The sequence below is a fragment of the Vibrio sp. H11 genome, assembly GCF_004804295.1.
Lineage (GTDB): Bacteria > Pseudomonadota > Gammaproteobacteria > Enterobacterales > Vibrionaceae > Vibrio > Vibrio ostreae.
Window position 1 is genome coordinate 115,343 of the sequence record NZ_SSHN01000008.1, and the last position, 100,389, is coordinate 215,731.

A 100,389-nucleotide genomic window follows, 5' to 3' on the forward strand; every position below is an offset into this window, starting at 1 on the left:
AATCAATGAAAGAACTCAACGCTGCTATACTGCTGCGTCCGTTCAACTTCGAAACTCTGGCGACCTATGTGTATAATTATGCGTCTGATGAGCACCTTGAACTAGCCGCATTACCGGCGGTATTGCTGGTTGTGGTCGGTCTTGTTCCCCTTGTTGTTGTTAACCGTTCCCTGGAGCAAAGTCACTGATGAGCTGCGCATTATCGATTCAGAATCTGACCTGTCAGTATGAGACACAGACCGTACTGGAATCACTCTCGCTTGAGGTGGAACACGGTGAAATCGTCTGCCTGCTTGGAGCCAGCGGATGTGGTAAAACGACCTTGCTCAAGGCCATCGCCGGTTTATTGCCACTCGCTTCCGGAGTGATGAGCCTCAATGGCCTGACCATTGATGACGGGCAGCTATGGTTGCCGCCGGAGCAGCGTAATATTGGTATGATCTTTCAGGATTACGCCCTGTTTCCCCATCTGACCGTGGCGGAAAACGTGGCGTTCGGATTACGTGATTTATCGCTCGCACAGCGCCAGAGCAAGGTAACTGAAATGCTGGATCTGGTTCATCTCAGCGGCTTGAGCGATCGTTATCCGCATCAGTTATCGGGTGGTCAGCAGCAGCGGGTGGCGATTGCCCGCTCGCTCGCTTATAAGCCGGATCTGCTGCTACTTGATGAGCCGTTTTCGAATATCGATACTCAGGTGCGCCACGATCTGATTGCCGAGATCCGTAAGATCTTTAAAAAGCAGGGGGTGACCGCGATTTTTGTCACTCACTCACGGGAAGAGGCTTTTGCTTTTGCCGATAAAATGGCGGTGATGCAACACGGAGTGATCGAGCAGTACGGCACCGCATCGCAACTTTATTTTCATCCATCGAGTAAATTCGTGGCCGATTTTCTCGGCGGCGGCAGTTACCTGCCAGCGACACGTGTCAGTGACAGCCAGTATCAGACCGAATTCGGCGTGCTGGAAGCGACAGCGCAACAGATGATTAACCATGGCGGGCAATGTGAATTGTTGCTGCGCCCGCAGCAAATTCGTATTCACAGCGATGCGGGGAGTCAGGTGACGGTACTGGAGCAGCAGTTTATGGGCGATCACTGCCGCTATGTGATTGAAACCCAGGGCGCTAAATTATTGGCGACGTCATCGCAGGCAATTCAGATCGGCGAGAAAGTCGCGGTCAGTATTGATACCCAGGGGGTACTGGCGTTCTGAGTGACTTATGTCAATTTTTGAATCGTTGCGAATAAAAACGGCAAACCTTGGTTTGCCGTTTTTATTGCTGTGAGAGGGATGGCTGAGCAGCCATATTCACCTCAGGCGCGAGATTTTTTTGCTTGGTAAATTGTGAACTTATTGGTTTTATTCACGGTTTCACACTGACCGAATGCCTGTTCGATGATGGGCGGGTATTTGAGGAAGCTATTGGCCACCACCAACAGTTCACCGCGGTTTTTCAGATGGGCGGGCGCTTTAGCCAGCAGCGTTTCGGTCGCACTGTAACTGGTATCCAGCCCGGAGTGGAAGGGCGGATTGGTGACGATAAAATCGTAGTCGCGCGCGCTGTCTGAATAAACGTCAGAAGCGAATACCCGGCCAGACAGATGATTGGCGGCCAGGGTTGCCTGGCTGGAACGAATCGCCAAAGCGCTGATGTCACACATCTCCAGTTCAATCCCCGGATTGAGGGTCGCCATCACGCTGCCCAGGACCCCGGCGCCGCAACCAAAATCGAGCACTTTGCCACGCAGTGGCGGCAGGCTGTCGAGCAGCAGACGGCTGCCGATATCAAACTCACCGTGACTGAATACGCCAGGCAGGCTGCGAATGGTCAGGCTGTGCTGCTGATATTCAACCTGATAGGATTTAAACCACTGCTCAAGCGTAAATGGTGCCGGTTGCTCAGTGCACTGGCCCCAGTAAAACGAGCAGCGCCGCGCCGAATCATACTTATTGATCGGGCCATAAGCGGCGAACATTTTCTCTATGCTTTTGACCCCGGAACGGTTTTCACCCACCACGACAATTTCGGTCCCGGTGCCAAATTTCGCCATCAGCATCGCCAGCAGATATTCTGCTTCCTGTTTGGCTTTTGGCCAATAGAGCAGGATCATATCCGCCACCAGGTTGTCAGTCAGTTCGGCACCAAAGTAGCTGGTTACGCCCTGATGCTGTTGCAGTTGACGGTGAAACCCATAATGGGTGGTGAATACCGCCACTGACTCACAATGTTTGGCCAGTTGGAGCGGAAACAGATCTTCGGCTTCTCCGGCCACCAGCACCTTTTTACCGGCAAAATAGGCCAGTTGGCGTTCGGCTATCTGACTGGGAGCGGTGTAATTGGACATAACAGACTCGATACAAATTAGGGGGGCAGATTTTCGCATAATCCGCCCCGGGCTTGAAGTGCTTTATCCGCGCCAGGCGGTGTCAGCTGTTGTCCTGCTTGTTGAGAAAACTCTGGAACTCCTCTTCGTACATATTAAAAAACACGATGGTAATGGCAAAGATCAGCGGGCCGTAAATCAGGCCAATCAGACCAAATAGCTGGATGCCGCCTAGCAGGGAGAAGAAAATCAGCAGGGTGTTCATCCCGGCACTGCCTTGCATCAGCAGCGGCCGCAGCAGGTTATCAATTGAGCCGACCAGCGCCACGCTCCAGATACCCAGGAAGACAGCCCAGCCGGTATCGCCGGTGACAAACAGGTAGATGGTGGCGGGTATCCACACCAGTGCGGTACCGACCACCGGGATGAATGAGGCAAAACCCATCATGGTGCCCCAGAACAAACCAGGGAAACCGGCCAGCCACATGCCGATACCGCCGGCAAAGCCTTGCGCTATCGCGGTCAGAAATGAGCCCATCACCGCAGACTTGGACACCTGTTCTATCTGTTGCAACAGGCGGTCCTCCTGACTGCGTGACAGCGGAATAATGTGGCGCAGCGAGGCGATGATCTTGTCGTGGTCGCGCAGTAAAAAGAACAGCACAAACAGCATCAATAGAAAATCCATGATGAAAGAGGTGGCATCACCGAGAATTTTGGCGCTGATGCCAACCAGGTTGCTGCCGAACGTGGTGGCAAACTGGCCAACTTTCTGCGCGATTTGCTGCGGACTGATTTCATCAAACGGCAGATACTGATTGGTGATGGCCAATACTTTCACCACCAGTGGATGGTTGAATACGGTCTGAATGCCGCCGTGAGTGACCCATTGGTAAACATTCTGGGAAAACTTTGAGCCTTGCTGCACGATGGCGCCAAACACAAACAGCAGTGGAATTACTATGATGAAAGTGAGAATGACGCAGGACAGCAGTGAAGCCAGATTAGGATAAGATGGTAACTTAGATTCCATTTTCTCATGGATCGGAAACATGAGCAGCGAGATGATAAAGGCCATCATAATCGAGTTAACATAAGGCCTTATCAGCAGATAGCAGGCAAATGCGGTGGCCAGCAGGGCAACAATTAATACCCAGTGGCTGGAGGAGATCTTCAGTTTATCAGGCACAGTCGTGGTCCAGTTTGCTTCTTAATTAGGGTTATAATGGCTGTATTTCATACTCTTAGCAATGAGGAGTGCAGTATGGGGTGTTGCGATAATGAAACCGGGTGTAAATCTAAGCGTGCGCGTCGTTCGTTTCCCTGGCTGGGCGTGGTGGCGATAGTCCTTATCGTGCTGGTGGTGATGAACTGGCATTAAGGTTTGGGTATGACGGCCGGCTCGCAAGATGTCATCTCGGCAAGACAATAAAAAAGGCTGCCCAAGCAGCCTTTCAATTTAGGATCGGATGGCGATAGCACCATCACGTGAAGCGAATCAGCCTTGCTGGGCTAGTTCAGCAAAGCTGCGGTCAGCCGCTTCCAGCGTCGCTTCGATTTCTTTCGAACCGTGCGCCAGAGAGGTAAAGCTGGCCTCGAACGCTGAAGGTGCCAGATAAACACCGTGTTGCAGCATCAGGTGGAAGAATTTACGGAAACGTTCCACATCGCACTTGGCCACGTCTTCGTAGCAGGTCACCTGCTCCTGATCGGTAAAGAAGAAACCGAACATCCCGCCGACCTGGTGCACCAGCAGCGGGATACCGTGCTGCTGAGCCAGCTCTTTAAAGCCGTCTGCCAGTTGTTTGGTTTTGGCCGCCAGGCGCTTCTCGTTGCCTTCTTCTTTCAGCAGAGACAGACAGGCATAGCCGGCTGCCATGGCAATTGGGTTACCGGATAAAGTACCTGCCTGGTAAACCGGACCGGTTGGTGCTACGTACTGCATCACCTCTTTACGACCACCAAATGCGCCCACCGGCATACCGCCGCCGATCACTTTACCCAGCGTCGTCAGGTCAGGTTTGATATTGTAGTGTGCCTGAGCTCCGCCCAGAGCAACACGGAAGCCGGTCATCACTTCGTCGAAAATCAGCAGCGCGCCTTCGTTGTCACAGATTTCGCGCAGGCCTTCATGGAAGCCTTCGACCGGCGGAATACAGTTCATGTTGCCCGCGACCGGTTCTACGATGATACAAGCGATTTCGCCCGGGTTGGCAGCAAACAGTTCACGCACTGAGTCCAGATCGTTGAAACGTGCTGTCAGGGTATATTTAGCAAAGTCTGCTGGAACACCCGGTGAGCTGGGCTGACCCAGTGTCAGAGCGCCTGAACCGGCTTTGACCAGCAGGCTGTCTGCGTGGCCGTGGTAGCAGCCTTCAAACTTAATGATCTTATCGCGACCGGTGTAACCACGAGCAAGGCGAATTGCACTCATGGTCGCTTCCGTCCCCGAGTTCACCATACGCAGTTGTTCCATCGACGGGACCAGTTCAGAAACCAGTTCAGCCATGGCAATTTCCATCTCAGTCGGCGCGCCGAAGCTGAGTCCGCGGTGGGCGGCATTGACCACTGCATCACGAATCACAGCGTGGTTGTGACCAAGAATCATCGGGCCCCATGAACCGACATAATCAATGTACGCTTTACCGTCAGCATCAAAGATAAACGCGCCATCTGCACGGTCGATAAACAATGGTGAACCACCCACACCATTAAATGCGCGTACCGGCGAGTTTACGCCACCAGGAATTTTGCTTTGTGCCTTCTGATAAAGATCTTCTGATTTGGTCATGGATAGTTCCTCTTGATGATTGCTCGGACCAATTTGGTCTGCATTGTACGCCGATGAGACGCGAGACGAAATCTTTTCGCTTAATTTCTCTGGCACCGGCTTAGCTGACCTGGGCCGTTTGTGTACCTGAGTGGGGTGAAATGGCGGCTAATACTTGAACGGATAAGTCAGGTATTAGATAATCATCGCTATAGCTAAATTACACTGACCTGTCGCCAGGGTATTTTTTCCTGAGCGAACGGGCACTGACACGACTGAGAGAGGTCATCGTGAGCGAAGTAAATGTACCATTATCCTTTTCGGATGCGGCAGCAACACGAGTAAAAGCTCTGATTGCGGAAGAAGAAAACCCGGCGCTGAAATTGCGTGTCTACATCACTGGTGGCGGCTGCAGTGGTTTCCAGTACGGTTTTACCTTTGATGAAAACGTCAATGACGGTGATACCGAGATCGTTAACAGCGGTGTAACCCTGGTGGTAGATCCGATGAGCCTGCAATACCTGATTGGCGGCATTGTTGATTACACCGAAGGTCTGGAAGGCTCGCGTTTCTTTGTCAACAACCCGAATGCGACCACGACTTGTGGTTGTGGAGCCTCTTTCAGCGTCTGATCCTGACCGCACGTGTCTTACTGACCACAGCGTTTTCCCGAACGTATGGTGCTGGTGCGAATTGGTGCTTGGTGCGAATTTGGCGACAACCGATAATAAAAATCAGCCCGGCTAAGCCGCGGCTGATTTTTTTATTTGCACTGCAAGCTGTTCTGCCCCGCATGAGCGTACAGCGTGGTTAGTTTTTGGCGTACAGCAACTCACTATAGCGGTTTAAATTTTTGAGGCGAATTTTGGCGTTAGCGATAAAGGTCTCTTTGGCTTTACCATTCAGCGATTTGGATTGTGGCAAATCAACGGTACGCGGATTCTTATGCACGCCATTGACCAGGAACTCATAGTGTAAGTGAGGACCGGTAACCCGGCCGGTGCCACCCAGAGTTCCGATGACCTGACCCTGTTTGACTCGCTGACCGGTTTTGACGGTACGTCGTGTCAGGTGCAGATACTTGGTGATATAGGTGTTGCTGTGACGGATAAACACATAGTTGCCGTTGAACTGGTTGTAGCTCGACTTCTCAACAATACCATCACCGGCGGCCCAAATCGGTGTGCCGACCGGAGCGGCGTAGTCGGTGCCGCGGTGTGGACGAACCTGACCGGTCACCGGATGCAGGCGACGTGGGTTGAAGTTGGAAGAAACGCGGCGAAAATCAAGTGGTGAGCGCAGGAAGGCTTTCTTCATCGCCCGTCCGGTCTCATCGTAGTAGTTACCGGTATTGTCATCGAGAATAGCGGTGAAAGTGGTGCCCTGGTTGGTGAACATGGCGGCAATAATGTTGCCCCGTCCAATCACTTCGCCTTCGACCACTTTTTCCTGAAACAGCAGCTTAAAGGTATCGCCGGCACGAATATCGAGGGCAAAGTCGATGTCCCAGCCAAAAATTCCGGCCAGTTCCATGATCTGGTTTGCCGTCAGGCCCGCTCCGACTGCCGCATTCCAGAAGTTGGAGCTGATCTCGGCCTGAGAATAGTTGTACTGATAAACAATCTCTTTTTTATCAAAGCTCGAGGTGTAATCAGTACCGGATTCCGTTTTGGTGACCACGAAAGTTTCTTCAGCACTGATGCGTCGCTTGAGCTGAATCAGTTCATTATTTTCATCAAAGCCAAATTGTAAGCGGTCGCCCGGACGCAGGCGAGACAACTGACTATTGATTTCATCGTTGCTGGAGGTCAGGGCATACAGTTGACGTGAAGACAGCCCCAGGCGCTGGAACAGCACGGCGGCGCTTTCGCCCGGATTGACCACATGGGTTTCCCAACGCAGTAAAGTGGTCGGCAGAATAGTCGCGCCAGGCGACAAGGCTTCGCTGTCGATCGCCAATGGGTAATGGCGGCCGACTTGCAGCCGTTCTGAATCGTCTCTCAGATCTTCCGGATTTGGCAAAAAAAACAGTGCAGTGACGATCAAGGCACTGAACAGGGCGATGAGTGCCCGGTGCATCCATGGAAGTCGAGCAAAAATAGCAAGCATACTCGGGTTCGTTCAATGATTAATTAACAAAAACGCTAGTTCGTTAGTCTAACTGGTTTCAAAATGCATCGCTATTCAAGTAATATGTCAAACTATTAAATTTTTGCCAAATCTGTGGGAGTGAACAAGAATGGCGAGTATTGAAGCCGCTTTAGCTGAGATTAAGCGTGGTGTTGAAGAGCTGATTCCGGAAGAAGAGCTGATTGCCAAATTGAAAGAAGGCCGTCCTCTGCGTATCAAACTGGGCGCGGATCCAACAGCGCCGGACATTCACCTTGGTCACACGGTGATCCTCAACAAACTGCGTGCATTCCAGGATCTGGGCCATCAGGTGACGTTCCTGATCGGTGACTTTACCGGTATGGTCGGTGACCCGACTGGTAAGAACACCACTCGTCCGCCTCTGACCCGTGAAGATGTACTGCGTAACGCAGAGACTTACAAGCAGCAGGTATTTAAGATCCTCGATCCACAAAAGACCACGATTCAGTTTAACTCTGAATGGCTGTCTGAACTGGGCGCAGAAGGCATGATTCGCCTGGCGGCTAACCAGACTGTTGCGCGTATGCTTGAGCGTGATGATTTCAAAAAGCGTTACAACAATGGTCAGCCTATCGCGATTCATGAATTCATGTATCCACTCCTGCAGGGTTATGATTCAGTGGCGATGGAAACTGACGTAGAGCTGGGTGGTACCGACCAGAAATTCAACCTGCTGATGGGACGTGAGCTGCAAAAAGCCAACGGTCAGAAGCCTCAGGTGGTGTTGATGATGCCGCTGCTGGTTGGTCTGGACGGTGAGAAGAAGATGTCTAAGTCAGCCAACAATTATATTGGTGTGGCTGATGCGCCAAGCGAGATGTTTGGTAAGATCATGTCGATCTCTGATGATCTGATGTGGAGCTACTACGAGCTGCTGTCATTCCGTCCACTGGAAGAGCTGGCGCAGTTTAAAGCTGATGTAGCGAATGGTAAAAACCCGCGTGATGTGAAAATCCTGCTGGCGAAAGAGATCATTGCCCGTTTCCATACCGAAGCGGACGCAGATGCGGCAGAACAAGAGTTCATCAACCGCTTCCAAAAAGGTGCGATGCCGGATGAGATGCCAGAGTTTGAATTTGACGCAGGTATCGCGATTGCCAACCTGCTGAAAGAAGCGGGCCTGGTCGGTTCGACGTCGGATGCTCTGCGTATGATCAAGCAGGGTGCTGCGAAACAGGACGGCGAGAAAATCGAAGACGCCAAACTGATTCCGGCTGCTGGCACGGCAGTGTACCAGGTTGGTAAACGTAAGTTTGCCCGAGTCACCGTCAAGTAACCGCGTACACCACCGGTTAGCCGAGAGACCGGCAATCTTTGCTGCTTTCGCTGCCGTTTCGTGACATGTGAAGCAAAAAGCTACCAGTAGCACAAAAGCAACAAGCGCCGCTCAGGCGCTTTTTTTATGCGCAGGTTATATGCACGCCGCATCTTTTTTGCGTTGAAAGGGGATAATCACCGGGTTATAACGGATTATCTGGTTCCGCAGAGGCGGAATCGGGATCCGGCTGGTAAGTTTTAAGACGCAGAATAAACCAGGTTTCAAACACCAGCAGCCCGATGATGGCATATTGCCAGTGAGTGCCCTGAGCCACGAAGTACCATACCGAACCCATTGAAAGCCAGATTAACAGCAGAGACTGCACTTTCTCGGTGCGGGTAAAGCCGCGACCATAATAGAGACGTGTCGCCAGCGGCCCCAGCTGTTTGTGCTGTAATAGCCAGCTCTGGAATTTGGGTGACGACACACCAAAACAGTACAGCGCCAAGAGCAGGAAAGGTACTGTCGGCAACAGCGGCACTGTTGCTCCAATAAGACCGAGAATGACACAGGTCATACCGACGCAATGATAGCCTTTGCGCTTAATGCGACTCATGGGGCGCGGCTGATGCATAATCCCTCCTGCTAACCTGCATGATGCGGGTTGTTTCGTCCTGATTGGGGCTTTCATTCTCATCAGTATCGGAGTCGGTCAGCGTGTTGTCGAGTCTGAAGTGCATATCCGCACAGGTTTTAGTCTGCTCATTTTCTGGTTACTGCATATGTTCGGGTGACGGAATGTTTTCTGATTACGGCGCATTGGAGGTTTTGTGCTCGCTATTAATTAGCGCGCGGTAAAACTCATTTTCAAAGCGGGTGATCGGCGCCTCTTCAGCGCTGTCACTGTCACGTTGGTTGGGAAAGTAATCAGTCACGTACTGGATAAACAGTGTATCAGGCTGACCTTTATCATTCAGAGCGAAGCCCATCATATTATAGGTTCCGTACAGTGAACCGCTTTTGGCACGAATGTGGCCGCGAATGTTATCGCTGCGCATACTGCGGCGGTATTTAAGCGTCCCGCTTTCTCCGGCAACCGGCAGCATGGCCAGCACGCCCAGTTTGGCGTCATTCTGCCACAGATAGTGCAGGATCTGGCGCATGGTGTCGAGCCGGATGCGGTTGTTACGTGATAATCCCGAGCCGTCAACGAGCTGGGCATCCTGCAGAGAAATACCGGTGCGGCTGAAGATAATCTGCTTAATCGCCTCGGTACCGTTACTGAAACTGCCGGGCTGTAGGAAAAAACGTCGTCCGAGCGTTTTGGTCACAGTATCGGCAATCAGGTTATCCGATTTTTTCAGCATCTTGTCCAGCAGCTCCGCCAGTGGTGCCGAGCGATGGATGGCCACCTGCTGACTCGGCGCATCTTGTGGCAGACTACCGATACGAATTTCACCATGCAGAGTGATGCCGAGCTGATTGAGCAGGGCGTAAACACGACGTTTTAGGTAGAGCTCAGTGTTCTGCACGGCAAACTTGAGTGGCATAGGCTGCTTACGCTGCGCCAGACAGCCGGACAGATGGTAGGCATTATCCATCCCGGCATTCAGTTCCAGATCGCAATGCTCACTTTTCTGCTGCACCTTGCTGACGCTGCGAGCATTGGTCGTGACCTGTACCGGATAGTGTTTGGGGACGAACACCCGGGTTGCGCCGTCTGCCTGAGTATAGATAGAAGCCTGAATGCAGTTTCCGTCCAGGTTCATGGCACTGGCCGGCGCGCTGTAGCAGACCCCGGTAATATCCCAGGGCCAGCCGACTGCGCGCTCGTAGCCGTTAAAGGCGCTGTTATCCAGCCATAGATCACCATCGATGTCTTTGCCCTGTTTATCACGTAACTGGGTCAGCAGTTGCGTTAAGTCTTCGCTGCTCAGGGTCGGGTCGCCGGAGAAGATCACTGCCGTGCCCGCGCGGCTGCTGCGCAGTTCGGTCTCAAAGCGAAAATCAGGCCCCAGCTCAAGTAGCGCCGCCAGTGCGGTGACCACTTTCAGAGTGCTGGCCGGCGGGAAATAGTCGCCGGTCTGCTGGACTAAACGCGGCTGCGATGCCGATAAAGGTTGGATCAGTAACCCGGTCCGGGCTCCCGAAGGAAGCAGGTCAGTGGCTGCAGGAGTGGCCATTACGGCCGGCATCAGCAGAGAGGCACATAGCAGGCTGACTAACCGTCTGGCGCAATGAGAAAAATACATGGTACTTGATGGCTGAGCAAGTGATGGGGTGAGTATAGCGGGATAAAAAAACGCCTGCTAGTCAGCAGGCGTTGGTAGATTGACCGGTTATTGTCAAAATTAGAAGTCGTAACGCAGACCCAGGCCAACTTCGTCTTCTGAATCAGCTTTTGATGCAGTGGTGCCAGGTGCAGTCGTGTCGCCTTCGTCGATCATGTTGAAGTTGTAAGAAACCCAAGCGCGGAAGTTTGGTTTGAAGAAGTACGCGGTTTCAAACGCCAGGTTATCAACTGAAGTTTCGTTTTCGTTTTCTGCGTTGTTGTACGCTGCAGTGAACACGGTCTGACCCAGAGTGTACGCGGCTGCCAGCTCGTAGCCTGTGTAGTCGTATTTCTGACGAGCATCGTTTTGTTTGTTACCGTCAGTGTAAACACCCGCGAAGTAGAAATCAGCGATGGTGTAAGAGGCTGCCAGCATGTACTCGTCAGCGCGGTCTTGCTCAGCGTAACCGGCACCGGCAGTGAAACCTGAATCACCGAAAGCGTAGATAGCAGACAGTGAGTAACCGTCAGCATCATTGTCATCGTAAGAACCGTCAGTACCTTCTGTGCGGTCAGCAAAGCGGTAAGAACCACGCAGTGCCAGATCGTCAAACTGACCTTTGTATGCCAGCATGTTGTCAGTGCGGTCAGCAACTTTCAGTTTGTCTGCTGCTGTGTTACCTGCGATACCAGAGAAGATATCGGTAAAGTCTGTGATTACACCCAGTGAACCTTCGGTTTTACCGTAAGAAACCAGACCGAAGTTACCACCCAGACCGGCGTAAGCCAGACGAGTTGCGATATCAGTACCGTCGCTTTCTGTATCGAAGTCGCCACCGTTGTCGTTAGTTTTCAGCTCAGCTTCGTAGAAACCCAGGCCGTACAGGCTGTCATTGATCGCCGTTTTACCCGCGATGTGTACACGTACGCGTGATACATCGTCGGCCTTGCCGTCTTGCATAGACAGACGACCTTCAACGCGGCCACCGATGTCCAGAGAAGTACCATCCTGGTTGTAAAGTTCAGCTGCTTGAGCGCCTGAAGCGATAGCTACAGTTGACACTGCAAGTGCAATCAGAGTCTTTTTCATTTTATTAAGTCCTAATTTACTGTCCATAAATCATTATTAGTGTCGCATCACGATGCTGCCCGTGTGCGTTTAATCCCTAGCATTACTGATTCCGAATCTGAGCGTTGTCCGGGTAATTCAATACGTTAGAAATCGTGAGGTTAGTTTTACCCTCAAAGTTCCTTAATGAGTTAGTAAAATGATATAAATCCCGCTTATGAACAGTGTTTTATTTAAATTGGTAAAAAATCAAGATTATGATTTTAAATGATTTTTGTCTATTTTTATACTTAATTGCACATCATGGTAAGACGGGCATCTTTATAAGTTTTTAGCTGTTTTAGGCGATTTTCTAAACCGGAGAAGTGTGCAGGGGATCACGCCATGCAACAGGTTTGGTGCCTAATCGCAATTTCTCTAACCGACACTTGAATTTGGATGATTTCGCCCGCATGTTTGTTTACACTAAATGCAACGAATTCATCGAGTACTACCTAATCCAGTGATACGGGTTGGGTAGTTTTGTATTGTCCAAAGAATGCCCTTCTTATTTGAAGTTACAGGACAGGCCTTTTGATTGAATAATACTATCCTTAATCAGGGCACAGCTATGCACGGATTGAGGCGTAAAGGCTGTCTGGCAGTGACAATGATGTCTTTGGGCATATCTATGGCATAGAGGTATAAAATGGAAAAAGTTCCAATGACTGTACGTGGCGCTCAGCTGCTGCGTGATGAACTGGATAGATTGCTGAAACTGCGTCCGAAGATTTCTGAAGCAATTGCAGAAGCTCGTGAACTGGGCGATCTGAAAGAAAATGCTGAATATCATGCCGCTCGTGAAGAGCAGGGCATCTGTGAAGCGCAGATCCGTGATATCGAGTTTAAGTTGTCTGTTGCTCAGGTGATTGATGTCACTAAAATGGATAACAGCGGTAAAATCATTTTTGGTTCGACCGTGACTCTGATTGATGTCGATACGGATGCAGAGAAAACCTACCAGATCGTTGGTGAAGACGAAGCGGATATTAAAGCTGGCCGTATCTCGGTGAGCTCTCCGATTGCGCGTGGCCTGATCGGTAAGATGGAAGGTGATGAAGTTACCATCGTGACCCCGGGCGGCGAGAAAGTATTTGAAATCGATCGCGTAGATTACGTGTAAGCGGTTCAAATTACTGAGTTTAAAAAGCAAAAAGGTCGCATCATGCGACCTTTTTGTAATCTTAAGTAACGAAATTACTTACGTGGTAGTTCGATTTTACGTTGCTCAGAAGGACGGAAAAGAACCAGTACTTTACCAATAACCTGTACTTTTTCTGCTCCGGTTTCACGAACAATAGCATCCACAATCAGATGTTTTGTCTCGCGATCTTCCGATACCACTTTCACTTTGATCAGTTCGTGGTGATCAAGCGCAATTTCGATTTCCGCCAAAACAGCTTCAGTCAGTCCGTTACCACCCATCAGCACAACCGGCTTAAGGTTGTGTGCTAAGGCTTTGAGATGCTGTTTTTGTTTGTTGCTTAGGTTCATTACGCGCCCAATTTTCTTTAATATTAGGGTTGAAAAACGACATTTTAACGCCATCTATCATGGAAGACTATATTTTCTACCATACTTTCTCAGATAGAGGCTGCTTAGTTAGGAATCGAATGAGTAAACAGAAGCATTCGGCGAGCTCAGGCCGCTGGTTGAAAGAACATTTTGACGATAAATACGTTAATGAAGCCAAGAAGAAAGGTTACCGTTCTCGTGCTATCTTCAAAATTGAAGAGATTCAGAATAAAGACAAACTGTTACAGTCTGGGATGACCGTGGTTGACCTCGGCGCGGCTCCGGGAGGCTGGTCACAGTATGCCGCTGGTATCGTTGGCGAGGAAGGGCAGGTGATCGCCTGTGACATTCTGCCGATGGACTCGATTGCCGGTGTGGCCTTTTTGCAGGGCGACTTCCGGGAAGAGTCGGTACTGGATGCACTACTGGAGCGGATCCAACCGGACATGGTTGACGTAGTAATGTCTGACATGGCGCCTAACATGGCCGGAAACCAGTCCGTTGATCAGCCACGCGCTATGTATCTGGTCGAATTAGCATTAGATATGTGTCGACAAGTTCTTGCACCTAATGGTAGTTTTGTGGTCAAAGTGTTTCAGGGCGAAGGTTTTGACCAGTATGTTAAAGATGTACGCAGTCTGTTCAAAGCGGTCAAAATCCGTAAACCTGATTCTTCAAGGGCACGTTCCCGCGAAGTGTATATCGTCGCTACCGGTTACAAAGGTTAACGATTTAACCCAGGCTGGCGAAAGTTAACACTATGGCTACAGCCAGAAAACTGTAGTACCCTACCTTTAATTACAACTAGTTATCGCGAGGCTTACACCTTGAGTGATATGGCAAAAAATTTAATTCTGTGGCTTGTGATTGCTGTCGTATTAATGTCTGTTTTCCAGAGCTTTGGCCCGGGCGACAGTAACGGCAGATCAGTCGATTACACCACATTTGTACAGGAAGTTGGCCAAGGTCAGATTCAGGAAGCGCAGTTTAAGGACAGCGAAATTACCTTTACCCGTCGTGGTGGTAGTACACGTTATGTCACTTACATGCCAGTGTATGACCAGAAGCTGCTTGATGACCTGATTAACCAGAACGTAAAAGTTCAGGGTACGCCTCCGGAAGAGCAAAGCCTGCTTGGCACTATCTTCATCTCCTGGTTCCCAATGATTCTGCTAATCGGTGTGTGGATTTTCTTCATGCGTCAGATGCAGGGCGGCGGCGGCAAAGGCGCTATGTCCTTTGGTAAGAGTAAAGCCCGCATGATGAGCGAAGAGCAGATCAAAACCACCTTCGGTGATGTGGCTGGCTGTGATGAAGCGAAAGAAGATGTTAAAGAGCTGGTGGATTATCTGCGTGATCCGAGCCGCTTCCAGAAGTTGGGTGGTAAAATTCCAACCGGCGTATTGATGGTGGGTCCTCCGGGTACCGGTAAAACCTTGCTGGCTAAAGCGATTGCTGGTGAAGCGAAAGTTCCGTTCTTTACGATTTCCGGCTCTGATTTTGTGGAAATGTTCGTTGGTGTAGGGGCATCCCGTGTCCGTGACATGTTCGAGCAAGCCAAAAAAGCGGCGCCATGTATCATCTTTATTGATGAAATCGATGCTGTCGGTCGCCAGCGTGGTGCTGGTGTGGGTGGTGGTCACGATGAACGTGAGCAAACTCTGAACCAGATGCTGGTGGAAATGGATGGTTTTGAAGGTAACGAAGGGATCATCGTTATCGCCGCAACCAACCGTCCGGATGTACTCGACCCTGCGCTGCTGCGTCCTGGTCGTTTTGACCGCCAGGTTGTGGTGGGTCTGCCGGATGTGCGCGGCCGTGAACAAATTCTGAAAGTACACATGCGTAAAGTTCCTCTAGCCGGTGATGTTGAGCCATCCCTGATTGCACGCGGTACGCCGGGTTTCTCAGGTGCAGATCTGGCTAACCTGGTCAACGAGGCTGCTCTGTTTGCTGCCCGTGGTAACAAACGTAATGTGTCTATGGTTGAGTTTGAACTGGCGAAAGACAAAATCATGATGGGTGCCGAGCGACGTTCCATGGTGATGTCGGAAGAGGTCAAGGAATCAACCGCGTATCACGAAGCGGGTCACGCTATTGTTGGGCGCATGGTACCTGAGCACGATCCGGTTTATAAAGTGTCGATTATTCCGCGTGGCCGTGCATTGGGTGTGACCATGTATCTGCCGGAGCAAGATCGCATCAGTATGTCGAAGCAACATCTTGAATCGATGATCTCCAGTCTGTACGGTGGTCGTCTGGCTGAAGAGCTGATTTACGGTGTCGATAAAGTATCGACCGGCGCGTCGAATGATATCGAGCGTGCCACCGACATCGCCCGTAAGATGGTGACTCAGTGGGGCTTCTCGGAAAAACTGGGTCCTATGCTGTATGCAGAAGACGAAGGTGAAGTGTTCCTGGGGCGTAGTGTTACGCAGACCAAGCATATGTCTGATGACACCGCCAAACTTATCGATGATGAAGTGCGCAAGCTGATCGATCGTAACTACGAGCGCGCGCGTAAAATTCTGGTTGAAAATATAGACATCATGCATGCAATGAAAGATGCACTGATGAAATATGAAACCATTGATGCAGGCCAGATTGATGATCTGATGGCACGTAAGAGTGACATTCGTGAACCAGCTGGTTGGGGTGACCGCAGTCAGCCTGCGCAGGAAGAAGCGCCGGCGAAAGCCGAACCTGTTGCGCAAGAGTCTCAGCCAGGCACAGAAGAGCAAGGCTCAGATCAGTCTGCAGATAAAAAAGACGCAGAATAACTCCTCTATTAAAACAAAACCCCGACTTGCTCGGGGTTTTCTGTTTCCTAAATCGACGTTTTTTATGCTACAAAGCGTGACAACCAACGCCTTCCGTGTCGCAGCGCTTTTGGCTGCAGATGCCGTGTGCTTAATCAGGCGGTACGGGCAGCGCCTAGTGAAACGTCTGATTTTGTGTTTGATGTAAGATTAGTTGATAGTGATTTATGAAAATACAAACCGCAACCAAACAACTGGAACTTGACCGCCCGCATGTGATGGGCATTCTCAATACCACTCCGGACTCTTTTTCCGACGGGGGCAGCTATACCACGCTGGAGACGGCGATGGAACGCGCTGAGAAAATGATTGCGGCGGGCGTCACTATCATTGACATCGGTGGCGAATCCACCCGTCCGGGAGCACCGGAAGTGACCCTGGAAGATGAACTGCAACGTGTTATTCCTATCGTCGCGGCAATCCGCGCTAAATTTCCGCAAGTGTGGATTTCAGTCGATACCAGTAAGGCCGAGGTAATGCGCCAATCGGTCGCGGCTGGTGCTGATTTGATCAACGATATCCGTTCCCTGACGGAGCCGGGCGCTTTACAAGTCGCGGCTGAGGCAAATGTGCCGGTATGTATCATGCACATGAAAGGCCAGCCGAAGACCATGCAGCAGGATCCGCAATACGATGATCTGATGCAGGAAGTCGAACAGTTCCTGGTTGAACGTATGGCGGCGTGTGAAGCCGCCGGTATTCAGCGCGACAACATCATCCTCGACCCCGGATTTGGCTTTGGTAAATCGGTTGAACACAATTATCATCTGCTGGCGCATTTGGAACAGTTCCACCGTTTCGGCCTGCCTATCCTGGCGGGGATGTCACGCAAATCTATGATTTTTAAATTGCTTGATAAAAAGCCTGCCCAGTGTGTGGTTGGCAGTGTCACTTGTGCTTCGATAGCCGCCCTGAAAGGGGCGCACATCATCCGAGTCCATGACGTGGAGGAAACGCTGGAAGCCATGACCATTATCAACGCGATGAATAGCAACCGCTGAGTATAGCAACAAAGGATTTATTATGTCTGAAACAAGACGTTACTTTGGTACGGATGGCGTACGTGGCAAAGTTGGCCAATACCCGATTACTCCGGATTTTGTGTTAAAACTGGGCTGGGCCGCCGGTCGTGTGCTAGCACAACAAGGCACCAAAAAGGTCATTATCGGTAAAGATACCCGTATCTCCGGTTATATGCTGGAGTCGGCGCTCGAAGCCGGCCTGGCAGCGGCAGGCTTAAAAGCCATTTTAACCGGTCCGATGCCGACCCCGGCAGTGGCTTATCTGACTCAGACGTTCCGCGCAGAAGCTGGCATTGTGATTTCTGCCTCGCATAACCCGTATTATGATAACGGCATCAAGTTCTTCTCATCCCAAGGCACCAAGCTGCCGGATGAAGTTGAGCTGGCGATTGAAGCTGAACTCGATAAAGCGATTGAATGTGTCGAATCTGTTGAGCTCGGCAAAGCATCGCGCCTGGTGGATGCTGCCGGCCGTTATATCGAGTTCTGTAAAAGCACTTTCCCGACCAAGCTGAGCCTGGCGGGATTAAAAATTGTCGTCGACTGTGCCCACGGTGCAACCTATCACATTGCACCAAGCGTATTCCGTGAGCTGGGTGCTGACGTCATCGCCATGGGGGTTGAACCGGATGGTCTTAACATCAACGACCAAGTGGGAGCGACTGATGTACGTGCGTTGCAGCAGCGCGTGCTGGACGAAAAAGCTCATCTGGGGCTGGCGTTCGATGGTGACGGTGATCGCCTGATCATGGTGGATGAACTGGGCAACAAGGTCGATGGTGACCAGATTGCTTACATCATTGCCCGTGATGCACTGCGCCGTGGTGAACTAAAAGGTGGTGTGGTCGGTACCCTGATGACAAATCTGGGGATGGAAAACGGTCTCAAACAGCTCGGTATCCCATTTGTGCGTGCGGCGGTCGGTGACCGTTACGTGATGGAGAAACTGCTTGAAAAAGGTTGGTTGATTGGCGCTGAAAACTCGGGTCATATCATTTTGCTGGATAAAGTGACCACAGGTGATGCTATTGTTGCTGCACTGCAGGTGCTGGCTTCGGTGGTCGGCAGTGACATGAGCCTGAATGAGCTGGCGCAGGGCATGACATTGTACCCGCAAGTCCTGGAAAACGTGCGCTTCAGTGGTGACACTAACCCGCTTGAAGCAGAAGTTGTGCTGGCTTCGGTCAAGCAGGTGGAGGCGGAACTGGGTGATAAAGGCCGGGTGTTACTGCGTAAATCAGGTACAGAACCTTTGATTCGGGTCATGGTTGAAGGTGAAGACGCCGCTCTGGTGAAAGCTTCGGCTCTGCGTATTGCCGAGGCGGTGAAAGTGAATTGCTGATCGGCTTGAGCCCGGATGACTAGTGCATTGAAAATGGACAGGAATTCAGGCCAATTTGGTGGAATTTGTGCTTTGGCCCTTTTTTGACCGTTTGATTCATAAAGTGCGCTTTTTTCGCAAATTCCACTTGTCAGCCTAACTTGCATTGGTTAGTATGGCGTCCGCCTCTGATGAGGAGGTCGCTAGCCTTGTTCAAGCGAATGATTGAACGGCGCTGGCTCAACAATTTGGAACATAGGTGGAAGTAATGTTTACAGTTCTACTTGTGATTTACCTGTTGGCAGCGGTTGGTATCATTGGCCTGGTGTTGATTCAACAAGGTAAAGGCGCAGATATGGGAGCCTCTTTCGGTGCTGGTGCATCAAACACTGTGTTTGGCGCGAGCGGCTCAGGTAACTTCCTAACCCGAATGACTGCAATTTTTGCAACCGTATTTTTTATTATCAGCCTAGTGCTGGGCAATATGTCTACGCACAAAGTCGAATCACAATGGGTTGACCCGTCGCAAGGTCAGGTGATTCAGCAGCAGCCAGCTGATAATACAGTGAGTGAAACTCCGGCCGAAGGCGGCGACGAGATTCCTCACTAAGCTTATCGACGAAGATAAGCCTCAGGTTATGCCGAGATGGTGAAATTGGTAGACACACTAGCATGAGGTGCTAGCGCCCTAGGTGTGAGGGTTCGAGTCCCTCTCTCGGCACCATATTTACAAACTTGTAAATCACTATGTAGCGCGTATAATTGCTACAAGTCGGACGCGGGGTGGAGCAGCTTGGTAGCTCGTCGGGCTCATAACCCGAAGGTCGTCGGTTCAAATCCGGCCCCCGCAACCATTTTCCTGCTCAGTTTGTTTGAAACGACAGGTTAATGCAGCAAGTTTGGCAGTGCGAACCTCACTGCAGTTGAGAAGCAATTCTCAATTTATCAGGGTCCAGCAACAAAAAACCCCGACTTTCGGGGTTTTTTGTTATCTGAATTTCTCCAAGATGAAATTCAGATACTTGCTTGGAATTTAAATTGGGCTCTATGCCCTTTTTTTGTTTCTGGAGTGGTTTAAATGACTGGTTTAGAAAGACAACTTACTGAAATGCTTGAAGCTCCAGTTGTTGCATCAGGTTATGAGTTAGTTGGATTAGAATTTGTTCGTGCAGGACAGCACTCAACGTTACGTATCTATATTGATCACGAGAACGGTATTACCGTTGATGACTGCGCAGAAGTGAGTCGTCAAGTGAGTGCCGTGCTGGATGTGGAAGATCCGATTTCAGTGGTTTACAACCTTGAAGTTTCTTCACCAGGTTTAGAAAGACCACTCTTTACCGCAGCACATTACGAGCAATTTAAAGGCCACGAGGTCAGCATCGTATTGAAAATGGCAGTGGGTAACCGTCGTAAGTGGAAAGGAGAAATCCTGGGCGCCGATGGTGAGACCATTAATGTCAAAGTTGACGGGCAAGAAGAACACTTTGCGCTGAGCAACATTGCGAAAGCTAACCTGATCCCTAAATTTTAGTTCTCCTAGAGAAAAAGGCTTAAGAGGCTATAACAATGAGTAAAGAAATTTTAGCGGTTGTTGAAGCGGTTTCTAACGAGAAAGCGGTACCTCGTGAGCGTATTTTTGAAGCGCTTGAAATTGCTCTTGCGACGTCAACAAAGAAAAAATACGAAATCGAGATTGACGTGCGCGTTGCCATCGACCGTAAAACCGGTGAATTCGAAACTTTCCGTCGCTGGTTAGTGGTTGACGAAGTCGAAACTCCAACCAAAGAGATTTCTCTGGAAGCGGCGCAATACGACGACGAATCTGTCGAGCTGGGTGATTTCATTGAAGATCAGATTGAGTCTGTGACCTTTGACCGTATCACCACTCAAACTGCCAAACAGGTTATCGTACAGAAAGTACGTGAAGCTGAACGTGCACAAATTGTAGAACAGTTCATCGACAACGAAGGTGAGCTGATTACAGGCGTGGTTAAGAAAGTCAACCGCGACACTGTTATTATGGATCTGGGTAACAACGCGGAAGCGGTCATTCTACGTGAAGACCAACTGCCACGTGAAAACTTCCGCCCAGGCGACCGCGTGCGTGGTCTGCTTTACAAAGTGGCACCAGAAGCGCGTGGCTTCCAGCTGTTTATTACCCGTTCTAAGCCAGAAATGCTGGCTGAGCTGTTCCGTGTTGAAGTACCAGAAATCGGCGAAGAGCTGATTGAACTGAAAGGTGCAGCACGCGATCCGGGTTCACGTGCCAAGATTGCCGTGAAAACCAATGACAAGCGTATCGACCCTGTGGGTGCGTGTGTGGGTATGCGTGGTGCACGTGTTCAGGCTGTTTCTGGCGAATTGGGCGGCGAGCGTATCGATATCGTGCTTTGGGATGATAACCCGGCGCAATTCGTGATCAACGCTATGGCGCCTGCTGATGTGGCTTCTATCATCGTTGATGAAGATGCGCACTCAATGGATATCGCCGTTGAAGCAGACAACCTGGCACAGGCTATCGGCCGTAACGGTCAGAACGTACGTCTGGCTTCTCAGCTGACTGGCTGGGAACTGAACGTAATGACAGTGGCTGACCTGCAGAAGAAACACCAGGAAGAGTCCATGGCTTCTATCGAGAACTTTATGAAGTATCTGGATATTGAGCAGGACTTTGCCGAAATGCTGGTTGAAGAAGGTTTCTCTACACTAGAAGAAATCGCTTACGTACCGGTTAATGAGCTGCTGGAAATCGACGGCCTGGATGAAGATCTGGTTGAAGAGCTGCGCAGCCGTGCGAAAGAGTCACTGACGACTATCGCACTGACACAAGAAGAGTCGTACGACGGTCTTGAGCCGGCAGAAGATCTGCTGGCACTGGAAGGTCTGGAACGTGAATTAGCGTTCAAACTGGCAGCTAAAGGTGTGGTAACACTGGAAGATCTGGCCGATCAGGGTATTGATGACCTTGAAGGTATTGACGGCCTGACCGAAGAACGTGCGGGCGAATTAATTATGGCGGCTCGCAACATTTGTTGGTTTGGCGAAGACGCATAATTTTCAGCAAGGGGAGGTAGCGGCATGACACAAGTTACAGTTAAAGCACTGAGTGAAGAAATTGGTACTCCAGTTGACCGCTTATTAGAACAACTTGCTGACGCTGGCATGAAAAAATCAGGTTCAGACAGCGTAACTGAGGACGAGAAGCAGAAGCTTCTCTCCCATCTGCGCAAGGAGCATGGCGACAGTTCTGAATCAGAACCAACCCGTTTAACACTCCAGCGCAAGACCCGCAGCACACTAAGCGTAAATGCCGGTGGCGGTAAAAGTAAGAATGTTCAGGTTGAAGTGCGCAAAAAACGTACGTATGTTAAGCGCAGTACAATTGATGATGCGTCACGTGAAGCTGAAGAAGCAGCACAACGTGAAGCAGAAGAACAAGTGAAACGCGAAGCTGAAGAAGCGCTGAAACGTGAGGCGGAACAAAAAGCCAAACTGGAAGCGGAAGAAAAGGCTAAGCGCGAAGCGGAAGAAAAAGCGAAACGCGCCGCTGAGGAAAAAGCACAGCGTGAAGCACAAGCAGCAAAACGCGAACGTTCTGCAGAAGATAAATCCAAGCAAGAAGCAGCGCTAAAAGAGGCCGAAGCACTGAAACGTCGCCAGGAAGAAGAAGCGAAACGTAAGGCTGAAGAGGAAAGTAGCCGTCAGCTTGAAAAAGCACGCGAATTGGCCGAAATCAATAAAGAGCGTTGGTCTGCTGAAGAAGAGAAAAAGGGTGATATGCAAGAAGAAACAGATTACCACGTAACGACTTCAACCTACGCTCGTGAAGCCGAGGATGAAGCAGACCGTCGTGAAGAAGGGTCAACTCGTCGTTCGACTAAAGCGAACAAGCGTAAAATGTCGTCTCGTGATGACAAGCAAGAACGCAACTCGCGTCCACGTGGTGGAAAAGCAGGCCGTAAAGGTCGCATCAGCAAACCGTCATCAATGCAACACGGCTTCGACAAGAGCGCTGTGGTAGCTAAATCTGATGTGGTTATCGGTGAGACTATCGTCCTGTCTGAACTGGCTCAAAAGATGTCAGTGAAGTCGAGTGAAGTGATCAAAGCGATGATGAAGATGGGTGCGATGGCAACCATCAACCAGGTTATCGATCAGGAAACCGCACAGCTGGTTGCTGAAGAGATGGGTCACAAGGTTATCCTGCGTAAAGAGAATGAGCTTGAAGAAGCCATTATGTCTGATCGCGATGATGCGTTTGAAGCAGTGCCACGTGCACCGGTTGTGACCATCATGGGTCACGTTGACCACGGTAAAACGTCAACGCTGGACTACATTCGTCGTACCCACGTGGCATCAGGTGAAGCGGGTGGTATTACCCAGCACATCGGTGCTTACCACGTAGAAACTGAAAACGGTATGATTACCTTCCTGGATACTCCTGGACACGCAGCGTTTACCGCAATGCGTGCTCGTGGTGCTCAGGCAACGGATATCGTGGTACTGGTTGTGGCAGCGGACGATGGTGTAATGCCACAGACTGTAGAAGCGATTCAGCACGCGAAAGCCGCGGGTGTACCGCTGATTATCGCGGTCAACAAGATCGATAAAGAAGCGGCTAACCCGGACAACGTGAAAAACGAACTGGCTGCGTATGATGTTATTCCTGAGGAATGGGGCGGCGAGAATATCTTCGTTCACATTTCAGCAAAACAGGGCACTAACATTGATGCACTGCTGGAGTCTATCCTGCTGCAAGCGGAAGTTCTTGAACTGACTGCAGTCAAAGAAGGTATGGCGTCAGGCGTTGTGGTTGAATCCTTCCTGGATAAAGGCCGCGGTCCGGTCGCGACTGTTCTGGTTCAGTCTGGTACTCTGAACAAAGGCGACATCGTACTTTGTGGTCAGGAATACGGTCGTGTTCGTGCAATGCGCGACGAAGTCGGTAACGAAGTTGAGCATGCGGGTCCGTCTATTCCGGTAGAAATCCTGGGTCTGTCTGGCGTTCCGTCAGCGGGTGACGAAGCGACTGTCGTTCGTGACGAGCGTAAAGCACGTGAAGTAGCGAACTACCGTCAGGGTAAATTCCGTGAAGTGAAACTGGCTCGTCAGCAGAAATCTAAACTGGAAAACATGTTCTCGAACATGACTGCCGGTGATGTGGCTGAGCTGAACATCGTACTGAAAGCAGACGTACAAGGTTCTGTGGAAGCGATCGCTGACTCACTGGTGAAACTGTCAACTGACGAAGTGAAAGTCAACATCGTGGGTTCTGGTGTTGGTGGTATTACCGAAACTGACGCCGTACTGGCAGCGGCTTCTAATGCTATCGTCGTCGGCTTTAACGTACGTGCCGATGCATCAGCACGCCGTGCGATTGATGCTGAAAACATTGACCTGCGTTACTACTCAATCATCTACCAGTTGATTGACGAAGTGAAGCAAGCGATGAGCGGTATGCTGGCGCCGGAATTCAAGCAGGAAATCATTGGTCTTGCTGAAGTTCGTGACGTGTTCAAGTCTCCGAAACTGGGTGCAATCGCAGGTTGTATGGTGACGGAAGGTGTGATCAAACGTCACAACCCAATCCGCGTTCTGCGTGATAACGTGGTTATCTACGAAGGTGAACTGGAATCACTGCGTCGCTTTAAAGATGACGTGGCTGAAGTTAAGAACGGTTACGAGTGTGGTATCGGCGTTAAGAACTACAACGACGTTCGCGTAGGCGACCAGATCGAAGTATTCGAAATCGTTGAAATTCAGCGTACCATCGACTAATCAACTAAAATTGCATTATCGGCAAGTTTAGGTTGTTGAATACACCATGGGGGGCTGGGAAAACCATCCCCCCATTCTTTCATTAGTGAGAAACAATATGCCAAAAGAATTCAGCCGTACTCAACGTGTGGCACAGCAATTACAAAAAGAATTAGCGATGATTCTGCAACGCGAAGTGCGTGACTCCCGCCTGGGCATGGTCACCATTTCTGACGTTGAAGTTTCCCGTGATCTGGCGTATGCCAAAGTGTTTGTGACCTTCTTGTGTGTGGGTGAGCAAACGCCTGAGTCGTGCCTGAATGCTCTGCGTGAGCATGAAGTGCACATTCGCATGATGCTGGGTAAACGCATTCGTCTGCGTCTGACTCCGGAAATCCGCTTTCACTACGACAATACCTTAGTTGAAGGTATGCGCATGTCGAATCTGGTCACTGAAGTGGTCAATAACGACAAAAGCAAACAGAAAGATGCGGGTCGCGAGGACGAAGAGTAATGGCGCGTCGTCGTAAAGGCCGGGCGATAAACGGTGTCCTGTTACTGGATAAAGCAACGGGCATGTCATCGAACGACATTTTACAAAAAGTGAAGCGTTTGTTTTTCGCCGAGAAGGCCGGTCATACCGGAGCTCTGGACCCGTTAGCAACGGGTATGTTGCCGATTTGTCTTGGGGAAGCGACTAAGTTTTCCCAGTTCCTGCTCGACTCCGATAAGCGTTATCGCGTGATTGCCAAACTGGGCCAGCGTACTGATACGTCTGACTCGGATGGTGAAGTGGTGCAAACCCGCGCGGTGAATGTCGACCATGATACGCTGCTGGCTAAGATTGAATCTTTCCGTGGTGAAACCGATCAGGTACCGTCGATGTTTTCGGCGCTCAAATATCAGGGCCGCCCGTTGTACGAGTATGCCCGTAAAGGGATTGATGTACCGCGCGAAGCGCGCAAAATCACCGTTTACGATATCGTTCTGCACCGTTTTGAAGGCGATGAAGTGGAAATGGAAGTGCACTGTTCTAAAGGGACTTACATCCGCACCATCGTCGATGACCTGGGCGAGATGCTCGGCTGTGGCGCCCATGTGACCATGCTGCGTCGTACCGGTGTGGCTCACTATCCTTACCAGAATATGGTGACCCTGGAAGAGCTTAATGCGCTGGTTGAGCAGGCGCATCGCGAAGAGCGCTCTCCGTACGACGCTCTGGATGCGTTGTTGCTGCCGATGGATACCGCGGTGGAAGACCTGCCGGAAGTGAATCTGATCCCCGAACTGATGCACATGGTGCAGCATGGTCAGGCGGTGCAGATTTTCGGCGCGCCGGAACAGGGTTACGTGCGTTTGACCGGCGGGGACGAGAAGTTGTTTCTCGGCGTCGGTGAGATGAACGATGATGGGAAGATCGCACCAAAACGCTTAGTGGTATACCGCGAGGATTCCGCGCAGTAAGCGTGTTTTGATCTTGTGCAGGCGCGAATTATTCCCTATAATTCGCGCTCCTCGTGTCGGCTGAATCAGAGATTGGCGACACAACTATAAACCTTAACTCTTTAGGAGAGAATTATGTCTCTGAATGCAGAAACTAAAGCAGCAATCGTTGCTGACTACGCACGTGGCGAAGGCGACACTGGTTCACCAGAAGTACAAGTAGCTCTACTGACTGCTTCTATCAACCACCTGCAAGGTCACTTCAAAGCGCACAAAGGCGATCACCACAGCCGTCGTGGTCTGCTACGCATGGTTTCTCGTCGTCGTAAACTACTGGATTACCTGAAAGGTAAAGATCTGGGACGTTACCAAGACCTAATCAAACGTCTAGGCCTACGTCGTTAATCGACGGCTGCATAGTACAGTTTGTTCAAAAAAGGGGCGTTTCGCCCCTTTTTTGTTATCGAAATTTGGCATAACCCTCCGGATCTAGTTTATACTAGCCGCCGTCTGCTCCGTTTAGAGTGGATTGCTTAAAACTCATTGCATTACAGTCACCGTAAGTCGGCCAACAGGTCGCGGCTATTAAAAATGGATTGGCCTTGCGCAGTCTGTTTTCACTAGTCGCGATTGGTGATGCTTTGAGTCTTCATTTATTTATCCAGGCTTAACCTGGAAAAGGAAAACTCATGTTCGAAAAACCAGTAGTAAAAACGTTCCAGTACGGTAACCACACCGTGACGCTGGAAACCGGTGTAATGGCGCGTCAGGCGACTGCTGCAGTAATGGTTACTATGGATGACACAGCGGTATTCGTTAGTGTTGTTGGTAAAAAAGAAGCGGTAGAAGGTCAGGATTTCTTCCCTCTGACTGTGAACTACCAAGAGCGTACATACGCTGCGGGTAAAATCCCTGGCGGTTTCTTCAAGCGTGAAGGTCGTCCTTCTGAAGGCGAAACGCTGACTGCACGTCTGATTGACCGTCCTATCCGTCCGCTGTTCCCGGATTCATTCAAAAACGAAGTTCAGGTTATTGCCACTGTGGTTTCTGTAAACCCGGATGTGCAGCCAGACATCGTGACCATGATCGGTACTTCTGCGGCACTGGCTATCTCAGGTATTCCGTTTAACGGTCCTATCGGTGCAGCGCGTGTTGGTCACATTGATGGTCAACTGGTACTGAACCCAAGCCAGACTGAACTGCAGTCATCTCGCCTTGACCTGGTTGTTGCTGGTACGGAATCAGCAGTACTGATGGTTGAATCTGAAGCAGACAACCTGACTGAAGAAGAAATGCTGTCTGCTGTGGTTTACGGTCACGATCAACAGCAAGCTGTGATTAGCGCGATCAACGAATTCGCTGCTGAAGTAGCGACTCCGGCATGGGATTGGGTAGCACCAGCTGAAAATACTGAGCTGAAAGCGAAAATTGCCGAGCTGGCTGAAAGCCAACTGGTTGAAGCTTACCAAATCACTGAGAAAATGGCGCGTTATGACCGTATCCATGCCATCAGTGCTGACGTAAACGCGAAGCTTCTGGCTGAAGACGAAACTCTGAATCCAAAAGAAATTCACACTATTTTCCACGACCTGGAAAAAACCGTAGTACGTCGCAGCATCATCGCGGGCAACCCACGTATCGATGGCCGTGAAAAAGACATGGTTCGTGCTCTGGATGTACGTACCGGCGTTCTGCCACGTACTCACGGTAGCGCACTGTTCACCCGTGGTGAAACTCAGGCGCTGGTTACTGCGACTCTGGGTACTCAGCGTGATGCACAGATCATCGATGAGCTGACTGGTGAGCGTAAAGATCACTTCCTGCTGCACTACAACTTCCCTCCATACTGTGTGGGCGAAACTGGTTTTGTGGGTTCACCTAAGCGTCGTGAAATCGGCCACGGTAAACTGGCGAAACGTGGTATTGCTGCAGTGATGCCTTCCATCGATGAATTCCCGTACACTGTACGTGTGGTTTCTGAAATCACTGAATCAAACGGTTCATCTTCAATGGCATCGGTATGTGGTACTTCTCTGGCTCTGATGGATGCTGGTGTGCCAATTAAAGCGTCTGTTGCGGGTATCGCAATGGGTCTGGTGAAAGAAGGCGATGACTTCGTGGTTCTGTCTGACATTCTGGGTGATGAAGACCACCTGGGTGACATGGACTTTAAAGTAGCAGGGACTAACTCTGGTGTCACTGCACTGCAGATGGACATCAAGATCGAAGGTATCACGAAAGAAATCATGCAGATCGCTCTGAACCAGGCACAAGGTGCGCGTAAGCACATCCTGTCTGTGATGGATCAGGCTATCTCTGGTGCTCGCGATGATATCTCTGAGTTCGCTCCTCGTATTCACACCATGAAGATCAGCGCGGAGAAGATCAAAGACGTGATCGGTAAAGGTGGTGCGGTAATTCGTCAGCTGACCGAAGAAACCGGTACAACGATTGAAATCGAAGATGACGGTACTATCAAGATCGCAGCCACTGAAGGTGCAGCCGCGAAAGAAGCCATTCGTCGTATCGAAGAGATCACGGCTGAAGTTGAAGTGGGCCGTATCTACACCGGTAAAGTTGCGCGTCTGGCGGACTTCGGTGCATTCGTGACAGTTCTGCCTGGTAAAGATGGTCTGGTTCACATCTCTCAAATCGCTGACAAGCGTGTTGAGAAAGTATCTGACTACCTGTCGGAAGGTCAGGAAGTACAAGTTAAGGTACTGGAAATCGACCGTCAGGGCCGCGTACGTCTGAGCATGAAAGAAGCGGTAGAAGTATCAGCTGAACAAGCGCCAGCAGCACCTGAAGCTGAATAAGCTTCACAGTCTGCGGTAAAGGCGAGTCGTTTTCGCTTTTTAGCGTAAAAGCATGGTATAAAGGGAGCGTCATTCGCTCCCTTTTTTTATCTGTTTCTTTTTGAACCAGAATGCGGGATCAACAGGAGTATCGATTTGTGAAATGGTTTCGAACCGCAACGATCAGTGCCGCACTGCTGCTCTTGGCAGGCTGTGCTTCTCAGTCTTCGTCACAGACCACGCAATGGGTGTATCCGCCGATGGCGATTCCTTTGCAGCCGAGTGTCCAGCAGGAAGTGCAGATTGCCCGTTTAACTCAACTGCTGCAGCGACCGGATCTCAGTGATGAGGTGCGGGCTAAAATGTTGTTTGAGCGTGGTAATTATTATGACAGTGTTGGTCTGAGAGATTTAGCGCGTCTCGACTTTACTCAGTCTCTGTCACTCAACCCTGCTCAGCCGGATATCTTTAACCTGCTGGGCGTGTATTACACCGAAGCGGGCGAGTTTGATGCGGCGTACGAGTCGTTTGATTCTACTCTGGAGCTGGATCCCGGCAATTATTACGCCGAGCGTAATCGTGCGATTGCGCTCTACTACGGTGATCGTCCTGAGTTAGCACTGGAAGAAATTGCCAAGCACTATCAGCAGGATCCCAATGATCCGTTTCGTGCCTTATGGATGTACATCATCGAGAGTGATCTCGATCCTGAGCATGCTTATGATGAGCTGATGACCCGTTATCAGCAGCACGATGAACAGTGGGGTTGGGTACTGGCCGGTCTGATGCTGGGTGATGTGTCAGAAGAGCGGGCGTTTAAAGCTGTGCTGAGTGCTACTCGTGACAACACCTTGCTGGCACAGCATCTGACTGAAGCTTATTTTTACCTCGGCAAGCGTTACCAGATGCAAGGGGAATTGGCTCAGGCGATTTCACTGTATAAGCTGGCGATTTCATTCAATGTCTATGAGTACGTTGAACATCGCTATGCTTTCATCGAGCTGGGGCACATCTATCAGCAATTACGTGAAGCTCGTCAGGAGCAGGCACAGCCGCAATCCTAGTGCACAACGTTAGAGTGTCACCTTGTTAAAGCTGTTAGATAAGCAGCTTTTTTATTGCCACTTTACAGCAATATTGGCACAATAATAGTTAGTTAAGCTAACTAAATGGGCTATGTATGAGTTTAGATGTCAATCTGGAGAAGCTGGAACGTTTTTCCGCCAAGGTATGGCGGCAGTACAGCAAAGAAGATCCGATAGCTCAGCTGAGCTTTAATGAGTACGACTATTTAAAAGTATTGCAGGGCGGAAGCGAGCCGATGCGACTGACCGACCTGGCAACCCAGATGGAAGTGACTAAGCCTTCGGCTTCGGCCATGATAAAGCGCCTGGAGCGCAAAGGTCTGGTTTGTCGCCAGCGCTGCAGTGAAGATGCCCGCGCGCACCGTTTTAGCCTGACTGATGCTGCGTTGCTGTCCTTGCAATCGGAAGCCAAGGTGTATCAGCGTCTGGCAACTCAGATCTCCCGTCACCTCAGTGATGAAGAAGCGGTGTTTTTGGACGTTTTACTGAGCAAGGCGCTACGGTAAGCTTTATTTATTGGTTAGCTTGACTAACTAAAATGGCAGCAGGAGAGGTGCGATGTCTGTATTGCGTCAGTTTTTACGTTTTACCGTGCCGACAGTCGCGGCAATGCTGGTCAACGGCCTTTATCAGGTGGTGGATGGGATTTTTATCGGTCACTACATCGGTGCTGCTGGCCTGGCAGCAATTAATGTCGCCTGGCCGGTGATTGGTACCACACTCGGCATTGGTATGATGGTGGGCGTCGGATGCGGCGCTCTGGCTTCGATCCGGCAGGGGGAAGGGGATATCGAGCAGGCCAGGCGCATTCTGGCCACCGGCCTGATGAGCTTGATTGTTCTGGCACCTTGTGTCGCGGCGGTTTTGTGGTGGCTGGCTGAAGACTTCTTGCGCTGGCAGGGTGTCGAGGGGCAGGTACTGCAGCTTGGCTTACAGTACTTGCAGGTGCTGATGTTAAGTTGCGTGTTCAGCCTGGGCTCAATTGCGATGCCGTTTTTACTGCGCAATGACGACAGCCCGAATCTGGCCACCTTACTGATGATGCTAGGGGCGCTGATCAATATCGTACTCGATTATGTGCTGATTGCCGTGGCTGGCTGGGAGCTGACCGGCGCGGCGATAGCCACAGCTGTCGCTCAGATGGTGGTCAGTGTACTCGGCATGAGCTACTTTTTCAGCCGCAGAGCCAATATGCGTCTGACCCGTGCCTGCCTGCGATTTGACTGGCAATATGTACCCAAGATGCTGCACATTGGCGCGTCGAGCCTGTTTATGTATGCTTATGGCGCTATCATGGTGGCGATTCATAACAGTGTGATTATGCACTACGGAGATGCGGTACTGGTCGGGGCTTATGCCATGCTCGGCTATATCATAGTGGTGTATTACTTCACGGCCGAAGGCATTGCCAGCGGCATGCAGCCTCTGGCCAGTTTTTATTATGGGGCCGGACAAAATGACAACCTGCGCCGGCTGTTAAAACTGGCGATGAGTGTCGCGGTGCTAGGTGGCATGGTGTTTGTTTTACTGCTCAATCTGTTTAGCGAACAGGTCATCAGTATCTTTAACTCTAATGACGCCCGCTTGCTGCAGGGGGCCTCTTTCGCGCTGACGCTGCATCTGTCCGCTCTGTACCTGGATGGCTTTCTGGTGGTGTGCGCGGCGTTTTACCAGGCCACGAATCAGGGTAACCGAGCCATGTTTGTCACCATAGGCAATATCGTGCTGCAACTGCCGTTTCTGTTTGTGTTGCCTAAATTATGGGGCATGACCGGTGTCTGGCTGGCCTTTCCGCTCTCCAATCTGGCGCTTAGCCTGGTGGTTGCCGTGATGCTGTGGCGTAGCCTGCGGCGCATGAATCTGCTGTCGGTGTAAGAGAGTCAGGCTGAACCAATGTCAGATGGAATAAGTATTACGCTATTTCGACCGCCAATCCGGGCAGTTGGTGCCAGTAGCCGTTACACTGATAATGCTCGAGTGGTTGCGGATTCTGGCCCTGCTCATTGGCACAAAAGCGGCTTAAGTGACGAAAGGTTTCCTCCCCGAGCGGACTGAGGCGGACGACATCGACCAGGCCCTGCATGTGTGGCAGATCATTAATCAGGTTGTAACAGTAGCCGGACTGGGTCTGAATGCCATTAAGGTTGAACACGGCCTGGCCTTCTTGACTGGCGACCTGAATGCCGGTCGGATAGCGGATGCAACAGGTCTGGCACTCATCTTTGGCGCGGTTTTCGGCCCGGGCGGTAAAGCAGCGCGCAGAATAAGCCAGCGGCAGGTAACCATGGCTGAACACTTCCACTTCAAACTGACCGCGGATACCCAGCGTTTCACACTGCTGCAAAGTATTGCTCAGCCATTGGCGCGATAACTCAACCGGCATGCACCAGCGCATCATGCCTTGTTTGAGAAACAGTTTGAGCGCGTGGGCGTTATAGGTATTGATCGCCGGTCCGACCACAAAAGGCATTCTTTTCTCACTGGCGAGCGAAATACCCGCCATGTCATTGGCTTCAATAATAAAGTCACCATTATCGACATAGCTTTGCATGACTTTAATTTCACTCGGTGCTTCCAGAAGTGCCATGGTCGACAGTACGACTTGCTTGCCGGCCCGATTCAGTTGGGTGGCTATCTCCAACCAGTGCTGCGGCTTGAGTTCACGCCGTTTGGAACAGACGGTTTCCCCCAGGTAGATAATATCCGCTTCACTGCTACTGGCCTGCAGGTAAAACTGCTCGACGTCTTGTTTGGGCCAGAAGTAAAGCAGCGGGCCTAATGCGTATTTCATGCTTTCTCCTTGTAATTACTGCCATTGACGGTGGTAAGCACCGAGTGTGGTTTGAGAGCCTTCCGAGACATTGGCTAATGTTTTCTCCCACTGGCTGTCGACCTGATAGCGCTCAGGGGCAGCCAGATAGCGATCAATGGCGGCGCGCCAGGTGCGGGTGACCTGCTCGACATAAGCCGGGCTGCGCTGACGACCTTCAATTTTGACCGAAGCGACATTAGCGGCAAACAGCTGGGGCAGCATGGATAGGGTATTGAGGCTGGTGGGCTCTTCCAGCGCGTGATAGCGTTTGGTCTGGCCGTCAATGTCGGCATGAAAACGGCCTTTGCACAAGGTCGGATATCCTGCATTTTCCCCATCGGCATAACGGTCAATCAGGATCTCGTTGAGGCGCGATTCAAGACCGCTATCGGTCTGTTGCCAGCGCACATATTTGGCCGGCGAGCAGGCCCCGACCGTATTGGGTGACTCACCGGTCAGGTAAGATGAAAGATAACAACGCCCTTCTGACATGATGCACAGACTGCCAAAGGCGAATACTTCCAGTTCGACCCCTTGAGGTACGGTGCGCGACAGTTGCTTCACCTGATGAATCGACAAGACCCGTGGCAGCACCACGCGTTTGACGTTGAAATGATGATGGTAATATTCAATCGCTTTGACGTTAGTGGCTGAAGCCTGTACTGACAGGTGCAGTTCAATCCCCGGATAGTGCTCTGCGGCGTAATCGAGCAGCGCAATATCGGCGATAATCAGCGCATCGACGCCGAGAGAGGCCGCCTGAGCCACCGCCCGGGTCCAGCGTTCGAACCCTTGCGGATGGGCAAATGTGTTCAGAGCGATGTGCATTTTTTTACCGTGGTCATGCACATACTGGCTGGCTTTTTCCAGTTTTTTACCACTGAAGTTGAGGCCGGCAAAATGGCGGGCATTGGTATCGTCTTTGAAGCCGAGATATACCGCGTCGGCACCGCAGTCAATGGCCGTTTTTAAGGCTGGCAGGTTGCCTGCCGGACAGAGAAGTTCCATTGCTCAGGTCTGTTTGCTAAGGAAAAGAACCGGCATTTTAGGCACAAACAGCGCCGACGGATTTGATGTAGGGCAGGTTTGCGGCGATTCGGGGTAAATATCTGTACCGCTATCAGTCACTTGTCCGCTGAGGTATGCTTCTGCTGCGGTACGGTCGCTGCGGTGTAGCGTGCGCAGGTATAGAGTGCAGCCTGCTGCAGACCTCAACCGCCGGCCTGGGCGCGAGGGCTTATTTGGTCAGCGGCCGGTGGCGACGATTTTGCGAGAACAGTTCTTCCACTTCATGGCGAGGCTGCGGGCGGTAGAAATGAAAGCCCTGAATTGAATGGCAATTGAGATTCGACAGCAGGGTGGCCTGTGGTTGGGTTTCCACCCCCTCCGCCACTACGGTCAGATTCAGTGATTTACCCAGATTGATGATGTTTTCAATCACTGTGACCTGCTTTGGCAGAGTGTCAATATCGGCGATGAAGGCACGGTCAATTTTGAGCTCATCGATTGGAAAACGAGCCAGGTAGGCTAAAGAAGAATAGCCGGTACCAAAGTCATCAATCGACAGGGCAAAGCCGAGTTTTTTTATCGCATTGAGCATTTGCAGGGTATGTTCGCTGTCACTCATTACCGCACTTTCTGTCAGCTCGAACGTGATACAGTTTGGGTCTAGTTGGGTAGTGCGCAGTAATTTTTCCAGGTAATCAATCAGCTGCGGGTTACCAAACTGCTCAGGGGAGATATTAATTGCCACCCGGCCAGGGAGGATGCCCTGTTGTTTCCAGCGTTTCACTGTGGCGAATACCTCACGCATCACCACCCGGCCTAAATGCTCAATCAGGCCGGCTTTTTCAGCCACGGGAATAAAGGCGCCCGGGCTGATGTAGCCTTCAACCGGGTGTTTCCAGCGTACCAGTGCTTCTGCGCCATTAATGCTGAAATCACGCGCGTTAACCTTAGGTTGATACCACACTTCCAGACCATTTTGCTGCAACGCTTTTTGCAGTTCGATTTCCAGCCATAAACGCATCCGCGCTTCTTTGTTCATCTGATCGTTAAACTTGATCAAACGGTTACGGCCGCGGTCTTTGGCTTCATACATCGCCGTATCGGCGTTTTGCAGCAGGACACGCGCATCGTTGCCATCGCCGGGATAGTGCACGCTGCCGATAGAGCAGGCCAGGCGCTTACTGAAATGGTGCAGGTCAAACGGTTGGTTGATAAGCGCAATGATACGTTCTGCCAGCAGGTCGGCGGAGCGATTATTCTCTGGCTGCGGCAGGATCAGACCGAATTCGTCTCCGCCCAGATGGCCGAGGACCGCATGGGGCGGAACCAGACGTTTCAGGCGGGAGGAGACTTCTTTGATCACCTTGTCACCAATGTGGTGGCCGAGCGAATCATTGATGTTTTTAAAGTTATCAATGTCGAGATAGAGCATCACCAGCGGGGTATCATTGTGAATAAGCTGCTCAAGGCGCTTGGTGAAGCCGAGACGGTTAGACAGCCCGGTCAGAGTGTCGATATGCAGGTCTGTCTGCGTGGTAGCAGACAACTGTTTACTGACCTGATCGCCATCCTGAATCAGGATCAGCTGCGAATGGCTGTCCAGTAATCGGGTCGGACTGGCATTGAGCTGCACCTTACGTTCAAAGCCGCAGCGCGGCCCGGTCAGACAACTGAGCGGCGCTTCTGACAGCAACAGTCCGAGTGGTGTATTAAAGACGGCTTTGGTTTTCTCATCGACAAACAGGCGCGACAGTTCTTCGCCGAGTAATTCGGTGGCGGTGTCAAAACCGAGTAAACGAGCTGAAGCCGGATTGGCGGAAATGATGCAATCCTCTTCCACCAACAGTAAGCCATCCGGCAGCAGGGCGGTGAGGGTAGAGAATTTATTTTCCGACTCTTCCAGAGAGCGGATCAGGATCTGCTTTTCTGAGGTATCGATGGCGTGGAAAACAATGTATTCAATCTGATTGTCATTGCTGATCGGCGACAGGGAAAAGTGCAGACTGGTTTCCAGATCCAGCTCATGCAGCGTCACTTCCGCTTCGAGGTTTTCGCCATTAAACGCACGTTGATAGTAGGGTTTGAGATGTTGATAGAACTGCTCGCCTAATACTTGAACGTCATCCATCCCTACCAGTTCTGCAGACGGTAGTCCGGCGATGTCACAATAGCGCTCGTTGACCAGCACATACTTATGTTGATGGTCGAGCAAAGCAAAAAAGAACGGACTATTCGACGTCATTTTTGCAAACCAGTGCTGTATATTTTGCGAAGGCATGTGCGAAAGCATCAAGATACTACCAACTGTCCATAGCGCGTACTATTCATTGAATGTGTTACTTTGACAAGAAACCTTAACTATAACTTTGATTCCTGTTACTGGAAAGCTCCCCGAGCGGTGGGTTTTTTTGATGTATAACAGGAATTGCTGCAATTATATCCATTATGATTGCGCCATTCTTGCATAAAAAGTAACGGATATTTCGCGTGATTAACAAGATTCGCACCCAACTGGTTCAAAATGCTGCTTCAATTTTGCGATCTCCGATCGATTTATTACCTCACTCAGTACAAAAAAACGCCTTATTACAGGTGTTGCAACGGGTTTTCCATGAAGCTCTGCAGGACGGCGAGTTTGAGTTTCTGCAAGGAAAGTGGCTCAAAATTGAGATTTGTGACCTGGGTCTACGTTGGTTTATCAGTTTTGAGAATGAACGTCTGATTGTTGCAGATAACGTCAAACATGAAGATGTCAGCTTCAGTGGCGACCTGAATGAGTTGATTTTAATCGCGGGACGCAAAGAAGATCCGGACACTTTATTCTTTCAGCGCCGTCTGCTGATTGAAGGCGATACTGAACTCGGACTGGAAGTCAAAAATTTGATGGATAGTGTGGATTTGCAACAATTACCTAAAGCGGGACAAATTTTACTTCAACATTTGGCCGATTTTGTGCATAAAGGCATGCAAACGCCCAATACACAAAATGAGGTAGTGAATGCTTATTCGAACTGAGGCTCCAGCAGATATTCTGGCGGTCGACCGCCTGTTAAAGTCTGTGTTTGACACAGAAGCTGAAGCCAATTTGGTGATGGCGTTACGGGAAAATGGTCATCGCACTCTGTCACTGGTCGCGTGTGATGATGACGGTGAAGTGATAGGCCATGCGATGTTCAGCCCGGTCACGCTCAACGGAGAAGATCTCAATTGGCAGGGGCTGGCGCCTCTTGCCGTCAAAGCGTCCTGTCGCCGTCAGGGAATTGGTGCCGAGATGGTGCGTGAAGGCCTGGCATCGTTGGGCGAACTGGGCTATCCGGCTTGTGTGGTGCTGGGGGATCCGGCCTACTACGGGCGATTGGGCTTTGATTCTGCGGCCCCATTGGGTTTTCACTGTCAATGGCCGGCGCATGAGCAATATTTCCAGATAGTCTCTCTGTGGGAAAACGAACTCCAGGGCCGCGAAGGACTGATTGAATACTGTGCAGAGTTCGCGGAATTGGATTAAAGCGAAAGTCCGCACTTGCACGACAACAGATAACGGGAGCCGCTGGCTCCCGTTTTTTAACTTCATTTCATGCATTCCTGCTTGAGCGGCCTGAGCCAAGTTTGTTAGCATGGCGAGCATTCATTTGACGGGCACACATTCATGTTTGAGCAACAGCATTATCTTCAGGCGATGGGCATTCAGACCTGGGAACTGGTTCATCCCGAGCGACTGGCCGGCTTTCAGCCATCGCTACAGCCGCTGGACGCCGGTTGCCGTTTATTGCTGGTGTGTGAAACCTTTCCGGATGCGCAAGACTGCGCGCTGTTTGCGCGGGTACTGAAAAGCTTTCATGTCAGTCTGGAGCAGGCCAGACATGTTTATCCCCATCAGCTGGCCCAGTTGGATTTATCCGCATTGGAATGGATCTGGTTTGCCGGTTGTGATGCCACACCTGAGATTGCCGCCAAACGTCTGGTCTCGCCGTTACTGCGTGCTATCGCCGGTAACAACCAGCATCGCCGCGATCTGTGGCAGCAGATTTGTGCTTACGGAGCACCGACATCGTGACTATTGAGTTTGTCCCTTTAACTGCCGAACATGTGCAGTATGTGTATCGTATTGAACAGGCCGCGCATAGCCATCCATGGTCGCAAACCATGATCGGTGATGTGGCAAGCCGCGGTGCTTGTCATCAGGTGATGCTGGTTGAGCAACAAGTGGTGGGTTATTTTTATGCCCAGAATATTGTCGGAGAAGTGACGTTGCTTAATGTTGCGGTTGCGCCTGAGCAGCAAGGCAAAGGTTATGGTCGTCAGCTGATGGAGCATTTTCTCGAGATGTGCGAGCAAGCGGGAGCGGAAAGTGCCTGGCTGGAGGTTCGCGACAGCAACCAGCGCGCCTATCAGCTTTATTGTCAGCTCGGCTTTAATGATATCGATCGGCGGGTAAACTACTATCCGACCGCGAAAGGGCGTGAAGACGCGATCATCATGAGTTACCCGTTTGTTTGAACACGTCGCTCTGAGCGGATTCCAGAGCATGCTCTAACAATGACTGATAATGGTTGTCGGCAAAACGCTGGGTGATCACACTGGCCGGTAACGGCTGATCGAACAGAAACCCCTGGAACTGCTGGCAACCAAGCTGCTTAAGAGCATTGAGCTCAAACACATCCTCCACCCCTTCCGCGATCACCTCCAGACCGAGACGATGAGCGATCATGATGATGGTATCCACGATCGCCTGATCGTTATCATCCAGGTGAAGCTGGGTCACAAATGAGCGGTCAATTTTCAGCACATCGACCGCCAGATGTTTCAGATAACGCAGTGACGAATACCCGGTGCCAAAGTCATCAATCGAGATCTTGATTTGGCTCTCTTTGAGGCGGTGCATTTTTTCCACCGCACCAGCAACATTTTCCAGCAGCAGGTTTTCGGTGATTTCCAGCTCAATATGCTCTCCGCTGATCCCGGCTTGCTGCAGTGCCTCACTAATGTGCTCGACAAAAGATTCCTGAGCAAACTGCAGTGGGCTGATATTGATCGCCAGACGACGAAATTCGGCGGGCAGAACGCCGGCTTTTTTCCACTGTGCATACTGATAAAAGGCCTGCTCGATGATCCAGTTCCCTATCGGCAGGATTTGCCCTGTCTCTTCGGCGACCGGCATAAACAGGCCTGGCGCCTGGAGGCCTTTTTGCGGATGATGCCAGCGTATCAGCGCTTCGACCCCGATGATCTGATGCTGCGTATTGAGCTGGGGCTGATAGTAGAGCTCGAACTGATGGTGATTCAGTGCCTCGTGCAGCCCTTTTTCGGTTTGCAGGAAGGATTCGACCTGGGCCCGCATTTCTGGTTCATAGAATACGTACTTGCCGCGACCACTGACTTTAGCCCGATACAGAGCTGTATCGGCCTGGCGCAGTACATCGATATTGTTATGGCCGGAAGAGGCAAAGGTTGCAATCCCGATACTTACCGAGCAATACAGCTGATGATTATCGACATTATAGGGATTAGAAATCAACGCCAGCAACTGGCGCGCAACCGCTTCAACCTGCTGTGATTCCAGCGCTGGTATCAGTACGACGAATTCATCTCCGCCGACGCGGGCACAGATGTAATCCTGTTTGGCCCAGGCGCGCAGCCGGGTGGCAATGGCTGTGATCATACGATCGCCTATGGTATGGCCGAGCGAGTCATTGATGGTTTTGAAGCGATCCAGATCGAGGTAAAACAGCACACCATTGTGTTGGTGCTGTTCAGCCTGTTCGATCGCTTTAGTCAGCATCTGCAGCAGCAGACTGCGGTTGGCAAGACCAGTCAGATTGTCATAGTAGGCCAACTGATTCAGTTTCGTTTCAGCCTGCTCGCGTTCACGCCATAACGAATGAAACGAAGAGGCCAGTTCGCTGATCTCGTTTTCCTGCTCGAAGGCGGGCAGCGACAGGTTGGTATGAGAACGGTTGGGCAGGTTACGAACCCACTCGATCAACTGGGTCAGCGGCCGGGAGAGCTTGCGGTAGAAAAACACCAGTAGAATGGATGTCAGCAGTATATTGCGCAGCAGATCAAACAGCAGTACACGGCGGATTTTGGCAATAAAGTCCCGAGCGATGGAGGTGCCGTCGACCTCAAAGGTCAGTGTGCCGACCAGAACCTCGGTACCCGGCTGGTATAACTGGCGGCTGAACAGAGGCGGATCCGGGGTGAAGTAGGGGGCCAGCCATCTCACCAGGGGCTCAGCCACGGCGCTGCGTTGTTCCATGCGGGTCAGGTCGTCACCAAAGTCATCCACCAGTTGCACCCGGACGACAGCATTATCAGCCATCAGGCTGGTGGCGACCTGTTCTGCCAACAGATGATTAAGATGATAGGCGGCCTGACTGGCATTATCATAGTGTTGTTGCAGCTTAACCTGGTAGTGTTGCTTAATGCGCTGCTGCTCCTGATGAAACTCGATCCCCGCTTGGTAAAGACTGAAACACAAGCCAAGCAAAACCGAAACCATAAATACGGTCTTGGCCTGACGGAAGGCAAGCGAGTGAATTTGTCTGAATCGGGTCATAGAGTTTGGGTTTTCCTGTTTGTTTTATCAGTTATAGCCCATTCTGGCGCAGATATTAATGTTAAAGTGAAAACTCAGCTTTTATTCGAGACCCGGCGACAAAAATGCCTTGTGTTCATCAGTCCTGATCACTCCGGCATCGTTGTCGATGTCTTAAAGTTGCTCCGTGCGCTAAGATCAGGGACAATACCGCCAAAATGTTAACCGCAAGGCTAAGGGCCGGCATCGTTCTGCGCTTTAGCATCAACAGAAGATCCTTTTCATGTCTACATCACCTTTTATGGGCGAAGTATCGAAACGCCGTACTTTCGCTATTATCTCGCACCCGGATGCGGGTAAAACAACCATCACTGAAAAAGTGCTGTTATTCGGACACGCTATTCAAACCGCAGGTTCGGTTAAAGGACGTGGTTCTTCCCAACATGCCAAATCCGACTGGATGGAGATGGAAAAAGAGCGTGGTATCTCAGTTACCACCTCCGTGATGCAGTTCCCGTATCGTGATGCGCTGGTTAACCTGCTCGATACTCCGGGGCACGAAGACTTCTCGGAAGATACCTACCGTACCCTGACCGCGGTGGACTCTTGTCTGATGGTGATCGACGCAGCGAAAGGTGTTGAGGATCGGACCCGTAAACTGATGGAAGTGACCCGTCTGCGTGATACGCCGATCGTCACTTTCATGAACAAGCTTGACCGTGACATCCGTGATCCGATGGAACTGCTGGATGAAGTGGAAAACGAGCTGAAAATCCTGTGTGCGCCGATTACCTGGCCGATTGGTTGTGGTAAAGAGTTCAAAGGTGTGTACCACATTCACCGTGATGAGACGATTCTGTACTCGACCGGTCAGGGGCACACGATTCAGGAAGAGCGCATTGTTAAAGGCCTGGATAACCCTGAGCTGGATGAGCAGGTAGGTGCCGATCTGGCCGCGCAGCTGCGTGACGAGCTGGAGCTGGTGCTGGGGGCATCGAATGAGTTTGACCAGGAGATGTTCCTCAGCGGCGAACTGACCCCGGTTTACTTTGGGACTGCTCTGGGTAACTTTGGTGTTGACCACATGCTGGATGGTCTGACTGAGTGGGCACCATCGCCATTACCACGTCAGGCTAATGAGCGAGAAGTGGAAGCGACAGAAGAGAAGTTCAGCGGCTTTGTGTTTAAGATCCAGGCCAATATGGATCCAAAGCACCGTGACCGTATTGCCTTTATGCGTATCGTATCAGGTACTTATAAACAGGGCATGAAAATGAACCATGTCCGTATCGGTAAGCAGGTCAGCATTTCGGATGCAGTGACGTTCATGGCCGGTGACCGTGCGCGTGCTGAAGAGGCGTTTGCCGGTGATATTATCGGTCTGCACAACCACGGTACCATCCAGATTGGTGATACCTTTACTCAGGGTGAAGCGCTGAAGTTCTCCGGTATTCCCAATTTTGCACCGGAACTGTTTCGTCGTATCCGCCTTAAAGATCCACTTAAGCAGAAGCAACTGCTGAAAGGTCTGGTTCAACTGTCGGAAGAAGGTGCGGTACAGGTATTCCGTCCACTACAGAACAACGATTTGATCGTGGGTGCGGTGGGTGTGCTGCAGTTTGATGTCGTGGTTGCACGTCTGAAATCTGAGTACAACGTGGAAGCGATTTACGAAGGTGTTAACGTTGCAACAGCGCGCTGGGTAGAGTGCGATGATGTGAAGAAGTTTGAAGAATTCAAACGTAAAAACCAGAGTAACCTGGCCCTCGACGGCGGTGACAACCTGGCTTACATCGCGCCGACCATGGTGAACCTTAACCTGGCCCATGAACGTTTCCCTGAAGTTACGTTCCGCGCGACACGCGAGCACTAATCGCTTGAGCCCTGCCCGGGTGATGGCCCGGGCATCTGGCTGATGAGGAACGAGCAATAAAAAGCCGATGCATGCATCGGCTTTTTTATTGTTTAACAAGATCGTTTAACAAGACCATTTAGCGGCGTTGTTATTTTTTCTTCTTCGCTTTAGGGCTTTTCTTTTTATCGCCGCTTTTTTTCACTGCTGCTTTTTTCTTGTCGTCTTTTTTCTTTTTCTTAAACACCGGCTTTTTATGTGTCGGGCGCAGGCCGTCAACGTAGCGCTCTTTGATGTCTTCTTTGATGTAGCGAGCGACGCGATCCATCATTGGTTGGTCATGAGCTTCCACCAGTGAAATGGCGATGCCTTTTTTACCGGCACGAGCGGTACGGCCGATACGGTGCAGGTATACGTCAGCACTGCGTGGCAGATCGAAGTTGATCACGTGGCTGACATCCGGCACATCGATACCACGGGCTGCGACGTCGGTGGCCAGCAGAATGTTGACGCTGCCGTCACGGAAGCGGCTGATAGCATTATTACGGCGATCCTGCGGCATTTCACCCTGAATCCACGAGCAGTCAATTTGCGCACTTTCCAGCAAGGCACGAATTTCTGCCAGACGTTCACGTGTTTTGAAAAACACAATCGCGCGTTCAGACTGCTCCGTCAGGATCACTTTCAGCATCGCCACTTTATGCGCCATGTCGTCAGCGCGATGATACCACTGTGCGATCTTCTTGCGTTCACGGCGTGGCGGCTCGGCCTTCACTTCTGCCGGGTTCTTGAGCAGATCGGCAGTAAAGCCTTCCACTCCGCGTCCTTCCAGCGTGGCTGAGAACAGCAGCGTCTGTTTACGCCAGCGGCATTCGGCTGACAGACGATCAACGGCAGGGCCAAAGCCCATATCCAGCATCCGGTCGGCTTCATCGAGTACCAGCCATTCAATCGCGCGGCAGTCAAAGCGTTCAGCTTCAATGTATTCCAGCAGACGGCCAGGAGTTGCGACGACGATATCCTGAGTGGTGGCCAGAATGTCGGCGTGCTCCTGATACTGCACACCACCGGTAATGGTGAAAATATTCAGCTTGGTGTACTTGGCCAGTTCACGCGCCTGATCGGCGACCTGCATGGCCAGTTCACGGGTTGGGGTCAGAATCAGAACCCGGGCCGGGCCGGCTTTCTTACGCGGGAAGTCCTGCAGATATTGCAGCGCCGGGATCACGAAAGAGGCAGTTTTACCGGTACCGGTTGGCGCAGAAGCCAGTACGTCTTTGCCGTCCAGGGCCAGTGGAATGGCTTCAGCCTGGACCTGTGTTGGGCGTTCAAAGCCCATTTCTTCAATGGCTTCAAGAAGATTTGGATCCAGTTCTAGGTCAGCAAAGGTTTTAATCACTGTGGTTTCTCCGCAAGCGCTGGGTTTATCAGTCTATTTTAAAGGGCGCACATTATAGATGGATCGTCAGTCAGATCACATCTTTAATTTTCACATCTTCAGATAAAACGCCCGGGTAAGGGCAATAAAGTCGGCACTGTAACCATCAGATTCCTGGATGGTTAATGTACTGAACTGGCCGTCACACTGTGTCTTTTGTAGCTCAAACAGTAAGCGGTGTACAGGTTTGCGTGGTGATGGGCGAACCTCACAGCGTCGGGCCACAAACCAGCCGCGTTGCTGGGCCAACTGAATAAATTGTTCGCCTTCAACCAGCGGTAGTATCAAAGCCGCGCGGCCATTGGCGCTGAGCAGGCGCGACAATGCCTCAATCAGCGCGCTGTGGCTCAGGCTGTCGGTGTGTCTGGCGGTGGCACGCTGGCTGTGCTGTGCGGTTTGACCATTGTTGAAGTAGGGGGGATTGCAGATGATGCCGTCAAAGAGATCCTCAAGATCCGTCAGCAGGATATCCTGCTGAACAACACGGATACGTGCAGCCCAGGGGGAATTAGCAACATTATGACTGGCGGCTGCAAACGCGTGTGTGTCGATATCCACGGCTGTTATTTGTGCCTGCTCAAAGCGTTGCGCACACATCAGCGCAAGCAGACCGGTACCGGTACCGATATCCAGAATGCGCTGCGGCGTATCGCGGAATGCCCAGGCGCCGAGTAACACGCCATCGGTGCTGACCGGCATGCCACTTTGCCCGCCCTGAATGGCAAATTGCTTAAATCTGAAGCCTTTAGTTTGTAATGCGCTGCTTTTCATTAATGTATCGAATGCGTCATTGGTTGAAGTAATTATAACTAGTGTTGCTTAAATGTTTGGTGTTTTATTCTGCCTGGTGAGTCGGGCTTTCTGTCTATTGTTAAAATATTGTTCTGCTTAATTTTTGTATAAAGGTGTTAATGGCTGCTTTTTGGTTTTAGGTTTGAATTAATCTCTCGTTTTGGTCGTTATACTTGCCAAAAACGACCTGTTTCGTCATTATTCGCCCCCTGCTGGTGGTTAGAATGGTGATATTCTAACCAGTGCATACACAACGTTCATTACATTAATAATTAAGGGTTATCTGTGAAGCAGACGTTAAAACTAACAGATATTGCCGCTTTAGGCTTTATGCTTTTCGCGTTCTTTTTGGGCGCTGGTAACATCATTTTTCCGCCGTTGGCGGGCCAGTTAGCGGGTGAGCATTTGCTGCCTGCCATGGGTGGATTCCTGTTAACGGCAGTGGGCCTGCCACTGCTGGCGATCATTGCTGTCGCCATTGCCGGCGGTAGTTGGCAGCATCTGGCCAAAGATCTGCCGAGCAAGGTTGCTGCTCTGATTGCGGTGCTGATTTTTATCATCATTGGTCCTGCTTTTGCGGCGCCGCGTACCGGTCTGGTGGCTTATGAAATGGCGGTCAGTCCGCTGTTTGCTGAAGCAACCCAACTGCACCTGACTATTTTCTCGATTGTCTTCTTCCTGATCGCGATGTTCTTCTCCTGGTCCCAGGGCCGCCTGATTGATCTGATTGGTAAGTTGCTGACTCCGGCACTTTTCATTGGTCTGATTGTGCTGGCTGTTGCGGTGTTTATTGATCCGCAGGGTGAGTGGATGCCGGCTTCAGGTCCTTATGCGACCCAGCCGTTTACCAAAGGCTTTTTGGAAGGCTACAACACCATGGACACCCTGGCGGCACTGATGTTCGGCATGCTGATTGTCGATGCGCTGCGTAATAAAGGCATTACTGAGGCGCGTGCAACCACCAAGTATCTGATTAGCTCTGCCTTTATTGCCGCGTTTGGTCTGGCCGCTGTCTATACTTCGCTGTTCTACCTTGGATCGACCAGTGCTACCGTGGCCGCTGGTGCCGATAACGGCGGTTATATTCTCAGCCAGTACGTGCAGGCCCTGTTTGGCCCGTATGGCCAGATTGTGTTGTCCGCGATTGTGCTGCTGGCCTGTCTGACCACCGCAATTGGTCTAATCTCGGCCTGTTCGGAATACTTCAGTTCACTGACGTCACTCTCTTACCGCAGTTGGGTGATCATTGTCGGTGTCGCGTGTGCGATTGTGGCCAATGTTGGTCTGTCGCAACTGATTTCGCTGTCGATTCCGGTGCTGGTCGCACTGTATCCGGTCGCGATTGCACTGGTTCTGCTGACCTTTGTGCGTAGTAAACTGGCTAATCCGATGATGGGGTTTCGTGTGGTGACTCTGGTTGCTTTCCTGTTCGCGCTGATTGATGCGGCGAAAGTGGTGGGTCTGGATGTCTCTTTCTTCGAAGGTTTGCCACTGTTTGGAGTCGGCCTGGGCTGGATCCTGCCAACCTTTATCGCGCTAGTCGTGATGTGTTTTGTTAGTGGTTCATCGGCACAAAAGCTGGCGCGTGATAATGCGTAAGCTCAAATAGAAACGAAAAAGCGGATGAGCAATCATCCGCTTTTTTTGTGCCCGGATTTTGCTGCGCCCACAGCGTTCCCGCGCGAGAATGTGACGAATTTTTCCTGTATCTTCGTCACATTTTTCAGTAGAATTCTGCGGTTAAATTCTATTCATTAAGCAAAAGCAATCATGTTTGAAATCAATCCAATTAAAAACCGTATTCAGGATGTGTCACAGCGCACAAATGTCCTGAGGGGGTATCTTTGACTATGACGCCAAGAAAGAGCGTCTAGAAGAAGTCAATGCAGAATTAGAACAACCGGACGTATGGAACGAACCTGAGCGTGCTCAAGCGCTGGGTAAGGAACGTGCCTCTCTGGAAGCTGTGGTCGATACTATCGATCAGCTTGACCAGGGCCTCGAAGATGTCGAAGGCCTGCTGGAACTGGCGATTGAAGCAGAAGATCAGGAAACGTTCGATGAGATCGGCCCTGAACTGGACGAGTTGGAAACCAAGCTGGAACAGCTGGAATTCCGTCGCATGTTCGCCGGCGACCACGACAGCTCTGATTGTTACCTCGATTTGCAGGCGGGCTCCGGTGGTACAGAAGCACAAGACTGGACATCAATGATGCTGCGCATGTATTTGCGCTGGGCAGATGCCAAAGGCTTCAAGACGGAAGTTATCGAAGTGTCAGAAGGTGAAGTTGCCGGTCTGAAATCGGTTACGGTACGGATTTCCGGCGATTACGCTTACGGCTGGCTGCGCACCGAAACCGGTGTTCACCGTCTGGTGCGTAAGTCTCCGTTTGACTCCGGCGGCCGTCGTCACACCTCGTTTGCTTCTGCATTCATTTACCCAGAGATTGATGACAACATCGCAATTGATATTAACCCTGCTGACCTGCGTATCGACGTATACCGCGCGTCTGGTGCGGGTGGTCAGCACGTGAACACCACGGAATCTGCGGTACGTATTACCCACGTTCCGACCAACACTGTGGTGCAGTGTCAGAATGACCGTTCTCAGCACAAAAACAAAGATCAGGCGATGAAACAGCTGCGCGCAAAACTGTTTGAGCTTGAACTGCAAAAGCAAAATGCTGAGAAGCAAGCCAACGAAGACGCGAAGTCGGACATTGGCTGGGGCAGCCAGATCCGTTCTTACGTACTGGATGACTCGCGAATCAAAGATTTACGCACCGGCGTTGAAAACCGTAACACGCAAGCGGTTCTTGACGGTGACCTAGACAAATTTATCGAAGCTAGCCTGAAATCAGGTCTTTAAGCTTTTTACCGACAAAACAGGGTACATGCAAAATGACTGATGCTGTTCAAAATGAAACGAATCAAGCACAAATCACGCAGGAAGAAAACAAACTGATTGCAGAGCGTCGCAGTAAGTTAGAGCATATCCGTCAAGGTTGTAAGGCGAACGGTCATCCGAATGATTTCCGTCGTGACAGCCTGGCGGGCGATCTGCAAGCCGAGTTCGGTGAAAAGAGCAAAGAAGAGCTGGAAGCGCTGAATCACGTCGTGGCGATTGCAGGTCGTGTGATGGCAAAACGTGGTCCTTTCTTGGTGATCCAGGAAACGTCTGGCCGCATTCAGGCTTACGCATCGAAAGACGTACAAAAAGCACTGAAAGAGCAGTACCACGGTCTGGATATCGGCGATATCGTTGGTGTTAAAGGCGCGCTGCACAAGTCCGGCAAAGGTGATCTGTACGTCAACATGGAACAGTACGAACTGCTGACCAAAGCACTGCGTCCTCTGCCGGAAAAATTCCACGGCCTGACTGACCAGGAAATGCGTTACCGTCAGCGTTACGTCGATCTGATCGTCAATGAAGATTCACGTCACGCGTTTATTATCCGTTCTAAGCTGGTCGCGGCTATCCGTAACTTTATGAGCTCAAAAGGTTACCTGGAAGTAGAAACGCCGATGATGCACGTGATCCCGGGTGGTGCCACTGCCCGTCCGTTCGTGACTCACCACAACGCGCTGGACATCGATATGTACCTGCGTGTCGCACCTGAACTGTACCTCAAGCGTCTGGTTGTGGGTGGTTTTGATCGTGTATTCGAAATCAACCGTAACTTCCGTAACGAAGGTCTGTCACCACGCCACAACCCTGAATTCACCATGATGGAATTCTACCAGGCGTACGCAGATTACAAAGATCTGATGGATCTGACGGAAGAGATGCTGAGCACAGTTGCTCTGAATGTACTGGGTTCAACGTCAATGCCTTACGGTGATGAGACGGTTGAGTTTGGTGGTACTTACGCCCGCATGAGTATGCTGGAAGCGATTAAGCACTACAACCCGGATCACGCTGAGATTCAGGCGCTGGATTACGATAAAGTTCAGGATCGTGCGCACATGGTCGCCATCGCGAAATCTGTGCATGTTGAGGTAGAACCGTTCTGGACCTGTGGTCAGCTGCTGGAAGAGATCTTTGGTGAAACTGCTGAGCCAAAACTGATTCAGCCAACCTTCATCACCGGTTACCCGGCAGACATTTCACCGCTGGCACGTCGTAACGACGAGTTCCCGTTCATCACTGACCGCTTCGAGTTCTTCATCGGTGGTCGTGAAGTCGCCAATGGCTTCTCGGAGTTGAATGATGCTGAAGATCAGGATGCGCGTTTTAAAGCTCAGGTTGAAGCAAAAGATGCGGGTGATGATGAAGCGATGTTCTACGATGCGGACTACATTACTGCTCTGGAACATGGCCTGCCACCAACAGCAGGGCAGGGTATCGGTATCGACCGTCTGGCGATGCTGTTCACCAACACGCACACTATTCGTGATGTGATCTTGTTCCCAGCAATGCGTCCTCAGGCGTAACTGCTCACAATATCAATAAAGGCCGCCAGTTATGGCGGCCTTTTTATTTGTGGTGATTTTCGGTTTTTGCCGGATGAATTTCATCGCTATTTCTTGAAGCAAGATGGCGCTTTTGCGTTATTGAGCGCTAGAAAGTTTTCAATTTTCTTTATAGTCTTATGTTTGAGACAGACTCCACTCACAAGTGCCGTTAATGTAGCGTCAGTGGTGAAAGTGCCAAAAGTCGCACTGGATAAAAATGGTATAACAATAAGGAATCAGTTGATGGGTACTCAATTCCGCATGGATTCCGTGCCGGGTTCATTGATCGTAGTCGGTGGAACCTACGAGCCCTGGTTATCGGTTTTAGAACAAGTAGGATGGCGTTGCACGCAGTGCGCGGATCTGCGTAAAGCCGATCTGCTGTTTTCTGAAACAGGGCCATGTATTGGTATTGTGGATCTGAGCCACGATGAATTCAGCCTTAATGGTATTGCCAATCTGGTCAGCAGCCATAAACAAGTGCGCTGGCTGGCGTTTATTCGCGAGTCTCAGCTCAGTTCAGATACGATTTGCCAGTTTATCGTCAACTTTTGTATCGACTTCTTTACTGCCCCGATCCCGGATGCCCAGTTGCTGAGCACTATCGGTCACCAGCTCGGTATGCTCAAGCTGGAGAGAAAGGTCTGGCCGCATTTTGGTGCGAACGGTGACATGGGTCTGATGGGCGATTCGATCCCGGTTAAGCGTCTGCGCGATCAAATCAAGCGTATCGGCCCGACCGATGTCAGCATCCTTATCTATGGTGAGAACGGCTCCGGCAAGGGGAGTGTGGCGAAAGCGATTCACAAAACCTCAGCCCGGGCGCAGAAACCGTTTGTCTCGGTTAACTGTCGTGCGATGTCAGAAAGCCGTCTCGAATGCGAATTGTTTGGTATCGGCTGTGATGATAAAGGGTCGACGCCGTTGCTTTATCAGGCCGATGGCGGCACCTTGCTGCTCAACGATATTCTTACCATGCCAAAAAGCCAGCAGCTTAACCTGTTGCGTTTTCTGCAGGAAGGGACGGTGGAAACGGCGCAGGGAATGAAAGCGGTGGATGTGCGTATTCTGGCCGCGAATGCCTCGGATATTGAGAAAGCCCTGATCGACGGTGATTTTAACGAAGAGCTGTACCATTACATCAATGTGCTGCGCATTAACGTCCCCAGTCTCAAAGAGCGCGCCAGTGACATTGCTATACTGGCGAAGCATTTTCTGGTGGAGTATTCCAAAGAGTACAATGCCCAGGCGCGTAGTTTTTCTGAGGATGCGATGCGTGTGCTGACCCGCTATCACTGGCCGGGTAATGTGCGTGAGTTGATGAATCAGATTAAGCGCGTCGTGCTGATGTCGGATTCAGTGATGCTGGAAGAGTCGGATCTCGATCTGCCTAAGCGCGGTGACGGCAAGCGCAGCCTGAAAAGCATTCGCGAGCGTAGCGAGCGTGATGCCCTGTTGCTGGTGCTGGAATCCCATTCCGGCCAGGTTTCGACTGCGGCGAAGGAGCTTGGTGTGTCGCGTGCCACCATGTACCGATTGCTCAATAAACACAATCTGATTTCGGACGGGTCATTTTAATTGACCGTAAAAAGCCACTTCGGTGGCTTTTTTTATCGCTGATAAAACACTCAGGCAGTGAAAAGTATTGCATATCCAGAATCAATGGATTGATTTTCATTATATACAACTGGTGATGGCCTTGATTCTGGCTGGATGCATTGTTTTAGCCACTAAACAAGATTAAGGGTTGAACAATATTCTCAGTTGATTATTATTTAACCGTAAGCCTAGCTTACTGAAAATACACTTCTTTTTGGATTAATGACTTTGCTGGGAGGCGCAACATGACAACGTTCAATTCTGTTCATCTGCATCGCGCTTGCCATCATGCTATCAAATCTGTGACCGCTGTTGTGGTGGTTCGAGGTCATGATTGCCTGATTTCAGCATCGTCGTAAATTAATCCGTACCCTGTCAGGCTGCGGAAAACAGCCGCGCACAGGGATTACCACTTTTTTATACCCACCGTCAGGTCTGTTTTCCCAGTCAGAATTAATAACTGGAGAAACCTCATGCGTCATTCAATTTATCTGCAGCTGGCTACCCTGTTACTGCGAGCCGACCTCCACCGTGAAGAGCGTGCCTGGAAACGTAAAGTGCGTCGCAGTGCTTATGACTTGCCCTGGCATAATACCCATTTGCTCAAAGATATCGGTTTGCAACCGGACGGTCGTCCGATTGGTCATAGCGAGCCGGATGAAGTCAAAGTAGAACGCCGTGTGCGTCATCTGCGCCGGATACTCAGTGCGCGAATACCGACGTAACGGTCCGGGGCTGGTGATAAGCCAGTCCCGGATTACTGCCATGATTGCAATTATGGGCAGGGATTGGAGTACTGGATGCCAATCTCTTCAATTTTAGCCATCAGCTCATCGCTGAGCACCACATCCAGGCTGTCGATGTTTGATTTCAACTGATCAAGATTGGTGGCACCAATAATATTCGAGGCAACAAACGGACGTTGATTGACGAATGCCAGCGCCATCTGGGCCGGATCCAGACCGAACTCACGGGCCAGATTCACGTACGCTTCCGTTGCCTTGAGACCCTGCGGGGTAAAGTAACGTTTGAAGCGCTCGTACAGGCTGCAGCGCGCGCCTTGCGGCCGTGCACCATTGAGATATTTACCGCTCAGCACGCCGAATGCCATTGGTGAATAAGCCAGCAGCTTAACCCCTTCGTGATGGCTGATTTCTGACAAGCCGACTTCAAAACTGCGATTGAGCAGGTTGTACGGGTTCTGGATCGAGACCATACGCGGAAGATCGTGCTTTTCGGCCAGACGCAGATAGGTCATCAGACCCCACGGTGTTTCATTCGATACGCCGATATAACGAACCTTGCCCATTCGCACCAGATCGTTAAGTGCTTCGAGGGTTTCTATCAGGGTAATTTCCGACTGTTGTTCTGAATGCGGATAGTTAAGCTGACCAAAGGTATTGGTGATACGTTGTGGCCAGTGCAACTGGTATAAATCGATATAGTCGGTTTTGAGGCGGCTCAGACTGTCATCAATCGCCTGATGAATGTTGCGGTGATCGAGTGCCATATTATCGCGAATGTGCGGTACGTTACGCGGGCCGGCCACTTTAGTCGCCAGCAGCACTTTTTCACGCTTACCGGATTTCTCCAGCCAGTTACCGATAAATTGTTCCGTTTTGCCCTGCGTTTCTGCTGTCGGGGGCACCGGATACATTTCTGCAGTATCAATAAAATTGATCCCGCGCTCCAGGGCGTAGTCGAGCTGACTGAAGGCTTCTGCCTGTGTATTTTGCTCTCCGAATGTCATGGTTCCGAGGCACAGTTTACTGACTTCAAGGCTTGAGTGAGGCAGTTTAGTGTATTGCATAATCCTTCCTTGTCTGAGTGCAAACAGAGGGCTGATCCTTATCGTCCATGAGCCGTATCAGACTTAACTCTGATCAGAGGCGTACAGGCTGAATGGATAGCATCTTGAAACACATCGGCTTTTAATTTCAATCCCACTATAAGCCATCCGTAAGGGCAAAAGGAAATGAAATTTGTTCGCACACTGAGTGCGGCGCTTGGCATGGTAAAAGATTGAGCCTGGTCATCAGTCGGCTACACTGGATAGAAAGGAGGTGACGTATGCACAAACAACAACTGGATAAATGGTTGCATGGTATGCATAAGCCGGGGGCACCACTGCCCAAGGTATATGTCATAGGATGTGCTGATGCCACGCACTATACGCTTGGGGTCGAAGTCAGGCACCGGATTGAACCTTTGATGAAAGGAGATGAGCCGATGCATTTTTCCTCGTTGGATGCCGCTAAACAGGAATTAGCCCAGCTTGGATTTGCTCAGGCTTACCTGCGTATGAGCTGCGCTTACGAAGAGTGTGGTTTAGAGGGAGGGCAGAGATACAGTGAGATCCCTCTGCCGTTAACCCGGCACTAGACTGATTTATTGCAGGCAGGCCTTTGGGGCCTGCCTGCATCTCTGATTACTGTTGTTCAACTGCCTGATCCGGTCAACACTCCGTCTCAGGCGTAATACGAAGCCAGGATTCGGGCGGTAAACTGAGTACGCAGGTAAAACCCGCGCGGCAGAGTGCGAATTGGTTTGCCATTGCTGCCGTAGGCTTCGGTTTTGACCTTACCGTTGGCCGCTTTGGGCCTCAGTTGCAGGACTTCACCATGGCGGGCGGTGATCTGGCCGACTTTACCCAGCACGATAAACTCCATTAATTCTTCCCAGTCCGCCTTTAGCATCGCCTCTTCTTGCGCCGACGGACTCCAGAGCAGCGGCGATCCGACCCGGCGCTGGGCCAGTGGAATCTCCCGTTCACCTTCCACCGGCATCCACAGCACACGCGATAACTTATGGCGCACATGACTCTGTTCCCAGGTCAGTCCGTGTATTCCGGTCAGCGGTGCTACACAAACAAACGTGGTTTCCAGCGGTTTAGCACTGTAGCTGATCGGGATACTTTTCAGCTCGATGCCCAGTTTGGCAAAATCCTGCTCCGGTTTACTGCCGGCACTGGCGCCTAAATGCCATTCCAGTAATTGTCCGACCCAGCCTTTGTCCCGGGAGAGATCGTTGGGCACTGGTATCGCGGCTTCCGCGGCCAGATCGGCAAAGCTGACACCGGCAATCTGCCAGGCCCGATCGAGTAATTCTTGTTCGCTCTGGGGTTCAGGTTTCATAAAGCGTACTGCGGTCGTAAAAAGCCTATAGTAACAAAAAATGACGGGCAGAGGATCATGCAGATAAATTGATCAAAGTGGATAAAAGATCATCATTACCATAGTTATCCACAGTTCCTGGTGTTTATAGGGCGAAATTTATGGAGTATGTATGCATGAACAGGGGTTTGCCACAGGGATTTGTGGTTTTTCAGGCAGATTAAAAGTGTAGCTTTCCGGATCTGTGTGGATAACAGCTGGGTTGGTGGATCTTTGAGCACTGTTGGTTTTTGAATGATCTTTCGACACCTGCCCTGATGTGATAATAAATTAAATTTACATTATTTATTGATATTTAAGGTTTTATTGATGTTTTTGTGATTTTTGTCCAATCCGGTGATGTGACTCTGCGTAGGTGTTTTTGCACAGTTCACACTCTTCTTCACATGGTTATTCACAGAAAACGTGAATAAATGTGGTCTATATCTCACTCTTTTGTTGATAACTTAAAATTTGAGCAAAAGTTATTCAATTATGCACTTGTCAGCGATAAATATTAGGTGAATCACATTAGTTAGTTTGCTCCTGTTGGGGATATGTGGAAAAATCAAAGCAATTAAGATTTTAATAGAGGTTTGCCAGTGATAGATGGCGATGGTTACCGGCTTAACGTCGGTATTGTGATTTGTAACAACCATGGTCAGGTATTCTGGGCGAAACGATACGGACAACACTCATGGCAATTTCCCCAGGGCGGAATCGATGAGGGTGAATCTCCTGAACAGGCAATGTACCGGGAGCTTTACGAAGAGGTTGGTTTAACAAAAAAAGATGTCAAAATCATTGCAACCAGTCGTCATTGGCTCCGTTACAAACTGCCAAAACGTCTGGTTCGGTGGGACTCTCAGCCGGTCTGTATTGGACAAAAACAGAAATGGTTCTTACTGCGTTTGGATTGCGATGAAGCTAAAATTAACATGCAACGTGGAAGCACCCCTGAATTTGATGGTTGGCGCTGGGTGAGTTACTGGTATCCAGTCAGACAAGTGGTCTCTTTTAAGCGTGATGTTTATCGTCGTGCCATGAAAGAGTTTGCGTCATTAGCGATGCCGTTTAGAGAACGAAAAGTGAAAGGTAAGCGCAAAAATCGAAGAGGATAGCGATGCTCTCTCAGCTACGGGATATAGTTGAACAAGTTTCAAAGGTAGAAGATGTCTATCAGGCGTTGGATATTTTTGTAAAGCAGACATGCAGTGCGATGAGCACTGAATGTTGTACTGTCTATCTCGCCAATGAGGAGATGCATCGTCTCGAACTGATGGCAACCCAGGGCCTGAAGTTCAAAGGGGATAAAATCCTGATCGACTTTGATGAAGGCCTGGTTGGCCTGGTCAAACGTTCTGCTGAGCCGATTAACCTGGCGGAAGCGTCTAAACACCCCAATTTCAAATATTTCAAGCAGCTTGGTGAAGAGGTGTACCAGTCGTTTCTTGGTACACCGATCATTTACCGTAAACAGGTGCTGGGCGTGCTGGTTGTGCAGCAAAAATCGCCACGTCTGTTTAGCGAAATGGAAGTCTCTTTCCTGGTCACTCTGGCGGCTCAGCTGGCCGTGATTATTGCCCATGCCCAGACCCAGGGTCACTGGCTGCTGAGTAAAAAGCAGCAGGCCATTAGTGGTATTCCGGCTTCATCCGGGGTGGCAATTGGCGAGCTGTGGTGGGATGACTCACAGCCACAGCTGTACGATGTTGCCCCTGCCTCTACCCTTGATATGGATCGTGAACAGGAGTGGCTGGCGCGTGCAATTGAAAGTGCACTGGGCGATTTTCGTAAAATGCGTAAAAAGCTCGACAGTGAAATCAATAAAGAAGCCCTGGCGATCTTCGACCTGTTTACCCACTTACTCAACGATCCGATGTTGCGTAAGGATCTTAAAGCGCAGATCCTCAAAGGTGATCGCGCGGACTGGGCGCTGCGTCAGGTGGTGGAATCTTATTCCAACCGTTTTGCCCGCATGTCTGACAACTATTTGCGTGAGCGGGCCCAGGATGTGCGTGAACTAGGTCAGCGCCTGCTCTTTTTCCTCTACAACACCGAACATGAACAGCAGCAGATCGACAAGCCGATTATCCTGGTGGTGCGCGAACTGACAGCGTCGGTTCTGGCTGCTATGCCAAAAGATAAGTTACTGGCTGTGGTCTCGATGGAAGGGGCGGCCAACTCTCACGCGGCGATTTTATCGCGTGCGCTGGGGATCCCGGCCATAATGGGGGTATCGCTTAATCTTAAGCAGATTAACGGCAAAACCGGGATTGTCGATGGCTACAGCGGTAAGCTGTTTATCTCTCCGGCCAGACAGATTCTGGCTGAATACCGCTCTCTGGCTAATGAAGAGCGTGAATTGTCGCAAATGGTCAATGAGGCCATGGCGGAGCCGGCGTTTACCGAAGATGGTCAGCGTATCGAATTGCTGCTCAATGCGGGCCTGAGTGCCGACACCAATATAGCCGTCAATCAGGGCGTCGATGGGGTCGGGCTATACCGTACCGAAATTTCGTTCCTGCTCCAGCACCGTTTCCCGTCCGAAGAGGAGCAGATTCAGCAATACCGTACTGTGCTCTCGGCCTACCCTGACAAGCGGGTGGTGATGCGTACACTCGATATCGGTGGTGATAAACCGTTGCCATACTTGCCGATTGAAGAGGATAACCCGTTCCTGGGCTGGCGCGGGATTCGCTTTACTCTCGATCACCCGGACATCTTTCTCATTCAACTGCGGGCCATGTTGCGCGCCAGTTGTGAGCATCATAATCTGAGCATTCTGCTGCCGATGATCTCTGGTACCAAGGAACTCGATGATGCGATCAAACTTATCCATCAGGCCTATGAAGAGAGCGTTAAACTCGACGCCCGGGTTCGTATGCCGGAAATCGGCATCATGGTTGAAGTGCCTTCTATGTTGTACCTGTTACCGTTGATCGCCGATAAAATCGACTTTGTTTCGGTGGGAACGAATGATCTGACCCAGTATATGTTGGCCGTCGATCGGAACAATTCCCGGGTTGCTGATGTCTATGAGTCGATGCATCCTGCGGTGGTGATGGCACTTAAGCAGATCCAGCAGATCTGTGAGCGTCACAACATTCCGGTTTGTGTGTGTGGTGAGTTGGCGGGTGACCCGATTGGCTCGCTACTGTTGATTGGTCTGGGCTATCAGGCCCTGAGTATGAACACTTCTAACGTGGCTCGGGTTAAATATCTGATTCGTCATTCCGAGCTGACCGAGCTGAGTGCGCTTGCTGACAAAGCGCTGATGCAACCTTACGGAAAAGAAATTTATAATATGATGCTGGCTTATTTCGAGGACAAAGGCTTTGCCGGCTTCGTACGTGCGGGAAAAAAATAGGAACAGAATGTGAATATAGAATTAATGGCCCTGTTGCTGTTATTGGGGTCAGTGGTCGGTGTGCTGGCGGGTTTGCTGGGCATCGGCGGCGGGCTGGTGGTAGTACCGGCTCTGCTGTTTCTGTTGCCTTATGCCGGAATTACACCGGACATTATCATGCAATTGGCTTTAGCGACCTCGCTCGCCACCATCATAGTGACCTCTGGCTCATCTGCAATCAATCATCTTAAACTGGGTAACGTCGACATGTTTGTCGTCAAATGGCTACTACCCGGCGTGCTGGCTGGTGGTTTTCTTGGCTCGGTGATCGCAGAATGGATCCCAAGTGAGTATCTGCCAAAAGTGTTTGGTGTCATTGTTGTGCTACTGGCGCTGCAGATGTTCCGCTCGATCAAATCAACCCGAACGCGACCGATGCCGGGGGCGGCGCTGACTGGTCTGTACGGCAGCGGCATCGGTATTGTCTCCAGCCTGGCCGGGATTGGCGGCGGTTCTTTGTCCGTACCTTTCCTCAATCACCACGGCGTCGAGATGCGAAAAGCGGTCGGTTCTTCTTCTGTGTGTGGCTGTATGATTGCGATTGCCGGTATGCTTGGTTTTGTGTTGCATGGCTTTCATGCCCAAGGGCTGCCTAAGTACAGTGTGGGTTATGTTTATCTGCCTGCGCTGGTGGCCATTGCCTCAACCTCAATGCTGACTACCCGGATCGGCGCCCGGTTGGCTACCCGTTTACCTACCGCGGTTCTGAAGCGTTTCTTTGCCGTTTTTCTGATGTTCGTCGCTGTATCTATGTTGATGCAATAATCTGATTTATCCAAAAACAAGAGAATACTAATTTATGTCTCAGGGCTATTTTGAGTTTCCTAATATTGACCCCGTCATTTTTTCTATCGGGCCAGTTTCTGTGCGCTGGTACGGCATGATGTATCTGGTTGGTTTCCTGTTTGCTATGTGGCTGGCGAACCGCCGGGCCGATAAGCCGGGAAGTGGCTGGAATCGTGAGCAGGTGTCTGATCTGTTGTTTGCCGCTTTCCTTGGGGTAGTGATCGGCGGCCGGGTTGGCTATGTGCTGTTCTACAACTTCGAGATGTTCCTGGATGATCCGCTTTACCTGTTTAAAGTGTGGACCGGCGGCATGTCATTTCATGGCGGTCTGCTTGGCGTTATTACGGCCATGTTCTGGTATGCGCATAAAAATCAGCGCACCTTGTTTGGTGTGGCGGATTTTGTCGCACCGCTGGTGCCGTTCGGCCTGGGGATGGGGCGCTTAGGTAACTTTATGAATGGTGAGCTATGGGGACGAGCGACCGATCTGCCTTGGGGGGTTGTGTTCCCAGGGGCGGGGCCGCTGCCGCGTCACCCATCCCAGTTGTACGAATTTGCTCTGGAAGGCGTGGTGCTGTTCTTTATTCTCAACTGGTTTATTAAGAAGCCTCGTCCTTTAGGCTCGGTATCAGGGCTATTTTTGGCCGGATATGGTACATTCCGCTTCCTGGTTGAATTTGTCCGTGAACCGGATGCCCAGTTAGGCTTGTTTGGCGGTATCATTTCAATGGGGCAAATTCTTTCCACACCAATGATTTTTGGCGGCGTACTCTTAATGGTATGGGCCTACAAACGCGGCCGGTTCCAGGATCAGGCTGCGGCGAAGTAAGGGTTAGTAGTGAAACAGTATTTAGATCTTTGTCAGCGCATCGTCGATGAAGGCGTATGGGTTGAGAATGAGCGCACCGGTAAACGTTGTCTGACGGTGATTAATGCCGATCTCACTTATGATGTGGCTAATAACCAGTTTCCACTGGTGACCACCCGGAAAAGCTTCTGGAAAGCGGCAGTGGCTGAGTTACTGGGCTATATCCGGGGTTATGATAGTGCGGAAGATTTTCGCAAACTGGGGACGAAAACCTGGGATGCGAATGCCAATCTCAATCAGGCATGGCTGAATAATCCGTATCGCAAAGGTGACGATGACATGGGGCGGGTATACGGTGTACAGGGCCGCGCCTGGGCCAAGCCGGATGGTGGTCATATCGACCAGTTAAAAAAGATTGTTGATGATCTGAGTCGCGGTGTTGATGATCGCGGCGAAATTCTTAATTTTTACAATCCGGGTGAGTTTCACATGGGCTGTTTGCGTCCGTGTATGTACAGTCATCATTTTTCTCTGCTGGGTGATACCTTGTACCTGAACAGTACGCAGCGTTCGTGTGATGTTCCGCTCGGGCTGAACTTTAACATGGTTCAGGTGTATGCGTTTTTGGCCATCATGGCGCAGATTACCGGTCATAAGCCGGGGCAGGCATTCCACAAGATTGTCAATGCGCATATCTATGAGGATCAGCTTGAACTGATGCTTGATGTTCAGCTCAAGCGCGAGCCGCTGACAGCGCCGCAGTTCCACATTAACCCGGATATCAAATCGTTGCACGATCTGGAAACCTGGGTGACGCTGGATGATTTTGAAGTCACGGGGTATGAATTCCATGACCCGATTCAGTATCCGTTCTCGGTCTGACCCTGCTGTCCGCTACAGACAAGAAAACGCCGCTTGTTAGCGGCGTTTTCTTGTCTGTAGCAACCTATTTTTGCCTGAGTCAACTTATCGGGCGGCGACAATCTATAGTAAGGCTGAGCCTTCCTGATTCAGTTAATAAAAAAGCGCTTCCAAGGGAGAGCGCTTTGATCAGAGTCAATGGGGCGCTTAAGAGCTCAGCGCCAGAATCACACCCGGAAGCAGGATAAACAGTGATAGCAGATACAGCGCCACTACAGCTTTGTTTTTGACGGCCATTTCTGACAGCGCATCTGCGCCTTTCAGTGGCAGTTCACGCAGGAAAGGCACGCCGTAAATCAGTACCGTTGCCAGGACATTAAAGGTCAGGTGTACCAGAGCTATTTGCAGGGCAAACACCGCGAACTCACCGGAGACCGCCGTTGCTGCCAGCAGTGCTGTGATACAGGTACCAATGTTTGCGCCCAGAGTGAATGGATACACTTCGCGTACTTTCAGCACGCCAGTACCCACCAGAGGAACCATCAGACTGGTTGTGGTTGATGACGACTGAACCAGAACGGTAACTACGGTGCCGGAAAAAATTCCGTGCAGCGGTCCGCGGCCGATGGCGTTTTTCAAAATGTCACGAGCGCGACCCACCATCAGGCTCTTCATCAGTTTGCCCATCACAGTGATAGCGACAAAGATGGTCGCAATACCCAGTACGATAAGGGCTACACCACCTAGCACGTCCCCGAATGAGGCAAACTGATCTTTCAGCGCGCTGATCACAGGTTTGGTGATTGGTTTAATGAAGTTGAGCCCTTTCATGCTCATGTCGCCCGTTGCCAGCAGAGGTGATACCAGCCAGTGGGAGATTTTTTCCAAAATGCCGAACATCATTTCCAGTGGCAGGAAGATGACGACTGCCAGCACGTTAAAGAAGTCATGAATCGTGGCGCTGGCAAAAGCGCGCTTGAACTCTTCTTTACAACGCATGTGGCCAAGACTGACTAGGGTGTTGGTGACTGTTGTGCCGATATTAGCACCCATCACCATCGGAATGGCGGTTTCAACTGGCAGGCCTCCGGCAACCAGACCAACAATAATAGAAGTTACGGTACTGGAAGACTGAATCAGTGCGGTTGCGACCAGGCCTATCATCAGGCCAGCAATCGGATGGGAGGCAAATTCAAACAGGACTTTAGCCTGATCACCTGTGGCCAATTTAAAGCCACTGCCCACCATAGCCACCGCTAATAGCAGCAGATACAGCATGAAACCCAAGTTTGCCCAGCGCAGCCAACGTGTGGTACTTGAAATTGGCGCAGCTGCGGAAGTTGCTTGGTTGATCATTGTTTTCTCCATTGACCCTTGGATATTGTGTGGTCGGTTGTTGAATCTGTGCGCGATAGTAGAGCGTGAATATTGCAGTAATATGACAGAACGCTTTCAAATCGAGTGGTTTGTCATTTAGCTCATTTTTTGTACTGACTGGCTTGGTTGATTGTTTTGTAATTAACTGTTTTTAAGTTGTTTTTTTTGATTGAACTCTGCCGCTGGGGAAAGAAAAAATTTTAACGCTCAGCTCCTTTTTAGCCATTTTGGCGATAAAATTTATGTCAGCACTGTCATATTGAAAGGGATTTGTTTCGTAATTACTGAGTTTTTTGTGTATTTGCTTCGAAAATATCGAGTTTGTTGCGAAGCGGTCAGGGCTTCTGTTATAAACAAACTCACTCACTAGGTTTATCAATGACTGGCAATTACTATGTCTCATCTTAATTACAACCATCTTTATTATTTCTGGATGGTGTGCAAACAAGGTTCCGTGACTAAAGCTGCGGATGCACTGTTTCTGACTCCGCAAACGGTTACCGGCCAGATCAAAGCGCTGGAAGAACGCATGGCGGGCAAGCTGACTAAGCGCAACGGACGCAGCCTTGAGCCAACGGAACTGGGTCAGTTAGTCTTTAAATATGCCGACCGCATGTTTGGCCTCAGTTACGAAATGTTGGATATTGTGAATTACAGTCAGCGCAATAATGTGTTGTTTGATGTTGGCGTAGCCGATGCTCTGTCGAAACGGCTGGTGAGTAAAATCCTGATGACCACAGTGCCGGCTGACAACAGCATCCATTTACGCTGTTTCGAATCGACCCACGAAATGCTGCTGGAGCAGTTATCACAACATAAACTGGATATGATCTTGTCGGATTGTCCGGTGGATTCCGGTCAAAGCCCGGGTTTATTCAGTAAAAAGCTCGGTGAGAGTCATATGGGCTTTTTTTCCAGCGGCAGTCTGGATAACAGTGATTATCCGGCGGTACTGGAACAGCGTAAATTATTGATCCCGGGCAGTCGTACAGCGATGGGGAGAAAAGTACGCCAGTGGTTTGATCATCAGGGAATCCAGCCCAATATTCTGGGCGAATTTGATGACGCAGCGTTAATGAAAGCATTTGCCCGCTATCATCCCGAGGTGATTTTTATGGCTCCGCTGATGTATATGAATGAGATGGAGCAGGAATTGTCGCTGCAACTGGTCAGCCGGATTGAAGAAATTAAAGAGGAATACTACGTTATTTTTGCCGAACGAATGATTCAGCATCCGGCGGTAAAGAATGTTTATGATGCTGATTTCAGCAATTTATTTGAATGAATATTTTATTACTGTTTACAAATAGATTACTATCACGCCACTGATTATCTCTTTGTAACCGCTTTCTTGGGCAATGATGATGTCGGTAATTTGAGGCGAACTGATGGACAGTCCGGGTTTTTTGACCCAGATTGTGGGATATCCATCATGACGGAAGTACGTAAGTACTTGGCGGTCAAGGACGCAGGCCGTTTGTGAATAAAAATAAATGCCATGGTTTGGCTGAAACGGTTATGTCAAAGAGGCTTACTCATGAACCTACAAGAAATGGAACAAAACTCCGCTCAGGCAGTGGTGCTGTTAAAGGCGATGGCGAATGAGAGACGGCTGCAGATCCTATGCTTACTGCATAATCAGGAGCTATCCGTAGGGGAACTGTGTGGCAGACTGGAATTGAGTCAGTCAGCGTTGTCACAGCATTTGGCCTGGCTGAGAAGGGATGGTTTAGTTGAGACGCGTAAAGAAGCACAAACTGTGTATTACACGCTCAGCAGTGATGAAGTAAAGTTGATGATTGAGTTACTGCATCGGTTGTACTGCGAGCCTTAATTTGGCCGTAGTGCCAGCGTTTTTGCTGTTATCCGTAGACAAGCAGGCAGGTTACGGAGATAAGAGCGCTGGGGCTACGATGCTATCGAGATGAATCATTGAGCTGAAAATCAGTAATTCGGTCGATAAAAAATGACAGGCAATAAAAAAACCGGCAGAAGCCGGTTTTTTTTATCACTGGGTTATCAAGTTCTGATTACAGAGCTTTGATAGCAGCAGCGAAACGAGACTTATGACGAGCTGCTTTATTCTTGTGAATAAGGCCTTTAGTTGCCATACGGTCCAGGATTGGTGTAACAGCTGCGAATGCAGCAGTTGCGCCTTCTTTGTCGCCTGCAGCGATTGCAGCAACAGTTTTCTTCATGTAAGTGCGCATCATTGAACGACGGCTAGCGTTGTGCTGGCGACGTTTTTCAGATTGGATAGCGCGCTTCTTAGCAGATTTACAGTTTGCCAAGGGTCTAACTCCCAAAAACTTTAGTTCGGTGACAATTTAAGGGCCGGAAATATCCCCTATTTGCACTTAATTGTCAAATGATTTGTGCAAAAACCCATCTAAGCCAAACAAGTTTGGTATCGGAAGGTCTTCGCGGTTAAGATGGCGTGGATTCTAACAGTATTTTTTTGCCAATGCTAATACTTATCTGATCTCTCACTGACATTATTTAGTGGCAGGGAAAGATAATGTTGTTTTCGCGTATTTTTCGAGGTTACCGTGAGTAAACGCTTGCTCAAGTCAGGCATGATAGTCAGTGCCATGACGTTGATTTCGCGCGTCCTGGGCCTGGTTCGGGACATAGTGGTCGCGAACTTGATGGGCGCAGGAGCCAGTGCGGATGTCTTTTTCTTTGCCAACCGCATTCCTAATTTTTTACGTCGTCTGTTTGCTGAAGGTGCTTTCTCGCAGGCTTTTGTCCCGGTTTTGACCGAGTATCACGCCAGTGGTGACCTCAATAAAACCCGTGAACTTATCGCCCGGGCCTCTGGTACGTTGGGGGTGCTGGTGACTATCGTTACTTTAATCGGGGTTTTGTGCTCGGGTGCGGTGACGGCTCTGTTTGGGGCGGGCTGGTTTCTGGACTGGCTCAATGACGGCCCGGCAGCCCCCAAATTCGAGCTGGCCAGTTTTCTGCTTAAGATTACCTTTCCTTATCTGTGGTTCATCACCTTTGTTGCGCTGTCTGGGGCGGTATTGAATACCCTGGGCAAATTTGCCGTGTCGTCTTTTACGCCAGTGTTTCTCAATGTCATGATGATCTTGTGTGCCTGGTTTGTTTCGCCAAACCTTGAGCAACCAGAAGTCGGCCTGGCAATAGGGGTATTTTTAGGCGGTCTGGTTCAGTTTTTGTTTCAATTGCCGTTTTTAATCAAGGCCGGTGTGCTGGTGAAACCCAAATGGGGCTGGAAAGATCCCGGAGTGGTTAAAATTCGCACATTGATGATTCCGGCTTTATTTGGTGTTTCAGTCAGTCAGATCAACTTGTTGTTCGACTCTTTTGTGGCCAGTTTTCTGCATACCGGCTCGATCAGCTGGTTGTACTATTCGGATCGCCTGCTTGAGTTTCCGCTTGGTTTGTTCGGTATCGCGATCGCGACCGTTATTCTGCCGGCGCTATCGCGTAACCACGTCGATGCACACAGCGATGGCTTTGCCCATACCATGGACTGGGGGGTGCGAATGGTTATTCTGCTGGGGATCCCGGCTATGCTGGGTCTGATGGTGTTAGCCAAGCCGATGCTGATGGTGCTGTTTATGCGTGGTGAGTTTACGCCGCAAGATGTGCAGATGGCATCGGCGTCACTGCTGGCCTATTCAGCTGGCCTGCTGAACTTTATGCTGATTAAAGTTCTGGCACCGGGTTACTACTCTCGCCAGGATACGCGAACCCCGGTCCGTTACGGCATCATTGCGATGCTGAGCAACATAGTGTTCAATGCCATCTTCGCCTGGTTTTACGGCTATGTCGGCCTGGCGGCGGCAACGGCTTTGTCTGCCTTCATCAATATGGCGCTGCTGTACCGTGGTCTGCATCTGCAAGGGGTATATCGGGTTTCGGCACATACCATGCGTTTTGTTATCCGTCTCGCGCTGGCCGGGGGCGCTATGGTCGCGGCCATTCTGTGGCAGATGCAAGCCATGTCTGTCTGGCTGGATTGGGGACTGATGCAGCGCGGCCTGATGTTAACAGCTCTGATCGCACTGGGGGCAATTGTTTATTTCCTCACCGCGTTAGTGCTGGGGATCCGGTTAAAAGATTTAAAAGCGGCGACAGATTAACGCTGATTAGGTTATAATCCGTCGGTTTCACACCAATATAACTGAGAACTATAGGTTTTAAGCGTATTCCAATGGAATTGATTCGCGGTATTCATAACATCAAAGCACAGCATAACGGCTGTGTACTGACTATAGGAAACTTTGATGGTGTCCATTTCGGTCATCAACAGGTATTAAATCAGGTTGCTGAGCGGGCAAAGCTGTTTGATCTGCCCTCGGTAGTGATGACGTTTGAACCGCAACCTATGGAGCTGTTCCTGAAAGACAAAGCTCCTGCCCGGTTAACAAGATTGAGAGATAAGTTTGTCCATATCGGCAAGCTGGGTATCGATCGTCTATTGTGTGTGAACTTCAACCACCACTTTGCCAACATCGAAGCGGAGGCATTTATCCGTGACTTGTTGGTGGCCCGATTGGGTGTTAAGTTTCTGGTGGTTGGCGATGACTTCCGCTTCGGCCGTGGCCGTAAAGGTAACTTTGCCATGCTTGAGCAGGCAGGTTTACGTTACGGTTTTGAAGTGGTCAGTACTCAGAGCTTCTGTTTACAGCAGTTGCGGGTCAGCAGTACTGCGATTCGTGAAGCTTTGGCCAGTGATGAGCTGGAGAGTGCGGCACACATGCTGGGGCGTCACTATAGTATCAGTGGGCGCGTTTCGCATGGTCGCAAACTTGGCCGGACGATAGGCTTTCCTACGGCTAATATTCCGCTCAAGCGCTGCGTATCGCCGGTTTCTGGTGTGTATGTGGTGCAAGCGTACGGCTTGGGCGAACAGCCGCTTGGCGGTGTGGCCAATATTGGCCAACGCCCGACAGTCAACGGGGTTCGTCAGCAGTTAGAAGTGCATTTATTCGACTTTCAGGGCAATTTATATGGCAAGCAGCTGGAAGTCGCGCTTTTACACAAGCTGCGTAATGAACACAAATTTGAGTCTTTTGAGGCTCTGAAACAGCAAATAGAATTGGATGCTGAGGCAGCAAGGGTGTGGCTGCGTCAGCTTAAGGGTTAACCGGTTGATTCCACCGGATACCATAATGTCTAACTTCGCCCAATATAACGGAATTAAGAATCGATGAGTGAGTATAAAGATACCCTGAACCTACCTGAAACAGGGTTTCCGATGCGCGGTAATCTGGCCAATCGTGAGCCAGAAATGCTTGAGCGTTGGTACAAAGAAGATCTGTACGGTGAAATCCGTAAAGCTAAAAAAGGCAAAAAATCTTTCGTATTACACGATGGCCCTCCGTACGCCAACGGTGATATTCACATTGGTCACGCACTGAACAAGATTCTTAAAGACATTATTATTAAATCCAAAACACTTTCAGGTTTTGACGCACCTTACATCCCGGGCTGGGACTGCCATGGTCTGCCAATCGAACTGATGGTTGAGAAGAAAGTGGGCAAGCCGGGCCAGAAAGTGACCGCGGCTGAATTCCGTGAAAAATGTCGTGAATACGCAGCCGGTCAGGTTGAAGGCCAGAAAGAGGGCTTCAAGCGTCTGGGTATCCTGGGTGAGTGGGATAAACCATATCGTACGATGGATTTTGCTACCGAAGCGAACATCATCCGCGCGCTGGGCAAGATTGCTGACAACGGCCACCTGCTGAAAGGTTTCAAACCGGTGCACTGGTGTACGGATTGTGGTAGTGCGCTGGCAGAAGCGGAAGTGGAGTACAAAGATAAGGTTTCTCCTTCTATCGATGTGCGCTTCAAAGCTGCGGATCAGGCAGCGGTACTGTCTAAATTCAGCCTGAGCGAAGGCCATGAAGGTCAGGGCGATATCTCAATCGTTATCTGGACCACTACGCCTTGGACACTGCCGGCGAACCGCGCAGTCTGTCTGCGTGATGATCTGGAATACGTTCTGATCCAAACCGAAGGCGAACAGCCTGAGCGTATTATTGTGGCGTCTGAGCTGGCGAAATCTGTGATGGATCGCGCCGGTATCGAGCATTTCCACTTCCTTGGTTTTACTAAAGGTGCGGATCTGGAACTGAGTCAGTTCAACCACCCGTTCTACGATTTCACTGTACCGGCGATTCTGGGCGACCACGTGACGACGGATTCTGGTACTGGTGTGGTTCACACTGCGCCTGGCCACGGTCAGGAAGACTTTGCGGTGGGTCAGCATTACGGTCTGGAAGTCGCCAACCCGGTGGGTTCAAACGGTGTCTATCTGTCCGATACCGAACTGTTCGCCGGTCAGCACGTATTTAAAGCCAACGATTCAGTGATTGAAGTGCTGAAAGAGCATGGTGCGCTGCTGCATCACCATGCCTACGAGCACAGCTACCCGCACTGCTGGCGCCATAAAACGCCAATCATTTTCCGCGCCACGCCGCAGTGGTTCGTGTCTATGGATCAAGCCGGTCTGCGTGAGCAGGCACTGAGCGCAATCAAAGGCGTTAAATGGATGCCGGACTGGGGTCAAAGCCGTATTCAGGGCATGGTGGAAGGCCGTCCTGAGTGGTGTATCTCTCGTCAGCGCACCTGGGGTGTGCCAATTGCCCTGTTCGTGCATAAAGAGACGGCTGAACTGCATCCAAACAGCGCGGCTCTGATTGAGCAGGTCGCACAACTGGTTGAGCAAAAAGGTATCCAGGCATGGTGGGATGTGGATTCTGCTGAACTGCTGGGCGCTGATGCTGACAACTATGAAAAAGTACTTGATACGCTGGATGTATGGTTTGACTCAGGTGTGACACACTACGCTGTGGTGGATAACCGTCCGGAGTTTAACGGCGCAGAAGCAGACATGTACCTGGAAGGTTCAGACCAACACCGTGGTTGGTTCCAGTCATCACTGATCTCATCAGTGGCGATGAAAGGTAAAGCCCCTTACAAAGAAGTTCTGACCCACGGTTTCGTGGTTGATGGTCAGGGCCGTAAGATGTCGAAATCGATTGGTAACGTGGTTGCTCCAAAAGATGTCACCAATAAACTGGGTGCAGATATTCTGCGTCTGTGGGTGGCTTCAACCGACTATACCGGTGAAGTTGCGGTATCGGATGAGATCCTGAAACGCAGCGCGGACTCTTACCGTCGTATCCGTAACACGGCGCGTTTCTTCCTGGCCAACCTGAATGGTTTTGATCCGGCAACGGACATGGTGGCACCACAAGAGATGGTGGCACTGGATCGCTGGGCCGTTGCTCGCGCTCTGGCGGCGCAACAAGAGATTGTCAAAGCGTACCAGGATTACAACACCCACGCGGTGGTGCAACGTCTGATGCACTTCTGTTCTATCGAAATGGGCTCATTCTACCTGGATGTGATCAAAGACCGTCAGTACACCGCAAAACGGGGCAGTAATGCCCAGCGCAGCTGTCAGACGGCGCTGTACTACATCGTCGAAGCTCTGGTTCGCTGGATGGCACCTATCATGTCGTTTACCGCAGATGAGATCTGGAATGACATGCCGGTTAACCAGCCAAACGGTCAAGCACGCGATAAATTCGTGTTTGTCAGCGAATGGTATGAAGGCCTGTTTGGTCTGAACGATGGTGAAGAGCTGAACAACGAATTCTGGACTGAAATCCAGAAAGTTCGTGGCGCTGTAAACAAGTTGCTGGAAAGCGCGCGTAATGAGAAAACCATCGGTGGCTCTCTGCAGGCGGAAGTGACTCTGTTCGCCAGCGATGAACTGGCGGCGATCATCAACAAACTGGATGACGAACTGCGCTTTGTTCTGCTGACCTCGCAAGCGAGCGTAAAACCGCTGGCTGAGAAGAGCGATGCGGCTCAGGCGACCGACATTGACGGCCTGTTCGTTCAGGTAAGCAAAACTGAAGCTGAGAAGTGTGATCGTTGCTGGCACCACACTCCGGAAGTTGGCACCATCAAAGGTCATGAAACTATTTGTGGTCGTTGCGTGTCCAACGTGGAAGGTGACGGCGAAATCCGTAAATTTGCTTAATCAAAGATAGGTTGCATGACGCAAGTACTTACACTTAAACAATCGGGAGTCCGCTGGCTGTGGCTGGCGCTCCTTGTCTTCGTTGCGGATATCGGCATTAAGCTGGTAGTCATGAACAGTATGGGGTTTGGCTGGGAGAACCGAATTGAAGTTCTGCCATTCTTTAACCTGCTGTACGTCCACAACTACGGTGCGGCATTCAGTTTTCTGAGTGACCAGGCCGGTTGGCAGCGCTGGTTATTTACCGCTATCGCCTTTGTGGTGGTGGGTATGCTGGCGTTCTGGATGCGACGCCTGCCAGCCAGCGACAAGTGGAACAACGTTGCTTACGCGCTGATTATTGGTGGTGCGGTCGGCAACGTGTTCGACCGGGTAGTGCACGGTTTTGTGGTCGATTATCTCGACTTCTTCTGGGGCACCTACCACTGGCCGGCATTCAACCTGGCTGACAGCGCAATCTGTATTGGTGCGGTCATGATCATTGCGGATGGTTTCCGCCCTAAGAAACAGACTGCCTAGATGACGAAGTCATAATAACCCTAAGCGCCGCCCGTTGATTCGGGGGGCGCTTTTTGTTATCTAACACTACACAGTGATCTGATAACTATATCTGGCAGTGCCGTTGATCTGTGCGCTGAACAGTTGCTGCGGATTGGCGACCGTAGCGGACTGCCCGCAGCCTGGGTAGCATGGCAAGCCAGTGAGAGATAGAGTCACACCCGCCATCACACCTCATCAGCAAGAAATGAGGTAATTGGCGTGCCGTCAGCCGCGTTACCTGAGCTGACAGACACCTCTGTAACGGCAAATGACTCCAATAACCCAACTTAAGGAAGCCTGAACGTGACTACGATTAGCCAAGACTCGGCAGTAACTCTGCATTTTACTATCAAACTTAAAGACGGTTCAGTGGCCGACAGCACCCACAATTTTGGCAAACCGGCCAAACTGGTCATCGGTGACGGTAGCCTGAGTGATAACTTTGAACAGTGTCTGCTGGGGCTGCAGGCTGGCGATAGCCAGTCCATTGAACTGGCGGCGGCTGATGCTTTCGGCGCCCCTAATCCGGACAACATTCACTACATGGATCGCAGCAAATTTGTCGGTGACGCGGAAGTGGAAGTTGGCACTATCATGGCCTTCAGCGGCCCCGATGGTATGGAAATTCCGGGTATTATTACCGACATTGCCGGTGATTCGGTCACTGTCGATTTTAACCACCCGCTCGCGGGCCAGGATGTCATTTTTGATGTTGAGATTTTGTCGGTCGAATAACGTAGAATAGCCAGCTTAAAAGAGAACCATGAGCAATCCCATGAAAATACTGTTAGCGAACCCGCGCGGCTTTTGTGCCGGCGTTGACCGTGCCATCAGCATTGTTGAGCGTGCACTTGAAATGTATCAGCCACCGATTTATGTCCGTCACGAAGTGGTGCATAACCGTTTTGTGGTCGAGGGGCTGAAGCAGCGCGGTGCCATCTTTGTTGAAGAGCTGAGTGAAGTACCGGATGACAATATCGTCATTTTCTCTGCTCATGGGGTATCGCAGGCGGTGCGTCTGGAAGCCAAAGAGCGTGATCTGACTGTATTTGACGCGACCTGTCCGTTGGTGACTAAAGTGCATATGGAAGTGGCACGCGCCAGCCGCCGTAATATGGAAGTGGTACTGATTGGTCATGCCGGTCACCCGGAAGTGGAAGGGACCATGGGGCAGTATGCCAGCGTGACCGGAGGCATGTATCTGGTGGAAAAACCAGACGATGTGGTGGCTCTGCAGGCCAAGGTCAAAGACCCGTCTCATCTGCACTATGTCAGCCAGACTACATTGTCAGTCGATGAAACCGCTGATGTGATCGACAAGCTGCGTGAAGTGTTCCCGCAGATTCAGGGCCCGCGTAAAGACGATATCTGTTATGCAACCCAGAACCGTCAGGACGCCGTACGAATTCTGGCAGAGCAGGTGGATGTGATGATTGTGGTCGGCTCAAAAAATTCCTCCAACTCAACCCGTCTCAAAGAGCTGGCGGAAAAACTGGGTACGCCGGGCTATCTGACTGATTGTCCGGAGGATATTGATGCAGCCTGGTTACAGGGGGCAAGCCTGATTGGTGTCACCGCAGGGGCTTCTGCACCGGAAGAGCTGGTTAACCAGATCTTAGATCGGATTCAGGAACTCGGTGCGACTGCCGTGGAAGAAGTGCTGGGCCGCGAAGAAAATATGTTCTTTGAAGTGCCGAAAGAGCTGCAGATTAAACAGGTTGATTAAGTGACAGGCTGGCGAGATGCCAGCCTGTTTTCTTTGTGTCGCTGACGCCTGCTATTGATATCGGAATTGGCATCGCTTTTGATTGCAATCGGTTTATCGCGCTAAGAGGTTGGGTGGCTTAACAGGCAAGATTCGCCTTAACAGACGAGGTGTCGCAAAGACCGGCTGCGGCATAACAACAAAGGGCTCCTTGCGGAGCCCTTTGTTGTTGCAGCATTATCGGTGAGCGTCTGCTTTACGCAGTCTCGGTCGCACCGGCTGCTGGCTTGGCTTCGTCAGCCAGGTCAGTTTCGCCTTTGCCTTTCGAAATCTTAATCACGTACACAGTGATAGCCAGGGTTGCCACCAGACCAATGATGGTCGAGATTTGCATTGGCATGCCAAAGCCCAGTGTGCTGTTGTTGAGGATGAAGGTGATACATACCGCAGTCATGAACATGGCAGGGATAGTCGTGATCCAGTGCAGTTTATTGTGACGTAGTAGGTAAGCAGACGCTGTCCACAGCATCATCACGGCTGTTGTCTGGTTGGCAAAGCCGAAGTAACGCCAGATGATACCGAAATCAACCTGAGTCAGAATGCCGCCAATCACGAATAGAGGCATAGCCATCAGCAGGCGGTTACGCAGGGTCTTCTGTTCCATGTTGAAGTATTCAGCCAGGATCAGGCGGCTGGAGCGGAATGCGGTGTCACCAGAGGTGATCGGCAGAATAACCACACCCAGGAAGGCAATGATACCGCCGAATACGCCCAGCAGACCAAATGATGAACTGTACACGACGTTACCCGGACCACCGTCTTTGATTGCAGCCGACAGTGCATCCAGTGAGCCGAAGAATGACAGGGCAATCGCACACCAAATCAGCGCAATCACGCCTTCACCGATCATCGCTCCGTAGAACACAAAGCGTCCGTTCTTTTCGTTTTCCAGACAGCGTGCCATCAGTGGGGACTGAGTCGCGTGGAAACCTGAGATAGCACCACATGCGATAGTGATAAACAGCGCAGGCCATAGTGGCATATCGTTCGGGTTCATGTTGTGCAGCATGTCGCTGACTTCAAAACCGCCCAGAATCTGGTGCTCGCTTGAGAAAGCGATGGCTGTGATCAGGCCAACTGACATGAAGATCAGCAGGGCGCCAAACAGTGGGTAGAAACGGCCGATAATTTTATCGACCGGCACAATCGTTGCTACGATGTAGTAAGCAAAGATGATGACAACCATGGTGGTCATGTTGACGGTCAGGTCAGTTTGCTCGTTGATCAGGTTAGTGATCATACCGGCGGGGGCCGAAACGAAGACCACTCCGACCAGCAGCAGCAGCACAATGGCAAAAATATTCATAAAATGTTTGGCGCCATTGCCAAGATAACGACCAGACAGTGACGGTACTGAAGCGCCACCATTGCGGATTGACAGCATGCCTGAGAAATAGTCGTGGGTGGCCCCGGCAAAGATACAGCCGATAACAATCCACAGCATGGCGGCAGGACCATACAACGCGCCCATGATTGGACCAAAGATAGGACCAACACCGGCAATATTCAGCAGTTGAACAAGGTAAACTTTCGGAGTGGACATAGGTACATAGTCGACACCGTCAGTTTGAGTATGCGCGGGAGTCTGGCGCTTTTCGTTGATGCCGAAAACTTTTTCTACGAATGTGCCGTAGATGAAGTAGCCGCCGATCAGGGCTGCGACACAGGTTAGAAACCACAACATAGCGATTGTCCTTTATGATTGAAGTAGGGTGTTATTGAATTAATCTCAGGATGGATACTAAATGATCGATAATCGAGCTTCACCGGGTTTACCGCTCAGTGGTCGTCTGGCGAATTAAGTGGTTTCTGGCACGTATTAGTGGTTTTTAACGGCCGCTCAGCGGCAGCGACACACAGTAAACGGCCGGTGTGGCAGACAAAGGCTGAAACAGCGAATTAGCGCTGTCGGTCACGAATTAACGGCCATGATACGCATTCAATAGCCGTGTGGTCTGGTCGGTGGCACTATAGATTTCAAGCTAAGTTCAGTTGTGCATAGCCGTGCCGATTTCAATAGCAGTGCAGGTGATGGTTGGCGGCCCCAAGGGGGGCTTGACAGCCGTGGTAAGGTAACCGATTCGCAGTTAACCGGGTATAAAGGCAAAAAATGAAAACAATATTATTAATGTTGGTGACAATAGGGCTTTGGGGTTGCGCTGCAACAGAAAGCGAACTGGCAGCACAGGGAAACTGGTATCAGATTGGTTATAACGATGGTATTGCCGGACATACCCAGCGTGCATACAAAAAACTGGCAGAACTCGGCTCTGCCAGTCAGTCCGATTACCATCAGGGCTATCTGGATGGTATGAGTGAGTATTGTAATCCGGACTTTGCCTATCAAATGGGAGTGAACGGACAATATTACGAAGGTGTGTGTGAAGGTACCAAGCAGGCGCAACGATTCCGTATGGAATGGCAGCGTGGCTGGAACGAATACAACAAATAATCAGGGTTAGGCAATTACCAACATGCATGAAGAGTATATCGCTCTGGCGTTAGCCATGATCGGGGTCGTGGGTTTGGCGTGTCAGTGGCTGGCGTGGAAACTGCGCCTGCCTGCCATTCTGTTTCTGTTAATCGCCGGTATTGTTGCTGGCCCAATCACAGGTATGCTGCAGCCCCAGCAGTTACTGGGGGAGTTACTGTTTCCGCTCATCTCTCTGGCGGTGGCGGTGATTCTGTTCGAAGGCAGTTTGACCCTCAACTTCAAAGATATCCGCGGCGTCAGCAAAACGGTGTGGAGTATTGTCTCGCTGGGAGCGCTGGTCTCCTGGGGGATTACATCTTACGCCACCCACTGTCTGCTCGGCTTTGACTGGCCGTTGGCTCTGCTGTTCGGCAGCCTGACCGTGGTGACCGGGCCGACGGTGATCGTGCCTTTGCTGCGCACGGTACGCCCCAACACCCGCCTGTCGAACATATTGCGCTGGGAAGGGATTCTGATTGACCCGCTTGGCGCACTGTTTGTGGTTATGGTGTACGAGTTTATTGTCTCGAGCAGTGAAGCGCACAGTTTGCAGGTGTTTGGCCTGATTCTGCTGGTCGGGGTCGGGATTGGCGTTATGTCCGGCGCTGCTGTTGCGTATGTGCTGCGTCATGGCGGATTGCCGGAATACCTGCAGCCATTTGCGGTGTTAAGCGTGGTACTGGGGGTGTTTGCCGCCTCTAACGCGATTGAATCGGAATCCGGGCTGCTGACCGTAACTGTGATGGGGATGTGGCTCGCCAATAGCCGCGATGTCAATATCCAGCATATTCTGCACTTTAAAGAGCACCTGACCATACTGCTTATCACCGGTTTGTTTATCCTGCTGGCGGCGCGGATTGAGATCAGTGACTTTACTGTCCTGGGCTGGAGCTCACTGGCGCTGTTTGTGGTGATGCAACTGGTGTCGCGCCCGGTGTCGATAGTGCTGGCAACTCTGCGCAGTAATCTTAAATGGCGTGAAATCGGTTTTTTGGCCTGGGTTGCGCCGCGCGGGATTGTTGCAGCGTCTATCTCGTCACTGTTTGCTATCAAACTCGACTCGTTCGGGATGAGCGAAGCCAATCTGCTCGTGCCGCTCACCTTTATGGTGATTATCGGCACCGTGGTGTTGCAGAGTGTTACTGCTCGGCCGATGGCGGTGGCGCTTAAAGTGGCCGAGCCGGCGCCGAAAGGATTTTTGATCCTCGGTGCCAATGAAGTGGCGCGTGAAGTCGGTAAAGCGATCGCTAAGTATGATTGTCGCGTGGTGGTCACCGATTCTAACTGGGATTATATCCGTCAGGCGCGGATGGCAGGGCTGGAGCACTATTATGGCAATCCGATTTCCAGCCATGCGGATGAGTATCTCAACCTGATTGGGGTCGGGCACATGCTGGCGCTCAGTTCGGATAAGCATTTTAATATCATGGCGTGTATGCAGTTTTTATCATACTTTGGTGAGAAACGGGTGTTCTGCCTGCACGATAACGGTAATGGCAATCAGCAGGATAAACACGCTGTTGCGGAGGAGTACCATGGCTTGTCGTTTTTGGGCGGGACGGTCAGCTATAAAAAACTCGCCAGCCTGATAAGTCAGGGAGGGGAAATCAAACACACCAAACTGAGCGAGAATTTTACTTTTGCGGATTACCAACAGCAGCATAAAGCCAGTTTCTGGCTACCGCTGTTTGTGGTCGATCAGCGCGGCCGGGTACAGATGTGTGCAGACCCGGTCAACTTTACTGCTAAAGAGGGCGAAACCGTCGTCTCGCTGATTAAGAAAACAGCCTAAGCGTTCGGGCTCTGGGCGTCGGCTTCGTCGTCCATTGCCCGGCGCAGGAAACCATCGGAGTCAGACAAGCGCGCCAGGGCCTGCTCGGCAGTCACGCCGGTCAGATGCATCAGAATGGCCACTTTGGCGTTGTTGTCGCTTTTGGCCAGTAGCGCTTCGGCGACGTCGCGTTCGCAGTCGGTGGCCTGCATCACGATCCGTACTGCACGGGCCACCAGTTTTTTGTTGGTGGCTTTGACATCCACCATCAGATTCTGATAGCTCTTACCTAAGCGGATCATGCTGGCGGTGGTCAGCATATTCAGTACCAGCTTCTGCGCCGTCCCTGATTTGAGGCGGGTGGAGCCGGTCAGGGCTTCCGGACCGACGACCGGGCTGATGGCGATCTGGGCCAGAGCGGCAATCGGTGAATCGGGGTTGCATGACAAAGCCACCGTTACCGCGCCGAGATCATTGGCGTAGTCCAGCGCACCAATCACGTAGGGCGTGCGGCCGCTGGCGGCGATTCCGACCACGACATCCTGTTGGTTAAAACCGATAGCCTTAAGGTCATCCACGCCAAGCGTCGCTGAGTCTTCCGCGCCCTCACGCGCTGTAAACATCGCATCCCGGCCCCCGGCGATCAGGCCGATCACCATCTGGTCAGAGACCCCAAACGTTGGTGGGCATTCCGAGGCATCGAGAACACCAAGCCGGCCACTGGTGCCAGCGCCCAGATAAATCAGGCGACCACCTTGCTTGAATGCGGCGGTGATTTTATCCACGGCGGCGGCAATATTGGGCAGCTCTTTTTCGACCGCCAGCGGGACCAGTTTGTCCTGCTGGTTGATGCGCTCGACGATTTCCAGTGAAGAGAGCAAGTCAATATCCATGGTATCCGGGTTGCGCCCTTCAGAAACCAGGTGGGAAAGGGCAGCCAGCAGAGCATCATTTGTCATTGTTATGGTCCACGTTGTCAGTTAATTAAGATCGGGTTGGTTTGCGCCTTGTGTTCTATTAAACCAGCGGGGCGTTTTCGCGACTAACGTTTTCGCGACTAATTAGGCGGATAAATCACTCCGAGTGACGCCAGTTGGCGCGCACCGGTGACGCTGGGCAGATTACTCGCCAAACCGTGTATGCGTCGCTGCGCCAGCCAGGCAAACGCCATCGCTTCCATGTAATCGCCATTGACCCCTTTGCGGGTGGTCGGGGCAACCTGCCAGCCGGGCAGCAGAGTCTGTAACCGTTCCATCAGCAGGCCATTCTGCGCGCCGCCGCCGCATACCAGTAATTCGGGGGCCGGACCTTGTGCATACTGGCGTACCTGGTCTGCGATAGTTTCAGCACTCAGTTCGCATAAAGTGCGCTGCACGTCGGCAGGCGCAGGATGATGCCCGGCCAGTTGCTGATCGAGCCAGTCGAGATTGAACAGCTCGCGGCCGGTGCTTTTCGGCGCCGGTTGGCTGAAATAGCTCGCTTGCTTAAGCTGCAGCAGCAGAGAGGTGATCACTTTGCCCCGGCGCGCCCAGTCTCCATTCATGTCGTAGCTCTGGCCTGTGTGGCGCTGACACCAGCCATCCATCAGTACATTACCCGGTCCCGAATCATAACCAATCACGCTGGCGTCCGGACTGAGCACTGAAATATTGGCGATCCCGCCGATATTCAGCACCACAACACTGGAGTCGGTGACGGCAAATACGGTGCGGTGGAATGCCGGTACTAACGGCGCTCCCTGACCGCCGAGTGCCATGTCTTTACGGCGAAAGTCGGCCACGGTAGTGATGCCGGTGCGCGCGGCAATGACGTTGGCATCGCCGAGCTGGATGGTAAACGGTGTCGCTCCGGTGGGCTGGTGAAACACGGTCTGGCCGTGATTACCGATCGCGCGGATCTGCTCTGGTTTGGTGCCGCTGGTGGTCAGCAATTGTTCGACGGCATCGGCATACAGGTGGCCAAGCAGATGATCCAGTGTGCCGATTTCAGCCAGGTTGGTTGGCTGACCAAGGCAGACGGCCAGCAAGCGCTGTTTGAGTTGTTCAGGCATGGGCAGAAAGCCATGCGCCATTAATTCAATATGATCGCCACTCAGGGCAACCAGCGCAGTATCGACGCCGTCCAGGCTGGTGCCGGACATAATGCCGATGTACAGCTCACGTTGATCCATTATGTTATCCGCTTGTCAGATTATTCGCTTCGGAGAGAGTAACTCGCTAAAAGCCATTGTAATTGAAAAACAAACTGAATAACCTCCTTTGCAATGACAAATTTTTATCATCCCACAGGGTGAATGAGAGGCAATAATGGGTCCGTTGTGGCTTGATGTGGAAGGCTGTGAACTGACAGCAGAAGATCGCGAAATATTGGCGCATCCGACGGTCGGTGGTGTGATTCTTTTTGCACGTAATTACCACGATAACCAGCAACTGCTGGCGCTCAACCAGGCCATCCGTCAGGCAGCCAAGCGTCCGATTCTGATTGGGGTCGATCAGGAGGGCGGGCGGGTCCAGCGTTTTCGTGACGGTTTCAGCCGTATTCCGGCCGCGCAAAGTTATGCCCGCTCCGCACTGGGTGAGCAACTGGCCGAGCAGGGGGGGTGGTTGATGGCAGCGGAGCTGGTTGCGCATGATATCGATCTCAGTTTTGCTCCGGTACTGGATAAAGGGTTTGAATGCCGGGCCATTGGCAGCCGCGCGTTTGGTGACGATGTGGCGACGGTACTGACCCACAGCAGCGCTTACCTGCGCGGGATGAAATCGGTCGGCATGGCGACGACGGGCAAACATTTTCCCGGTCATGGCGCTGTGATTGCCGATTCACATCTTGAGACGCCGTTTGATGAGCGCGACAGTATTGCCGCAGATATGCAGATTTTTGAGACACAAATTAAGGCGGGTCTGCTCGATGCCATGATGCCGGCGCACGTGGTTTACCCCCATTATGATGATCAGCCTGCCAGTGGCTCACCTTACTGGCTCAAGCGTGTTCTGCGCGAGCAGCTCGGCTTTGCCGGCATCGTGTTTTCTGACGATCTCAGTATGGAAGGCGCTGCCGTGATGGGCGGTCCGGCGCAGCGCGCCAAGCAGTCATTGCAGGCAGGCTGTGATATGGTGCTGATGTGCAATAAGCGTGAGTCGGCCGTCGCGGTGCTGGATGACTTGCCCATCAGCGAAGTGCCGCAAGCGCTGCAACTGCTTAAACAGCGTAACTTCAGTTACCGCGAGTTACAGAGCTCAGTACAGTGGAAACAAGCCAGTCTGGCGATGCAGCGTCTGGTCGAACAGTTTGGATAACGCAAAAGGCTCCCGAGGGAGCCTTTTGTCTATCTGATGGGTAGACAATTAATGGAAACCGAGTTTCTCTTTCAGTTCTTTAAGATAGCGGCGGCTGACCGGAACCTGATGGTCTGAGCGGGTAATGATTTCCGCCAGACCATTCTCCAGTAACTTAATCTCTTTGATTGCTTTGGTATTGACCAGATACTGGCGATGACAGCGTACCAGCGGGGTTTTTTCTTCCAGAATTTTCAGGGTCAGCTGGCTGGTGGCGCGCTGGTGTGACGTCTGGACATGCACGCCGCTGATATCGCTGAAGGCAAATTCGACCTCGGTAGTCGGAACAATCACGATACGGTTTAAACCGATGCACGGCACCTGGTCCAGATTGTGCGGTGCCAGGATGGAATAATCCTGTGGTTTGCTGATACTGCGTACCAGGCGGGCGATGGTTTTTTCCAGCCGTGCCGGGTCAATCGGCTTAAGCAGATAGTCAAAGGCATTATCTTCAAAGGCCTGCAGAGCGTATTGGTCATAGGCGGTGACAAAGACCACCTTGGGCATGGTTTCCGGATCGAGCATGCCGAGCAGTTCAATGCCGGTAATTTGTGGCATCTGTATGTCGAGAAACACGACGTCAGGCCGTAGCTGGTTGATTTTTTTCAGCCCTTCGATGGCATTGTTGGCCTCGCCAATCACATCAATCTGGCCGCTTTCCGCCAGTAAATCCATCAGCTCTTCACGGGCGAAATGCTCGTCGTCTATTACCAGTGCAGATAACATTCTGATTCCTCAATAGGTTCCTTTGTCGGGGATGAGAAAGCTCATTCGGGTATATTGGTTATGTTCGACCTCGATATTGAGGCCGCAATCGGCACCGAACTTATAACTCAGGCGTTTAGCGACGATCTGCATCCCCAGACCATCGTGATCCTCACTCGGAGCCTGATAACTGCCGGCATTGTCTTCGACTACGATACGATAGCCGTGCATTTCTTTAATACTGTAGATGCGTACCTTACCGCCTTCCAGCAGGTTGGAAGTCCCATGCTTGATGGCGTTTTCCACCAGAGGTTGCAGGGTGAAGCTTGGCACGTTGCGCTCCAGCAAAGATTCATCAATCGCAATGTCCACATCCAGCCGGTCACTAAAGCGTGCCTTCTCGATAGTCAGATACGCGTTGACGTGCGCCAGCTCCTCTTTCAGAGTCACTACGCCGATATTCTGCTTCAGATTACTACGGAAGAACTGCGATAAATGCTGGATCAGTTCACGGGCTTTATTGGGATCACGCCGGATCACCGCGCTAATGGTATTGAGGGCGTTAAACAGAAAATGCGGGTTGACCTGGGCCTGCAGTAGTTTGATTTCTGCCCGCGACAGCAGAATCTGTTTCTGCTGGTATTCACCGTACAGGATCTGACTCGACAACATCTGGGCAATCCCTTCCGCCATCGACATATTGATGGTCGAAAACAGCTTACGCTTCGGCTCGTACAGTTTTATGGTTCCAATGACCCGATCTCCTGCACGCAGCGGGATAATCAGCGCCGATCCGAGACGGCAACTGGGCGAGATCGAACACTGATAAGGCCGCTCCTTGCCGTCGAGATAGATGATGGCGTTGCGGGCAATCGCATCCAGGGTACTTGGTGAGGAAATCGGTGTGTTGGGCTTGTGGTGGTCGTCACCAATGCCGACAAAGGCGAGAATTTTATCCCGGTCGGTGATGGAGACTGCGCCGACATTGGTCTGTTCATAGACGATGCGAGCAATTTTTTCTGCGTTTTGTGGGTTAAAACCGTTGGCGAGGATGCCCACTGAGCGCTCGGCGATATTCAGCGCGCGGCGTGAAAACGTCGCGGAATACTCTTCGAAAATAGTTTTGCGATCCTGCAGGATACTCATAAACAGCGCCGCACCGACCGAGTTGGCAATGATCATCGGTGCCGCAATGGTCGAGACCAGGGCATAGGCCTCTTCATAGGGATCGGCAATCAGCAGGATCAGCAGCATCTGGACAATTTCGGCAAACAGGGTGACGGCGAACACCACGCTCGGACTAAATAGCAACCGGCCTTTGCTTCTGCGCATCAGATAAGTGTGCAGCAAACCGCCGATAATCCCTTCTGCTGTGGTCGAGACCGCACAAGCCAGGTCGGTAAAGCCACCGAGGGAATAGCGGTGGATACCGCCGGTCAGCCCAACCGCAAAGCCAACCACCGGACCGCCAAACAGGCCCCCCATCACCGCGCCGATCGCTCGGGTATTGGCGATGGCATCATTAATCTGCAGACCAAAATAGGTGCCCATAATACAGAACAGCGAGAACAGCACATACACACTGAGTCGGTGATTGAAGCGGCGTGAAATGTTCAGTAATGGCAAAAAAATGGGGGTTTTACTCAGCATGTAGGCCAGCACAAGGTAGACACACATCTGCTGCAGTAACGAGAGAATTAAATCCATAAACCTGTTTCATCGCGGGTGGAAAGGGGCTATTTTAGGGGAGAGTAAGGCAAGAAAACACGCCTCAGGCGGCACTTTGTGGTGAAAATAGCATAACTGCTAATTGTAAATATAAATTTACAGCAAATGTTTTTTAAAATTTACACTTGCATTGTTTTTAAACCCTGTTAATTTGTGTTTTATACAACTTGAACACCCTTATTATCAAAGTGTGTAAATAAAAGATTACAGGTGACGCGATGAAAAAAAGTGAATTAAGCGATATCAACATTGTTGATGAACAGATACTGATTACTCCAGATGCACTGAAAGACAAGCTGCCTTTGAGTGACAATGCCCGTCGTTTTATTCGCCAGTCGCGTCAGGAAATCGCCGACATCATCCACAAGCGCGATCATCGTCTGCTGGTGGTGTGCGGCCCGTGTTCTATCCACGATATTGCAGCGGCGAAAGAGTACGCCAAGCGTCTTAAAGCGTTATCGGAAGAGCTTAAAGATCAACTCTACATTGTGATGCGCGTCTACTTCGAAAAGCCGCGTACCACTGTGGGCTGGAAAGGTCTGATTAACGACCCGCACCTGGACGGTACCTTTGATATTGAGCACGGTCTGCATGTCGGTCGCCAGTTGCTGGTGGATCTGGCCGAGATGGAAATCCCGCTCGCAACTGAAGCCTTGGATCCGATCAGTCCGCAATACCTGGCTGACACCTTCAGCTGGGCTGCGATTGGCGCGCGGACCACTGAATCACAAACGCACCGTGAAATGGCCAGTGGCCTGTCGATGCCGATCGGTTTTAAAAACGGTACTGACGGCAGCCTGTCGACGGCGATCAATGCGATGCAGGCCGCGTCTTCCAGCCACCGCTTTATGGGGATCAGCCGTGACGGACAGGTTGCATTGCTGACCACGCAAGGTAACAGCAACGGTCACGTTATTCTGCGTGGCGGTAAGCAGACCAACTACGATTCAGTTTCTGTCGCGGAGTGTGAAGAAGATCTGGCTAAAGTCGGCCTGGATGCGGCGCTGATGGTGGATTGCAGCCACGCGAACTCACGCAAAGATTACCGTCGTCAGCCTCTGGTGGCAGAAGATGTGATTCACCAGATCCGTGAAGGCAACCGCTCTATTATCGGTCTGATGATTGAGAGCCATATCAACGAAGGCAACCAATCTTCAGACCTGCCTTTCGATAAGATGGCTTACGGCGTTTCCATCACGGATGCCTGTATTAATTGGGATACAACTGAGGCATTATTACGCCACGCTCATCAGGAGCTGATTCCGTTTTTGCAAGATCGCCTTAAAGGTTAATTAAAGGATTATTCATGGCCGTAGAATTAAATGAATTGCGTGATCAGATTGATGCCGTTGACAAGCAGATGGTGGAACTGCTGGCTCGTCGTCTGGCATTGGTCGAGAAAGTTGGTGAAGTAAAAAGTCAGCATGGCTTACCGATTTATGCTCCGGACCGCGAGGCCGCGATGCTCGCGTCCCGTCGTGAAGAAGCGGAGCGTAAAGGGGTACCACCGCAACTCATCGAAGATATTCTGCGTCGTACCATGCGTGAGTCCTACGCCAGTGAAAAGGATTCCGGCTTTAAGTGTCTGAATCCGGAACTGCGCTCTGTGGTGATCATCGGTGGTCATGGTCAGCTTGGCGGCTTGTTTGCGCGGATGTTCAAACTGTCGGGCTACCCGGTCAAAATACTGGGCAGTAAAGACTGGGAGCGTGCCGATGAAATGCTCAGTGATGCCGGCATGGTGGTGGTTACAGTTCCGATTCACCTCACGCTGGGCGTGATAGAAAAACTGAACACTCTGCCAGCCGACTGTATTTTGTGTGACCTGACCTCGGTCAAGAGCAAACCGCTCAAAGCCATGCTTGCGGCGCACCAGGGGCCAGTGGTGGGTCTGCACCCGATGTTCGGCCCGGATGTGCCTAGCCTCGCTAAGCAGGTGATTGTGTACTGTGATGGTCGCGGCGAAGAGCATTACCAATGGCTGCTCAAACAGTTCTCCATCTGGGGCGCGAGTTTGTGTCAGATTGATGCCGCTGAGCATGATCATGGGATGACCTTGATTCAGGCGCTGCGCCACTTTACCTCGTTCGCTTACGGCCTGCATTTGTCGAAAGTGAATCCTAACCTGGCGCAGCTGTTGCAGCTCAGTTCACCGATTTATCGCCTTGAACTGGCGATGGTGGGGCGTTTATTTGGTCAGGATCCTAATCTGTACGGCGATATTATTTTGTCATCGGAAGAGAACATCAGCATGATCGAGGACTTCTACTGTAACTTTGGTGAAGCGGTCAAACTGATTACTGACCGTGACAAGCAGGGCTTCATCACCCATTTTGACAAAGTCAGCCAATGGTTTGGCGACTACTCCCAGCAATTTATGCTGGAGAGCCAGAATTTATTAAAACAAGCAAATGACTCGATTCATCGAGGCTAACTCTCCCCCGGTAATTAGCGCTGCTTCGGCAGCGTTTTTTTTATCCCGTTTAGGGGCAAGTGTTTAGCGCAGCGATGTTCAGTTTTCGGCCTTACCAGGTCGTGCGCAAACCACGAACAGCGAAGCGGACTAGTCGGCGGCGCAATCACCAAGATCAGCCAGGTATTCCATCTCGCGGTGCAGCAGAGTGTCGTTGCCGACATTGAGTTCGACCAGGCGTTTTAAGTGGCTGATACTCTCGATATCGATGTGATCGATGGTCAGACGCAGGATACGCTCATCCTGGCTGACTAATTGGGCACTCAGGGTGATGTTGATATCACTGTCCGGTAACATAAAAGAGACGTCAACCAGACGTGAAGGATCAATATCCGGCTCATCAACCGCCCACAATAAAAGTCCATGCAGAGACAGGTCCTGGATGCAGGTGGCAAGCTGATAATCTCCCTGAATAATGGTCGCGGGAGCCTGGTAAATGATACGGCTGAAGTGGCGGCGTTCTATCATGGTCGTTTTCCTTTTGAACTGAGCTCTTCAAGCATAGCAAAGAGTGGCACTCTCCACTGTTTAACCGTGCTCAACACGAGTTTAACCGTGCGCAATATAATAAAAAAGGCCGCATAAAGCGGCCTTTGGCGTGAAATCTGACAGCAGATTACTTGGTGATACGTTTGTACTTGATACGGTGCGGTTCTGCCGCTTCCGGACCGAGGGTTTTCTTCAGCCAATCCATGTATTCGCTGTAGTTACCTTCGTAGTAGTTCACCTGACCTTCATCACGGTAGTCGATGATATGGGTCGCAATACGGTCGAGGAACCAGCGGTCGTGCGAGATAACCATGGCACAGCCAGGAAACTCGAGCAGTGCTTCTTCCAGGGCACGCAGGGTTTCTACGTCCAGGTCGTTGGTCGGTTCATCGAGCAGCAGTACGTTACCGCCGGCTTTAAGCAGTTTGGCCAGGTGCACACGGTTACGTTCACCACCAGACAGTTCACCAATGACTTTCTGTTGATCTGAGCCTTTGAAATTAAAGCGTGAGCAGTAAGCGCGCGCCGGAATTTCAAAGTTATTGATCTTGATGATGTCCGCGCCTTCCGAGATCTCCTGGAATACCGTGTTGTTGTCATTCATTGAATCACGGAACTGATCCACAGAAGCCAGTTTCACAGTATCACCCATTTCTATGCTGCCTGAATCAGGTTGCTCGGTGCCGCTCAGCATCTTGAACAGGGTTGATTTACCGGCACCGTTGGCACCGATGATGCCGACGATCGCGCCTTTTGGCATGTTGAATGACAAGTCATCGATCAGCACGCGGCCATCAAATGATTTGCTCAGATTCTTCACTTCGATCACTTTATCGCCTAAACGCTCACCTGGCGGAATGAACAGTTCGTTCGTTTCATTACGCTTCTGGTGATCGCCGCTTTGCAGTTCTTCAAAGCGGGCCATACGAGCTTTCGATTTCGCCTGACGGCCTTTTGGATTCTGACGAACCCATTCCAGTTCTTTCTCAATCGTCTTCTGACGAGCTTTTTCCTGCGATGCTTCTTGTTGCAGACGCGCGTCTTTTTGTTCCAGCCATGAGGTGTAGTTACCCTGCCATGGAATACCTTCACCACGGTCCAGTTCCAGAATCCAGCCAGCCGCGTTGTCCAGGAAGTAACGGTCGTGGGTAATCGCGACCACAGTGCCTGTGTAGTCCACCAGGAAACGTTCCAGCCAGGCTACAGATTCGGCATCCAGGTGGTTGGTCGGCTCGTCCAGTAGCAGCATGTCTGGTTTTTCCAGCAGCAGGCGACAGATCGCCACACGGCGGCGCTCACCACCCGATAGGTGGGCGATTTTCTGATCCCATTCCGGCAGACGCAGTGCGTTGGCTGCACGTTCCAGCGCGTTTTCCAGATTATGGCCGTCTTTCGCCTGAATCAGTGCTTCCAGCTCGCCTTGTTCTTTCGCCAGCGCATCGAAGTCTGCATCCGGTTCTGCGTACGCGGCGTACACCTCATCCAGACGCTTAAGAGCACCGGCCACATCAGAGACCGCTTCTTCAACGATTTCACGTACTGTTTTGGACTCATCCAGCACCGGTTCCTGAGGCAGATAGCCGACATTCAGACCTGGTTGTGGGCGTGCTTCACCATCGATATCAGTATCGATGCCCGCCATGATACGCAGCAGAGTCGATTTACCTGCACCGTTGAGACCCAAAACACCGATCTTGGCTCCCGGAAAGAAGCTCAGCGAGATGTCTTTAAGAATTTGACGTTTAGGTGGCACAATTTTGCTCACCCGTGACATGGTATAGACGTATTCAGCCATTGCCGATCATTCCTAAACTTTCAAACACAATAAAGCTAATATTCTATACTAAAGCAGCGCCGTTTGTTACTAGCGGCGCCTGATCTTTAACGCTGATTTTTCACGACTGTGGCCTGCGTGGCACATCGTCAGGCTGAGGTGGCGGATGACCTGGTGTGTCATCGGATGCGTTCATGTAAGGGATAACTGATGAAGCGCCCAAATAGGTTGGCAAGGATACGTAACCTGCCACACACTTTGACTCGCTGAACTGGCGCTGTCGTATTATTTACATCAACTTTACATCTCGCACCTTTACAATCAGCGTTACGATCAGCGTAATGTTCATATAGAAATGACTCGTTTTTTAAAGGAATAAGAGCCATGACGCTTTGGTGTTTTTCTCGGCCGCCTCGTCTTGTGTCATCAGTGCTGGTATGCAGCACATTGATGAGCGGCGCAGCGTTCTCAAGCTCGGCAGAAACAGACGCGCAGCGTGCGCTGTATGATCAGGCCCAGCAGTGGCTGGATGACGGTAACGTGGACGCGTTTAAGCAAGTGCGTTCTAAGCTGGCTGATTATCCGTTGACGCCTTATCTTGATTACCGTAGTTTTCTGATTGATATGGGCAGCAAGCCGCCGATTGCGGTACGTGCTTTTATCGATTCCCATCAGGAGTTTCCGTTCTCCGCCCGCATTAGTGCACCCTATATCAGCGCATTGGCGCGCGATAAGAAATGGGGGGCGCTGCTGCAGTTTTCTCCCAATGAACCCAACGGTGAGACTTATCGTTGTCACTATTACAACGCGAAGTTGCAAACAGGTAAGCGTGATGAAGCTTACCGCGGGGCCGAATCACTGTGGCTGAGCGGAGCCAGTGTATCTGATGCCTGCGATCCTCTGTTTGACAGCTGGGATAAACAGGGCGGTCTGAGTGATGACCTTATCCTGCAGCGCATGGTGCTGGCATTTGAAGGTCGTAACCGTTCCTTGTTGCGTTATCTGGCTAAGAAAGTCAAGGGCAAGAATGCTCAGCAAAGCGCCCAGGCGATGCTGGCGCTGTTTGATAAGCCGGACACCGTAGAGAGCTTTGCCCGTCAGTACAGCAGTGGTGAGCTGGCGCAGCGTCAGGCGGTGTTGGCGTTGGAGAAACTGGCCCGGATTGATGAGCTGAAAGCGCAACCGCTGCTGGCACCGGTTGCCAAGGCACAAAACTGGTCTGCACAACAAATCACGCGGGTTGGTCAGTATATTGCGCGGCGTATGATGGATGTCAAACCGACGGATTTACGGCAGTGGCGCGACAACATGATTGTCGGCAGCCACAACAGCGATCTGATTGAAGCGCGTATCCGCCTGGCACTGGTTCATCTCGACTGGCAAGGCGTCGAAGATTGGATAAAGCAGTTCCCGGAGGATGAACAGCAAGCGACCCGCTGGCAGTACTGGCTGGGGCGCAGTGAAATCGCGCTCGGTAAGCAGGAGCAGGGCAACCAGCGGCTGCGTGCTATTTTAGGTCAGCGTAACTTCTACAGTGTGGCGGCGGCAAAAGCGCTGCAACAGTCGATCAAATATCCGATCTCGACCGTTGAGCTGGATACGGCACAGGTTAAGCCTTATCACACCAGTCTGGTGCGAATTCAGGAATTGATTGAACGGGATAAAATTGCGGCTGCGAAAAGTGAGTGGTACTGGCTACTGAGCAGGGTCAAGCAGCCGCAAAAAGAGATGCTGGCTGCCTATGCTGCCAGCCAGCACTGGCATCATCTGACGGTGACGGCGTCGATATCGGCGCGGATGTGGGATAATATGCAACTGCGTTTTCCGTTGGCGCATCAATGGTGGTTTGATTTCTATGCCGATAAGCACGGCCTGGACCCGATAATGCTGATGTCTCTGGCTCGTCAGGAGAGTGCAATGGACTCGGAAGCACGCTCGCCAGTGGGCGCGCGCGGTATCATGCAAATTATGCCGGCGACGGCCAGTTACACCGCGAAAAAGTATCAGATTAGCTATAACGGTGCAGACGATCTGTTTGAGGTCGGTAAAAACATCGAGATAGGCAGCCACTATCTTAACGGGTTGCTGGAGAGGTACGATAATAACCGTATTTTCGCTTTTGCGGCTTATAATGCCGGTCCGCATCGGGTCGACCGTTGGCGGGAAGAGAGTGGTGGTAAACTGGATGCGTTCGCCTTTATCGAAGCAATCCCGTTTCGTGAGACGCGCGGCTATGTGCAAAACATTCTGATGTTTGAAACTTATTACCGCGACCTGAAAGGGGTTGATGGCGCCTTTCTCAATTCACAGGAGATCGCGACAAAATATTGATTCCGTTTGAGTGTTCACTACAATAGAGTTCATGTATCACTCAACGAGTACAATCATGTCACAACAACCTGAGTACGACGACTGGTCACAATTAATGTCAGTGGTGAAAGAGGCCGCTGATAACGATCAGCATGCAATGCTGCTGACGATGTTAATGACCCCGGATGAACGTGAGTCCTTGGTCGCGCGGGTCAATATTCTGTGTGAGCTGCTCAAAGGTGAAATGTCTCAGCGTCAGGTCAGCCAGATGCTCGGAGTGGGAATTGCAACCATTACCCGTGGGTCGAACGAGCTAAAATCCCGCACCGATACAGAGCGGGATAGTTTGGCTAAGTTGATATTGAAATAACCACAACCCGGATAAACAGCGCCAGCCCCAGGCTGGCGTTTTTGTTTTTGTTACACTCCCGGCTCACTGTGAATGACGGCTATGGTCTGGCTTATATCGCCCCGGCAGGGAAATGGTCCGGATTGATAAACGGGATCAAAGCCAGAATGAGAGCCTGATGATAGACCGAACTGCGAGTCAGCTGGTGTTGGGTCAGCAAGCCAATCGCACCGCCTTGCTGTTTGATATTCTGTGTGCCGAATACCTCATCCATCACATCGCCCAGTTCATTGGCGTCAGCCAGTTTTGCCAACACCTGCGGCGGAAGCATCAAACTGGCTGAACGTGACTCACCGCGTCGCGATCCGGATTCGATAATCATCCAGGCGAAGGTCACACCGCCCTCAATCCCTGCCTCCAGGCCGACATAATAATCGCCGTCATTGACTGCCTGCCGGGCATTTCGGACCCGGTTCAGCGCGCCGAGTTTGGTTTCGGCGTCACTCATCGGTTGATCGGCGACCTCGCTGGCAACGCTGACACCGGTAAAACTGAATGCCTGGGCGGGAAACACGCTGCTGAATGCGCTTTCTACGGCACTGATCTTGGCCGGATTAAGTGAAGCAATGATCACTTTGTGCATAAAACTGATTACTCTCGTTGTATTGTTGCCAGTTACGTATCTCTATCAGCGTCATCGGCTGACCAAAAAGGTAGCCTTGCATAAAATCACACCGATATTCGGTCAGCCAGTGAAGCATTTCCACACTTTCTATCCCTTCGGCGGTCACTTCAATGCCTTGTGAGTGGCACAACTCAATCAGTGGTTTAATGACTTGCTGCTTATTGCTACTGAGCAGAGTATCCAGAAACTGGCGATCAAATTTTATTTTCTGTACCGGGTATTGTACCAGTTGTGCTATCGAGGTGTAACCTGACCCAAAATCATCAATGGTAAGGCCAAATCCCTGCTTGGACAGTTCATCCAGCAGCGGATAGCTTTGTGAATTGGCGGCAAAGGTTTCGGTAATTTCAAACTCTATCCGATACGGCTCCAGATCGTAATAACGGGCATGTTGTTCGATAAACTGAGCCAGATTTTTTGAGTCCAGCTCGGCTGAGGAGAGGTTGATCGACAGCTGTACCGGCTGGGAAAATTCCCGGCTCAAGGTGTTAAAGTCGGCGAAAGCGGACTGGATAACCCAGCGATCAATGATTCCAAACAGGCCGGTCTGCTCGGCGATGGGGATAAATTCGTCCGCAGCCACTTCGCCCAGTTGCGGAGAGAACCAGCGCAACAGAACTTCAAATCCGGCGACGTTATGCCCGGAACAGGTGAAATAGGGTTGATAGACCAGACTGAATTCCTGATCAAAATTTTGCTCTCGCAAAGCTCGTTCAATGTCATTACGCCGTTTGACGATATCATCCAGTTGCTGTGAGTAGTGAGCAATCTGATTTTTACCGGCGTTTTTGGCCTGATACATCGCGGTATCTGAGTTAAGCAGCAATTTTTCCACCCGAACACCATCTTGCGGATAGGTGGCAATCCCGATACTGGCGGTAATCGGAAAGTGACTCAGAGGGGAGTGGTCACGGTTTTGAATCGGGTCGAGCAGACGCTGGGCAAAATCATCGGCGTAATGAGCGCCGTGAGCTGGCGCGGAGAGTAAAATCGCGAACTCATCACCCGACAGACGGGCAGCCAGGCTGGAGACCTGATAAAGTTCGAATTCCTCGCACACCAGCCGGACATGAGAGGCGAAGTTAACCAGCAGAGAATCACCCACCTGATGGCCGTATTTGTCGTTGACGTATTTAAAGTTATCCAGGTCGATATACAGCACCCAGAGGTGGTGGTTACCCGGGATATCCAGCAGGATTTGCTCGGCTTTGTGATGAAACTGGCGTCGGTTTGCCAGCTTGGTCAGATGATCGTATTCGGCCAGCGTTTTGGTTTGCTGATAAGAGCTGTCGAGCTCGGCATACATGGCATAGAAACGGGCTGACAGACGGCCGATTTCATCATCCGAGTCGCGCAGTTCAATATTCTGACGCTGTTTATTCTCTACCTCCTGCAACTGTTCATCCAGACGCAGGATCGGATTAATCATATGTTTATATAGCAGCATCAGAAGGAGGATCACCGTGATTAACGCCGATAAACCAAACGACACCATCAGCTCTTTCTGAATGCTGTTGAGGTGCTGGCGCAGCAGCAGCGGGGCCGGGTCGAGAATGGCGTACATATCTGGTTGCAGTTCGACACTCTGGGTCAGTTGCTGCGGATTTTGCGGTGGCTGGGGCTGGAAAAACAACGGGCTTTGGTTATCAAACTCGATTTGTCTGCGCAGCGCGTTGAATTTATCAAGCGTGACGTATACCACCACAAAAAAGATTTCATCGCGGTTGTAACTTAGCGGGGTCTGCAGGGTTTGGGTATCTAATACATCATAACGGACCAGGACGCCTTCACCGGCAGAGTTTTCGGTGTAGCTGACATTGGAAGTGTTATGGGTCTGCTTAAATTGCTGCTCGACAAAGTTTTTGACTTTGGGGTCAAAGCGCGCGAAAGGATCGTTACTGTTCTCGGCATAATAGAGCTCATTGTGCTGTTCATCCAAAATAGACAGCGCGACAAAATCGACATCGCTGGGCTGGAGAATATCGATGGTCTGATTGAGATTATCCACCAGTTCCAGTTCACGATAGGGATTGCTTTCATGCTCAAAGTAATGCCGGAGAATGTCGCTCTTGGCTAACGTAAACGAGTAGCTGTTGAGCAGGGCACGCGTCTGTTTGAAATGGCTGGCCAGCTTTTCCATATTGAGCTGCAGATAACTGTCAGTACGTTTAAGCAGAGCATCTTTCTGGCTACTGTAGATGATGTAGCTTGATGCGGCGGCACTGAGCAGGATAACGGGTGCAATCAGCAGCAGGATTCTATGGTTTAGCTTCATGAAGGTCGATTACATTATTGATGATTTTTGCTCTGACGCTGAGATTTCGCGGTGAGAGCTCATGGTCGATGATGGCTTGGTCCAGTTGTGCATCGGACAAATAAAGGCTGCTGTCATGAACATCTTGCTGCGGCATAAGTGCCATCGCGGCGCGGTTCGGGGTGGCACTCTGCATATCCTGAGCATTCATTGCTGCGATATCGGGGCGCATCAAAAACTCAAGAAACGCACGCGCCTCGGCTTTTTTTTGTGAATTGCTGTTGATAGCCAGACAGTCAATCCAGATATAAGGCTTGCCTTGCGGCAGAGTAAAGGCCCAGTCGTCATTATTGAAAAAACGATTCAGTGCGTAATGGTCACCGCTGTAGGCCAGTGCCATAAATAAGTCGTCGTTTTGAGTATGACTGCGCACATAGCTTAAGGCGTATTCATAGGTCAACACCTTTGGGGTCGCGGCTTCCATGACCTGATAGGCTTCTTTCAACTCTGGCAGAGAATCGGTGATCGGTGAGTAAGCGAGGCTGTACAGTGCAGGTAAAAGAGTCTCGACACTGTCGTAAATCAGTCCGATATGCCCCTTTAACTCATCACTGATATTGACCAACTGGGACCAATGCGTTGGTGGCGCCGCAATTTTACTTTTACGATAAGCGATACCGACATAGCCCCAGAAGTAGGGGATAGCATGGGTACCACAGGCCTGATTCCAGCGCGGGAAGTTATTGTCTCGCCCCGACAGTTCAGAGAGATCTTCAAACTCATTCTGGCGCGAAAAGATATGGGCAGAGACATTGTCGAGAATAACGACATCAAATGGCAACTGGACGCTGTTGAGCATCAGCAGGCTACGTTCATCATCGTTGTCAAAATGATAAAGGTGCAGAGGTGTATCGTGAGTCTGATTCCAGGCGTCGATGACCCGTGGTGACAGGGTGTCTTCCCACAGATAGATATTGAGCTCTTGTCCCATTACTGGCATGGAGAGCCCGAGTAAAGCAAAGAGGAGCGTTTTGGTCATCCGTATTTGAGCGAGTCCGGCGGTCACCGGGCATCTGTCCTTGTGTTGGTCCTTACTCACATGCCCGGAAATATGAAACCACCGGTAGTGCATCCATTATCACTAATTAAAATAGCGTGCCTATTATAGGGATAGAATATGCAACTACCAGCGTTTACAGTGAAATATATGATTCAGCTATCGTTCAGCTAGCTTTACCTGGGTCGGTTTGACATTTTCCGTTGGATAACAACCTAATACCTTGAGGTGTTTGGTCAAGCGGGTCAGTTCAAGCAGCGCTTTTTGCATGCTCTCGGAATCGAGATGGGCTTCCAGATCGACATAGAACATCTCTTCCCACGGATTGCCCATAATCGGACGTGATTCCAGCTTGGTCATATTGATACCGTAACGCTGCAGTACCAGCAGGGTAGAGACCAGCGATCCCGCTTCCTGTGAGGTTGACATAATCAGCGTGGTTTTGGCCGGGATCTGCGCCGACACTTCAACCGGTTTGCGCGCCACGATAATAAAACGGGTGTGGTTTTCGGTCTGGTTGGCAATATTGCCCTGGATAGGTTGCAGGCCATACAGTTTACCACTCGACGCATTGCCGATAGCGGCGACATCACTGCGGCCCAGTTCCTGAACTTTTTTCATTGCATCGGCGGTGCTGGCACAGGTTTCCAGTTTTACCCCGTTAAGGCGGCTGATAAATTCGCTGCATTGCTGGTGCGGCTGCGGATGAGAGTACAGGACCTGGATATCTTCCAGGCGGATATCCTGGGTTGCCACCAGGCAGTGTTCAATCGGCTGGGTAATCTCACCCACAATATATAGCGTGGTGTGCTGCAACAAATCGTACACTTCATTGATCGAGCCAGAACTGGTGTTTTCGATCGGCAGTACGCCGTAGTCGGCATGGCCGGATTCAACCGTGGTCGTGATCTCTTTGAACTGTTCACAGTTTAATTCAATCAGTTCAGTATTTTTACGGCTGAAATATTCCCGTGTCGCAAGGTGGGAATACGAGCCTTTTGAACCCAGAAAAGCGACTCGTGCCAAAGGTTTACGGCTTTGCGGATTGGCCAGGTTTTGCAGGTAAGTTTGCTGCAGCAGCACAGAGTCTTCGATGATGGTATGGAAAATTTTGGTAATGTAGGGGGCATCGAGCTGATATTTGTCTTTGCCTGCATGGATCAGTTTGACAAGCAGTTGCTGCTCTCGTGCGGCATCACGTACCGGCTTAGATGTTTCAACTTTACTTTTCGCCACTTCGATACTGAGGCTGCGACGCTCGGAAAGCAGGCTGAGAAGTTGATCATCGAGTTCATTGAGGCGCAGTCGAATCTCTTCGAGTGAATACTGTCTGTCTGTCATACTTATTGTCCTTATAAAAAAAGCCCCCCGTATGGGAGGCTTTCTGTTCGTTTTTGACTTATCTTTCGCGAACGAGCGTGCCTCCAACTAGTTTTGGAGAAAAAAGAAGTCAAAAAAGAACAGTGAGTGCAGAGTCATGTTTGTCCGTACAAAGGGGTGAAGAGAACACACAATAAGCAAGCGGGCTGGGAGCGTCAAGCAAAAAAATAGCGCCCGCAGGCGCTATTTCTAAAACTGTTTCCTTATTCTTCCACTTCTTCTTCCAGCTCCGGTTTGTCAGTACGACGAGCTTCCGGCTTATGACGCAGTTTATTCAGTTGACGTTCGAGTTTTTGTTCTACCTCGTTGATGGCTGCGTAAAGATCTTCATGGACTGCTGAGGCGTTGATTTGTCCTTTTGGAATGCTGATGGTTGCCTCAAACTTTTTCTGTTTGTTAGGTTCTTCGCTAAAGCTAGCCTGGCAGCCGATGATGTCTACTTGCCATTTTTCCAGCTTTTTGAATTTACTCTCAATGTGCGCACGGATTGCAGAGGTGATTTCAATGTTTTTACCAGTGATATTCATTTGCATAGTGACTTTTCCTCTGTTGCATCCCTTATGGGTTGAGTTCAGATTGCCGTTTTCATATCAAAAAAAATGTGATCAATATCACTTTTGTGCCTGGTGTTTCTGCGAGTGAAAACAAACGTGATCTTAAGCAAAGAGTACCATCATGAGGGAGGAAAAAAGCTTGAGATTCACAATGAACGGGCTACAGTGGGGAGTGTTGTTACTAAAAAATCTCCGCTTTTTAGTGGCTTGCTTCGGCCTGAAAAAACTCGGTGCTTAATTTGTGTACACCACCTCTGGTGAGGTGGTTCACCTTGCGCCTTGCTAACCTGATTCCGAATGCCGTTACAGCGGATAATTTCTGACCTTCTTTTCGTATCTCGTCATCTAGCCGAATCAAAAAAGCCACTTCTGAAGAAGTGGCTTTCAGTCATTACAAGCCGATAAGCATAAGGCTATCGGCTGCTCACTGCTCAGGGTTGAGTTGCATCAACTGGCGGGTACGCTCAACCGAGTCTTTCAGGCCCAGTTGTTGATAGGCTTCCAGTTGAATCTCCAGCGACTTGCGCGCGGCTTCGGTATCCGGATAAGTTTTTTGCAGCTCTTGAGTACGATTAATGGCGGCAATCCAGGCTTCGCGGCGCAGATAGAAATCCGCGGTCGCCAGGTCGTAATCCGCCAGGCGGTTTTTCAGTGCAAACATGCGGCGCTGGGCATCTTCTGCGTAGGGGCTGGCCGGGTAGCGTTGCAGCAGCTTTTTGAAGTCGGCAAATGCGGCTTTTACCGGTTCCGGATCGCGGTCACTGCGATCAACATTAAACAGGTCATGCATAAAGTTGCGATCCTGAGCCATATGGGTCAGGCCACGCATGTAAAGTACCCAATCCATTTTTTCATGGGTCGGGTTTAAGCGGATAAAGCGTTCAATGGTCGCCAGACCTAACGCCAGATCGTCGTTCTTATAGTAGGCGTAAATCAGATCCAGTTGTACTTGCTCGGAGTACGCCCCGAACGGGTAGCGTGAATCCAGCGCTTCAAGCTTTTCAATCGCTGTCATCCAATTGCCGCCCTGCAGTGAAGTTTGTGCTTCAGTGTACAGCTGAGCGGGGGGGACATCCGGCACTACTTCTTTAGTGCTCGAACAGCCGGCCAGAAGAGATAACGCGAGTAAGCCTGATAAAGTTTGGTATTTCATGTCAGGAGTGAGTTCCTTGCAATTAAAGCTTATACACTTGGAGCATCGGCGCTCCGCAAAACGGTTCGTTACTTTCTTGGCAGTAACAGATACAATGGCGTCATATTTTTCCATACTAGTGACTATTAGTCTCACGGTTTTTAAAAAAGTTCGATATGGCTCAGCAGATTGAATTAACTCAAACAGTAAAAGATAGCCAGCTAGGTCAGCGTTTAGACCAGGCTGTGGCTGAATTATTCACCGATTTTTCCCGTTCGCGCCTCAAAGAGTGGTTGCTGGAAGGGAAAGTAACCGTTGACGGCAGTGTGGTGACTAAACCACGGACTAAAGTCATGGGCGGTGAAGAGATTACAGTTCAGGCAGAACTGGAAGATGAACAGCGCTGGGAAGCTCAGGATATTCCGCTCGATATCGTCTACGAAGATGACGACATTATCGTTATCAACAAACCGCGTGATTTTGTAGTCCACCCGGGGGCGGGAACGCCGGACGGTACTGTGCTGAACGCTTTACTGTTCCATTACCCGGCTATCGCGGAAGTACCGCGTGCCGGTATTGTGCATCGTCTGGATAAAGACACTACCGGTCTGATGGTGGTCGCGAAAACCGTTCCGGCCCAGACGCGTCTGGTACGCGAACTGCAAAAGCGGAACATCACCCGGGAATACGAGGCGATCGCGATCGGTAAAATGACCGCTGGTGGCATGATTGATAAGCCGATTGGCCGTCATTCCACCAAACGTACTCTGATGGCAGTCAGCCCACTGGGTAAACCAGCTGTGACTCACTACCGGGTTGCGGAGCATTTCCGTGAACACACCCGTATCCGTCTGCGTCTGGAAACTGGCCGTACTCACCAGATTCGTGTCCACATGTCTTACCTGCAGCATCCGCTGCTGGGCGACAGTGCATACGGTGGCCGCGCGCGTATCCCCAAAGGCGCTACCGAAGAACTGACCGCAATGATTCGTGGTTTTGACCGTCAGGCGCTGCATGCTGTCATGCTGCGTTTTGAACACCCGATTACAGGTGAAGAGCTGGAATTCCATGCTCCGGTACCGGATGATATGGTGGCGATGAGCGAAGCACTGCGTGAAGATGCCAAACTAAACCACTCGGAAGAGTATTAAGTATGAGCTGGATTATCCCTAACTGGCCGGCACCGACAAAGGTGCGAGCTCTGTCTTCAACCCGGACTGGCGGAGTTTCACCTGCGCCATATGCCGGATTGAATCTTGGCATGCATGTTGGGGATGATCCACTATTAGTACAGCGTAACCGCGACTGGCTGCAGCAGCAGTCAGGTATGCCGGTTGCGCCGCTTTGGCTTAATCAGACTCATTCCACCCGGGTGATACAAGTCAGTGAGCCAACCAAGCAGGTACTGGACGCCGACGGAGTTTGGACTGACAGCACCAATGTGGTGTGCAGTGCCATGACCGCCGATTGTCTGCCTGTGCTCATCACCAACACTCAGGGCTCTCAGGTAGCGGCTGTGCATGCCGGCTGGCGCGGATTAGCCGGTGGCATTATCGAAAATGCACTGGTCAATTTTGCCGGTCAGGACGTCCTGTTGTGGCTGGGGCCGGCCATCGGTCCGCAGGCATTTGAAGTCGGAGAGGATGTGGTGACGGCATTTTGCGCTGTACACCCCGAGGCCGCGCAGGCTTTCATACCTGGTCGTCAAACCGGCAAGTGGTGGGCTGACATGAATCAACTGGTGCGACTGCGTCTGAAGCGTCTGGGTATTGATGCCATATTCGACAACGGGCTGTGCACCTATCAGGATGCAGAGCGTTTTTATTCCTACCGTCGTGATGGTGTGACCGGCCGTCAGGCCACGTTTATCTGGATTGGTGAAAATTAAACCCGATAAAGTTAGTGGTCTTGCCTTGAAAATTCCCTCTTACGTAACCATCTTTCTAAACGTTAATAGTTTATCTCAGACGAGGTTAGGAAGGTTGTTATGCGTCTTGATAGGTTTACCAGCAAATTCCAAATAGCGATTTCTGACGCTCAGTCACTGGCACTTGGGCGGGATCATCAGTATATCGAACCTGTACACCTAATGGTGGCACTCCTGGATCAAAATGGCAGTCCGATTCGTCCATTGCTGACGATGTTGGATGTCGATGCCATGCAACTGCGCTCTAAATTAGGTGAAATGCTTGATCGTGTGCCGAAAGTCAGCGGTATCGGCGGAGATGTTCAGCTCTCAAGTGGCTTGGGCAATCTGTTTAACCTGTGCGATAAAGTGGCGCAAAAGCGTCAGGATGCCTACATCTCCTCTGAAATTTACCTGTTGGCAGCGTTGCAGGATCATGGCCCGCTCGGCAAGTTACTTAAAGAGTTTGGTTTGACCGAGAAAAAGGTTACCGATGCGATAGAGAAAATTCGTGGCGGTCAGAAGGTCAATGATCAGAATGCAGAAGAACTGCGCCAGGCGCTGGAAAAATACACCATTGATCTCACCGAGCGTGCCGAGCAGGGCAAGCTTGACCCTGTGATTGGCCGTGATGACGAAATCCGCCGTACCATTCAGGTACTGCAGCGCCGAACCAAGAACAATCCGGTACTGATCGGTGAACCCGGGGTTGGTAAAACGGCTATTGTCGAAGGTTTGGCCCAGCGCATCATCAATAATGAGGTGCCGGAAGGGCTGCGCGGTCGTCGTGTGCTATCGCTCGATATGGGCGCGCTGGTGGCGGGTGCTAAATATCGCGGTGAATTTGAAGAACGCCTGAAATCGGTTCTGAATGAGTTGGCCAAAGAAGAGGGCAACGTCATTCTGTTTATTGACGAGCTGCATACCATGGTGGGAGCCGGTAAAGGTGAAGGCTCGATGGATGCCGGTAATATGCTCAAGCCGGCATTAGCTCGTGGTGAGCTGCATTGTGTCGGTGCCACTACGCTGGATGAATACCGTCAATATATCGAAAAAGATCCGGCGTTGGAACGTCGCTTCCAGAAAGTGCTGGTCGATGAGCCGAGTGTGGAAGATACCGTGGCGATTCTGCGTGGATTGAAAGAGCGTTACGAGCTGCATCACCATGTGGAAATTACCGACCCGGCGATAGTGGCGGCGGCCAGTTTATCCCACCGTTACGTCTCGGACCGTCAGTTGCCGGATAAAGCGATTGACCTGATCGATGAAGCCGCATCCAGCATCCGGATGCAAATTGACTCCAAGCCAGAAGCTTTGGATAAGCTGGAGCGTAAAATTATCCAGCTTAAAATTGAGCAGCAGGCACTGAGCAACGAGCACGATGATGCCAGTGAAAAACGTCTCAATATTCTCAACGACGAGCTTGAGGAAAAAGAGCGGGATTACGCTGAGCTGGAAGAAGTGTGGAATGCGGAAAAAGCAGCCTTGTCTGGTACCCAGCATATTAAAAGTGAACTGGAGCAGGCTCGTCTTGATCTGGAAGTCGCTCGCCGCGCTGGTGATTTGAGCCGTATGTCGGAGTTGCAATATGGCCGTATCCCTGAACTGGAGAAACAGCTTGATCTGGCAGCCCAGGCTGAAATGCAGGAGATGACTCTGCTGCGCAACAAAGTGACTGATGCCGAAATCGCCGAAGTGCTCTCGAAGCAGACCGGTATTCCGGTGTCGAAAATGCTTGAAGCAGAAAAAGAGAAACTGCTGCGCATGGAAGAGGTATTGCATCAGCGTGTCATCGGTCAGGCTGAAGCGGTCGAAGTGGTCGCAAATGCGATTCGTCGTAGCCGTGCGGGACTGTCGGATCCAAATCGTCCAATTGGTTCGTTCCTGTTTTTAGGTCCAACCGGTGTGGGTAAAACCGAGCTTTGTAAAACCCTCGCCAACTTCATGTTCGACAGTGAAGACGCCATGGTGCGGATTGATATGTCGGAGTTCATGGAGAAACACTCTGTGGCTCGTCTGGTGGGGGCACCTCCAGGTTATGTCGGCTATGAAGAGGGCGGCTATCTGACTGAAGCAGTGCGCCGCAAACCTTATTCCGTCATTTTGCTGGATGAAGTCGAAAAGGCTCATCCGGATGTGTTCAACATTCTGTTGCAGGTTTTGGACGACGGACGTCTGACTGATGGTCAGGGACGTACGGTTGATTTCCGCAATACAGTGGTGATTATGACTTCGAACCTGGGTTCGTCACGGATTCAGGAAAACTTTGCTCAGCTCGACTACCAGGGCATTAAAGAGCAGGTGATGGAAGTGGTCAGTCATCATTTCCGTCCTGAGTTCCTAAACCGGGTGGATGAGAGCGTGGTGTTCCATCCTCTGGGACGGGATCAGATTAAGTCGATTGCTTCTATTCAGATTGAGCGTCTGCGTAAACGCTTAGTGGAACGAGACTACGAGCTTATAGTCAGCGATGAAGCTTTGGATATGGTTGCTCAGGTCGGTTTCGATCCTGTATATGGTGCGCGGCCACTTAAACGCGCTATCCAGCAGAACGTCGAAAACCCGTTGGCGAAATCAATCCTGGCCGGAGAGTTTCTTCCCGGAACGCCGATCAAGCTGGAAGTCAAAGATGGTCGTATAAGTGCCAGTCAGTAAAACAGTAAAAGCCATGCCCAGCATGGCTTTTGTTTTTTTGTTCCTCTGTGTGATCCGAAAGCCAGGCCTGATAGCGTTGAAAAAGTGGCTTTTTTAGATGTTCGGGGCAGGATTTGTTGGTTTAAGAATCAATGTGATGTTTATTTGTCCGCTTGGTTGCAAAAGGTCATTTTTTTCTTAAATTACTCTTGCCAAGCGTTTATTCCTCCCTATAATGCGCTTCCGTTGTCAGGCAAAACTGCTTAAGCAGGCAAGGCAGCAAAGACGGAAAATTAAGTTTCTTAAGTTAAAGAAATTTAAAATAAAAAAATGGTTGACTCGCTAAATTAAGTCGCTAAAATGGCCGTCCGCTTTGAGAAGAAACTTCGAAAAAGCAATGCTCTTTAACAATATAAACCTATCAATCTGTGTGGGCACTCGTTGATGATAATCGAAGATGATTCTAAAGAATCAACTTAGGTATCAATGAACTGAGTGACCAATTTGAATGAGCA

General features: G+C 50.9%; 85 protein-coding genes, 2 tRNA genes and 1 other annotated feature (1 of these 88 running past the window's edge). Of the genes, 56 read left to right on the plus strand and 31 right to left on the minus strand.

The features are described 5' to 3' along the window. Nucleotides 1-188, plus strand: the 3' end of a protein-coding gene (locus tag E6C74_RS13745; RefSeq protein ID WP_136486156.1) for an iron ABC transporter permease. Its footprint begins 1,438 nt before the window's first position; the window shows 188 of its 1,626 coding nt (coding positions 1,439-1,626); the start codon falls outside the window, past its left edge; it ends in the stop codon at nt 186-188. Next, nucleotides 188-1,216, plus strand: coding sequence for an ABC transporter ATP-binding protein (locus tag E6C74_RS13750; RefSeq protein ID WP_136486158.1), 1,029 nt, complete (start codon nt 188-190; stop codon nt 1,214-1,216). Before E6C74_RS13745 ends, E6C74_RS13750 begins: the two co-directional genes overlap by 1 nt. A 101-nt stretch (nt 1,217-1,317) precedes the next feature. Here E6C74_RS13750 and rsmC read toward each other — a convergent pair whose 3' ends face one another. The 3 genes from rsmC to hemL all read right to left on the minus strand — a co-directional run bounded on the left by rsmC (nt 1,318) and on the right by hemL (nt 5,119). Continuing rightward, nucleotides 1,318-2,349, minus strand: coding sequence for a 16S rRNA (guanine(1207)-N(2))-methyltransferase RsmC (gene rsmC, locus E6C74_RS13755; protein ID WP_136486160.1), 1,032 nt, complete (start codon nt 2,347-2,349; stop codon nt 1,318-1,320). Between the two features lie 82 nt (nt 2,350-2,431). After that, on the minus strand, nt 2,432-3,517 hold the full coding sequence (locus E6C74_RS13760; RefSeq protein WP_136486162.1) for an AI-2E family transporter: 1,086 nt from the start codon (nt 3,515-3,517) through the stop codon (nt 2,432-2,434). A gap of 309 nt (nt 3,518-3,826) precedes the next feature. Next, on the minus strand, nt 3,827-5,119 hold the full coding sequence (gene hemL / locus E6C74_RS13765; protein ID WP_136486164.1) for a glutamate-1-semialdehyde 2,1-aminomutase: 1,293 nt from the start codon (nt 5,117-5,119) through the stop codon (nt 3,827-3,829). Between the two features lie 269 nt (nt 5,120-5,388). Between hemL and erpA the strand changes: the two genes are divergently transcribed. Then, nucleotides 5,389-5,730: an iron-sulfur cluster insertion protein ErpA gene (gene erpA, locus E6C74_RS13770; protein WP_136486166.1), complete on the plus strand. Its 342-nt coding sequence runs from the start codon at nt 5,389-5,391 to the stop codon at nt 5,728-5,730. A 178-nt stretch (nt 5,731-5,908) separates the two neighbouring features. Here erpA and E6C74_RS13775 read toward each other — a convergent pair whose 3' ends face one another. Further along, nucleotides 5,909-7,207: a peptidoglycan DD-metalloendopeptidase family protein gene (locus E6C74_RS13775; protein ID WP_136486168.1), complete on the minus strand. Its 1,299-nt coding sequence runs from the start codon at nt 7,205-7,207 to the stop codon at nt 5,909-5,911. A 130-nt stretch (nt 7,208-7,337) separates the two neighbouring features. On the opposite strand from E6C74_RS13775, the gene tyrS reads away from it, so the two are divergent. Next, a complete protein-coding gene (tyrS, locus tag E6C74_RS13780; protein WP_136486170.1) occupies nt 7,338-8,525 on the plus strand; it encodes a tyrosine--tRNA ligase in 1,188 nt (395 codons plus the stop codon). A gap of 184 nt (nt 8,526-8,709) precedes the next feature. Here the strand turns inward: tyrS and E6C74_RS13785 are convergent, their stop codons facing one another. The 3 genes from E6C74_RS13785 to E6C74_RS13795 form a co-directional block, all read right to left on the minus strand. Then, entirely contained in the window at nt 8,710-9,141 is a 432-nt protein-coding gene (locus E6C74_RS13785; RefSeq protein ID WP_136486172.1) for a YbaN family protein, read from the minus strand. Between the two features lie 175 nt (nt 9,142-9,316). After that, nucleotides 9,317-10,759, minus strand: a complete 1,443-nt coding sequence (dacB, locus tag E6C74_RS13790; protein ID WP_136486174.1) for a serine-type D-Ala-D-Ala carboxypeptidase — start codon at nt 10,757-10,759, stop codon at nt 9,317-9,319. 99 nt (nt 10,760-10,858) lie between these two features. Beyond that, nucleotides 10,859-11,869: a porin gene (locus tag E6C74_RS13795; protein WP_136486176.1), complete on the minus strand. Its 1,011-nt coding sequence runs from the start codon at nt 11,867-11,869 to the stop codon at nt 10,859-10,861. A 667-nt stretch (nt 11,870-12,536) separates the two neighbouring features. Here E6C74_RS13795 and greA point away from each other — a divergent pair. Further along, on the plus strand, nt 12,537-13,010 hold the full coding sequence (greA, locus tag E6C74_RS13800) for a transcription elongation factor GreA (protein WP_136486178.1): 474 nt from the start codon (nt 12,537-12,539) through the stop codon (nt 13,008-13,010). Between the two features lie 74 nt (nt 13,011-13,084). Here greA and yhbY read toward each other — a convergent pair whose 3' ends face one another. Then, nucleotides 13,085-13,381: a ribosome assembly RNA-binding protein YhbY gene (yhbY, locus tag E6C74_RS13805; RefSeq protein WP_004728967.1), complete on the minus strand. Its 297-nt coding sequence runs from the start codon at nt 13,379-13,381 to the stop codon at nt 13,085-13,087. Nucleotides 13,382-13,500: 119 nt separating this feature from the next. On the opposite strand from yhbY, the gene rlmE reads away from it, so the two are divergent. The 17 genes from rlmE (at nt 13,501) to E6C74_RS13890 (ending at nt 31,522) form a co-directional block, all read left to right on the plus strand. Continuing rightward, nucleotides 13,501-14,130 (plus strand): 23S rRNA (uridine(2552)-2'-O)-methyltransferase RlmE, encoded by a 630-nt coding sequence (gene rlmE / locus E6C74_RS13810; RefSeq protein WP_136486180.1) that lies wholly within the window; start codon nt 13,501-13,503, stop codon nt 14,128-14,130. Between the two features lie 99 nt (nt 14,131-14,229). Then, a complete protein-coding gene (gene ftsH / locus E6C74_RS13815) occupies nt 14,230-16,182 on the plus strand; it encodes an ATP-dependent zinc metalloprotease FtsH (RefSeq protein WP_136486182.1) in 1,953 nt (650 codons plus the stop codon). 206 nt (nt 16,183-16,388) lie between these two features. Beyond that, on the plus strand, nt 16,389-17,222 hold the full coding sequence (gene folP, locus E6C74_RS13820; RefSeq protein WP_136486185.1) for a dihydropteroate synthase: 834 nt from the start codon (nt 16,389-16,391) through the stop codon (nt 17,220-17,222). 22 nt (nt 17,223-17,244) lie between these two features. After that, nucleotides 17,245-18,585 carry a phosphoglucosamine mutase gene (gene glmM, locus E6C74_RS13825; protein WP_136486187.1) on the plus strand — a complete coding sequence of 447 codons (1,341 nt, stop codon included), beginning with the start codon at nt 17,245-17,247 and terminating at the stop codon, nt 18,583-18,585. A gap of 247 nt (nt 18,586-18,832) precedes the next feature. Next, entirely contained in the window at nt 18,833-19,174 is a 342-nt protein-coding gene (gene secG, locus E6C74_RS13830) for a preprotein translocase subunit SecG (RefSeq protein WP_136486189.1), read from the plus strand. A 30-nt stretch (nt 19,175-19,204) separates the two neighbouring features. Further along, nucleotides 19,205-19,288: transfer RNA gene (locus E6C74_RS13835), tRNA-Leu, on the plus strand. A gap of 53 nt (nt 19,289-19,341) precedes the next feature. Next, nucleotides 19,342-19,418: transfer RNA gene (locus E6C74_RS13840), tRNA-Met, on the plus strand. Nucleotides 19,419-19,642: 224 nt separating this feature from the next. Next, complete coding sequence (gene rimP / locus E6C74_RS13845; protein WP_136486191.1) at nt 19,643-20,098, plus strand: ribosome maturation factor RimP; 456 nt, start codon at nt 19,643-19,645, stop codon at nt 20,096-20,098. A gap of 35 nt (nt 20,099-20,133) precedes the next feature. After that, on the plus strand, nt 20,134-21,621 hold the full coding sequence (gene nusA / locus E6C74_RS13850; RefSeq protein ID WP_136486193.1) for a transcription termination factor NusA: 1,488 nt from the start codon (nt 20,134-20,136) through the stop codon (nt 21,619-21,621). Nucleotides 21,622-21,645: 24 nt separating this feature from the next. Continuing rightward, nucleotides 21,646-24,345 carry a translation initiation factor IF-2 gene (gene infB, locus E6C74_RS13855; RefSeq protein WP_136486195.1) on the plus strand — a complete coding sequence of 900 codons (2,700 nt, stop codon included), beginning with the start codon at nt 21,646-21,648 and terminating at the stop codon, nt 24,343-24,345. Nucleotides 24,346-24,442: 97 nt separating this feature from the next. Then, a complete protein-coding gene (gene rbfA, locus E6C74_RS13860) occupies nt 24,443-24,838 on the plus strand; it encodes a 30S ribosome-binding factor RbfA (protein WP_136486198.1) in 396 nt (131 codons plus the stop codon). Further along, on the plus strand, nt 24,838-25,788 hold the full coding sequence (truB, locus tag E6C74_RS13865; RefSeq protein ID WP_136486200.1) for a tRNA pseudouridine(55) synthase TruB: 951 nt from the start codon (nt 24,838-24,840) through the stop codon (nt 25,786-25,788). Before rbfA ends, truB begins: the two co-directional genes overlap by 1 nt. Before the next feature lie 114 nt (nt 25,789-25,902). Beyond that, nucleotides 25,903-26,172, plus strand: coding sequence for a 30S ribosomal protein S15 (gene rpsO / locus E6C74_RS13870; RefSeq protein ID WP_068714911.1), 270 nt, complete (start codon nt 25,903-25,905; stop codon nt 26,170-26,172). A gap of 284 nt (nt 26,173-26,456) precedes the next feature. Beyond that, nucleotides 26,457-28,583 (plus strand): polyribonucleotide nucleotidyltransferase, encoded by a 2,127-nt coding sequence (gene pnp / locus E6C74_RS13875; RefSeq protein WP_136486202.1) that lies wholly within the window; start codon nt 26,457-26,459, stop codon nt 28,581-28,583. Nucleotides 28,584-28,720: 137 nt separating this feature from the next. Continuing rightward, nucleotides 28,721-29,626, plus strand: a complete 906-nt coding sequence (gene nlpI, locus E6C74_RS13880) for a lipoprotein NlpI (protein ID WP_168797030.1) — start codon at nt 28,721-28,723, stop codon at nt 29,624-29,626. 116 nt (nt 29,627-29,742) lie between these two features. Beyond that, nucleotides 29,743-30,153, plus strand: a complete 411-nt coding sequence (locus E6C74_RS13885; RefSeq protein ID WP_136486207.1) for a MarR family transcriptional regulator — start codon at nt 29,743-29,745, stop codon at nt 30,151-30,153. A gap of 52 nt (nt 30,154-30,205) precedes the next feature. Next, nucleotides 30,206-31,522 (plus strand): MATE family efflux transporter, encoded by a 1,317-nt coding sequence (locus E6C74_RS13890; RefSeq protein ID WP_136486209.1) that lies wholly within the window; start codon nt 30,206-30,208, stop codon nt 31,520-31,522. A gap of 37 nt (nt 31,523-31,559) precedes the next feature. On the opposite strand, the gene E6C74_RS13895 is transcribed toward E6C74_RS13890, so the two are convergent. The 3 genes from E6C74_RS13895 to E6C74_RS13905 form a co-directional block, all read right to left on the minus strand. Next, nucleotides 31,560-32,438, minus strand: a complete 879-nt coding sequence (locus tag E6C74_RS13895; protein ID WP_136486212.1) for a U32 family peptidase — start codon at nt 32,436-32,438, stop codon at nt 31,560-31,562. Between the two features lie 15 nt (nt 32,439-32,453). Further along, complete coding sequence (locus E6C74_RS13900; protein ID WP_136486214.1) at nt 32,454-33,467, minus strand: peptidase U32 family protein; 1,014 nt, start codon at nt 33,465-33,467, stop codon at nt 32,454-32,456. A 229-nt stretch (nt 33,468-33,696) separates the two neighbouring features. Further along, nucleotides 33,697-35,745, minus strand: coding sequence for a bifunctional diguanylate cyclase/phosphodiesterase (locus E6C74_RS13905; RefSeq protein WP_136486216.1), 2,049 nt, complete (start codon nt 35,743-35,745; stop codon nt 33,697-33,699). A gap of 209 nt (nt 35,746-35,954) precedes the next feature. On the opposite strand from E6C74_RS13905, the gene E6C74_RS13910 reads away from it, so the two are divergent. The 4 genes from E6C74_RS13910 (at nt 35,955) to rimI (ending at nt 37,964) form a co-directional block, all read left to right on the plus strand. Further along, nucleotides 35,955-36,482, plus strand: a complete 528-nt coding sequence (locus tag E6C74_RS13910) for an SCP2 domain-containing protein (RefSeq protein WP_136486218.1) — start codon at nt 35,955-35,957, stop codon at nt 36,480-36,482. After that, entirely contained in the window at nt 36,466-36,972 is a 507-nt protein-coding gene (locus tag E6C74_RS13915; RefSeq protein ID WP_136486220.1) for an N-acetyltransferase, read from the plus strand. The genes E6C74_RS13910 and E6C74_RS13915 overlap by 17 nt, the downstream gene beginning before the upstream one ends. 141 nt (nt 36,973-37,113) lie before the next feature. Continuing rightward, the gene (locus E6C74_RS13920; protein ID WP_136486222.1) at nt 37,114-37,521 is read left to right on the plus strand and encodes a DNA polymerase III subunit psi; all 408 of its coding nucleotides are present in this window, start codon (nt 37,114-37,116) and stop codon (nt 37,519-37,521) included. Then, complete coding sequence (gene rimI, locus E6C74_RS13925) at nt 37,518-37,964, plus strand: ribosomal protein S18-alanine N-acetyltransferase (RefSeq protein WP_136486224.1); 447 nt, start codon at nt 37,518-37,520, stop codon at nt 37,962-37,964. The genes E6C74_RS13920 and rimI overlap by 4 nt, the downstream gene beginning before the upstream one ends. On the opposite strand, the gene E6C74_RS13930 is transcribed toward rimI, so the two are convergent. Continuing rightward, on the minus strand, nt 37,942-40,023 hold the full coding sequence (locus E6C74_RS13930; protein WP_136486226.1) for an EAL domain-containing protein: 2,082 nt from the start codon (nt 40,021-40,023) through the stop codon (nt 37,942-37,944). The genes rimI and E6C74_RS13930 overlap by 23 nt on opposite strands. A gap of 262 nt (nt 40,024-40,285) precedes the next feature. Between E6C74_RS13930 and prfC the strand changes: the two genes are divergently transcribed. After that, the gene (gene prfC / locus E6C74_RS13935) at nt 40,286-41,875 is read left to right on the plus strand and encodes a peptide chain release factor 3 (RefSeq protein WP_136486228.1); all 1,590 of its coding nucleotides are present in this window, start codon (nt 40,286-40,288) and stop codon (nt 41,873-41,875) included. A gap of 130 nt (nt 41,876-42,005) precedes the next feature. Here prfC and srmB read toward each other — a convergent pair whose 3' ends face one another. Both srmB and E6C74_RS13945 read right to left on the minus strand, forming a co-directional pair. After that, a complete protein-coding gene (srmB, locus tag E6C74_RS13940; protein ID WP_136486230.1) occupies nt 42,006-43,253 on the minus strand; it encodes an ATP-dependent RNA helicase SrmB in 1,248 nt (415 codons plus the stop codon). A 90-nt stretch (nt 43,254-43,343) separates the two neighbouring features. Then, on the minus strand, nt 43,344-44,063 hold the full coding sequence (locus E6C74_RS13945; RefSeq protein ID WP_136486232.1) for a methyltransferase: 720 nt from the start codon (nt 44,061-44,063) through the stop codon (nt 43,344-43,346). 306 nt (nt 44,064-44,369) lie between these two features. Here E6C74_RS13945 and brnQ point away from each other — a divergent pair, with 306 nt between their 5' ends. From brnQ to E6C74_RS13970, 5 genes are all read left to right on the plus strand, one after another. Continuing rightward, a complete protein-coding gene (gene brnQ, locus E6C74_RS13950; RefSeq protein ID WP_136486234.1) occupies nt 44,370-45,683 on the plus strand; it encodes a branched-chain amino acid transport system II carrier protein in 1,314 nt (437 codons plus the stop codon). Nucleotides 45,684-45,854: 171 nt separating this feature from the next. After that, nucleotides 45,855-46,953, plus strand: a protein-coding gene (prfB, locus tag E6C74_RS13955) for a peptide chain release factor 2 (RefSeq protein WP_136486236.1) whose coding sequence is annotated in 2 segments (ribosomal slippage) — nt 45,855-45,929 and nt 45,931-46,953 — 1,098 coding nt in all. Because the reading frame shifts where the segments join, the coding sequence is not laid out codon by codon here. 32 nt (nt 46,954-46,985) lie between these two features. Beyond that, nucleotides 46,986-48,518, plus strand: coding sequence for a lysine--tRNA ligase (gene lysS, locus E6C74_RS13960; RefSeq protein WP_136486238.1), 1,533 nt, complete (start codon nt 46,986-46,988; stop codon nt 48,516-48,518). A gap of 264 nt (nt 48,519-48,782) precedes the next feature. Further along, the gene (gene vpsR, locus E6C74_RS13965) at nt 48,783-50,117 is read left to right on the plus strand and encodes a cyclic-di-GMP-binding transcriptional regulator VpsR (protein ID WP_136486240.1); all 1,335 of its coding nucleotides are present in this window, start codon (nt 48,783-48,785) and stop codon (nt 50,115-50,117) included. 494 nt (nt 50,118-50,611) lie between these two features. Further along, nucleotides 50,612-50,863, plus strand: a complete 252-nt coding sequence (locus E6C74_RS13970; RefSeq protein WP_136486242.1) for a DUF1127 domain-containing protein — start codon at nt 50,612-50,614, stop codon at nt 50,861-50,863. 50 nt (nt 50,864-50,913) lie between these two features. Here E6C74_RS13970 and E6C74_RS13975 read toward each other — a convergent pair whose 3' ends face one another. After that, the gene (locus E6C74_RS13975) at nt 50,914-51,948 is read right to left on the minus strand and encodes an NADP(H)-dependent aldo-keto reductase (RefSeq protein ID WP_136486244.1); all 1,035 of its coding nucleotides are present in this window, start codon (nt 51,946-51,948) and stop codon (nt 50,914-50,916) included. Nucleotides 51,949-52,208: 260 nt separating this feature from the next. On the opposite strand from E6C74_RS13975, the gene E6C74_RS13980 reads away from it, so the two are divergent. Next, complete coding sequence (locus E6C74_RS13980; protein WP_136486246.1) at nt 52,209-52,520, plus strand: DUF6482 family protein; 312 nt, start codon at nt 52,209-52,211, stop codon at nt 52,518-52,520. A gap of 86 nt (nt 52,521-52,606) precedes the next feature. Here E6C74_RS13980 and mutH read toward each other — a convergent pair whose 3' ends face one another. Then, nucleotides 52,607-53,272 (minus strand): DNA mismatch repair endonuclease MutH, encoded by a 666-nt coding sequence (mutH, locus tag E6C74_RS13985; protein ID WP_136486248.1) that lies wholly within the window; start codon nt 53,270-53,272, stop codon nt 52,607-52,609. A gap of 620 nt (nt 53,273-53,892) precedes the next feature. Here mutH and rppH point away from each other — a divergent pair. Genes rppH through E6C74_RS14010 form a run of 5 tightly spaced genes read left to right on the plus strand, consistent with a single transcriptional unit; the run spans nt 53,893 to nt 59,175 of the window. After that, complete coding sequence (rppH, locus tag E6C74_RS13990; RefSeq protein WP_168797031.1) at nt 53,893-54,411, plus strand: RNA pyrophosphohydrolase; 519 nt, start codon at nt 53,893-53,895, stop codon at nt 54,409-54,411. A gap of 2 nt (nt 54,412-54,413) precedes the next feature. Next, nucleotides 54,414-56,660, plus strand: coding sequence for a phosphoenolpyruvate--protein phosphotransferase (ptsP, locus tag E6C74_RS13995; RefSeq protein WP_136486252.1), 2,247 nt, complete (start codon nt 54,414-54,416; stop codon nt 56,658-56,660). Between the two features lie 9 nt (nt 56,661-56,669). Beyond that, the gene (locus E6C74_RS14000) at nt 56,670-57,464 is read left to right on the plus strand and encodes a sulfite exporter TauE/SafE family protein (protein ID WP_136486254.1); all 795 of its coding nucleotides are present in this window, start codon (nt 56,670-56,672) and stop codon (nt 57,462-57,464) included. Between the two features lie 34 nt (nt 57,465-57,498). Then, the gene (gene lgt / locus E6C74_RS14005; RefSeq protein WP_136486256.1) at nt 57,499-58,314 is read left to right on the plus strand and encodes a prolipoprotein diacylglyceryl transferase; all 816 of its coding nucleotides are present in this window, start codon (nt 57,499-57,501) and stop codon (nt 58,312-58,314) included. Between the two features lie 9 nt (nt 58,315-58,323). Then, a complete protein-coding gene (locus E6C74_RS14010; RefSeq protein ID WP_136486258.1) occupies nt 58,324-59,175 on the plus strand; it encodes a thymidylate synthase in 852 nt (283 codons plus the stop codon). A gap of 186 nt (nt 59,176-59,361) precedes the next feature. On the opposite strand, the gene E6C74_RS14015 is transcribed toward E6C74_RS14010, so the two are convergent. Next, nucleotides 59,362-60,510 carry a Na/Pi symporter gene (locus E6C74_RS14015; protein WP_136486260.1) on the minus strand — a complete coding sequence of 383 codons (1,149 nt, stop codon included), beginning with the start codon at nt 60,508-60,510 and terminating at the stop codon, nt 59,362-59,364. Nucleotides 60,511-60,925: 415 nt separating this feature from the next. Between E6C74_RS14015 and nhaR the strand changes: the two genes are divergently transcribed. Then, on the plus strand, nt 60,926-61,816 hold the full coding sequence (gene nhaR, locus E6C74_RS14020) for a transcriptional activator NhaR (RefSeq protein ID WP_136486262.1): 891 nt from the start codon (nt 60,926-60,928) through the stop codon (nt 61,814-61,816). Nucleotides 61,817-62,068: 252 nt separating this feature from the next. Continuing rightward, nucleotides 62,069-62,365: a metalloregulator ArsR/SmtB family transcription factor gene (locus tag E6C74_RS14025; protein WP_136486264.1), complete on the plus strand. Its 297-nt coding sequence runs from the start codon at nt 62,069-62,071 to the stop codon at nt 62,363-62,365. A gap of 196 nt (nt 62,366-62,561) precedes the next feature. Here the strand turns inward: E6C74_RS14025 and rpsT are convergent, their stop codons facing one another. Then, a complete protein-coding gene (gene rpsT, locus E6C74_RS14030) occupies nt 62,562-62,822 on the minus strand; it encodes a 30S ribosomal protein S20 (protein WP_136486266.1) in 261 nt (86 codons plus the stop codon). Between the two features lie 258 nt (nt 62,823-63,080). On the opposite strand from rpsT, the gene murJ reads away from it, so the two are divergent. The 6 genes from murJ (at nt 63,081) to ispH (ending at nt 70,826) form a co-directional block, all read left to right on the plus strand. Then, nucleotides 63,081-64,643 carry a murein biosynthesis integral membrane protein MurJ gene (murJ, locus tag E6C74_RS14035; protein ID WP_168797032.1) on the plus strand — a complete coding sequence of 521 codons (1,563 nt, stop codon included), beginning with the start codon at nt 63,081-63,083 and terminating at the stop codon, nt 64,641-64,643. A gap of 71 nt (nt 64,644-64,714) precedes the next feature. After that, nucleotides 64,715-65,650, plus strand: a complete 936-nt coding sequence (gene ribF / locus E6C74_RS14040) for a bifunctional riboflavin kinase/FAD synthetase (protein WP_136486268.1) — start codon at nt 64,715-64,717, stop codon at nt 65,648-65,650. 63 nt (nt 65,651-65,713) lie between these two features. Continuing rightward, nucleotides 65,714-68,560, plus strand: coding sequence for an isoleucine--tRNA ligase (gene ileS / locus E6C74_RS14045; protein ID WP_136486270.1), 2,847 nt, complete (start codon nt 65,714-65,716; stop codon nt 68,558-68,560). A gap of 15 nt (nt 68,561-68,575) precedes the next feature. Then, the gene (gene lspA, locus E6C74_RS14050) at nt 68,576-69,079 is read left to right on the plus strand and encodes a signal peptidase II (protein ID WP_136486272.1); all 504 of its coding nucleotides are present in this window, start codon (nt 68,576-68,578) and stop codon (nt 69,077-69,079) included. A gap of 324 nt (nt 69,080-69,403) precedes the next feature. After that, nucleotides 69,404-69,835, plus strand: coding sequence for an FKBP-type peptidyl-prolyl cis-trans isomerase (gene fkpB / locus E6C74_RS14055; RefSeq protein ID WP_136486274.1), 432 nt, complete (start codon nt 69,404-69,406; stop codon nt 69,833-69,835). Between the two features lie 28 nt (nt 69,836-69,863). Further along, on the plus strand, nt 69,864-70,826 hold the full coding sequence (gene ispH, locus E6C74_RS14060) for a 4-hydroxy-3-methylbut-2-enyl diphosphate reductase (RefSeq protein ID WP_168797033.1): 963 nt from the start codon (nt 69,864-69,866) through the stop codon (nt 70,824-70,826). A 235-nt stretch (nt 70,827-71,061) separates the two neighbouring features. Here ispH and E6C74_RS14065 read toward each other — a convergent pair whose 3' ends face one another. Then, entirely contained in the window at nt 71,062-72,549 is a 1,488-nt protein-coding gene (locus tag E6C74_RS14065; RefSeq protein ID WP_136486278.1) for a carbon starvation protein A, read from the minus strand. A gap of 426 nt (nt 72,550-72,975) precedes the next feature. Between E6C74_RS14065 and E6C74_RS14070 the strand changes: the two genes are divergently transcribed. Both E6C74_RS14070 and E6C74_RS14075 read left to right on the plus strand, forming a co-directional pair. Further along, nucleotides 72,976-73,317, plus strand: a complete 342-nt coding sequence (locus tag E6C74_RS14070; RefSeq protein WP_136486280.1) for a DUF2799 domain-containing protein — start codon at nt 72,976-72,978, stop codon at nt 73,315-73,317. 22 nt (nt 73,318-73,339) lie between these two features. Next, nucleotides 73,340-75,130 carry a sodium:proton antiporter gene (locus E6C74_RS14075; RefSeq protein WP_136486282.1) on the plus strand — a complete coding sequence of 597 codons (1,791 nt, stop codon included), beginning with the start codon at nt 73,340-73,342 and terminating at the stop codon, nt 75,128-75,130. Here the strand turns inward: E6C74_RS14075 and murQ are convergent. Beyond that, entirely contained in the window at nt 75,127-76,068 is a 942-nt protein-coding gene (murQ, locus tag E6C74_RS14080) for an N-acetylmuramic acid 6-phosphate etherase (protein WP_136486284.1), read from the minus strand. The genes E6C74_RS14075 and murQ overlap by 4 nt on opposite strands. 98 nt (nt 76,069-76,166) lie before the next feature. Beyond that, nucleotides 76,167-77,279 carry an anhydro-N-acetylmuramic acid kinase gene (locus E6C74_RS14085; RefSeq protein WP_136486286.1) on the minus strand — a complete coding sequence of 371 codons (1,113 nt, stop codon included), beginning with the start codon at nt 77,277-77,279 and terminating at the stop codon, nt 76,167-76,169. Between the two features lie 136 nt (nt 77,280-77,415). Here E6C74_RS14085 and nagZ point away from each other — a divergent pair, with 136 nt between their 5' ends. After that, nucleotides 77,416-78,405: a beta-N-acetylhexosaminidase gene (gene nagZ / locus E6C74_RS14090; RefSeq protein ID WP_136486288.1), complete on the plus strand. Its 990-nt coding sequence runs from the start codon at nt 77,416-77,418 to the stop codon at nt 78,403-78,405. 48 nt (nt 78,406-78,453) lie between these two features. On the opposite strand, the gene btsR is transcribed toward nagZ, so the two are convergent. Continuing rightward, nucleotides 78,454-79,170, minus strand: coding sequence for a two-component system response regulator BtsR (gene btsR, locus E6C74_RS14095; RefSeq protein WP_136486290.1), 717 nt, complete (start codon nt 79,168-79,170; stop codon nt 78,454-78,456). A 9-nt stretch (nt 79,171-79,179) separates the two neighbouring features. Then, nucleotides 79,180-80,856 carry a sensor histidine kinase gene (locus E6C74_RS14100; RefSeq protein WP_136486292.1) on the minus strand — a complete coding sequence of 559 codons (1,677 nt, stop codon included), beginning with the start codon at nt 80,854-80,856 and terminating at the stop codon, nt 79,180-79,182. A gap of 239 nt (nt 80,857-81,095) precedes the next feature. Between E6C74_RS14100 and E6C74_RS14105 the strand changes: the two genes are divergently transcribed. Both E6C74_RS14105 and tyrA read left to right on the plus strand, forming a co-directional pair. Further along, nucleotides 81,096-82,169 carry a 3-deoxy-7-phosphoheptulonate synthase gene (locus tag E6C74_RS14105; RefSeq protein WP_136486294.1) on the plus strand — a complete coding sequence of 358 codons (1,074 nt, stop codon included), beginning with the start codon at nt 81,096-81,098 and terminating at the stop codon, nt 82,167-82,169. A 14-nt stretch (nt 82,170-82,183) separates the two neighbouring features. Beyond that, the gene (gene tyrA, locus E6C74_RS14110; protein ID WP_136486296.1) at nt 82,184-83,311 is read left to right on the plus strand and encodes a bifunctional chorismate mutase/prephenate dehydrogenase; all 1,128 of its coding nucleotides are present in this window, start codon (nt 82,184-82,186) and stop codon (nt 83,309-83,311) included. A gap of 129 nt (nt 83,312-83,440) precedes the next feature. Here tyrA and E6C74_RS14115 read toward each other — a convergent pair whose 3' ends face one another. Beyond that, on the minus strand, nt 83,441-83,818 hold the full coding sequence (locus E6C74_RS14115) for a PilZ domain-containing protein (protein WP_136486298.1): 378 nt from the start codon (nt 83,816-83,818) through the stop codon (nt 83,441-83,443). Nucleotides 83,819-83,966: 148 nt separating this feature from the next. Next, complete coding sequence (gene ettA, locus E6C74_RS14120) at nt 83,967-85,634, minus strand: energy-dependent translational throttle protein EttA (RefSeq protein WP_136486300.1); 1,668 nt, start codon at nt 85,632-85,634, stop codon at nt 83,967-83,969. A gap of 363 nt (nt 85,635-85,997) precedes the next feature. On the opposite strand from ettA, the gene sltY reads away from it, so the two are divergent. Continuing rightward, nucleotides 85,998-87,944, plus strand: coding sequence for a murein transglycosylase (gene sltY / locus E6C74_RS14125; protein WP_136486302.1), 1,947 nt, complete (start codon nt 85,998-86,000; stop codon nt 87,942-87,944). Between the two features lie 55 nt (nt 87,945-87,999). Next, nucleotides 88,000-88,293, plus strand: a complete 294-nt coding sequence (gene trpR, locus E6C74_RS14130) for a trp operon repressor (protein ID WP_218562744.1) — start codon at nt 88,000-88,002, stop codon at nt 88,291-88,293. 91 nt (nt 88,294-88,384) lie between these two features. Here trpR and yjjX read toward each other — a convergent pair whose 3' ends face one another. The 6 genes from yjjX to E6C74_RS14160 form a co-directional block, all read right to left on the minus strand. Next, a complete protein-coding gene (gene yjjX, locus E6C74_RS14135; RefSeq protein WP_136486306.1) occupies nt 88,385-88,915 on the minus strand; it encodes an inosine/xanthosine triphosphatase in 531 nt (176 codons plus the stop codon). Further along, nucleotides 88,887-91,232 (minus strand): EAL domain-containing protein, encoded by a 2,346-nt coding sequence (locus E6C74_RS14140; protein WP_136486308.1) that lies wholly within the window; start codon nt 91,230-91,232, stop codon nt 88,887-88,889. Before E6C74_RS14140 ends, yjjX begins: the two co-directional genes overlap by 29 nt. Continuing rightward, entirely contained in the window at nt 91,216-92,250 is a 1,035-nt protein-coding gene (locus E6C74_RS14145; RefSeq protein WP_136486310.1) for a spermidine/putrescine ABC transporter substrate-binding protein, read from the minus strand. The genes E6C74_RS14140 and E6C74_RS14145 overlap by 17 nt, the downstream gene beginning before the upstream one ends. A gap of 177 nt (nt 92,251-92,427) precedes the next feature. Beyond that, the gene (gene pheA / locus E6C74_RS14150; RefSeq protein WP_136486312.1) at nt 92,428-93,609 is read right to left on the minus strand and encodes a prephenate dehydratase; all 1,182 of its coding nucleotides are present in this window, start codon (nt 93,607-93,609) and stop codon (nt 92,428-92,430) included. Nucleotides 93,610-93,622: 13 nt separating this feature from the next. Beyond that, nucleotides 93,623-93,745: a sequence feature (Phe leader region), on the minus strand. A gap of 106 nt (nt 93,746-93,851) precedes the next feature. Continuing rightward, the gene (gene raiA, locus E6C74_RS14155) at nt 93,852-94,181 is read right to left on the minus strand and encodes a ribosome-associated translation inhibitor RaiA (protein ID WP_136486314.1); all 330 of its coding nucleotides are present in this window, start codon (nt 94,179-94,181) and stop codon (nt 93,852-93,854) included. Nucleotides 94,182-94,626: 445 nt separating this feature from the next. Beyond that, nucleotides 94,627-95,355, minus strand: a complete 729-nt coding sequence (locus E6C74_RS14160) for an outer membrane protein assembly factor BamD (RefSeq protein ID WP_136486316.1) — start codon at nt 95,353-95,355, stop codon at nt 94,627-94,629. 155 nt (nt 95,356-95,510) lie between these two features. Between E6C74_RS14160 and rluD the strand changes: the two genes are divergently transcribed. The 3 genes from rluD (at nt 95,511) to clpB (ending at nt 99,895) form a co-directional block, all read left to right on the plus strand. Further along, nucleotides 95,511-96,485 carry a 23S rRNA pseudouridine(1911/1915/1917) synthase RluD gene (gene rluD, locus E6C74_RS14165; RefSeq protein ID WP_136486318.1) on the plus strand — a complete coding sequence of 325 codons (975 nt, stop codon included), beginning with the start codon at nt 95,511-95,513 and terminating at the stop codon, nt 96,483-96,485. 2 nt (nt 96,486-96,487) lie between these two features. Then, the gene (gene pgeF / locus E6C74_RS14170) at nt 96,488-97,222 is read left to right on the plus strand and encodes a peptidoglycan editing factor PgeF (protein ID WP_136486320.1); all 735 of its coding nucleotides are present in this window, start codon (nt 96,488-96,490) and stop codon (nt 97,220-97,222) included. 99 nt (nt 97,223-97,321) lie between these two features. Beyond that, on the plus strand, nt 97,322-99,895 hold the full coding sequence (clpB, locus tag E6C74_RS14175; protein WP_136486322.1) for an ATP-dependent chaperone ClpB: 2,574 nt from the start codon (nt 97,322-97,324) through the stop codon (nt 99,893-99,895). Nucleotides 99,896-100,389 lie beyond the last annotated feature (494 nt).

What these genes read in the sequence shown, in the direction of transcription:
- vpsR (WP_136486240.1), top strand. Translation starts at nt 48,783, where the DNA reads ATGGGTACTCAATTCCGCATGGATTCCGTGCCGGGTTCATTGATCGTA.
- clpB (WP_136486322.1), top strand. Translation starts at nt 97,322, where the DNA reads ATGCGTCTTGATAGGTTTACCAGCAAATTCCAAATAGCGATTTCTGAC.
- nagZ (WP_136486288.1), top strand. Translation starts at nt 77,416, where the DNA reads ATGGGTCCGTTGTGGCTTGATGTGGAAGGCTGTGAACTGACAGCAGAA.
- ettA (WP_136486300.1), bottom strand. Translation starts at nt 85,634, where the DNA reads ATGGCTGAATACGTCTATACCATGTCACGGGTGAGCAAAATTGTGCCA.
- rlmE (WP_136486180.1), top strand. Translation starts at nt 13,501, where the DNA reads ATGAGTAAACAGAAGCATTCGGCGAGCTCAGGCCGCTGGTTGAAAGAA.
- E6C74_RS13785 (WP_136486172.1), bottom strand. Translation starts at nt 9,141, where the DNA reads ATGCATCAGCCGCGCCCCATGAGTCGCATTAAGCGCAAAGGCTATCAT.
- folP (WP_136486185.1), top strand. Translation starts at nt 16,389, where the DNA reads ATGAAAATACAAACCGCAACCAAACAACTGGAACTTGACCGCCCGCAT.
- E6C74_RS13900 (WP_136486214.1), bottom strand. Translation starts at nt 33,467, where the DNA reads ATGGAACTTCTCTGTCCGGCAGGCAACCTGCCAGCCTTAAAAACGGCC.
- tyrS (WP_136486170.1), top strand. Translation starts at nt 7,338, where the DNA reads ATGGCGAGTATTGAAGCCGCTTTAGCTGAGATTAAGCGTGGTGTTGAA.
- nhaR (WP_136486262.1), top strand. Translation starts at nt 60,926, where the DNA reads ATGTCTCATCTTAATTACAACCATCTTTATTATTTCTGGATGGTGTGC.
- E6C74_RS14075 (WP_136486282.1), top strand. Translation starts at nt 73,340, where the DNA reads ATGCATGAAGAGTATATCGCTCTGGCGTTAGCCATGATCGGGGTCGTG.
- mutH (WP_136486248.1), bottom strand. Translation starts at nt 53,272, where the DNA reads ATGAAACCTGAACCCCAGAGCGAACAAGAATTACTCGATCGGGCCTGG.
- murQ (WP_136486284.1), bottom strand. Translation starts at nt 76,068, where the DNA reads ATGACAAATGATGCTCTGCTGGCTGCCCTTTCCCACCTGGTTTCTGAA.
- E6C74_RS13890 (WP_136486209.1), top strand. Translation starts at nt 30,206, where the DNA reads ATGTCTGTATTGCGTCAGTTTTTACGTTTTACCGTGCCGACAGTCGCG.
- E6C74_RS13970 (WP_136486242.1), top strand. Translation starts at nt 50,612, where the DNA reads ATGCGTCATTCAATTTATCTGCAGCTGGCTACCCTGTTACTGCGAGCC.
- E6C74_RS14070 (WP_136486280.1), top strand. Translation starts at nt 72,976, where the DNA reads ATGAAAACAATATTATTAATGTTGGTGACAATAGGGCTTTGGGGTTGC.
- E6C74_RS14065 (WP_136486278.1), bottom strand. Translation starts at nt 72,549, where the DNA reads ATGTTGTGGTTTCTAACCTGTGTCGCAGCCCTGATCGGCGGCTACTTC.
- E6C74_RS14115 (WP_136486298.1), bottom strand. Translation starts at nt 83,818, where the DNA reads ATGATAGAACGCCGCCACTTCAGCCGTATCATTTACCAGGCTCCCGCG.
- E6C74_RS14015 (WP_136486260.1), bottom strand. Translation starts at nt 60,510, where the DNA reads ATGATCAACCAAGCAACTTCCGCAGCTGCGCCAATTTCAAGTACCACA.
- E6C74_RS14100 (WP_136486292.1), bottom strand. Translation starts at nt 80,856, where the DNA reads ATGGATTTAATTCTCTCGTTACTGCAGCAGATGTGTGTCTACCTTGTG.
- yhbY (WP_004728967.1), bottom strand. Translation starts at nt 13,381, where the DNA reads ATGAACCTAAGCAACAAACAAAAACAGCATCTCAAAGCCTTAGCACAC.
- greA (WP_136486178.1), top strand. Translation starts at nt 12,537, where the DNA reads ATGGAAAAAGTTCCAATGACTGTACGTGGCGCTCAGCTGCTGCGTGAT.
- E6C74_RS13980 (WP_136486246.1), top strand. Translation starts at nt 52,209, where the DNA reads ATGCACAAACAACAACTGGATAAATGGTTGCATGGTATGCATAAGCCG.
- nusA (WP_136486193.1), top strand. Translation starts at nt 20,134, where the DNA reads ATGAGTAAAGAAATTTTAGCGGTTGTTGAAGCGGTTTCTAACGAGAAA.
- btsR (WP_136486290.1), bottom strand. Translation starts at nt 79,170, where the DNA reads ATGTTATCTGCACTGGTAATAGACGACGAGCATTTCGCCCGTGAAGAG.
- truB (WP_136486200.1), top strand. Translation starts at nt 24,838, where the DNA reads ATGGCGCGTCGTCGTAAAGGCCGGGCGATAAACGGTGTCCTGTTACTG.
- E6C74_RS14145 (WP_136486310.1), bottom strand. Translation starts at nt 92,250, where the DNA reads ATGACCAAAACGCTCCTCTTTGCTTTACTCGGGCTCTCCATGCCAGTA.
- rbfA (WP_136486198.1), top strand. Translation starts at nt 24,443, where the DNA reads ATGCCAAAAGAATTCAGCCGTACTCAACGTGTGGCACAGCAATTACAA.
- lspA (WP_136486272.1), top strand. Translation starts at nt 68,576, where the DNA reads ATGACGCAAGTACTTACACTTAAACAATCGGGAGTCCGCTGGCTGTGG.
- E6C74_RS14160 (WP_136486316.1), bottom strand. Translation starts at nt 95,355, where the DNA reads ATGAAATACCAAACTTTATCAGGCTTACTCGCGTTATCTCTTCTGGCC.
- infB (WP_136486195.1), top strand. Translation starts at nt 21,646, where the DNA reads ATGACACAAGTTACAGTTAAAGCACTGAGTGAAGAAATTGGTACTCCA.
- pheA (WP_136486312.1), bottom strand. Translation starts at nt 93,609, where the DNA reads ATGACAGACAGACAGTATTCACTCGAAGAGATTCGACTGCGCCTCAAT.
- E6C74_RS14085 (WP_136486286.1), bottom strand. Translation starts at nt 77,279, where the DNA reads ATGGATCAACGTGAGCTGTACATCGGCATTATGTCCGGCACCAGCCTG.
- pnp (WP_136486202.1), top strand. Translation starts at nt 26,457, where the DNA reads ATGTTCGAAAAACCAGTAGTAAAAACGTTCCAGTACGGTAACCACACC.
- sltY (WP_136486302.1), top strand. Translation starts at nt 85,998, where the DNA reads ATGACGCTTTGGTGTTTTTCTCGGCCGCCTCGTCTTGTGTCATCAGTG.
- ileS (WP_136486270.1), top strand. Translation starts at nt 65,714, where the DNA reads ATGAGTGAGTATAAAGATACCCTGAACCTACCTGAAACAGGGTTTCCG.
- pgeF (WP_136486320.1), top strand. Translation starts at nt 96,488, where the DNA reads ATGAGCTGGATTATCCCTAACTGGCCGGCACCGACAAAGGTGCGAGCT.
- rpsO (WP_068714911.1), top strand. Translation starts at nt 25,903, where the DNA reads ATGTCTCTGAATGCAGAAACTAAAGCAGCAATCGTTGCTGACTACGCA.
- E6C74_RS13750 (WP_136486158.1), top strand. Translation starts at nt 188, where the DNA reads ATGAGCTGCGCATTATCGATTCAGAATCTGACCTGTCAGTATGAGACA.
- hemL (WP_136486164.1), bottom strand. Translation starts at nt 5,119, where the DNA reads ATGACCAAATCAGAAGATCTTTATCAGAAGGCACAAAGCAAAATTCCT.
- E6C74_RS13945 (WP_136486232.1), bottom strand. Translation starts at nt 44,063, where the DNA reads ATGAAAAGCAGCGCATTACAAACTAAAGGCTTCAGATTTAAGCAATTT.
- dacB (WP_136486174.1), bottom strand. Translation starts at nt 10,759, where the DNA reads ATGTATTTTTCTCATTGCGCCAGACGGTTAGTCAGCCTGCTATGTGCC.
- rimP (WP_136486191.1), top strand. Translation starts at nt 19,643, where the DNA reads ATGACTGGTTTAGAAAGACAACTTACTGAAATGCTTGAAGCTCCAGTT.
- E6C74_RS13775 (WP_136486168.1), bottom strand. Translation starts at nt 7,207, where the DNA reads ATGCTTGCTATTTTTGCTCGACTTCCATGGATGCACCGGGCACTCATC.
- ribF (WP_136486268.1), top strand. Translation starts at nt 64,715, where the DNA reads ATGGAATTGATTCGCGGTATTCATAACATCAAAGCACAGCATAACGGC.
- yjjX (WP_136486306.1), bottom strand. Translation starts at nt 88,915, where the DNA reads ATGCACAAAGTGATCATTGCTTCACTTAATCCGGCCAAGATCAGTGCC.
- raiA (WP_136486314.1), bottom strand. Translation starts at nt 94,181, where the DNA reads ATGCAAATGAATATCACTGGTAAAAACATTGAAATCACCTCTGCAATC.
- tyrA (WP_136486296.1), top strand. Translation starts at nt 82,184, where the DNA reads ATGGCCGTAGAATTAAATGAATTGCGTGATCAGATTGATGCCGTTGAC.
- ispH (WP_168797033.1), top strand. Translation starts at nt 69,864, where the DNA reads ATGAGCAATCCCATGAAAATACTGTTAGCGAACCCGCGCGGCTTTTGT.
- E6C74_RS13795 (WP_136486176.1), bottom strand. Translation starts at nt 11,869, where the DNA reads ATGAAAAAGACTCTGATTGCACTTGCAGTGTCAACTGTAGCTATCGCT.
- glmM (WP_136486187.1), top strand. Translation starts at nt 17,245, where the DNA reads ATGTCTGAAACAAGACGTTACTTTGGTACGGATGGCGTACGTGGCAAA.
- E6C74_RS14105 (WP_136486294.1), top strand. Translation starts at nt 81,096, where the DNA reads ATGAAAAAAAGTGAATTAAGCGATATCAACATTGTTGATGAACAGATA.
- rluD (WP_136486318.1), top strand. Translation starts at nt 95,511, where the DNA reads ATGGCTCAGCAGATTGAATTAACTCAAACAGTAAAAGATAGCCAGCTA.
- lysS (WP_136486238.1), top strand. Translation starts at nt 46,986, where the DNA reads ATGACTGATGCTGTTCAAAATGAAACGAATCAAGCACAAATCACGCAG.
- E6C74_RS13905 (WP_136486216.1), bottom strand. Translation starts at nt 35,745, where the DNA reads ATGCCTTCGCAAAATATACAGCACTGGTTTGCAAAAATGACGTCGAAT.
- lgt (WP_136486256.1), top strand. Translation starts at nt 57,499, where the DNA reads ATGTCTCAGGGCTATTTTGAGTTTCCTAATATTGACCCCGTCATTTTT.
- trpR (WP_218562744.1), top strand. Translation starts at nt 88,000, where the DNA reads ATGTCACAACAACCTGAGTACGACGACTGGTCACAATTAATGTCAGTG.
- E6C74_RS13885 (WP_136486207.1), top strand. Translation starts at nt 29,743, where the DNA reads ATGAGTTTAGATGTCAATCTGGAGAAGCTGGAACGTTTTTCCGCCAAG.
- E6C74_RS14140 (WP_136486308.1), bottom strand. Translation starts at nt 91,232, where the DNA reads ATGAAGCTAAACCATAGAATCCTGCTGCTGATTGCACCCGTTATCCTG.
- E6C74_RS13975 (WP_136486244.1), bottom strand. Translation starts at nt 51,948, where the DNA reads ATGCAATACACTAAACTGCCTCACTCAAGCCTTGAAGTCAGTAAACTG.
- ptsP (WP_136486252.1), top strand. Translation starts at nt 54,414, where the DNA reads ATGCTCTCTCAGCTACGGGATATAGTTGAACAAGTTTCAAAGGTAGAA.
- secG (WP_136486189.1), top strand. Translation starts at nt 18,833, where the DNA reads ATGTTTACAGTTCTACTTGTGATTTACCTGTTGGCAGCGGTTGGTATC.
- E6C74_RS13895 (WP_136486212.1), bottom strand. Translation starts at nt 32,438, where the DNA reads ATGAAATACGCATTAGGCCCGCTGCTTTACTTCTGGCCCAAACAAGAC.
- rsmC (WP_136486160.1), bottom strand. Translation starts at nt 2,349, where the DNA reads ATGTCCAATTACACCGCTCCCAGTCAGATAGCCGAACGCCAACTGGCC.
- prfC (WP_136486228.1), top strand. Translation starts at nt 40,286, where the DNA reads ATGTCTACATCACCTTTTATGGGCGAAGTATCGAAACGCCGTACTTTC.
- E6C74_RS14025 (WP_136486264.1), top strand. Translation starts at nt 62,069, where the DNA reads ATGAACCTACAAGAAATGGAACAAAACTCCGCTCAGGCAGTGGTGCTG.
- E6C74_RS13915 (WP_136486220.1), top strand. Translation starts at nt 36,466, where the DNA reads ATGCTTATTCGAACTGAGGCTCCAGCAGATATTCTGGCGGTCGACCGC.
- E6C74_RS13920 (WP_136486222.1), top strand. Translation starts at nt 37,114, where the DNA reads ATGTTTGAGCAACAGCATTATCTTCAGGCGATGGGCATTCAGACCTGG.
- E6C74_RS13930 (WP_136486226.1), bottom strand. Translation starts at nt 40,023, where the DNA reads ATGACCCGATTCAGACAAATTCACTCGCTTGCCTTCCGTCAGGCCAAG.